The following is a 109471-nucleotide window of genomic DNA, read 5'->3' as shown; positions in this document are numbered from 1 at the left end:
CGATCTCCTTCGCGGCCGCGCGGAGTTCGAGGAATGGCACGCGGCGCAGGTCCTCGTCGACGCCGTCGTAGCCGCGCTCCTCGTACTGGCGCGCCCACTCGACGATCTCCTCGTTCGTGATGTAGTTCTGGTTGCCGTTCGCGATGACCTCCCTGTCGGCCTCCTCGATGGCGTCGCTGTAGGCGACGTCCTGACCGAGTTCGGCCTCGTCGTAGTCGGTGTGGGTCGTGAGGTAGTCCTCCTGCGTGACGTCGTCGTACTCCGCGATCCATGACTCGATCTCCGCGTTGGAGGCGTGACCGATCGGGATCCACTCGACCTCGAGGTCGACGTCGGCCGGGGACGCGCGCGTACCGGAGTCGGCAGCGCTCGCGGCGTCGTTCGTGATCTTCGGCGCGTAGAGCGTGCCCTCGACGTCCATCGGATCGGCGTAGCTCGGGATCTCCTCGTCGGCGACGAACTTGTAGATGCCCTTGCTGTCGCCGTCGGAGCAGCCGTAGACGGTCTTGAGGTCGTTCTGGAAGTCCGGACACTCCCAGGCGGCCCGCCCGATGACGTAGTACTTGATGGGATCGGGGGTCTCCGCGTGGGGGTCGCGGTAGTCGACGAAGTAGCCGTAGCGATACGGGTTCGGGTACTCCTCGTCCGTGATGGGCTCCACGTTGTTCTCCGCGCCGTCGGCGACCTCGCTTCCGCCGTAGGTGTCGGAGGTCTCCGTATCGACGCCCGTCGTGTCGGTCGGCGCGGCGCCGAGCGAGTAGGCGAGGAGTTCGACGCCGGCGAGCGCCCAGTAGCCCTGCAGGGTCCACGCCTCGTCGTCGTAGTAGTCGTTCACGGCGCTCTGGATCGCGGTCGGGCTGGGTCGGTTCCAGAACTGACAGCCGCCGATGAGGCCCTTGCCGCTCTCGGCCTCGACGATGTCCCCGACCGTGTGCGTGAAGTTGACGCGGGGGTGGGCGTAGTTCTCCTCGGCGGAGACCATCGTGTCCCACGGCGAGCGATCGCCGTAGCAGTTGATCATCGTACCGCCGAGCGAGCGGAGCGCCTCCGTGTTCGCCATGTTGATGGCGTTCTGGGTGTCCGCGGTCCACTCGCCGTCGTCGGTCTTCGAGACCGGGACGCGCGTGACGTTCCCCGGTGTCGCCTCGAAGTTCGTGAAGAGGTGCCCCTCGGTGCCCTCGTCGTTCGAGGGGATGAACTGGTTACAGTCCGGCGTGTAGCCCGCCTCGGAGTACCGCGTCCCCGGGTACTTATCGATGTTCTCGCCGTCGGGCGTCTGCGGGACGCCGAGCTGTTCGTCGCCGTCGCCGATGGACTCCTCCTGGCTGAAGAGCATCGTGTAATCGCCGGCGGCGGTGCGGACTTTGCGCCGTTTCTTCTCGGAGTTCGGCGCGGAGAGCTCCTCGAAGTCGTCGTTGCTCCCCGCCATCTCGAAGCTGAAGCCGCTGACGTAGCCGACGCCGGCCTTGTTGAACGGCTCCGTGTTGTCGGTGTTCGGGTGCTGGAGGCTGTACAGCGGCGTCCCGTCGGCGAAGACGTAGGGGCCCGTGACCTCGGCGCCGAACGCGGTGTTCGAGAAGCGCTTGAGCGACCCCTTCACGCTCGGTGCCCCGGGCGTGTCGGACTCGTCGACGTCCGCGCTGACGACTCCACTACCGACCACGCTGGCTCCGAGCGCGGCCGCGACCGAGCTGGCCATGAGACTGCGGCGACTGATGTCGACCATGCAGTCCGGTGGTTCGCGTCACACCGAATAACTGCTTATAATAGTGATACGTTCGGCGTGGTGAAGTATCGGAGACGGAAGTGAGGATGGTACCCGTACGGACCCGTACGGACGGGAACCGAGACGCGGCGGGTGGTCGACGGGCTACGGGTGAAGAGACGGGACGGCCGTATGTAGCTGCGGAGCGTTTCGAGCGTCGAAAGACGGCGGAGCGACCCGAGCGCGGCCAATCGGTTACGGCAGTCGAACGGGAGCGAGAAAGAGGGGGGGGAGCCTCAGGCGTCAGCGGGCGTGACGTCGCGTTCGCGCGCGCCGTCGCGGATCTCGGCCGCGCGCTCCTCGACCCACGAGACGTACTCGCGGACGCGGTAGGGCTTCTTCCCGAAGAAGGAGGCGACCCACTGATCGTCGCCGTACTGCGTGAGGAGGTAGGCGGCGAGCACCGCGCGCCCCGCGCCGAGCACGTCCAGCGGGACGCCGCGCTCGCCCGTCCCCGCCTCCTCGAAGCCGTTCGTACAGAAGTAGACGTCCGCGTACAGCTCCGCCGTCTCGGCGTCCGCGAACGTCTCCTCGCGATTCCCGGGGGCGTCGACGCGGTAGCCGTCCGCGCACTCGACGATTCGAACGTCGAGGACGTACTCCCGGTGGATTGACGTTTCCGCCTCCGCCTCCGCTGTGGACTCTGTCTGTGACATGGTGAGGGGCGGGCCGCCGAGGGGGCGGCCGTCGCTACGAGAAGAGCGAACGAACACCCTATAGATCGTTTATATGATAGGTATATATCAGACCGGAGGGGTTCCCTCCCATCCGTTTCCGTCGCGCGGGGCGCGAAGCGACCCGCTCACCGCGAAAGCGGAGTCGAAACGCGCCGCTCGGCGACGAGAACGCGTAGAATCGGGACGACGCCGGCCGTCGTCCCTCGCTCGTATCTACTACTTGTGGCGAGAGACACTTAAAGAGAGAGCGCCGGGGCGAGGCGGTGCGTTCTTACTCGCTCGCGGCCACCTACCGCCATGATCGAGACGACGGTGCAGACCCGGGTGAGGGCGGCGTGACCGGCATCGTCGAGGAGTTCCTCGCACTGAAGGAGGAGTCGGACGCGGACGTCCTCGCCATGCAGGTCGGGGACTTCTACGAGTTCTTCGCGGACGACGCGCGTCTCGTCGCCGACGAGCTCGACTTGAAGGTCTCCGAGAAGTCGAGTCACGGCTCGTCGTATCCGATGGCCGGCGTCCCGCTGAGCGAGCTGACGCCCTACCTGAAGTCGCTCGTGGAGCGGGGCTACACGGTCGCGGTCGCGGAGCAGCGCGGCGACGACGACACGACGCGCGAGATCACGCGGACGGCGACGCCGGGCACCCTCCTGGAGGCGACGGGGGCCGACGCGCGCTACCTCGTCGCCGTGGTGCGCGAGGGCGACGCGTACGGGCTCGCGGCGGTGGACGTGACGACGGGGGCGTTCCGCCTGACCGAGGTCGGAGACGAACGCACGGCCTTGGCGGAGCTCGGGCGCTTCGGTCCCGAGGAGGTGTTGCCGGGGCCGGTACTGCGAGGCGACGACGACTTCTGCGACGCGGTGCGCGACGACGCGGACGCGACGCTGAGCGTCCACGGGACGGAGGCGTTCGCACCCGGGAAGGCCACCCACCGTGTCCGCGAGCAGTTCGGCGAGGGCGCGCTGGACGCGGTCGGCGTCGAACCGGAGGGGCCGGGCGTGCGGGCGGCGGGCGCGGCGCTCGACTACGTCGCGGAGACGGGCGTCGGCGTGCTCTCGTCGCTGACCCGCGTCCAGCCCTATCGGGCGGACGATCACGTCTCGCTCGACCCGACGACGCGGCGCAACCTCGAACTGACCGAGACGATGCGCGGCGACAGGGAGGGATCGCTCGCGGCGACGCTCGATCACACGGTGACGGCGATGGGCGCGCGCCGCTTGGAGGCGTGGCTCGTCCGACCGCTGCAACGGCGCGGGGAGCTCGAACGCCGACACGACTGCGTCGCGGCGCTCGCCGACGACGCGCTCGAACGCGACGCGGTGCGCGAGACGCTGGACGGCGCGGCGGACCTCGAACGCCTCGCCGCGCGGTGTACGTCCGGGAGCGCGGATCCGGGCGCGCTGAAACGCGTCGTCGACACCTTGGAGCGCCTCGACGCGCTCCGCGAACGCGTGGCGTCGTCGCCCTCACTGGCCGACTCGCCGCTGGGCGACGTGCTCGCGCGGGTGGACGCCGACGACGCGGCCGCCCTGCGCGAGACGGTGGACGACGCGCTCGCCGACGATCCCGGCGGCGAGACGGGGATCTTCGCGCGCGGCTACGACGAGACGCTCGACGAGCTCGCGGCCGAACACGACGAGCTCGTTGCGTGGTTCGACACGCTCGCCGAGCGCGTCAAGGCGGAGAGCGAGCTCTCGCGGGTGACGGTGGATCGGAACAAGACTGACGGATACTACCTCCAGGTCGGTCACTCGCAGACCGATCGCGTCCCCGACGACTACCGCGAGGTGAAGACGCTGAAGAACTCGAAGCGCTATCGAAGCGCCGAGCTCGACGAGAAGGAGCGGGCGCTGTTCCGCGTCGAGGAGGAGCGCGCGGCCCGCGAGCGCGAGCTGTTCGACGAACTGCGGGCCGAGGTGGCCGCACACGCTTCGCTGTTGCAGGACGCGGGGCGAGCGCTCGCGGAGGTGGACGCGCTGGCGAGCTTCGCGGAGCACGCGAGCGCGAACCGGTGGACGCGCCCCGAGCTCCGCGACGACCGATCGCTCGACGTGAGCGCGGGTCGCCACCCGGTCGTCGAGCAGGCGGTGGAGTTCGTGCCGAACGACGCGCGCTTCGGCGAGGGCCGGCGCTTCCTCGTCGTGACGGGTCCGAACATGAGCGGGAAGAGCACCTACATGCGCCAGACGGCGCTGATCGTCCTGCTCGCGCAGGCGGGGAGCTTCGTGCCCGCCGAGTCGGCCGAGATCGGACTCGTCGACGGCGTCTACACGCGCGTCGGCGCGCTCGACGAACTCGCGCAGGGACGCTCGACGTTCATGGTCGAGATGCAGGAGCTCTCGAACATCCTCCACTCCGCGACGGCGGACTCGCTCGTCGTCCTCGACGAGGTGGGCCGCGGGACGGCGAGCGACGACGGCATCAGCATCGCGTGGGCGGCGACGGAGTACCTCCACAACGAGGTGCGCGCGAAGACGCTGTTCGCGACGCACTACCACGAGCTGACGGCGCTCGCCGACCGTCTCGACGGCGTGCGAAACGTCCACGTCGAGGTCGACGACGAGTCGTACGCGTCGGCTGGAAGCGAGGAGGAGTCCGGTCCCGCGACGGGACGCGACGGCGACGTGACGTTCCTCCGAACGGTCGCGGAGGGCCCCGCGAATCGCTCGTACGGCATCCACGTCGCCGACCTCGCGGGCGTCCCCGATCCCGTAGTGTCGCGCTCGCGCGACGTCCTCGAACGCCTCCGCGCGGACGAGGCGATCGACGTCCGCGGCGGGAGCGAGGGGAGCGAGCAGGTCGTCTTCGACCTCGGAAGCGGCGAGCTGCGGACCGACGAAGGCGCTACGGGCGAGAGCGGGGGAGAGGGTGAAGACGCGGCCGGCGACGGTGAGGACGACGCGGCGGCCCTCGACTCCGAGGCGGCGGCCGTCCTCGACGAGCTGCGCAACACCGACGTGAACAACTCCTCGCCGCTCGATCTCCTCCAGCGCGTCAACGAGTGGCAAAAGCGGTTGGACTGAGCGAGCCGACGGAGCGCGACGAGCGCCGGATTGATGTGGGCGTGCGGCCATCCACGGCCATGAGCGAGGGCGACGGCGGGGGCAAGACGGGAGCGGAGATCCGCGAGCTCGACGCGGCGACGGTCGATCGCATCGCGGCCGGCGAGGTCGTTGAGCGGCCCGCGTCGGTCGTGAAGGAGCTCGTGGAGAACGCCCTCGACGCGGACGCATCGCGGATCGAGGTGTCGGTGACGGGCGACGGGACAGACGAGCTGATCGTGCGCGACGACGGGATCGGGATGACGCGCGCGGACGCCGAGGCGGCGATCGAGCGACACACGACGTCGAAGATCCGGGACGCCGACGACCTCGCGCACGTCGGGACGCTGGGCTTTCGCGGCGAAGCCCTCCACACGGTCGCCGCGGTGTCGCGGCTGACGGTGACGACGAAGCCCCGCGAGGGCGGTCGCGGGACGGAGGTACGCGTCGCCGGCGGCGAGGTCGAATCGGTCGGCCCCGCGGGGCGCGCGCCGGGGACGACGGTGACGGTCCGCGACCTCTTCTACAACACGCCGGCGCGCCGGGAGTTCCTGAACGCCGAGAGCACCGAGTTCGGCCACGTCAACCGCGCGGTATCACGCTACGCGCTCGCCAACCCGGACGTCGCGGTGTCGCTCGAACACGACGGGACGGAGACGTTCGCCACGCCGGGCGACGGCGACGTGCGCTCCGCGCTCCTCGCCGTCTACGGGCGCGACGTCGCGGAGTCGATGATCAGGGTGAACGCCGCGCCCGAGGGGGCGATCGAGCGCGTCCGGGGGTACGTGAGCCACCCGGAGACGACGCGCTCGACGCGCGACTACCTCGCCACGTACGTCAACGGCCGCTACGTCAGCGATCGGGTGCTGCGCGAGGCGATCGTCGAGGCGTACGGGACGCAGCTCGCCGCCGATCGCTTCCCGTTCGCCGTCCTCGACGTCGAGCTCCGCGCGCGCGAGGTGGACGCGAACGTCCACCCGCGGAAGATGGAGGTGCGATTCGAGGACGAGGCCGGCGTCCGCGAGGCGGTGACGGACGCGGTGCGCGACGCGCTCCGCGAGCACGGCCTCGTGCGGACGCGGGCGCCTCGTGGGGCCTCACAGCCGACGGACGCCGCGATCGCGCCCGGGGACGACGGCGTCGAGCGCGCCGTGAGGAGCGGGTCGAGCGACGACGGGGAAACGGGCGGGAGCGAGAACGCGGCCGGATCGGCGAACGGGTCGTCGAGCGGGCCGGGCGGGCGGGATCCGTCGTCACGTAGGACGTCGTCGCACGGCGCGCCGGCGGCGAGCGGGACACGCTCGGGCGCGTCGGCGTCGGAACGGTCGTCGCCGCGGTCACGCGGGACGCGCGCCGACGACGGGGGACCCGGAGCCGGAGGCGAGCGCGAATCCGGGCGGATCGCCGGCGCGACGCGTAACGCCCGGCTGCCCGGAACGGCGGAGACCGACGACGCGCCCGAGCGCGAGCGCCTCCCCTCGCTCCGCGTTCTCGGGCAGCTCCACGAGACGTACGTCGTCGCGGCGACCGCTGAGGGCCTCGTGGTGATCGACCAGCACGCGGCAGACGAGCGGGTGCGCTACGAGGCGCTGCGCGCGGAGCTCGACGACTCGCCGGACTCGCAGGCGCTGGTGACGCCCGCCGACGTGTCGCTGACGGCGGCGGAGGCGGCGAGCTTCGAGGCGGCGCTACCCGCGCTCCGCGACGCGGGCTTCGAGGCCGAGCTGAACGGGACGCACGCGGTCGTGACGGCCGTTCCCGCGGTGTTCGGCCACGCGCTCGACGCCGCGTTGGTGCGAGACGTCATCGCGTCCGCGACGAGCGCCGCGGCGGGCGACGCGGTTCTCGACGCCGCGGACGCCCTGCTCGCCGACATGGCGTGCGCGCCCGCGATCAAGGGGAACACGTCCCTTCCCGAGGGGGACGTGACGGCGCTCCTCGACCGACTCGACGACTGCGCGGAACCGTGGGTGTGCCCGCACGGTCGGCCGGTGCTCGTCGAGATCGACGCGGCGGAGCTCGACCGGCGATTCGAGCGGGACTACCCCGGCCATCAGGACCGCGCGCCGGAGTGAGTCAGTAGCGCCGCTCGAACTCGACGGGCTCCGTGTACGTGTAGTAGGGCCCGCCGAGACGGCCGATCGTCGTGATCTCGCGGGAGTCGACCTGCCCGTCGCGCATCGCGGCGTCGGCCGCGTGAAAGCGCACGACGTCGCCGATGAGCATCGTGCGGCCGTGGATCTCCTGGCGGTCGTGGAGGGTACACTCCATGGCGATCGGGGCGTCCGCGACGTACGGGGCGTCGATCCGATCGCACTCGGCGCGCTCGACGCCCGCGAGGTCGAACTCGTCGCCCTCCTCGGGATCGGCGGCGGTGTGGTCGACAGTCTCCAGGACGTCCGCGGTGGCGACGCTCACCGAGAAGACCTCGGTGTCGATGACGTTTCGCGGGGTGTCCTTCAGTTCGCCGTCGCGGCGGCTCGCCGTGAACAACACCGACGGGTCCTCCGCGCCGACGTACGTATAGGAGCTGAACGGGGCAAGGTTGTCGGCGCCGGACGCGTCGCGCGTCCCGACCCACGCCACGGGACGCGGGCTGACGGCCGTCTTGACGATGCGCTCGCGCTCGCTCGCCGAGAGGTCGTCCGTGTCTCGTTCGAACATGACGCTCCCGAGTACGGACGAGGGGGGTATGAGTGGGCGGGGAATCCCGCGGATTGATTTGGGGCGGCGTCGTCGGCCGTGACATGAGCGACCTCGTGACGTTCGGCGAGACGATGTTGCGCCTCAGCCCGCCGGGACAGGAGCGCCTCGAACGGGCGTCCGAACTGGAGTTCCGCGCCGCGGGCGCGGAGAGCAACGTCGCGGTGAACGCCGGCCGCCTCGGTCTCGACACCACGTGGCTCTCGAAGCTCCCCGACAGCGCGCTCGGGCGGAAAGTGACGGCGACCGTCGAGGCGCAGGGGACCACGGCGGACGTCGTCTGGAGCGACGAGGGACGACAGGGAACCTACTACCTCGAACAGGCCTCGGCGCCGCGCCCGACGAACGTCATCTACGACCGGGCGGACGCGGCGGTGACGACGGCGACGCCGGACGAGCTCCCGACGGAACGGATCGAGGGGAGCGACGCGTTCTACACCTCGGGCATCACGCCCGCGCTCTCCGACACCCTCGAAGGGACGACGGCGGCCCTGCTCGCGCTGGCGGGAGAGGCGGGGGCGACGACCGTCTTCGACGTGAACTACCGCTCGAAGCTCTGGAGCCCGGCGGAGGCGCGCCCGGTCCTCGAATCGCTCTTCCCCGACATCGACGTGCTCGTGACGGCGGTCCGCGACGCCAGAGACGTCCTCGGGCTCGACGGCGACGCCGAGCGCGTGGCGCGCGACCTCGCCGAGGAGTGGGGCTTCGAGACCGTCGTGGTGACGCGCGGCGCGGCGGGCGCGCTCGCGTGGCACGCGGGCGACGTCGTCGAACAGCCGGCGTTCGAGGCCGACACGCACGACGCGGTCGGGACGGGCGACGCCTTCGTCGGCGGCTTCCTCGCACGCCGCCTCCGCGGCGACGGCGTGCCCGTCGCGCTTGAGTACGCGGCCGCGACCGCCGCGCTCAAGCGCACCATCCCGGGCGACACCGCGCTCGTCACACCCGAAGAGGTCGAGGCCGTCCTCGATCGCTCGGGCGACGATATCGCGCGCTGACGGCCCCGCGGCTTTTCGGCACCGCCTCGCGTAGACGACGGTATGCACGTCCTCGTCATCGGTGCGTACGGGAGCGCGGGCGTCGCCGCCGCGGAGGTCCTCGCGGACGGCGACGCCGAAGTGACACTCGTCGACGACGGCGATCCGGGCGGCGGGCTCTGTATCCTCCGCGGCTGTATGCCCTCGAAGGAGGTGTTGAGCGCGGCCCAACACGGCTATCAGGCGCGCTCGGATCCGCGCCTCGACGCCGACGTCGACATCGACCTCGATCGGGTCGTCGCCCACAAGGACGACCACACGGCCGAGTTCGCACGCCACCGACGCGACGCCGTGCACGACCTCGCCGAGCGCGAGAACGTGACGTTCCACCACGAGAGCGCGAGGTTCGTCGACGACGGCGTCGTCGCGGTCGGGGACGAGCGGTACGAGCCGGACTACGTGATCGTGGCGACCGGTTCGACGCCCCGGACGCCCGACCTCCCCGGAATCGACGACGTCGAGCCGATGGACTCAGCGGACGTCCTCGACGCGACCGAGTTGCCCGCGTCGGGCGTCGTCCTGGGGTTCGGCGCCGTCGGTCTCGAACTGGTCCCGTACCTCGCGGAGGCGGGCGGGATGGACCTCACGGTGATCGAGCACGACGCGCGGCCGCTCGACCGGGCGGCCCCGGCAGTCGGTGACGGCGTCGTCGAGTGCTACCGCGAGGAGTTCGGCGTCGACGTGCTGACGAACGCCGAGGAACGGCGCGTCGCGGCGACGGAGGACGGCGGCGTCCGAGTGACCGTCGAGCGGGACGGCGAGACGGAGACGATCGAGGCCGATCGGCTGTTCTGCTTCACCGGACGCGTCCCGAGCACGGACGGGCTCGGTTTCGAGGCGACGGGGATCGAGCCGACCGAGGGGTGGGTCGATCCGGGAACGCTTCGGGCGCGCGACGATCCGAGGGTGTTCGCCGCGGGCGACGTCGTCGACGAGCGCGAGCTCCTCCACACGGCGAAGGAGGAGGGCGAGGTCGCGGCGCGAAACGTCCTCGCGGACTGGCGCGGCGAGGCGCTGGAGACGTACGATCCGATCACGCACCGCGTGGTCTTCACCGCGGCCGGCGTCTACCCGTACGTCACCGTCGGCATGACGCCCGGCGAGGCGGAGGACGCGGGCCACGACGTGCTGACGGCGTCACGGGAAGCGAGCGACGACGGCGTCTTCCGGACGAAAGACGCCGCACGCGGCCGGGCGGAGCTCGTCGTCGACGCGACGGACGGAACCGTACTCGGTTACCACGGGTGGCACTACGAGGCCGACGTGATGGCGAAGACGCTGCAGGTGCTCGTTGAGACCGGGATGGACGTCCGGGACGTTCCGGATCGGTCGTTCCACCCGACGACGCCGGAGATCATCGACGGACTCGTGCGGACGGTGAGCAGAGAGCTGCGATAATCGGGTCGCCTGAGGGGGCGAGCAGGCGGCGCGCGATGGGGCGCGGGAGAGAACGCACGTCGCACCGCCGGTTCCGCGGGGCGTGCGCGGCCGTCGTCAGGACATACCGCGGGGTGGCTCCGGCTTTGGTGATGAAGGCGCCGACTCAGACGACGGTACAGCCGCCGGAGTACTCGACGTCCTCGACGCTCTCGATCGGGTCGTCGCCGCAGACGGGACAGTCCGGGTTCCGGGCGATTGGTACCGCCTCGAAGCCGACGCTCGCGGCGTCGTAGTGGAGCAGTCGCCCCGTCAGGAGGTCGCCGACGCCGAGGATCGACTTGACCGCCTCCGTGGCCTGCAGACAGCCGACGGTCCCGGGGAGCACGCCCAGGACGCCCGCGGTCGCGCAGTCCGGGACGGTGCCCTCCTCGGGCGCCTCGGGGAAGACGCACCGATAGCAGGGGCCGTCGGGGGTGACCGTGATCGCCTGGCCCTCGAACTTGTAGATCGCGCCGTGGCTGAACGGGACGCCGGCGAGCACGCAGACGTCGTTGACGAGGTAGCGCGTCCCGAAGTTGTCCGTGCAGTCGACGACGAAGTCCCGATCGGCGACGAGGTCGCGGGCGTTCTCGCGCGTCAGGCGAACGTCGTGACCCTCGAAGTCGACGTCCGGGTTGAGGGCGTCGACGTAGCGGCGCGCGGAGTCGACCTTGGGCGTGCCGACGTCCGCGTCGCGGTGGACGATCTGTCGCTGGAGGTTCGAGCGCTCGACGGTGTCGTCGTCGACGACGGCGAGCGTGCCGACGCCCGCCGCCGCGAGGTACTCGATGACCGGCGAGCCGAGGCCGCCCGCGCCGATCACGAGGACGTCGGCGTCGAGCAGGGCGGCCTGGCCCTCCGGGCCGACGTCGTCCATGATGATGTGCCGGGAGTACCGGTCGAGTTGCGTCGGGTCGAGGTCGAGACCGGGCATGGTGGAACGTGGCGCGCGAGGGCAAAACGGGTGTCGGTGGGCGAAGGGAAGACTTCAGAGGTAGTAGACGGCCACGACGACGAACGGCCCGACGACGACGAGCGACAGGAACGCGACGACGATGACGGCCGGGTCGTGGCTGACGTGCCACGCCGCCGCGGGAACGCACGCGAAGGCGGCGACGAACGCGAGCGCCGCGTACGCCACCGTCCGATTCGGTTCGGGACGTTCTGCGGGACGCACGGGGAGGTCGAGCGCGACGACGGCGTCGCTGAACGCCGCGAACGGACCGACAGTCGCGCGCGTCCGCTCCGGGTCGTACGCGGCGTCGGGCCAGTACCCGTCGCCCGGGTCGCGCCAGTCGAGCTCGACGAGCGCGGTGTCGGCGACCCGATCGATGAGGCGTCGGGGGATCGACCCCTCGCAGACGTCGAGGGGGGCGCGCCACTGCGGTTCGTCGAGCAGGCGGTCGTGGCCGACGAGCGTCTCGCCGTACCGGTGGAACGCCATCGTCCCGAGTCGGAGGTAGCGACCCGCGGCGCCAAGGCAGACGCTAGCGACGAGGAGCGAGGCGGGGAGGAGCGCGAGGGGCGAGCGGAGGACGACCGCGAGGAAGGCGGCCGCGAGCGCACAGAGGACCGCGGGCCGACTGACGAGCGTCGCCAGCCCGCGACAGGCGCACTCCATGCGGACGGCGCGCGGGTCGGGCGTGCGGACGGCGTCCGGGTCGCCCTCGGGAACCGGGACGGTCGGGGCGTCGACGGTCGTGTCCCGGTCGCCGAAGACCGCGGCGAAGACGCCGTTGCCGGGTTCGTCGTCGGTCACGCGGCGGTACGTCTCCGCGAGGAGTTTCGCGGCGACGACGCCGGTCACGACCGCGAGTCCACCCGCACGGAACGACTCGCTCGCGGCGACCGGGACGGCGAGTAAGAACACGAAGACGGTCTGCTGGCCGGTGTGAGAGATCGCCATCCGGGCGGACGTGTGCTCGTACGCCCGCTCGCCGACGTACTCGCGGACGAAGGAGACGCCGTGCGCGACGGCGATCGCGAGCGCGCCCGCGGCGACGGTGAGCCATCGCGCGTCCCCGAGGGCGCCCCACAGATCGAGGGCGTAGGCGAAGTAGAGGCCGATCCCGCCCCAGACGGTCCCGAGCATCGAGAGCTGGAGGAGCGCCGTCGGGACGTTGCGGACGTAGAGCGTGTGACCCCGATAGGTCCACCCGCCGCGTTTCTCGCGGAGGCCGGCGAGCGGGAGGGCGTGCGAGCTCACCGAGCGGTCGAACGGGACGGCGAGTAGCGCCCGCGGGACGCCCCAGAGCGCGGCGACGCCCATCTCGACCCAGTAGAGGACGAGGACGGTGAGGAGATCCCAGCCGAACGCGAGGACGCCGGCGAGCGGATAGAGAGTCGCGGCGGCGACGGCGAGGAACGACGCGGTGCGCCGCGCGGCCGTCCGCGCGTCGGTCTCCGAGTCACTCACGGCCGGGGGAGTGCGAGAGGACGTGGTGGACGAACGAGGCGCGGCGGTCGAGGGAACGAGCCGCGCGGCGATCGGCGTGCGACGCGTGACGTGTGGAGGATGGACCGCGGCGATCGCGGTCGGACGCGTGGCGGGCGGCCATCACGCCCCGCTTTCGGGGCGATCCGGAAAAACGACGGGATCCGACGGGCCCTAGAGGTAGTCGTCCCAGAGCGGGACGTGGGCGTATCGATCACCGCGGTCCGGGAAGGGAACCACGACGACGTCGTCGGAGCCGAGGTCGCCGTGGTCGGCGAGACGCGTCACCGCGGCGAGCGCGCCCCCCGAGGACGGCCCGACGAGGAATTCGCCGTCGGCGCGGAGGTGCTCGCGGACGAGCGCGGCGTCGTACTGCCCGGTGTCGTGGATCTCGGGATCGCGCTCGGCGTAGCGCTCGCGGAGGCGCCGCGCCTCGTAGTACGCGTCGGCGGTCGAAATCGAGAGGACGGCGTCGAGTTCGTCGGCCGCGTAGACGGCCGGATCGTGGTAGCGCGACCCGCGCACGTATTTGAGCCCGTCGATGCCGTGGCGCGGCTCCGCGGGTTCGTAGCCGACGACCGTCACGTCGCCGCGCTCGCGGAGCGCGCGGCCGACGCCCGTGACGGTGCCGCCTGAGCCCGCACCCGCGACGAAGTGCGTGACACGCTCGGCCGTCTGCGCGCGGATCTCCGGACCCGTCGTCCGCTCGTGGACTGCGGGGTTCGCCGGGTTCGCGTACTGATCCGGCATGTACGCGTCCGCCTCGGTGACGCGACGATCAGCGACGGCCAACATCGTCTCGTAGTCCGGCGCGACCGTCACCGTCCCCCCCGCCGCCCGGATCGCCTCGGCCTTCTCGACCGGGGCTTCCGCCGGCATCACGATCTCGACGTCGTAGCCGCGCGCGACGCCGAGGCGCGCCAGCGCCGTCCCCGTGTTCCCCGACGAGGGCTCGACGACGAGCGCGTCGTCGTTGAGGTCATCAGCCGCCGCCGCGGCGTCCAGCATCGAGCGCGCGATCCGACTCTTCACCGACCCGCCGCCGTACGGGTGGGCGTGGAGGTTGTACCACTCAGGCTTCGCGTACACCTCGCAGGGGACGTCGGGGTGCTCGACCCGTAGCAGGGGCGTCTCGCCGATGTGCGACTCGTCGACCGGCGGTGCATCGGCCATGGGGAAGAACAGCGGCGGCGGCGTGGTAAAGGAACGGGCCGAGAGCGAGGAGGGGGCCGAAACGCCGCCGGCCGGCCGACGCGTCTCGACACCGACGTTCAAGGGCGCTCGCGGCGTACGGACAGCGCACGCGATGGACGACGACGGCGAGGTGCTGGAGGACGCGCGGTTCGTCCTCGAAACCCACCTTAACACCCTCGAAGAGCTGAACACGCGCGCCTATCAGGTCATCAGGCTCAACGCCGTCATCCTGACGATCCTCGCGGCCGGCCTCTACCGGACGCGCCCGTCGAGTCTCCTCCTCTTCTACACCGCCATCGGCGTGCTCGGGCTGATCGCGGTCTCGATCTGGTGTTTCGGGCTCTTGCGCGGCGCACCGGTCGGCGCCGGGATGAACGCGGACAGCTTCGAGGAACTCGTCGAGGACGATATCGACGTCGAGGACTACTTCCATCACGCCGTCGGGACGATCTACCCGGCGGCGATCCGCGACGCGAAACGCTCGGCGTCGGAACAAGCGTATCGACTCAACTACGTCTACGCCATCGAGGGCGGATCGATCGTCTGGATCGTCTTCAGCGCGGTCGTCACGCACCCGATGTAGGGGGAACGTATACGGGGGCGCGCGCCCACGGGGGGAGTATGACCGACGACGGCGACGACAGCGAAAGCGAGAGCTCCCCGTTCAGCAACGAGGAACCGAGCGAGACGTACAAGGGGTTCGCCGAGAACGCCGACGAGGGCGGCGACGAGGAGTGACGCGCAGGCAGTGACGACGAGCGTCGGGCGTCCACGCAGACCGTAGCGTGTCAAGCGAACGCCGACGAGTCTGCGGGAGGAGAATGGGCCCTGGCGGATTTGAACCACCGATCACCCGGTGTCCCACGGTCGGACTGGTCGTCGCGGCCGGTATGAGCCGGGGGCTGTAAACCAGACTGAGCTAAGGGCCCTCGTACCGCCGTATCGGGCGCGTCGTCTTTAGGGTGTCGGGACTCGCCCCGTCGAGGCGGCGAGGGGCACGGACGGAAGCGAGTGGAGAAACGCGATGCGTTTCTGGGTAGACGTAATTCCGAGGGGGAATGGACGCCGTGTGCAGAACGTGTACGCGTTCTGCATGCGAACGAGGCACTCTGTGTCTCGTGAAGCGACGGCCGAAGTGAGGAGCGCCGTTTTCAGAAACGCTACGCGTTTCTGAACTCGCGTCAGACGCCGCGCGTCTGACTGAGCCCACTTTTGCTTCGCAAAAGTACGCCGCCACCAGGGCTCGAACCTGGGACAACCTGGGTAACAACCAGGTGCTCTACCAACTGAGCTATGGCGGCTTGCTCGCACTCAACCGTAGCGGTGTCGTTCAAATATGGCTTTCGTTTTCCCCCGGACGCGGCCACCGACGGGTTTTGAAACGAGGCGGGCGTAACGCGGTCATGACCGAGACGGACGCCGTGTTGCGGGCGGTTCGGGAGCGCGTGGACCCGACGGCCACGGAGCGCGAGCGACTGCGGACGGTGGCCGATCGACTCGTCGAGCGCGCAGAGGCGGCGATCGACGAGCGCGACCTCGACGCGGACGTCGTCCGCGTGGGGAGTACGGCCCGCGGAACGTGGGTGCGCGGCGATCGGGACATCGACGTCTTCGTGCGCTTCCCGCCGTCGCTGGAGCGCGACGAGCTGGAGGAACACGGCCTCGCCGTCGGGAACGCGGTCCTCCCGAACGGCCACGAGGAGTACGCCGAACACCCGTACGTGAAGGGGGAGTTCGAGGGGTACGACGTCGATCTCGTTCCGTGCTACGCCGTCGAATCGGCCCGCGAGATCCGCTCGGCCGTAGATCGGACGCCGTTCCACACGGACTATCTCGCGACGCGCCTCGACGACGACCTCGCGGCGGACGTTCGGCTCTGCAAGCAGTTCCTGAAGGGGATCGGCGCGTACGGCTCGGATCTGAAGACCGAGGGGTTCTCGGGCTACCTCACGGAGCTCCTCGTGCTCGAATACGGGGGCTTCCGAGCGCTCTTGGAGGCGGCCGCGGAGTGGCACCCGCCGGTGGAACTCGATCCGGAGAGTCACGGGGAGGCGAGCTTCGACGACCCGCTGGTCGTCGTCGACCCGACGGACCCCGAACGGAACGTCGCGGCCGTCGTCTCGGCGGCGAACGTCGCGCGCCTCCAGCATTACGCCCGGCGGTTCCGCGACGACCCACGTGAGAGCTACTTCTTCACGTCGGCGCGCGACCCGATGGACGCCGCGGCGGTGCGGGCGGCGCTCGCCGACCGCGGGACGCGCGCGCTCGCGGTTCGGTTCGACGACGAGCGGCTCGCGGGGCTCGTCGAGGACCAGCGCTATCCGCAGCTCCGTCGCTCGCTCGACGGCCTCGTCCGCGGCCTGGAGGAACGCGGCTTCGAGGTGGTGCGCGCGGCGACGTGGGCGGACGAGACGGCGGTCCTCTTCTGCGAGCTCGCGGTCGCGGAGCTCCCGGCGATCGAACGACACCGCGGGCCGCCGGTGCACGTCGGCGAGCACGCCGCGGGGTTCTACGAGAAGTACGCGGACGACGACGCGGTGTACGGGCCGTACATCGACGGCGATCGCTACGTCGTCGAGCGCGAGCGGTCGGTGAGGAGCGCGGCGGCGTTCGCCGAATCGGAGTTGGAGTCGGTCGCGCTCGGCCACGCGGTCGAACGTCTCGTCGCGGCGGGCGACTACGTCGTCCTCGCGGACGCCGACGTCGCGGTGCTCGCGGAGGAGTTCGGGACGGAGCTCGCGGCCTACTTCGACCCGAGGCCGTGAGCGTCTCGGACGTCGTCGAGGACGGCCGCGGCCTCCTCAGAGGGGTCGGTGTCCGGGCCCTCCGGGACGAGGCCGTCGAAGACCTCGTGGACCATCCCGACGCCCTCGGAAAGCGTGTCGAGGCTGTAGCCCCCCTCTAAGACGAACGAGAGCGCGGCGTCGCAGCGGTCGGCGAGGTCGCGCACGCGGGTCGTGAGAGCGCCGTAGCCGTCCGTCGAGACGTGCATCCGAGAGATGGGATCGTGGCGGTGGGCGTCGAACCCCGCGCTCACGAGGAAGAGGTCGGGATCGAAGGACTCGATGGCGGGCGCGAACGCCTCGTCGAAGATGAGACAGTAGTCGGCGTCGTCGGCGCCGGCGGGAAGCGGGACGTTCATCGTCGTCCCCTCGCCGTCACCCGTGCCGGTCTCCTCGATGTCGCCCGTCCCGGGGTAGAGGCCGTCCTCGTGGATCGATCCGTAGAAGACGTCGCCGCGGTCGTAGAAGATGTCCTGCGTCCCGTTACCGTGGTGGACGTCCCAGTCGAAGACGACGACGCGCTCGACGTCGCGCGCGTCGAGGGCGTGCTGGCTGGCGACGGCGGCGTTGTTCAGGAAGCAGAACCCCATCGCGTCGTCCGCGACGGCGTGGTGTCCGGGGGGTCGACCGAGCGAGAACGGCGTCGTCCGGCCATCGTCGCCGTCGAGCGCGGCGTCGACGGCCCACATCGACAGGCCGGCCGAAGCGAGCGCGGCGCGCCACGTCGCCTCGACGGCGACGGTATCGGGGTCCCAGCTCCCGCCGCCGTCGTCGCAGAACTCGCGGATCTCGTCCACGTAGTCGGCGTCGTGAACGGCACGGGCGTCGTCTTCGTCGGCGGGGTCGGCCGTGACGTACTCGATGCCGTGGCGTTTCTGGAGCGCGCGCCTGATCGCGCGGATCCGGTCGGGGTTCTCCGGATGTCGGTCGCCCGGGTCGTGCTCCGCGCAGACGTCGCTGACGCCGAATCTCATCCGACGAGCTCGAAGTACGTCTCGACGTCCTCAGCTTGCACGGTGCGACGACCGGCGTGGCGGGCGAGCGTCGCCGCGCCCTCGGCGGCGTCGTCCGCGAACGCCTCCAGGTGTGCGGCGAGCGCGACGCGGGCGTCGGCCGCCACTCGATACTCGTCCGGGATGTCGAGGCGAGCGATCCGATCGACCGGCGCGACCGGCAGCGTCAGATCGTCGCGTTCGGGCGCTTCGGCCGCAAAGCCGAAGTCCTCGACCATCAGGGTCTTGCGGCCCGCGTCGGTCGCGTGTTCCGCGGCCTCCCGGGCGAGGGCCGCACCGCGACGCTGGATGCGGCGGGCGAGTTCCTCCGCGGCGTCCGCGCTCACGCGGAGGTCGCCGGCTTCGCGCCGGATGACCGTGTCCACCGGCGCGAACGGGAGCTCGACACTCATACCCTGAAACGTGCGTGTACGACCCTTAACGTTTTCCGTCCCCGATCGACGTAGAATCGCCGACGGGCGGTCATCGCCACGGCCGCGTGAGTGACCGGCCGCGTCCCCGCGACCACACGGCGGACGACCCGGAGCGACCGGGGCCGAAGACGTCCCAAATCGAGACGTCGAGGTGGAGAGGAACGTGACGGAACGGGGAAGAACTAGCGGACTTCCTCCGCGTCGAGGCGCTCGTCGCGCACCGGCCCGCGGACCGTCACCGTCTCCCCCAGCGTGACGTCCGCGTCCGTCTCGACGCTCATCGTCTCCGTCCCGTCGTCGAGGATGACGGGATCGCGCGCCTGCACGACCGTCCCCGTGAACTCGACGTCCTCGCCAGCGTCGTCGGCGCCATCGCCGTCGCCCGCGTCGCGTTCGTCGGTCTCGGGCGCGGTTCCGTCCGCGTACGCACCGAGTCCGGTCGTCTCCTCCGACGACGACTCGTCGTCCCCGACGGCCGTCGTCGCGCCGTCCGCGAGTTCGACGACGCTCGCGCGCCATCCCGCGGAGGCCTCGATGTCGTCCTGCCAGCCGTCCTGAATCTCGACGTCGGTGAAGAGCACCTCGTCGCCCGGTCCGACGTCGCGATCCGCCTTCTCTCCCCAGAGCGCGACCCGGATGTCATCCGTGTCGTCCTGTAACCGGACGTTTCTGACTTGGCCCTCGCTCCCGTCGTCGCGCTCGAACGTCCGCTTCTCGTCCACGGATCGGATCACGCCGGCGATGTCCGCGACGTCGTCGATTTCGAGGTCGTCGATCGGCGTGGACTCGGGAACGAACTCGACGTCCGCGTCGACGGCCTCGACGGCGCCCTGGTCTCCGACGTGGAGTTCGATCGCGCCGTCGCGCTCCCGGACGTAGCCGTCCACGATCTCCACGACGTCGCCCGGTCCGAACTCGTCGGCGGCCGCCGTCCGGTCGTCCCAGAGAGTCACCGTCACGCGGCCCGTCTCGTCGCCGACCGAGAGGTTGGAAACGCGCCCCTCGCTCCCGTCGTCGCGCTCGAACGTTCGCACGGCGTCCGTGTCGAGCACCTCGCCGACGAGCGTGACGTCCGAGAGTCCGACCGAGAGGTCGTCGACTCGGTAGGTGTCGCTGACCTGGACGTCGATGTCGACGTCGGGGTCCGGTTCGACGCGATCGGCGCTCACTTCGACGCCGTTGTAGCCGTCCGTCGGCCGCCCGGCGACCCGGATGACGTCGCCGGCTTGGAGTTCCGTCGCGGCGTTCGCGGCCTGCTCGTCCCACAGCGAGACGCGGACCGTCCCGCTCTCGTCCGCGACGTCGACGTTCAGCACGCGCCCGTCCTCCGCGTCCTCGTCGTCGCGCTCGAACGTCCGGAGTTCGCCGACGGAGACGACCTTGCCGACGAACTTCGCCTCGTCCATCTCCGGGGTGACGTCGGCGATCCCGTTCACCTCCCCGTCCTGTAGCTCGTGCGCGAGGAGCATGGCGGCCGTCTCGTCGTCCGCCAGCCCACCCATCTGCTCGACCTTCTCCGCGACGGCCTCGCGGAACTCGTCGAGGGAGACCTCGTCGGTCTCCAGGTCGGCGTACGTATCCTCTATCGCACCCATGATAATCGTAGTTCAGCCCAAGGTGGGCCCGCGCATAAGCGTTGTCCTTGCCCGTTTCCGGCCCGCTGTCGGTCGCTCATCGGTCGTACGTCAGTTCTCCATTCGCCTTGAACTCGCGGTCGCGCGGCGGCGCGTGCGGGACGCGATCCACACCCACGACGGGGTCGAATCGTAACCGCTTTACGTACCCTGCGGCTACGAGAGAGTGAGTCCGGGTAGGGTAGTGGACTATCCTCTTGGCTTGCGGAGCCAGGGACCGGAGTTCAAATCTCCGTCCGGACGTTCCTTCACGGTACTTCGCGACGAGGCTCCGCCTCACCGTTCCGGCCAGTCACGTCCGGACGGTCGTCGAACCGTAGACGACGGGCGACAGCGAGGGATCCGGTCGTCGTGACACGCCGCTTCGTCGTCCGTCACGGCGGCACGCGGTCACCCCCGCCCCCCACCCTCACGCCCCCGCGTGCGCCACGTCTTTCTCCGCGCGACGCGAAACGTCGAGTATGCACGAGGGAGTGCGCGCCGGCATCGCGGCGTTCGACGCCGGGGAGTACGCCGCGGCACGCGACGTTTGGCGCGACGCGAACGAGCCGGGCGAGCGGTTGGCCGACGCTGCGTCCATGATCGTCCGCGGTCGCGCCGGATCGTTCGACCGGGTCGCGGCGGACGCCCGAGCGGCGAGCGAGACGCTGTCGGAGTTCGACGTGAAACGGGGGGTGGGCGTCGCGGCGCTCCGAGACTACCTCGATACGGTCGCGGCCGATCCCGAGGTGATAGCGCGGCGTCGTCCGCCCGCGATCGCGCTCGACGGGGAGCCGGTCGCGCTCGACGACCTCGATGTCGGCGGCGTGTTGACGCTCGCGCCGGCGGTCGCGGCCGCGGCCGGGGGTGACCGGGCGCGCGTCGAGCAGGCGGTCGAATACGCGCGATCCGACCTCGACGGGGAGGCGAACGCGTTCGTAGCGCTCTGTTACGACGTCGTGACCGACCCCGAGGCCCGCCCGGTCGCGTACCAGCGGCTCGTCGAGCGCGTGGAGCGACGCGAAGCGCGCGAGGCGGACGTCGAAGGGCTGTTCGGGTAGCGATTCGGGATCGGGCTACGCGACCGCGACGTACGCGGCGACGGCGAGACAGAGCGCGCCGAGCGCGCGGACGACCCACGTCGCGCGGGTCGACGCCGGGCCGTCGTCGCCGTACTGGCCCGTCCGGTCGGGCGTCGTCGCGCCGAACGCGCTGAGTCGACGGACGACGTCCGGCCGAGCGAGGCAGAGCGCGCCGAGACCCGCACCGAGGCCGACGGCGAGCGCGGTGCGCGGCTCCATCACTCGCGGAGGCGCGCGATACGCTTCTCGACCGGCGGGTGGGTGGCGACGAGCTTCGTCACCAGCGAGCGATCGTCGTCGTCGAAGATGCAGAGCGCGCCGACCTGCTCGTTCACGCCGCTGGACTGGCCGCCGCGAGAGCGCTGACCGCGGCCGCGCCGACCGCGCTGGCGGGTAGCGGACCCGCTCGCGCTCGGGGCCTCGTTACCGCGCTGAATCTTTTCCAGCGCGCGGGCGAGGGGTTCGCCGCTGCCGATGTACCGTTTGGCGTCGGCGTCCGCGACGTACTCGCGGTAGCGGCTGATGGCGAGGACGAAGAGCATCACGACGAACTGGACGGCGGTCCCGACGAGCATCGAGAGGAAGAAGTCCGCGATGTCGTTGTCGCCGCTGAGGAGGACGAGCCACTGCGCGGCGATCCCGACGATCGAAGCGATCCCCTGTCCGATCACCATCGTGACGACGTCGCGGTTCTTCACGTGCGCGAGCTCGTGCGCAAGCACGCCTTCGAGTTCGTCGTCGTTCAGGGTTCGTGCGAGTTCGTTCGAGACGACGACGGTCGCCGCGCCCTTGCGGCCGACCGCGAAGGCGTTCGGGACGCCCATGTCCGCGACCATCAGGCGCGGCTTCTCGATGCCCATGTCGTCGGCGAGGGCCTCGACGCGGCGGTGGACGTCGCCCCACCTGCCGTCTTCGGGCATCTCCTCGGCACCGACCGATCGCAACGCCGACCACTTGCCGATCTTGTACTGGACGCCGACGAGCGCGACGCTCCCGAGGAGCACGAGGACGAGCGGGACGCCCATGGCGTACGCGACCGCGGCGACGACGGCGTAGAACGCGAAGAGGATCGCGCCCACGACCGCCATCCGGAGCTTGAGTCCGGGGTGTCTCATGGGCACCGCTACGGGTTTATACCGGATAAGTTGGGTGGTCGCGCGCCGGTCTCAGACGTTCTCCTTCGGCTCGCCGCCCATCGTGTACTCGGCGGAGTTGTCCCGCGGAGCGTAGCCGAGGACCTCCTTCGCGCGCTCCAAGGAGTAGTACTTGCGGTCGTTGTCGCTGATCCCGTAGACGATCTCGTAGCCGTAATCGGCCTCGATGCAGCGCTCGAAGAGGTGCGCGCAGTCCCGATAGGAGAGCCACATCGCCTGCCCGCGCTCGTAGTCGATCGGGGGATGGCCCTTCGTGAGGTTGCCGATGCGGACGCAGGCGACCGAGAGGTCGTGCTCGTCGTGGTAATACCGCCCGAGCGTCTCGCCGGCGGCCTTGGAGACGCCGTAGAGGTTCGAGGGCCGGGGGAGTTCGCTCCCGTCGAGGAGGTAGTCGTCGTCCCTGCGGTAGATGTCGGGCTTGCGCTCGGTCTCGTAGTGGCCGACGGCGTGGTTCGAGGAGGCGAAGACGACGCGCTCGACGCCCGTGTCGACGGCGGCCTCGTAGACCGTCTGCGTGCCGTCGATGTTGTTCGTGAGGATGGATTTCCACGGCGCTTCGGGGCGCGGGTCGCCGGCGAGGTGGAGGACGGTGTCGACGTCGGCCATCGCGTCGCGGACGGCCTCGTCGTCCGTCACGTCGGCGACGACGAACTCGTGGTCGGACTCCTCGGCGGGCGGGTCACGGTCGAACAACCGCCACTCGTACGCGTCGCCGATACCCTCCAGTACCGCTCGCCCGACGCGTCCCCGCGCGCCCGTGAGGAGGACCAGTTCGTCCATTCGACTCGAAGTGGGACGGCGACGATAAAGTAAGGCGCGGTTCGCTCAGGCGTCCGCGACGGTGGCGTGCGGGGCGTCGTCGCCGCCGTCGGCGGGCCCGACGTCGCTCTCGGTACCGGCGTCGTCGGCCGCGTCGCGGAGCTGTCGGTAACACGCGCCGAGGAGCGCCTGGATGAAGACCGCCCAGACGGCGCCGACGAGGCCCGTGAGCACCCATCCCGCGACGGTCGTCGACGGGAGGATGACGCCGAGAATGCCGGCGACGAGAATGTAGACGACGCCCGGAACGAGGAAGGTCGCGAGGAGGCGCCACCGGTTGCCGGACGCGAGGTCCCACGAGGACTGCATCGCGGTGAAGGCCGTCTCGTCCTCGACGGCGACGTAGACGAGCGTGAAGGCGAGACCGAGCGCGAGGTAGATCCCCGGAACCACGAGCAGGACGAACCCGATGGTCACGAGGATCCCGACCACGATGGAGGCGACGAACCACCAGACGAGGGCGGGACCGACGTTCCGAGTGAAGAACTCCCCGGGGACGTGGTCTGTGACGTCGCTCACCATCGAGCGGATGGCGACGATGCCGATGTAGGCGAAGAGGACGTAGGCGACGAGGCTGAGGACGCCGCTCGCGAGCGCGCCAACGGGGAGGACGATCGGCGCGATCTCGCCGGGCGGGGCGACCGACTGGATGGCCGCGTTCATGTTCGTGGTGAACAGCGTGACGAGCAACTGGAGGACGAAGAACGCGCACGCGAGCGTCAGCCCGGCACGGGTCGTGGTGCGGCTGACGGCGGTTTCGAGCGCGTCACCGATGTTCAGGGACATCGTTCGCTCGGTTCGGTCCCGGGCGTGTTAGAGTTTCGGTCGGTGTGGGAGAGAGAGAGAGGGACGGCGCGGAGGGGCGTCTGGGCGGGACGAACGGGAAGGCCCATACCGGCGCGCGTCGGGCGTGACGATATGGTCAGCAGTGCCGAGGAGGCGGCGTTCGAGGTCGGTATCAAGTTCGGAACGCTCTACCACCAGTTCGCGGGGACGCCGATCAGCCCCGCGAGCGCGCCCAGTCTGGAGACGGCGATGGAGGAGGCGATCGAGAACCAGCCGTACTGCACCGACGTGACGGTCGACGTGCTGACGGCGGCGCTGGAAGCCGAGTTGGCGGGCGGGCCGGCGGCGTACACGGAGCTGACGGGCCGCTTCATGGAGGTCGACGTCGTCGTCGACTACGAGGGGACGCGGGCGGTCGCGCGGATGGAGATGGACGACGGCTACCCGCTGATGGAGCTCGTCGAAGTGGAGACGTAGGCGGGCCCGGGCGGGTGTGCGGGCCGGCCAGGCGAGCGAACGGCGAATGGACGTGAACAGTGAGCGCGGCGAGAGCGTCGGTCCGGGCCGACGGAGCGCGGAAGCACGCGGGGGGTGTGAGCGGGGTCACGGGCGCGTCGTCGGCGGAATCGGGGTGGAGTTTTAAACTACGGGGGTGCGTAGCACGTTTCATGAGCCAATCGGGGTTGGACGACGAGGAACTGTTCGGCGAGGCGGCGACCGAGATCCGCGCGGACGTCGAGGATCACCTCGCGGGGGCGCGCGAGGCGCTCCCGAGCGCGTCGGCGGTGTGGGACGTCGAGGCGGACAACACGCTCGGCGTGCTGAACGGTCTGCGGACCGCGCTCGCGGTCGAGGAGGTGGAGGCCCACCTCCGGGACGCGAAGAAGTGGTACACCATCGGCGAGCGCGCCGACGCCTTCGAGGACGCCGACGACCTCGCGGACGAGATCGAGCGCATCGAGGACGTCCTCGACGACCTGGAGGAGGTGAGCGACGCGGTCGCCGATCTCGCCTCCGCGATCCCCGAGCTCCGCGGCGAGCTGGAGGAGCTACACGCGGCGGCCGACGAGTCGGCCGACGGAACCGCGGACGGCGAGTAGACCGACCACGACGGTCGGACCGCGCGAGCCGCGCGGTCGAGTGGCGACGCTCGGCGACCGAGGTCGGGGCGTGTCAGCGGTGCGGGACCGGATCGGCGTCGCGCGCCGTGACCGCGTCCGCGAGGTCGCAGAGCGCGTCGACCGCGCGCGAGAGGAGTTCGGCGCCGCGCGCCTCGGTGTCGACGCCGGGATCGCCGACGACGCCGTTCTCGCTGAACGCGGCGGAGTCGTGCGCGAGGTTGGTGGCCGAGACCCACTCGCCCCAGCGGTCGCTCGCGCCCTCGCGCGCGGCGTCGATCCGGTCCTCGCGGACGGACTCGGGGCGCGCGTGTCTGAGGAATGCGGTTTCGAGGGGGCCGGCGTGGCCCATGTCGGTGGCGTGCTCGCCGACGGCGTCGAACCACGTGAAGGGAACGGCGTAGGCGTCGTCGTGGCGACTGATCGCCGCGCACACCTCGCCGAGGGCGGGGACGTTGCCGCCGTGGCCGTTGACGACGACGACGTCGGTCCAGCCGTGGTGGGCGAGCGACGCGACGGTGTCGCGGACGTACGCGCGGAACGTGTCCGGCGAGACCCAGAGCGTCCCGGTGAACTGCCGGTGCTCCTCGGAGACGCCGACGGAGACGGTGGGCGCGACGACCGCGGTACCGGCGTAGGCGTCGGCCGTCCGTTCGGCGACGGTCTCGGCCGTGAACGAGTCGGTCCCGAGGGGCGCGTGCGGGCCGTGTTGTTCGGTGCTGCCGACCGGGAGGAAGACGACGTCGACGGCGGCCGCGTCGGCGTCGGTCCACGTGGCGTCAGCGAGGCGCATACGTCGACGTGCGCTCGTCGAGGACTTGTAGCCCGTGGATCGCTGAACGCCAGCGACGCGGGGAGCGTCGCGGGCCGGCGATCCCCGCCGCCAGTGGTATCGGTATTCAGATAGGTTAGGTGGCCAGTATAACTAAGGCGGGTTGCGTCCTACCCGAGTAGTGAGTATGCCGGATTGTCAGAACTGTGGGTCCTTCGTGACCGACGCGTACGCGCGGGTGTTCACACCGGACGGCCACACCGCCCCCCGCGTCTGTCCGAACTGCGAAGACAAGATCCGAGACGGTGCAGAGGTCCGCGAAGCGCGCTCCACTCGTCGCACCTGAGCCGTCGGTTTCGTCCGTTTCCGTCGCGGAAAGTCACGCCGCTTATACCCTCGTAGGTCCTGTAGATGTGTAATGAGTCAGTCGGAGCCACAGGTCACGCGCCTGTTCGGCGGTCCCGGCAGTGGGAAGACGACCGCGCTCCTCGACCGCGTCGAGGAGATCCTCGAAGACGACGACGTCGAGATACGGGACGTGCTGGTCGTCTCCTACACGCGCGCCGCCGCGGCCGAGGTACGCGAGCGGTTGGCCGAGCGCCTCGACGTGAACCCGCGCTCGCTGCGCGGGAACGTCTCCACGATGCACGCGAAGGCCTACGAGCTCCTGAACCTCTCGCGGGGCGACGTCGTCGGCGAGGACGACAAGGAGGCCTTCTGCGAGGACTACGGGATCCCGTACGAGGACGAGTACGCGTCGGGATCGCGGCGCACGGCGCGCTCGACGACGCTCGGGAACAAGGTCATCGCGACGAGCCAGTGGCTCCAGCGGACCGGGCGCGACGTCGCCGAGTGGTACGACGTGCCGTTCAACTGGGACGACGAGGAGGTCCGACTCCCCCCGGAGATCGACGACAACGCGCAGGTCGGCAACAAGTACACGCCGACGTGGCCGTCCAGCGACGAGCGCTACGACATCCCCGAGTGCATCCGGGCGTGGCGCACCTACAAGGGCGAACACGAGCTCGTCGGCTTCGCGGACATGCTCGAACGCGTCGAGCAGCGCTCGCTCGTCCCGAACGTCGATCACCTCGTCATCGACGAGTTCCAGGACATCACGAGCCTCCAGTACAAGGTCTACCAGGAGTGGAAGCCCCACATGGACACCGTCCTCATCGCGGGTGACGACGACCAGGTCGTCTACGCGTGGCAGGGCGCGGATCCGGACCTCCTGCTCGACACCGAGGTGACGGAGAACGTCGTCCTCCCGAACTCCTATCGGCTCCCCTCCGAGGTGCTGAAGATCGTCCAGCAGGAGGTCGGTCACATCACGAACCGCCAGGAGAAGGACCTGAATCCGCGCAAGGAGGGCGGGCGGGTCGAGGCCGTCGACTCGCCGTCGATGCTCGATCTCGTACGGAACGTCCGGCGGACGATCGAGACGACGGACGAGACGGTGATGATCCTCTTCCGCGCGCGCTACCAGCTCTTCGACTTCGTGGACGAGTTCATCACCGAGGGCATCCCGTTCAAGGCGCTGACCGACCAGCGCCTCTGGACGGACCGGCTCCAGCAGTACGTCGAGGCCGTCGAGGCGATCGACGCGGGCGAGCCCGTCACCGGCCTGCAGGCCCGCCGGCTGATGGACATGCTCCAAGACTCGGCGTTCGGGACGAACGACCGCAGCGACTTCCGCGACGAGATCGACGCGCGCCGCGAGGAGGCCAGCGAGGGCGACGAGGCCGACGCCCCGCTCGACGAGCTCGAGTTCAGCCCCGAGTTCATCCGGAACTGGGTGCCGTTCGTCCCCGCGCCCGCCGCGGCCGCCGACATGCTCCGGAAGGTGACGCGCTACCAGCGCCGCTCCATCGACGCCTACTTCCAGGGCGACTACCGCGGGATGAACTCGGATCGCGTCCGCGTCGGCACCATCCACTCAGCGAAGGGCCGCGAGGCCGACCACGTCTTCCTCGCCACCGACCTCACGGAGAAGGTCGTCGAGCAGATGGCCGCCACGGCCGACCCCGACGACCTCCCCGAGGGCGTTGAGGAGTTCACCCGGCAGAGCGACCCCGTCCCCGTCCTGACGGACAACGAGCGCCGCGTCTTCTACGTCGGGATGTCGCGGGCCCGCGAGCGGCTCGTCCTCATGCAGAACCTCGTGACGGGCGCGCCGACGCTCCCGCTCGACGTCCTGCTCTACGGGAAGCCGACGGGCGAGACCCTCGAAGAGGCGCTGTCGAACGCGGCGGCGCCCATCTCGATGAACTAGGCGTGACGGCGACGGACGGGCGGGCCGCGACGGCGCTCGCCGACGCGATCGAGGCGCGCGATGCGGCCGCGTTCGTCCACGTCGGCGATCGGAGCGACGCGACGATGCGCTATCTCGCCGGCCCCGCCCTCCCGGATCGGCCGAGCGCGTTCCTCCTGAGCGCGGCCGGCGAGCGGCTGCTCTGTCCGCCGCCGGGTGCAGCGAGCGCGGCGAGGGAGGCCTTCGACGGGACGGTGGTGGGCGCGGGCTCGATCGACGGGCACGCCGCGGGGGAGCGCGCGGCGGCCGTGCTCGCAGAGCGCGAGGCGACGGGAACGGTGTTGGCGACGGCGACGATCCCGCACGCGGCCGCGCTCTACCTCGAACGCGCCGGCTACGAGGTGGCCTCGACGGACGCGCTCGACGCCGCGCGCGCGACGAAGACCGAAGCGGAGATCGAGCGCATCCGAGCCGTCCAGACGGCCGCGGCGGCGGGCGTCGAACGCGCCGAGGCCGTGCTCGCGAACGCGGAGCGGCGAGAAGGAATCGGAGGCGACGCCGACGCTGACGCCGCGGCGCTCATCCACGGGGGCGACGCGCTGACGACGGCGAGCCTCCGCCGCGAGGTGAACGCGGCGCTGGCGCGCGCGGGCGTCGATCCCGCGGGGAACACCCTCGTCGCCGCGGGGGCGGCGTGGCGCGACCCCGCGCGCGGCGGCGACGATCCGATCCGGGCGGACGACCCCGTCCTCGTCGATCTCGCGCCGCGCGACGCCGCCGGCTATCACGGTCGGCTCGCCCGGACGTTCGTCGTCGACACCGACGGCGGCTGGGACCGCCGCGCGCACCTCGCGGTGACGCGGGCGCGCGAGGCCGGCCTCGCCGAGCTCGAAGCCGGGACGCCGGCGAGTCGCGTGCACGAGGAGACGGCGGCGGAGATCGTCGCGTACGGCTTCGACGCCGTCGGCGACGGGCGAACGGGTGGCACACGGGCGCTCGGCCACGGCGCCGGCCTCGCCCGTCGGGAAGCGCCGTGGCTGACGGGGACGAGCGAGCTCGAGCCCGGGCACGTCGTCGCCCTCGCGCCGACGGTGTTCGACGCGGGTGAGGGCGGTGGGGTGCGGATCGCCGACCTCGCGGTCATCACCGAGAAAGGGTACGAGCTACTCGGGGAGTACCGGACGTCGCTGTCGCCGACGGTCGACTGATCAATTCGCGTCCTCGTCGGGGTCGCGCGCGACGGCACCGACGGCGCGCTCGACCGCCGCCACGGCGACGTCGTCCGGTGTCAGCACGTAGCGCTCGACGCCGAGGACGAGCGCCGCGAGGCCGAGGAAGAGGAGGGCGAGCGGCTTCCCCGCGAGCGCGTACCGCGCGCCGAGCGTGATGAGCGGCGCGCAGAAGGCGAGGGTGACGACGACGGAGAGCTGCGAGAGGATCCCCATGGGCGCGTGAGGGGGTCGCGGCCCGTAGGCGTTGCGCCGGGAGCGACAACACTTTCGTGATACGTCTCGGAACTGTTCGCATGTTCACGGGGATCGTCGAGACGACCGGCCGTGTCGTCGACGTCACGCGAGACGAGGGGGGACGCCGCCTCCGGATCGAGACGGACGGGATCGACGGGTTCAGCCACGGGCAGAGCGTCGCCGTCGACGGCGTCTGTCTCACCGTCGAAGACCACGGCGAGACGGACGCCGGCGCGTGGTTCGAGGCGTTCCTCGCCGCCGAGACCGTCGCGCGGACGAGCCTCGACGAGCGCGCCGTCGGTGACGGCGTCGACCTCGAACGCGCGCTCCCGGCCGACGGGCGCTTCGACGGTCACGTCGTGCAGGGCCACGTCGACACCACCACGACGGTACGGGCGATCGAGCGGGTGGGGGAGGACTACCGCTACACGTTCGCCCTCCCCGCGGGGTACGAGCGCTACGTCGCGGAGAAGGGATCGATCGCGCTCGACGGCGTGAGCCTCACGGTGGCGAGCGTGGACGACGATGCGGGGACGTTCGACGTCGCGGTCATCCCGACGACGCGCGCGGAGACCACGCTCGACGAGCGCGAGCCCGGCGACGCGCTCAACGTCGAGCTCGACGTCGTCGCCAAGTACGTCGAGCGACTGGAGACGTACTAGAAGCGCCGGCGACGATCGGACGACGACGGGGCGCGCGCTCATCGACGTCTCCGCCTCCTCGCGGCGACGCGCTACGTCTCGTCGCCGACGTACTCGACCGCGGGTGTCAGGTCCTCGAAGGGGTCCTCGGACGCCTTCCCGGCGTCGAGGTCGGTGTAGACGTCGCGGTAGCGCGAGAGCTTTCGGTAGAGGACGAGGAGGAAGACGCCGTCGTAGACGAGAACGAACCCGATGAACGCGAGGAGGTTCCAGTTCGGGAAGAACTGGGGGGCGTAGGTCACCACGGTGTTGTACGCCGCGTGGATCGTCGCGGCGATGAGCAGGCCCTTGACGACGATCGGGCCGCGGTTCTCCGAGTTGAACTTGGCGAGACCGAGGTAGTAGCCGGCGAACGCTGAGTAGATGACGTGGCCCGGGCCGGCGAACGTGCGGAGCGTCGCGGTCTGGAGCGCCTGCCCGAGCGCGGTCTGGAGCGTCGCGCTGTTCGCGGCGGTGAGGAACTGATTCGTGATGTAGATCGTGTTTTCGATCGTGGCGAAGCCGAGACCGGCGGCCGCGCCGTACACCGCACCGTCGATCACGGCGTCGAATCGCTCGGATCGGTACGCGTAGAGTCTGACGGCGAGCCACTTCACCGTCTCCTCGACGGGACCGACGACGACGAAGAAGAAGAGGACCATGGCGATCGGGGCGATGAAGTCCTTGAGAACGGTGTTGAGGACGGAAGCGAAGCCGGCGAAGAGGAAGCCGAGGACGAACGTCCCGACGAGCATCGACAGCGGCTCGCGCATCGTGACGTCCATGCGCCAGACGGAGAAGACGAGGATCGCCGCCGGAACGATCGAGAGCAGGACGTAGACGCCGAGGAGCGGGTTCTGGAACGCCGCGACGCCGACGATCAGGAACTGCGCGGCGAGGATGACCACGGCGAGCGCGATGACCGACCACCGACCGCCGACGGTGAGCAGTCCGTGGAGGCGGGCGGCGAGGTGATCGATCGCGGTGCGTTCCTCCCACGACGCCACGTCGTAGAGGTCGCGTCCGTCCGCGGCGCGCTGGATCGGATCGCGTTTCTGCGGCATGCCCCGCGGTACAGGTGGCTCGCTCTAAGTTCTTCGGGCGAGAGCGACGTTTTTTCAGCCAGTCACGCGTAGTCGCCGGCATGCTCTTCGATCAGCCGACCCGGCGCGCGCTCCGCGAGGCCGGCGTCTCGGCCGACACCCTCCGCGACGTCGAGGAGACGGTCGCGCGCGAGGCGCGCGAGACGGCCGCCGAGATCTCGGCGTTCTTCGCGGACCACGAGACGGTCTACTCCGACATGGAGCAGACGCATTCGAACGACCCGTATCCCGAACACGACATCGACTACTGCGACCTCTTCACGCACAGCCAGGACGTCCGCGGGTTCCTCCGGTTCGACACGTGGGGCGTCTACGTCGAGGGGGCGCGAGCGCTCGACGACGGGACGGTCGAACTCGAACTCGGGCCGACGGTCCACGACCGGGTCCGGTTCGCACCGACGCGGGACGCGCTCGAGTGATGCGCGTTCGCATCCGCGGGATCTACGCGACGGCGCTCACCGCGGTGTGTCTCGACGCCGGGCACACCGTCGTCCAAGCGTCGGAGCCGATCCGCGAGCGCTTCGACGCGGCGTTCCCGGACGACCCCGCCGACGTCACCGTGGAGACCACCGCGGACCGACAGGGCGTCGGGCTCTCGGGGAGCCCCGACGCCGTCGCGTCGCTGCGCGAGCGCTGCGTCGGCGTCGGGGAGGACGCGCTCGACTGGGACGAGTCCGTGCCGGCCGGCGCGGTGTTCGACGCGCGCGTCTCCGGGACGACCGGCGGGGGCGCGGTGCTCGACCTCGGCGGGGAGCGGGAGGCCTACCTCCCGTTCGACGCCGCGGACGGCTACGTCGAGACAGGCGATACGCTCCGGGTGCAGATCCGGGAACCAGCGCCGCCGTGGCTCGACGGCCGCGCGACGGCCACGACGGCACTCCGGACTCCCGGTGTGGGCGCGCTCGCCGCATTGGAGGAGGGGGACGCGCTCGTCGCGGCGACGCCGGACGGCACGGCCGAGCACGAGCTCGTCCAGACGACGGAGATGCTGAACGTCGACGTCCCCGACGCGTGGGCGGTCCGGTGGGGCCGCGCCGCGGACGGAGCGTCGTTCGCGGCGCTCCGCGAGGCGCTCGAAGCCGCGGTCGAGCGCACCGACGACATGGAGCGCGCGATCGACGAGGCGGGGGACGTCGACGCGCCGCGGGCAGTCTATCGCCCGCTGCGGACGGCGTGGGTCTGGTTCGGGCGCGACGCGCGCTTCGCGCTCGACGACCGCCGGAGCGCCGCGACGGCGACGATGCCCGGCCACCACCGGACGAAGGCCGCGACGCCGGCGGCGAGTCGCGCCGTCGACTTCGCGGAGGCGGTCGGCGTCGACGCGGAGGAGTTCCCCTTCGACGCGGTCTCGGCCGCGTTCGGGCCGCGCGAGGGCGACGCGCTCGCCATCGAACACGGGAAGCCGAGCGGCCGCCTCATCACGCTCGGGAGCGGGACGATCACGAACTGCGAACCGTCGACGGGGAAGGTGACGCTCGAACGCGAGATGCATCCGGGCGGCACCTACGACGCCCTCGGGACCGAGCGCGAGGCCGGCGACGTCGCCACGACGCGGATCCAAGAGGGGCGCGAGTGGTACATGACGCGCTACGAGGGTACGGACGGCACGAACAAGGGCACCTACGTGAACGTCTCGACCCCCGTGGAGCTGTTCCCGGACGCGATCCGGTACGTCGACCTGCAGGTGGACGTCGTGAAGTACCCGGACGGGACGGTCGACGTCGTCGACGAGGACGAACTGGAGTCGGACGTCGAGGCGGGCGACGTCCCGCGCGCGCTCGCGGACCGGGCGCTCGACGTCGCGGACTGGCTGGCGGACGGGCTCAGCGAGTAGCGAACGAGGACGGACGGCGGGCGCTGTCGTCGTCTCCCGCGGGCGGTCTACGCCGGTGTCGCGTCGACCGAATCGACCGGGGAGGTACCACCGACGCCGAGGAGTGCGGTCGTTAGGCGTACTGCTCGTCGAGGTACTCGACGATGTCGTCGCTCTCGGGCATCCCCGTCACGTCGGTCGCGGGATCGACGAGGACCGGGACGCCGGTCTGATCGCTGATCGCTTTCACCTCGTCGCGCTGACCGTGCGAGCGCGGGACCTCGTGTTCCACGTAGTCGAGGCCGAGCTCGTCGAGCTTCGAGATGACTTTCGCGCAGTACGGACAGCCGGGGAGGATGTACAGTTCGAGGTCGCTCACGTCGTCGCGTACGCGTTCGAGGGGGAAGAGGGATGTGGAGGCGGCGGTTCGGGTCAGGCTTCCGTTTCGGCGTCCTCGCCGCGCTCCTTGAGGAGGTCGCGGAAGGCGTCCGGGTCGTCCATCCGTTCGAGTTCCGCGCGCTCGATGATGGCGGTACCGCCGATGGACGTCTGGGTGGCCTCGTCGACAAAGTACACCGCCCGCGTGCGGGTGATGCGGCCGACGCTGGCCATGATGCGCGCGCGCTTGACCGCGGCGTCAGTGAGCGAGGAGTGACCGGTGAGGAGTCCCTCTGGGCGGTTCGTGTCTTCGCCGACGGCGTTGAACGGCGCGCGGACCGTGGGGTGGACGTCGAAGCCGGCGCGGGTGAGGACGGCGACGATCGGTTCGTCCTCGGGGTCGGCGTCGGGGTCCTCGGGGGTCGGGTCGGCGTCGCGGACCTCGTCGGCGCCGTTCAGCACGTCGACGGGGCTGGTGAGGTCGTCGCCGAAGACGTCTTCGAGTTTGACCGCGACGTCGATACTGGCGTTCATCCCGTCCTCGTACTTCGAGACGGTGCGTCGGGAGACGCCGAGTTCGGTGGCGAGGCGGCCGAGGCTCCATCCCCGTTCCTCGCGTTCGTCGGCGAGGACGTCGCCGTCGATGTTGACGTACAGCCCCCCAGGGGCGGCGTAGACGAGCGGAGGGACGCCCTCGACGAAGAAGTCGAGGGCGGTGTCGGGGCTGATGACGGGGACGCCGTGGCGGAAGTAGACGACACCGCGTTCGAGCTCCTCGTCGCGGGTGCGGAGCCCGACGACCATCGGGGTGCCGTGGAGGTAGTGGCCGAGCCGGCGCATCTCCGCGCCCGTCGGGCCGTCGAGCGCGTCGACGTTCCCGAGGATCTTGAGGAAGAGCAGGTCGTCGCCGCGGCGGGCGGCGACGTCGAAGCTCTTCGGGCGGATGACGCACCGGTCGCTCACCGCGAACCCCGCGTCCTCCAGCATCGCGGTAACGTTCTCGATGAGTGCCGACCGGGACATACGGGTTTCTAAGCCGGTATGCACATATATGTATTGTGCCAGCGGGAGACGAACCCCGAAAGCCGTACGTGGATTCGACGGCTAGGGACGTGCGTGACGACGGTCGGCATCGACGATACGGACTCGCGGACGCGGGGGATGTGCACGACGTACGTCGCCCACCGAATAGCGACGAGTCTCGAAGTCCGGGGCCACGACGTCGCGCGCGTCCTCCTCGTCCGGCTGAACCCCGCCGTCGAGCACAAGACGCGGGGGAACGCGGCGCTCGCGCTCCACACGGACGCTCCCGTCGACGACGCGTTCGCCGTCGCGCGCGACGCGATCGCGGACGCCGCAGAAGTGGGCGACGACCGGACGAACCCCGGACTCGTCGTCGCACCCGGCGATCCGGCCGCCGTTCCGGACGCGGTCGCCGACTTCGCGCGGGAGGCGGTGCGCGACCACCACGGCATCGACGACGCACTGGCGCGCTGCGAGGAGGTCGGCTACCGCAGCGAGGGGTGGAAGAACGGTCGGGGGCGGATCGGCGCGCTCGCGGCGGTGGGCGCGTGGCGCGCGTTCGACGGATGGACCTACGAGCGCATCGCGTACCGCGAGCCGTCGCGCTGGGGGCGCGAGCGCGACGTCGAACACGACTCGGTGTTCGCGGCCGCGGACGCCGCCTATCCGACGGTCTGGGACACGGTGGATCGAGCGGCCGGCGAGACGGTCTGCGTCCCGCACACGCCGGGACCGATCCTCTACGGGATCCGCGGCGACGACCCCGCGGCCTGCCGGGATGTCGCGGCCCGGATCGAGGGCGAATCGATCGCGGCCGCGCGGACGTTCGTGACGAACCAGGGGACGGACGCGCATCTCCGCGACGCGGACGCGCTCGACGCGCTCCGCGACGGTCGGGCGTACCGGGTGGACGGGACGGTGACGCGCGCCCCGGAGACGGAGCGCGGCGGCCACGTCTTCTTCGCCGTCGAGGACGAGACGGGCCGAGCACGCTGTGCGGCGTTCGAGCCGACGAAGCGCTTCCGCGATCGCGTGCGCGATCTCCGCGTCGGCGACGAGGTGACGCTCTGCGGTGAGGTGAGCGACGGCACGCTGAAACTGGAGAAGTTCGCCCTCCGGGAGCGCGTGACGACGGCGCGGACGACGCCGACCTGTCCCGACTGCGGGCGCACGATGGAGTCGGCGGGCGCGACGCAGGGCTATCGGTGTCGGGACTGCGGGACGAGCGCACCGGGGAAGGTCGCGGTTCCGATCGAGCGCGACCTCGACCCCGGGTGGTACGAGGTGCCGCCCCGGGCGCGCCGCCACATCGCGCGCCCGCTCGTCCGAGGGTCGTGGGACGCGCCGACGCGTCCGGAACGGTGAAGGGGCGGTGGAAGAACGGCGACGGGCGGCGACGGACGGCGTCGCACGGCCGCCGACTGCGACGGGCGCATAGGAGGGCTGTTGGCCGCGTATGCGCCCGGGTGTGAATCGTTTCGGTTTTAATTTCGAATCAGATGGACGCCTATATATGTCGGGCGCGACTGGATTCGAGTGACCGATGCGATCCGAGACTGCCGCGCCAGCGGCGAATCGGGAGGTGGACGAATGACCCGCGGTTGCGTTGCGGACGCCGCGTCGACCACCGACCTGCGACTCGTGCGAGAGACCGAGACGTGGCCGGAGTTCGATCTCGCGTGCCGCGTCGAGGAGCACGACGGCGACGCCGAGTGTACGGTCTACCCCGCGGACGCCGACGACGACACGCTCGTCACCACGTGGCTCACCGCCGCGGACGACGCGTTCGTCGACGTCGAGACCGTCCGCTGATCGGTCCGTCGCGCGCGTCCTCGTCTTCGGTCTCTCACCCGTTCGCCGCCCGGCGGTCGCCCCGCCAGCGAGCGCCGTCCGCGATCAGTACGTGTCGATCGTCGTCCCGACCGAGCAGACGTACTCGCCCGTCGCGACCTGCGGGAGGCGACGCGAGCGCCAGAAGACGCCGTCGTTGTCCGCCGTGACCTCCGCTTTCACCTGTCCGAAGGAGTCGACGACGCGGAAGAGCTCGTCGCCGCGTGACACCTCGTCGCCGAGGTCGACCCGGTAGTCGACGAGACCGCCCGCGGGCGCCCCGTACCGATCGAAGGCGTGCGCGCGGGTCTGCGGGCCGGGCTGGTGGTCGCCGTCGAGATAGCCGTAGTGACGCAGGACGTTGAAGAGGCCCGTGACGCCGTATTCGATCGACTCCTCGTCCCAGCCGACGCACCCGCCGAGTTCGGGGTCGATCGTCGGGATGCCCTCGTCGGGCGCGGCGCGCGCGAGCTGGCCCTCCGGACCCTTCTGGTCGAGGATGTGCCCGCAGTCGAAGACCTTCGCCAGTTCGAGGCACTCGCGGTGGAGCCGGTGGTGGCGACCGCAGCGCACCCGGACCTCGTTGATCATCCGACTCGTCGAGCCCTGATGTAGGTCGATCACCATGTCGGCGCGCGTCGCGGCCTCGAAGGTCGCGTGTGCGATCCGCTCCGAGGACGACCCGTGCGCGTCGCCCGGATACGCGCGGTTCAGCTTCGTGTCGTCGATCGGGTTGCGGTGCTCCGCGACCTGGTAAGCGTGGAAGTTGGCGATCCCTGTCACGAGGACCGTCCCCGAGAGCGCCGCCGGATCGAGTTGCGGGACGAAGCGCGAGACGACGCCGACGCCGTTCAGTTCGTCGCCGTCGCTCGCCGCCTGCACGTAGAGCGTGTCGCCGTCCGTCTCGCCGTTGATCACGGCGACCGGGAGGCCGACAGTCGTGCCGTCGCGCGTCTCACCGACCGTGAGCCGCCCCGTGTCGATCTCGCCGGGGGCCGCGCTCGCCGTGCCGAGACTCGTCATTGTCTAATGGGGGTCGGTGGCGCGTATTGAGTGTCCCGGAACGGCCGTCGGCCGCGGGAGGACGCGGCCGGCCCGGCGGACGCGTCGACCGAGGCGGTCGTCGCGCTATCGCACGGCCGAGGCGACGCCGACGCGTCGTCTCCGACTACTCGATCTCCAGTCGCTCGTCCGCGGTGTCGTCGCCCTCGTCCCATTCGAGTTCGAACTCGACGCTGAGCTCGCCGGTCCCGTCGGTCGGTCCCTCGCGCTCGGCTTTCACCTCGAACGTCGGGTTCGACGGCGGCGTCAGCGTCACGGACTCCGCGCCCGCGCTGAGCGTGAGATCGTCACCGCGTTCGAGGGCGTCCGCGACGCTGCGGAGGTACGCGGCGATCTCGGCTCTCGTGTGGACGCGCTCCGACTCGAATAGGACCTCTTCCGTCATACGAAGTGCGTAGGGTACGCGAGCGAATAAGTGCACCCGCGCCGGCCGGGAGCGTCGTCACTCGTCGTCGCCGGCGAGCGCGCGGAGTCGGTCGGCGCCCGCGCGCGTGCCCTTCGCCAGCAGGACGTCGCCGGTACGGAGGGCGGTGTCGGGACCGGGTTGGATGACCCACGCGTCGTCGCCCCCGGCGTCGAGACCGTCGGACGCGGCGCCGGCCTCCCCGTCGGGGCGGCGGACGGCGATGACGCGCATCCCCGTCTCGGTCTTCACTTCGGCCTCGCCGAGCGTCGTTCCGGCGAGGGAACCGCGGTCGGTGACCTGCACGCGGACGATGACCTCGTCGGACTCTTCGACGGCCTCGCGGACGACGACGTGCGTGTCGAGGCCGCGGAGGACGCCCTCGGAGATCTCGACCGCGGCGTCGCTTATCACCTCGGTCGCGTTGGCGATCTGAACGAGTCCGCGGAGGGAGACCGGGTCGGCGACGTCCGCGGCGGCGCGGAGGGTCCACGCCTCGAATCGGGCTTTCAGCGCGTCGACTTCGGCTTCGAGTTCGACGACTTCAGCGGCGATGTCGGCGCTGTCGAAGAGGACGCTGCCGTAGGCGAGATCGACGGCGAGCTCGCTCATGTTCTTCATCAGGACAAGCGAGTCGACGGCGCGCTCCAGGTCCGCGATGTCGGGGTCGGCGGGTTCGGCCGGGGCGTACGCGTCGCCGCTCGCGGCCTCGTAGACGTCACCGATCGACTCCTCGGGGCCGCGGAGGAGGAGGACGTCGTCGGCTTCGAGCGTCGTCTCCGCGCCGGGGTTGGGGATCCAGTCGCCGCCGCGGCGAACGGCGATGACGCGCACGCCGGTGTCGGTTTCGAGGTTGACGTCGGCGAGCGTCCGGTCCGCATACCTGGAGTCGGGCGAGAGCTCGGCGCGCACCAGCCGCTCGACGGCGTCGGGGAGCGCGCCGCGGATCGCGTCCGGGACGCCGACCTCCTCGATGACGACCTTGGCGATGTCGCCGCTGGCGTCCGAGACCTTCTCGGCCGCGCCGATGATGCCGAGGACGGGCGCGAGCGTCTCCGCGTCCTCGGGGTTGCGCGCCGCCATCAGGAGGCTCATCCGGGCGCGCAGCTGGAGGACGTCCATGCGCTCTTCGAGTTCGAGGACCTCGCGGGCGATGTCCGGGCTCCCGTGGAGGACGGCGGAGTAGGAGAGGTCGATGAGGAGCTCGGCGGTGTCCTTCATCTCCGCGAGGAGGTCCTTGACGCTCGCGGGTTCGTATTCGACGCGACCGGGCATAGGTGGTGAAACACCGCGACCGCGTAAAAAGTCACGCCCGCGTGCGAACCGTCACGCGACGAACGGGCGATAGACGACCGTCGAAAAATACGCGGATACGGGGGCGGTCCGCACGGTGGTTGCGGCACGACACGGAGAAACGATTGACGATAGGCAATCCTTTTGGAACCCGATGAAGAACCGTGGTGTATGTCCGACGAACTCAAGAAGGGCCTCGAAGGTGTGCTCGTGGCTGAGTCCGGGCTCAGCTACATCGACGGCGACGAGGGCCGCCTCGTCTATCGCGGTCACACCATCGAGGACCTCGCGCGTGGGGCGTCGTACGAGGAAGTCCTCTATCTCCTCTGGAACGGCGAACTCCCGACCGAGTCGGAGCTCGACGCGTTCGCGAGCGACATGGCCGCCGAGCGCGCCGTCGACGACGACGTCCTCGGGACCGTTCGGGACCTCGCCGAGGCCGACGAGGTGCCGATGGCCGCCGTCCGGACCGCCGTCTCGGAGCTCTCCGCGTTCGATCCGGACGCGACCGAGGACGCCGATCCGACGGACCGGAAGGCGAACCTCGCGAAGGGCAAGCGTCTCACCGCGAAACTCCCGACGCTCGTCGCCGCGTTCACACGCCTGCGGGACGGCGACGAGCCCGTCGAGCCGCGCGAGGACCTGAGTCACGCCGCGAACTTCCTCTACATGCTGAACGGCGAGGAGCCCGACGACGTGATGGAGGAGGTCTTCGATCAGGCGCTCGTGCTCCACGCCGACCACGGCCTGAACGCCTCGACGTTCTCGGCGATGGTGACGGCCTCGACGCTCGCCGACCTCCACTCCGCGATCACGTCCGCCATCGGGACGCTCTCCGGGAGCCTCCACGGCGGCGCGAACCAGAACGTCATGGAGATGCTGGAGGAGGTCGATGCCTCCGGGAAAGACCCCGTCGAGTGGGTCGAGACGGCCCTCGACGACGGTCGGCGCGTCGCCGGCTTCGGCCACCGCGTCTACAACGTCAAGGACCCGCGGGCGAAGATCCTCAGCGAGCAGTCCGAGGATCTCGGCGAGGCCGCGGGCGACACGAAGTGGTATGAGATGAGCGTCGCCATCGAGGAGTACATGCGCGAGGAGAAGGGCCTCGCCCCGAACGTCGACTTCTACTCGGCCTCGACGTACTACCAGATGGGGATCCCGGTCGACATCTACACGCCCATCTTCGCGATGTCCCGCGTCGGCGGCTGGATCGCCCACGTCCTCGAACAGTACGACGACAACCGCCTCATCCGTCCGCGCGCCCGCTACGTCGGTCCCGAGGACCGGACGTTCACGCCGATCGACGAACGGTAAGCGATTCCGACCGGTCGAGCCCAGCGAGGCCGGAGGTTCTCCTCCCGTGTTTGTGCGAGGAGCGGTGAGCAGAGCGTACCCGACGAGCAAAGCAACCGGGCCGCGTCCGTCCGCGCGCCCGCCACGCCGACCCCGCGGACCGGCCGTTCGTCCCCCTCGGCGAGCGTAAGCGGGCGATTCGATCGGGGTTTCTCCGGCGTCAGTCCTCGGCGTCGCTGACGCTTCCCCGTTCGGCCATCATGCCGGCGGCGCGAGTCGCCCAGTCGGAGTAGCGGAACCCGAGGGCGGCGACGGCGGCCATCCAGACGTACTGGACGGCGACGGCGACGTACGCGCCGAGCGGACCCCACCCGAGGGCGACGCCCAGGGCGTAGGTGAGGCCGACGAGGCCACCGAAGACGCCGGTGGCGCGCGCGAAGAGGGGGATGCGGGTCTCGCTCGCGCCGCCGAGCGCACCCGAGAGGGCGGTGAAGACGGCGACGAAGACGGCCGTGAGACCGTAGACGCGCGCGAACCCGGTGGCGTAGGGGAGCGCGTCGGGCGAGCCGGCGGCGAGGAGGCGGACGGCGTCAGGGGCGAGGGCGACGAGCGCGAGGCCGACGCCGCCGACGGTGAGGGCGGCGAGGCCGGCGGTCGCCCACCCCCGGTAGCGGGCCTCGGCGGGGTCGCCGTCGCCGAGCGCCTGTCCGACGAGGACGCCGACGGCGGTGCGATACCCGCGCGAGAGCGGCCCCGTGACCTGCTGGTAGACGCGGCGGCCGATCTGGAAGCCGGCGTTGACGGGCGTTCCGAAGCCGAGCAGGAGGGCGTTGAACGGGAACTCGGCGAGCGTGGTGGCGGCCCCCTCGGCGATCTTCGGGACGGCGACGGCAAGGAGCTGGCGGGCGATGAGGAGGTCGCGGGGACGGACGAGTTCGAGGTCGTCGGCGAACGCGCCGATGGCGGCGACGAGGAGCGCCGCGGAGAGGACGTTCGAGACGGCGGTGGCGGCGCCGACGCCGAGGACGCCGTAGGAGGCGACGCCGAAGAGCCCGAGGCCGAGGACGAGCGATCCGGCGATGTTGGTGACGTTGGCGAGGCCGGTGACGTACATCGGCGTGCGGGTGTCGCCCGTGCCCTGGAGGGCGCGGCTGGCGACGAGGGAGACGTGGCGCGCGGGCGCGGTGGCGAGGACGACGCCGAGGTACGTCGCGCCGAGCGTCACGGTGTCGCCGGTCGCGCCGAAGAGCCGAATCAGCGACGGGCCGAGGAAGATCCCGCAGAGGGCGATGGGGACGCCCGCGAGGAGCCCCATCAGGACGGCGCTCGAAACCGCTTCGGCGCGGTTGGCGTCGGCGTCCGCGCCGGTGTCCTGGCTGGCGAGCGCGATGGCGGCGCTTCCGAACCCGATACCGATGCGGAGCGGGACGCGCCCGTAGAGGTCGGCGAGCCCGACGGCGACGACGGCGGCGGGCGAGAACGTCGCGGTGACGAGGACGTCGACCGTCCGCATGAGCGTGCGGAGGGTCTGAGAGGCCATCACGGGCCACGCGAGTCCGAAGACGCGTCGCCACGTGGCGGCCAGGCGGCTATCCACGGCCGTACTGGACGGCGGTCCACCCTAAGGCGTGCGGTTCCGGCGCACGGCCCCGTCAGTTTCACTTTCACTCCGCTTTCCCGGCACTTATTACGTCCCGGCACGTCGGTCCAGTCGTCACACGCTTCCGTTCTGCGATGCATCGAATCGCTTAGGCGACGCCTCGGCGTAGCGGTCGTATGCTCGAACTCGACGACGTCCGCGAGGCCGTCGCCCCCGTCTCCGAGGTCGCGCGGCGGACGCCGCTTGAGCGCTCGTACACGTTCTCCGCGATGACCCGGGCCGACGTGCACCTGAAGTTCGAGAACGCCCAGCGGACCGGCTCGTTCAAGATCCGGGGCGCCGCGAACCGCATTCGGCGGCTCACCGACGCCGAGCGGGAGGCGGGCGTCGTCACCGCCTCCGCGGGCAATCACGCGCAGGGGGTGGCGCTCGCCGCGACGCGCGCCGGCGTCGAGGCGACGGTCGTGATGCCCGAGACCGCGCCCATCTCGAAGGTGAAGGCGACGCGGAACTACGGCGCGACCGTCGAGCTACACGGCGTCGACTACGACGAGGCCCAAGCGCGCGCCCACGAGATCGAGGCCGAGTCGGGGCAGACGTACGTCCACGCCTTCGACGACGAGGCCGTCATGGCCGGACAGGGCACGATCGGCATCGAGCTCATGGAGGCCCTCCCCACGATCGACACCGTCGTCGTTCCGGTGGGCGGCGGCGGGCTGATCAGCGGCGTCGCAACGGCGGTGAAGGGAATCGCACCGGACGTCCGGGTCGTCGGGGTGCAAGCCACGGGCGCATCGAGCGTCGCGGACAGCCTCCGGAAGGGCCGTCTGACGGAGGCCGAGCAGGTCGACACCATCGCCGACGGCATCGCCGTTCGGGGCGTGGGCGAACGCACGTTCCCCGTGATCCGCGAGCGCGTCGACGAGGTCGTCACGGTCACCGACGCGGAGATCGCGAACGCGCTCGTCCTCCTCTTGGAGCGGGGGAAGACCCTCGTCGAGGGCGCGGGCGCGGCGTCGCTGGCCGCGCTCCTCACCGACGCGTTCGACGTCGACGCGGACGAGACGGTCGTTCCGATCCTCTCCGGCGGCAACGTCGACCTCAATCTCCTCACGACCGTGATCCTCCGCGGCCTCGTCGATCAGGGCCGCTATGTCAAACTCCGAACGGTGTTGAAGGACCGTCCCGGTGCGCTCGACGACCTCCTCGATATCCTCACCGACGAGCGCGCGAACATATACGCGATCCAGCACGACAGGACGAACCGCGACGTCGCGCTGAACGCCGCCGAGGTCGAACTCGACCTGGAGACGCGGGGCGAGGAGCACGTCGAGGCGTTGCTCGCACGACTCCGCGAGGCCGGCTACGAGGTCGACCTACTCGTGTAAGCTACCCTATCCTACTTCGCTTACCCCATACGGGGTTCGCTCGTTGAGGGTAGGGCTTTGATGTGGACTCCCGGCAATCAGTCGCCAGCAATAGGCCGGTGACTCTCGCCGTTCAACGTCCCACCATTCACACGCAGGTCTACTTCTGCGTCTCCGCTCCCCGACGTGGGCGAGGAACGGAGTCTGTGTGTCTGCTTGCGAGCGTATCGCAGCCCGATGTTCTTCGCACCGTTGTAGTCCGCGTTCACCTCGTAGCCGCACTTCTGGCACTCGAAGTGTTCCCCATGGCGGTTGTCCTCGTGCGTGAACCCACAGTCCGTCCGCGAACAGCGTTGAGACGTGTGGTTCGGTTCGACCTGCTCGACGGAGACGCCCATCTCGGGGGCCTTGTAGGAGACGTACTCGAACAGGCGTCGGAACGCCCAGACGTGGTGCCACTTCGCCTGCGGAAGCCGCTCGCGGATATCAGTCAAGTCCTCGAATACGATTACGTCGCAGTCGTATTCGATAGCTTCCGAGACGAGTTCGTTGGCGACCGTGTGGATGTACTGTTTCCGCCATGCTTCTTCACGCTTGTCGAGTCGAAGCAAGGCGTTGTGGGCGGCTTGCGTGCCGCGCCGTTGCATCTCGCCGCGTCGCTTCTCGAACTCGCGGCACCAGTGGTCGTAATCGTCTCCCTGCCAAAACGTGCCGGTCGAAGCGACGGCGAGACTGTTGACGCCGAGATCGATACCGAGGACCGTTTGGTCGGGGTGCCCAGTATCTGCCGAAATCTCCTCGTCAGCGCTGTCGATCCGCCGAGTCGAGATGTTGAGGTAGAACTCGTCGGTCGCCGCATCGTACCGAAGCGTGCTCTCGCGGAACTCGTAGTTCTCGGAGAGTACGTACCGCTCGTAGGGTGTCGGGCTATCTGCCGGGAGAACGAATGACGGCTCGACCCGGCCCTCAACGGTCGCCAGCGATACCTTGTTCCGGTAGAAGGTCGCGCTCCGCGTGTCGTAGTCCATCGTCTCGGCGGTGAACGTCGGACGGGAGACGCGCTGTCCTTTCTTCCACCGTTCGATGACGCCCTTAGTGGCTTCGACGGCGCGACGTATCGCGGCTTGGACGAGTTGTGCCTGCAACGCCGTCTTCTCTCGAAGTTCAGAGTAGAGGGTGTCCCGTACCTGTCGTTTGTTGGTCTTGCACTCGGTGTACGATGTGTCGGACCAGCAGTATTCGGCGGTTCGATTCGCGCAGTACAGGTATTGCTCGGCGGTTCGATGGAGTGCGTCGCGTTGTTCGTCGGAAACAGCGAGTTTCACGACAGCGGTTCGACGCACACCCATATTTCAGAGAAGATAAGGCGGTACTTATACGTTCGGGAGTCGGCCGGTCGCTATACGTCGGTTGTATCGTACCACGTCGGTTTCCTCTCCGACCTACTCGCTCCCTTCGCTACGCTTCGGTCGCTCCTTGAGGCCGGAGGCTCCACCATGTGTTATGCTGAGCCGGGATCGCCGCGCACCGCGTCGTACTCGATCGTGAGGAAGGGCACGCCGCAGAGCCACATCGTCTGCGTCGCGGTGATGGCCGCGTCCGCGTCCGGGTGGTGGCCCGTCGCCGGACGGACGGCGAAACGCTGCTCGACGGGGAGCGCGACGTCGCCGAGCGGCGTCACGAGGTAGAGGCCGGAACGCTCGCCCGTGCGCGTCGTCAGGTCGACGCCCGTCGCGTCCGGGTCGCCGCCGGCGTGGACGATGTGGAGCGCGGTCGAGACGTTCCCCCACGGGATCGGGACGGCGACGTTCACGTACCGCCCTGCGTCGTTCACGTACCGCTCCTCGCTGCGTGAGCCAGCGGGACCGCCAGCTTCCGCATCGATCGCGTGTCGCTCTCCCGCGTCTCCGTCTCCGTCTCCGATCCGGTCGACCCCGCCGTCGTCGTGGCTCCCGTAGAGCGCGACGAAGACGGCCTCGCCCGTCTCCGGGTTCGTCCGCACCCACGCCCGGACGCCGTCCCGCGGATCGATCCCCTCCCGGACCGTCGCGAACCGGCTTTCGAGGGGAACGGTCGAGTCCTCGCGGGGGCCGGGGAGGTTCAGCTGTTCGACGGCGCTCGTGGCGCGCGCGGCGAGCGCCGCGCCGAGGCGAAAGCCGCGGTGCCACGTCACCGTCGCGGTCATCCGGTACGCGCTCGTCGCCTCGTAGAAGTCACGGACCGCGGGGTGGACCCGATCCGGGTCGAAGTCCGGACGGCCGTAGTGGGCCATGTCGTCCATCTCGCCGGCCGGGACCTCGCCCGTCGTCAGGTCGGTGCGCTCGGGGAAGTCGGGGCCGACGTATCCGCGCGCCGTGACGGGACTGAGTGGGACGTCGGCCGCGCGGCGTCGCGCGCGTAAGGAGAGGTACCAACAGAGAGCGAGCGAAGCGGCGGCGAGGAGGCGGAGGCGTCGGCGCACGCCCGCCCTTCGCACGCCACCGAGTAAACGACGGCGGTGGAGGACGAAACCGCGACCACAATTAAGTCCCGCCCGAGCGAGGGTGGACGTATGAAACGGATCATCGAGACGCCGGACGCGCCCGAGGCCGTCGGGGCGTACAGCCAAGCGACGACCGACGGAAGCGTCGTCTTCACCGCCGGGCAGATCCCGCTCACTGCGGAGGGAGAGAGCCTCGCGGACGAGGACGTCGCCACCCAGACCCGCCAGTGTCTGGAGAACGTGAAGGCCATCCTCGAAGACGAGGGACTCACGATGCAGGACGTCCTCAAGACGACGGTGCTCCTCGACGACATCGACGACTTCGAGGAGATGAACGACGCCTACGGCGAATACTTCGCGGACAATCCGCCGGCGCGGAGCGCGTTCGGCGTCGAGGCCCTCCCGAAGCAGGCGGCGGTCGAGATCGAGGCCGTCGCCGCCCAGCGCGACTGAAATCGAATGGGCGTCGCGGACACGGCCGCGTGGGGCGCGGTCGCCTCCCTCGTCTTCCTGATCGTCGCCGTCGCGTATCGCGCACTCGCGGGCGGCGGTCCCGCGATCGCCGCGCTCCTCGCGGTCGCGGTGGTGGTCGGCGTCGCGGGCGCCGCCGGAGCGCGCGCCGTCGGGTGACGAATCACCCGGGGCGAAAAGAAGGCTTTAAATCGTCGACCGGGCTATCAGGGGGTGCAGGCCGGGATGGCCGAATGGCAAAGCGCACGCCTGGAAAGCGTGTCCCCGTATGGGGTTCTGGGTTCAAATCCCAGTCCCGGCGTCTTCTCTCCGCGATCCACCGTCGAGGAGCACCGCGTATCGATCTTCGGTGATCGACGACGCTCGGTGCGAACGCGCTCGGGCTAGACGACGCCGAGGCCGACCGCGAGCGCGCCGAGTCCGACGACGGCGGCGAGAGCGGCCCCGACGTACGCGTAGCGGTACGTCCCGAACGCGTCAGCGAGTTCGGACTCGGGCATATCGGAGACGATGAACGACTCGCGTGGGGTGACGACGACGTCCTCCGGCTTGAGCGGGTGCGTGGCGCCCTCGGTGGCGCGCGCGTGCCCGAGTACGTAGACGTCGTCGTCGGGCGCGAGGACCCCCTCGTAGTACCGGCGCTCGCCGTGCGCCGTCCCGAAGTCGAGGACGTTCGTGATGGAGTCGCGCTGCTCCGCGAGGCCGGCTTCGCCGCGGACGAAGTCGGCGACGCGCTCGGGCGGGTCGGCGTCCGGGGGGACGCTGACGCCGACGGCGAAGTCGTCGAGGACCGCGAGGACGTCGTCGGCGGAGACGCCGACGCCGGCGAGGCGGTCGACGTCGATGGGGCCGACCTGTATCTCGTGGACGCCGGTGCCGGAGGAGACGTCGTCCACGTGGTCACCGACGTCGACCGTGACGCGGCCGGTGCCGTCGTCGAGGGCGAACGGCGTCGCGTAGACGCCTTCGGCGCGCGTCTCCCACATCTCGGAGTCGCCGCGCTCGTCCCACTCCTCGACTTCCCACGCGGAGAGGACGGCGGGGTCGCCGCGGATCGGAGAGTCGAACGGTTCGTCGGCGCGGACGGTGCCTTTCAGTTCGACGCGACCCTCCTCGCGGACGTCCCAGACGTCGGTCGTCTCGGTGTTCCGGACGAGCGCGCTCCGGCGGTGCTGGCGGCGACCGTAGACGCCGGCGAACGCGGCGACGAGGAGGAGGGCGACGCCGACGGCGATAGGGAGGGCGGACATGCCTGTTCCGGCATCGAGAGAAGAGGCGGTTAAACGTTCGGCTCGCGCCGTCGCCCTACAGGTCGACGTTCACGCGGATCTCGCCCTCGGTGACGGTGTCGACGAGGTCGCCTTCAACGGTGTAGTCGTCCCCGTCCCGTTCGCTCCACCCGAGGGCGGCGAGGACGGCGTCGCCGAGCCCGGGATCGGGGTCGACCCACGCGGTGTTCGACTCGACTTCGGTGACGACGCCGAACTCCTCGCCCTCGACGTCGACCAGGATCTTCCCTTCGTCCTCGCTGGTGAGCGTGGCCATACGGGACGGGTGTCGGCGGGACGACAAAGGACTGGTGGCTGTGGGGACCGTGCGGGCACGGCCGGGTCAGGCGGTACTCCGCGCGTGAGGGCGTCGAGCGCGGACCGGCGGTGTGGGCGGGCGCGGCGACGTGGTCCGCCGAATGGGTGTGATAATCCCCACCATACGTTTCGGTCGCGTCGGGCGCTCTCGCGCCCCTCGACACCGACATACACACAAATTTTATATAGAAGGACAAACAATCGATGTAGTGACGATGTCTCAGCGACGTATGCAGGGCCAGCCGATGGTCATCATGGGCGACGACGCGCAGCGAGTAAAGGACAAGGACGCACAGGAGCACAACATCTCCGCGGCGCGCGCCGTCGCGGACGCCGTCCGCTCCACCCTCGGCCCGAAGGGGATGGACAAGATGCTCGTGGACGACATGGGTGACGTCACGATCACGAACGACGGCGTCACCATCCTCGAGAAGATGGACATCGACAACCCGACGGCCGAGATGATCGTCGAGGTCGCCGAGACCCAAGAGGACGAGGCCGGCGACGGCACGACGACCGCCGTCGCGATCGCGGGCGAGCTCCTCAAGAACGCCGAGGACCTCCTCGAGCAGGACATCCACCCGACCGCGGTCATCAAGGGATACAACCTCGCCAGCGAGAAGGCCCGCCAGTTCGTCGACGCCGAGGCCGTCGACGTCGACCCCGACGACGAGGAGCTCGTGCGCTCCGTCGCCGAGACGTCCATGACGGGCAAGAGCGCCGAGATCGACAAGGAGCAGCTCTCCGGGCTCCTCTACGAGGCGCTGCGCGCCGTCTCCGTCGACGCCGACGACGGCTCCACGGTCGTCGACGTCGCCAACATCAACATCGAGACGCAGACCGGCCGCGCCGTCTCCGAGTCCGAGCTCCTCAAGGGCGCGACCGTCTCCAAGGACCCGGTCCTCGACTCGATGCCGACCGAGTTCGACGACGCGGACATCCTGCTCCTCAACGAGGCCATCGAGGTCGAGGAGGCCAACGCCGACACGTCCGTCAACATCGACAGCCCGGACCAGCTCCAGAGCTTCCTCGATCAGGAGGAGGAGCAGCTCAAGGAGAAGGTCGAGCAGATCAAGGCCTCGGGCGCCGACGTCGTCCTCTGTCAGAAGGGCATCGACGACATGGCCCAGCACTACCTCGCGAAGGAGGGCATCCTCGCCGTCCGCCGCGTGAAGAAATCCGACGTCGAGTTCCTGAAGGAGGTCCTCGGTGCGGCGATCGTCACGGACCTCGACTCCCTCAGCGCCGACGACCTCGGACGCGGGAGCATCCGCCGCGACGCCGAGGACGAGCTCTTCTACGTCGAGGGCCTCAACGAGACCGCCCACGGCGTCACGCTCATCCTCCGCGGCTCCACGGACCACGTCGTCGACGAGCTCGAGCGCGGCGTCACCGACGCGCTCGACGTCGCCGCCCAGACCATCTCGGACGGCCGCGTCCTCCCCGGCGGCGGCGCCATCGAAGTCGAAGTCGCCGACCAGCTCCGCAACTACGCGGACTCCGTCTCCGGCCGCGAGCAGCTCGCCGTCGAGGCGTTCGCGGACTCCCTCGAACTCGTCCCGCGCGTCCTCGCCGAGAACGCCGGTCTCGACCCGATCGACACCCTCGTCGACCTCCGCTCCGCGCACGAGGCCGGCGAGAACCGCACGGGCCTGAACGTCCTCAGCGGCGACTTGGAGAACTCCCTCGACGCGGGCGTCGTCGAGACGGCCCACGCGAAGGAGCAGGCCGTCAGTAGCGCGACCGAGGCCGCGAACCTCGTGCTCAAAATCGACGACATCATCTCCGCCGGCGACCTCTCCACCGACAAGGGCGACGACGAGGGCGGTCCCGGCGGCGCCGGCGGCATGGGCGGCATGGGCGGCATGGGCGGCATGATGTAAGAGTACCGTTTGTTCTGCGCGCCGGCTCTGCCGGCGCTCGGCAAAAGCTACGACGAAAGCATCGGTGCTCCCGCCGCGGCGCTGCGCGCCGCGTTGGTCCGCGCCGAGCGCGATCGCTTCGCGCTCGGTGGCTTCGCGAGTGAGCAGCGCGAATGAGCGTGACCGGAGCGATTTCGTCGCTCCGGAATCGCGCGACTACCGGGCTCTACCGAGCCGCTCGTCGCGCGAACATCCGCGGCACCGCTCGCTGATCGTTCGGCCCGCTGCGGTTTTTCTCTGAGTCCGTGGACAGCGACGGCTACGCGTGCCGTCGGAGCCAGCGGACGGCGACCCGATCAATGTCGAAGACGTACGCGAGGAGATAGGCGCCGCCGACGAAGAAGAGGACGCCGACGGCGCCGACGGCCGCCGTTGCGAGGGGCGACCCGGCGGACGCGACGGCCTGCGGGGTCGCCATGCTATGCGCGACGAGCGAGACGCCGAGGAGGAAGTAGACGACCTTCCAGAAGAGCCGGCGTACTTCGCCGCGCGCGGCGCGTTCGGCCGCGCGCTGAACGTCGTCGGACGCCGAAGCGTCCGGGGTCGGGGCGGTCATGGTCGTCACTACGTGTCGGAGATATAATAATCTAGGCGGGTCGTCTCTCGCCGTGCGGGAGGCGGCTTACTCCTCGTGGATGTCGAGTTCGAACTGCTCGTTCTCGGCGGCGGCGTTGAGCACGACGCTCGTCGAGGACTCCTTGATGTCCTTATCGCCGAGGAGTTCCTTGATGAGGTAGTTCATGTCGTCCGTGTCGATGAACTTCCCGATGGCGATGATGTCGTGGTCGCCGGTGACCTCGTAGACGGACACCATCTGCTTGTGCGCACGGAGGTGGTCGGCGAGGTCGGGGAGCGCGGTCCCCTCGACTTTGAGTTGGAGGACGGCGGTGACGTCGTAACCGAGCTTGTCGTAGTCGACGATCGGCGTGTACCCCTGGATGACGCCCTCGTCTTCGAGGTCCTTGAGGTGGTTCGAGATGGTCGTCACGGAGACGTCGAGCTCTTCGGCGAGGCTGCGGAGGCTCGCGCGGCCGTCGCCGAGGAGGGCGTTGATCAGTTTCGCGTCGAGGTTCTCGTAGGTCACGTCCGTACGGACGCGCCGGGGGCATTAGAATTTAACGAACGTCCACTTCCCCTGAGACCGAAAAGATTTGCGAGGACCGCAACCGCTTTAGTAGTCCGTGCGTTTGCATCGAACGACGAAACCAATGACGAACGGGAAACCGGTTACTGATGGCGGTCTCAGCGAGACTGAACAGGAAGTGCTGGACGAGATCGAGGAGAAGAACGTCGATTTCCTCCGACTCCAGTTCACGGACATCCTCGGCACCGTGAAGAACGTCTCCGTCCCGGCGGAGCAGGCCGAGAAGGCCTTCACGGACGGGATCTACTTCGACGGCTCCTCCATTGAGGGGTTCGTCCGCATCCAGGAGTCCGACATGCGGCTCAAGCCGGATCCGGAGACGTTCGCCATCCTCCCGTGGCGCCAGCGCGAGGAGACGGCCTCGGCGCGTCTCATCTGTGACGTCATCGACACGTCCACGGACGAGCCCTTCGAGGGCGACCCGCGCCGCGTGCTGCAGAACGTCCTCGAACGCGCCGAGGACATGGGCTACACCGTCAACGCCGCGCCCGAACCCGAGTTCTTCCTCTTCGAGGAGGACGAGCGCGGTCGCGCGACGACGGAGCTCTCGGACTTCGGCGGCTACTTCGACCTCGCCCCGAAGGACCCGGCCTCGGACGTGCGCCGCGACATCATCAACGGGCTCGAGGACATGGGCTTCGAGATCGAGGCCTCCCACCACGAGGTCGCGGAGTCCCAACACGAGATCAACTTCGAGTACGACGACGCGCTCACGACCGCGGACAACGTCGCGACGTTCCGCACCGTCGTCCGCGCCATCGCCGCGGAACACGACATGCACGCGACGTTCATGCCCAAGCCCATCGCGGAAATCAACGGCTCCGGCATGCACACGCACTTCTCGCTCTTCGAGGACGGCGAGAACGCGTTCCACGACGAGGACGATGAGTTCGACCTCTCCGAGACCGCCCACCAGTTCCTCGCGGGCATCCTCGAACACGCACCCGCGATCACGGCCGTCTCGAACCCGACCGTGAACTCCTACAAGCGCCTCGTCCCCGGCTACGAGGCCCCAGTCTACGTCGCGTGGTCCGACCGGAACCGCTCCGCGCTCATCCGCAAGCCCGCGGCGCGCGTCCCCGCCGCCTCCCGCATCGAGGCGCGCTTCCCCGACCCGTCCTGTAACCCGTACCTCGCGTTCGCCGCGCTCATCTCGGCGGGCCTCGACGGGATCGAGAAGGGTCTCGACGCGCCCGACCCGGTCCGCGAGAACATCTACGAGTTCGACGCCGAGAAGCGCGAGGAGTACGGCATCGAGACGCTGCCGTCCAACCTCGGTGAGGCCGTCGACGCCCTCGAAGCCGACGACACCGTCCTCGACACGCTCGGCGACCACATCGCGGAGAAGTTCATCGAGGCCAAGCGCGAGGAGCACACGGGCTATCGCATCCAGGTCTCCGACTGGGAGAAGGAGCGCTACCTCGAGAAGTTCTAACGGCTCCGCTCAGCGACTCCCGACCCGTCGGCGAATCGCCCGGGTGACGGGGAGCGCGACGACCCCCGCACCCGCGATACCACTCGTTAGTACGACACCGTACCACGGGAGCGGCGCGACCAGCGCCGCGAGTCCCAGACCACCGCAGACGGCGTACCCGAGCAGCGTCGGCCCCGTCCCGAGCGCGCCGCGCGGGTGTCGCACCACGCCGATCGAGCCGAGGAGCGCGCCGACGCCGAGCCCGGCGGCGGCGAGCGCCTCGACGGTCGGGCCCGCGAGGGGGACCGCGAGGACGCCGAGGGCGGCGGTGAACGCGTAGCCGGGGCCGAGCCGGGAACGCGTGAGCGCGAGGACGACCGCCACGAGGGCGCTCCCGACGAGGACGCCGGCGATGACGTCGACGAGATAGTGGACGCCGAGGAGGAGCCGCGTCGCGCAGACGAGCGCGACGGCCGCGGCGGCGACCCCCCACCGGTAGCGCGGGCGCGGTCGTCGGAGGAGGGCGGCCGCACCGCCGTAGAGGGCGGTCGCCGAGACCGCGTGGCCGCTCGGGAAGCCGTAGCCGTCGGCGGCGACGAGCGTGAGGCTCTCGGGCGGGCGGCCGGCGGCGAGAAGCGCTTTCGCACCGACGACGGTGCCGAAGACAGCGAACCCGAGCGCGACGTAGCGCGCGGCGTCGCGGTCGCTGACGAGGTCGTAGCGGGGACCGAGCCAGTGGACGGTGGCGACCGCGGCGACGACGAACCACGCGTCACCGAGCTGGGTGAGCGCGGCGAGGAGGGGGACGAGGACGTCCGGGACGAGTTCGGTGAGCGCGCGCGTGAGACCGACGCCGCGCATGTGTTAGCGCTTCGATCGGAGCCAGCCGGCGACGCGTCCGGGGGCGCCAAGCGCGTTGAGCGAGAGTCCGACGACGAGCATGAACACGTAGAGGCCGAGAGTGGAGAAGCCGACGACGAGCATGGCGAGGACGGACCACCCACCATCGAGCCAGTGGAACGCCCCGAGCGTCATGACGGTCCCGTATAGGAGAACGAGATAGGGGCCCCAGCCGCGGGCGTGGTTGCGTCGGACGCGCGAGCGGACGTACCCCTTCAGATCGTCCTCGAAGGCGTCGCGGTCGACGGTCTTCTCGTCGAGAGCGTGTTCGAGTTCGTCGACGCGGCGCTGGAGCTCGGTGACGTCCGGCGTCGGCTCGTTCCGACCGCCGTCGGTCTCCGGGCGGCCGCCGTCCGTCTCGACGCGCCGGTCGTCCGGTGCCGTCTCGGTGTCGTCCGTTCGTCCCGCGAGCACGGGAGAGAGTATCGCCCCGGCCATAATAACAGTCCCGGAGACGTACGGCCGCGTGACGAGGGGGACGGCCGCGACGAGGACGCCGTGGCGCTCGGATCGTTCGACGCCGAGGACGGAGAGACGGAATCCGTTGGTGGCCGATCGAACGGTCTCGGTGACGACGCGCTGGCTCGCGGGCGTGCGGAACGCGCCGGCGAAAACACCCGGGTGGGACCCTTCAGGGCGCGGCGTCGCGGATCTCGGCCACGGAGGCGTCCGTCTCGAACGTCGTGCCGCCGTAGTGGGTGCGCGAGGCCTCGAATCCGGCGTCGCGGAGCGCCGCGAGGAAGTCGTCCATGGCGACGGCGGGTTCGCTCCACCGCCCGTAGAGTTTGTGCTGGTCGTAGTGGGTAGGTCGATCGAGTTCGTTCTCGATCGTGTCGAGGAGTGACGCGGCGGTCTCCGCGGTCCCCATGTCGTCGTCGAGGGCGTCGCGGGTCGCGTCGAGGAACGTGTCGGCGTGCGTCGCGCCGAGCCATATCGGCCCCGCGGTGAGGAGGTTCCGGCCGCCGCAGTTCGGGCAGGCGTCCGGACGGGCGGCGTGGAGGCCGGCCTCGTGCTCGCGCCAGAGACATTCGGGGCAGTGATAGACGTGTCCGAGGGCGTCGATGGCGTCGTTCGCGGCGCTCGCGGAGTGGGTGAGGTCGACGTACGTGCGGACGTAGTGGCGCGTCGCGTGCGTCAACAGCGGCGTGACGCCGACGTCGAAGCGCGCGGCCGAGCGCGCCATCGCGGCGAGGAGGACGCGAACGCCCATCTCGGCGTGGTACTCCGTGTTTCGCGGGACGATCCCGTACTTTCGGACCCCGGAGTCGAAGTGCGCGCCGCAGAGCGGCGCGGTGTCCGTCGCGGTGACGCAGACCAGATCGCGGGCGTTGGCGAACGTCGCGTCGAGGAACGGCGCGGGCGTGCCGAACGGGTCGAGGTCCACGACGTCGTAGGCGTCCTCGGGGTCCCAGAGCACCGCGTTCGCGTCGTCGTGTAAGACGTCGCCCGCGACGCCGTTTCGCGCGAGGTTCTCGCGGGCGAGGTCGACGGCGGCCGGGTCCCGATCGACGAGCGTCGCGTCCCACCCGTCGGCGGCCGCGCGAACGCCCCGGACGCCCGAGGCGCACGTCGCGTCCAGATACGTCTCCGCGCGCGGTTCGCGCCCGCGGTAGGCGCGCAGCGCCGCCACCGTCAGATCGCGGTTCAGTTCCTGCTCCGTGTTGAAGAACACCGCGCCTTCGACCCCCTCGCCTGACTGCTCGGGAACCTCGACCGTCACCGCGCCCTCCGTGACCTCCATGGTCTCCCGTGCGGGCGGTGCGGTCCTAAAGGACACGACACGGGGCGGCCGCGGTACCGAGGCGGCGTGACGCCGACGCGGGCGTGACACCCGCGAACCGCACGCCCTTTAGTCGGCCCGGGAGTAACGACGGTCGTGACGGCCGACGCCCGCGGCGGTGGGGACGACGACTGGCGCGACGCCCTCGAAGCCGCGGGCGAACTCACGCCCGGGATCGTCGAGCGGGTCCTCGACGCGCACGGCGACCGGGGGCGACGCGCCATCGACGCCGTCGGAGAGGGCCGCGTGAAGCAGTACGTGGACTTCACGGTCGTCGTCGGCCACGAGGACGAGTACATCGTCGAGGACGGCGGCTGTACCTGCCGGGACAGCCAGTACAACCTCGATCCCGACGACCCCGACCAGCGCTGCTGGCACGTCCTCGCCGCCGAGATCGCCGAGCGCGTCGGCGCCGTCGACCACCACGACATGTACTACTCCGAGGTCCGCGAGTTCCTCTAGGCCGCCGGCTTCGCGGGTGCTTTTTGCCGTCGGGCACGTATCGGTGGTCGATGACCGCTTTCGCGGACGCGACGGAGGCCGACGTGCGCGCGGCCTTCGACCGGCAGGACTACGTCGCCGGCGACGACGTCGTGACGACGGCGCTCTTGGCGCTCCGGCTCGGCAACCCCCTGCTCGTCGAGGGCGCGCCGGGCGCGGGAAAGACCGAGCTCGCCAAGACGCTCGCGCGCGGCTTCGACACCGATCTCGTCCGCCTCCAGTGCTACGAGGGGTTGGCGGCCGAGAACGCCCTCTACGAGTGGAACTACACGAAACAGCTCCTCGCCGTCGAGGGCGAGGAGGCGAGCGTCGACGGCGAGCACTCCGTCTTCGACGAGGAGTACCTGTTGGAGCGCCCGCTGCTGCGCGCGCTCGCCGACGCGGACGACGGCGAGAACCCGCCCGTGTTGCTCGTCGACGAGGTCGATCGGGCCGACGAGGCCTTCGAGGCCCTCCTCCTCGAGGTGCTCTCCGACTTCCAAGTCTCCGTGCCCGAGCTCGGCACGATCTCGGCCGATCGGCCCCCGATCGTCGTGCTCACGTCGAATCGGACGCGGGGGCTCTCCGACGCGCTCAAGCGCCGCTGTCTCTACCTCCACGTCGAACCGCCGTCGTTCGAGCGAGAGCTGGAGATCGTCGAGCGCAAGTCCGCCCTCGACACCGACGTCGCCGCGGCGGTCTGCGGCGTCGTACAGGCGCTTCGCGAGCGCGCGCTGCGCAAACAGCCCGGCGTCGCGGAGACGCTCGACTGGGCGGACGCGCTCGCCGCGCTCGGGGTCGAAGAGCTCGACGCGGCGACCGTCGAGCGGACGATCGGCTGCCTGTTGAAGGACGCGACGGACGTCGCCGAGATCGACGCCGAGGCCATCGAGGCCGCGCTCGACGAGGCGCGCGCCGGGACGCGGGCGGCGTGATGGACGACCACCTCCGGGCGGAGCTCGTCCGCTTCGCCACCGCGCTCCGGGCGGGCGGCGTCGCGGTCCCGGGGGACGGCGCGCTCGCGGCCGCCGACGCGCTCGCCGCGCTCGACGACCGGGGCCGCGAGGCCGTCCGGGCGGCGCTGCGCGCGACGCTCTGCACCCGCCCCGCGGACGAGGACGTCTTCGCGTCGCGCTTCGAGACGTTCTGGACGCGCGTCCGGGGCGGCGATACGGCGTACGGCGACGACGACGGCGTCGCCACGCTCGACACGAGCGCCGAGGGGGTGGCAGACGCCCCCGGTCAGATGGTCGTCGACGAGAACGCCGCGATGCCGGGCGGAGCGGGCGGCGAACGCAGCGGCGGCGTCGGCCCGAGTCAGAGCGAACGCGCCGGCAGCCAGTACAGCGCCGACGGCGCGAGCGAGCGGGTGTCGCTCGACGGCGTGCGCGGCGACGAGGGGTCCGTCGACGACGCCGTCGCGACGTTCACGGACGCCGTCGCATCGCTCCCCGGCCGCCGCTGGGGACGGGGGACGGGGGCACCCGACGTCCGGCGCGCGCTCCGCCGCGGGGCCGCGACGGGCGGCGTCCCGCTCCCGCTTCCGGAGCGCGAGCGCGAGCGCAGCGCGGCGCGCGGCCTCGTCTTCGTCGACGTCAGCGGCTCCGTCCTCGATCACCTCGATCGGGACGTCCTGATCGGGTTCTGCCACGCGATCCGGCGGCGGTGGCGCCGAACGCCGATCTACTTCTTCGACACCGCGCTCCGCGACGTCAGCGGGGCGTTCGACGTCTCGTCGCCGGCGGCGGCCGCGGACGTCCTCGAATCGACGCGGGTCGAGTGGGGCGGCGGCACCCGGATCGGCGACGCGCTGGCCGGCCTCCACCGCGAGCGACCGGAACGCGTCGGCCGACACGATACCGTCGTCGTCGTCAGCGACGGGATCGAACGCGGCGACACCGACGGCCTGCGCGAGCAGGCCGCGTGGCTCTCGCGGCGCGCCGGGCGGGTCCTCTGGCTGAATCCGCTCGCTGCCGACGAGCGCTGGACGCCGAGCGCGCCCGGCATGCGCGCCGTCCTCCCCTACCTCGATGGCCTGTACGCGTTCGCCGACACCGACGACCTCGCCGCGCTCGCCGCCGACCTGAAACGACACGGGCCGACGCTCCGCGCCGCCGACGGTCGCGGATCGGCGTGACCGAGCCGACGGAGAGCACGTCACGCGCGGCGTTCGTGCGGTCGCTGACGACGCCGCACAGATGACGACGCCGCGCAGAGATCGAAGCGGACCATGTCTTTCCACCTCGGGGCCGTCCGACGACCCCCTCGGTCCAAAAACGTGGTCCACGCGAACGAAGTGAGTGCGAGAGCAACGAGACGGGACGCGTCTCGCGGGGGTGAAAATTCCGAGCGCTTCGCGCTCGTCCTACGACTCCGCGCAGAGGTCGACGTAGTTCCGGAGGATCCGCAGACCGGTCTCGCCCGACTTCTCGGGGTGGAATTGCGTGCCGAAGACGGTGCCGTCGTCGTTCGTGACCACGGAGGCGAAGTCCGTCCCGTAGTCGGTCGTCGTGACGACGTGCGTCGGATCGTCGGGCTCGGCGTAGTAGGAGTGGACGAAGTAGGCGTACTCGCCCTCGACGCCCGCGACGAGCGGGTGCTCGTGCTCGACGTGGAGCTCGTTCCACCCCATGTGCGGGACCTTCAGGTCGGGATCGTCGAAGCGGACGTTCGTCCCGGGGATCAATCCGAGGCCCTCGACGTCGCCCTGTCCCTCGCGATCGGCTTCCTCGCTCGTGTCGAGGAGCATCTGCATCCCGAGGCAGATGCCGAACAGCGGCGTGTCCGAGGCCGCGACGTCGCGCAGGGCCTCCCTGAAGGGACCGGCGTTCTCCATGCCGTCGCCGAACGCGCCGACCCCCGGGAGGACGACGCCGTCGGCGTCGGTGAGCGCCTCGGGATCGTCGGATATCTCCACGGCCGCGCCCGCGCGTTCGAGACCGCGCGTCACGCTCCGGAGGTTCCCGAGACCGTAGTCGACGACGACGACGTCCGCCGTCGTCTCGCGGGGAGACTGCGTACTCATACGGGAGAGTGGGGGACGGCGAACCAAGTCGGTTTCCCCTCCATCTTTTTCCGGCAGGGGGTCGCCTGCGGCGACCCCCGTACCGCAAAAACATGGGTGAAAAAGGCCGGTCGCCGGAGGCGACCGGTGAAACTCGCGCTTCGCGCGAGTACGCTTGACCGCGCCGCGACCCTCAACCAACGTTAGATATAGAGCAGCGATTGAACATTAGATAGAGAGCGCGTGCCTAACCGTATAAATGGGGTACCCCGGTGTATTTTCGGCGTTGGTAGAGATAGATGAGGGCTCCGGGCACTGTAATGACCATCCAGAGGATTGGAACCACGAAATTTCCGAGTTGGACGAGCGCAATGAGTCCATACCACCAACTTGGTGACCACTCATCGGACTTCTTCCGAAGTGCGCGAATATCCAAGAGAAGAGACGCTGAGAACGCAATAGAGGACAAATAAACAATGAGTGATGCAAAAAATAAGCCGACTACACCGATAATAAATGCTATCATATGCTGGTTATTGGAGCCAGGTGACTGAGCAGTGAGTGCAATTAGTTGGAACGCGTAGAGAATCCCAGCCAGAATCGGTAATGAGGCCACACCGTACCACCATCGTGATGAAGATGAACTCATTACAGATATTTGATTGAATTCGCGTATATACTCTAGGGTTGTGTTCTGTGTTCAGTTCGCACACAGACCGAACGATCCAGGTGGATAGCGTCCGGCGACCAAGTGGTCCGAAGGACCCGGTAGGTCGCCGGTTCCCTCGCCGGAGGGCGAGGTGCGAGCGCGACCGTAGGGAGCGCGACGCGCTTTTGGCCGAGCTTTTGCCGAGCGCCGGCGAAAGCCGGCGGGCAGAGCAAAAGGTCGTTTAGAAGTCCCCGAGGCTCGACTGGCCGCCCTCGGCGCCGACGATGGTGGCGACTTTCTCGATAGTGCCCTCGAAGGTGTCCTTCTGCGAGCGGTCGTAGAGCGTCGCGGCGGGGTGGACGCAGACGAGGACGTCGAGGCGCGTCTCACCGATCGAGACGGTTTCGATCGTCCCGGCTTCGTTCGTGACGGCGACGTCGCGTCCGAGGAGGTGTTGGGCGGGGACCTTGCCGAGCGCGACGACGACATCAGGATCGATGGCTTCGAGCTCGGCGTCGAGATACGCCCGGCAGTTGGCGAGTTCCTCGGCGCTCGGATCGCGGTTCTCCGGGGGGCGACAGCGCACGCAGTTCGTGATGCGGACGTCCCGCCTGCGGAGGCCGTGCGTGTCGAGGGCGTCGTCGAGGACGTCGCCGCTGCGGCCGACGAAGGGCTCGCCCTGCTCGTCCTCGTTCGCGCCCGGTCCCTCGCCGACGAAGACGACGTCGGCGTCGTCGGGGCCGACGCCGTTGACGATGCGGCTACGGGAGTCGACGAGAGCGGGACACTTCCGGCAGGCTGTAACGCAGAGGCCGTCCATCCCGTCGGGGTCGCTCATACTCGCGGGTCGGCGCCGAGGGCGTTAAGCCTCCGGGTTCCGACGGTAGCGGTCGGCGGCGCGCGCGGCCTCGCGGGCGACGCGAAGGGGGTCGGGTCGTCCGCCCTCGGGGGTGAACGCCTGGACGATCCGCGCGGGCTCGTCACAGCCGACGCTCCGGACGTAGACGGTGTCGTCGTTCACGGGAACGGCGTGGCGCTCGGGGAGCGCGCGGTAGCGGGCGAGGCGCTCGGCGGCCGCGGCGTCGTCGAACTCGCGTCGGATGGCGTCTTCGAGGCCGTCGCTCGACTCGAAGGAGACCGCGAGAACCGGGCGTCCAGTCGCGTCGTGGAGGCGATCGACGTCGAGGACGTTGTACCACGCGAGCGCGACGCCGGCGACGAGGACGTATCGGACGTCGGGCCGATCGAGGCCGTTCCAGACGTCGATGGCGGCGGTAGTGGCGTCGCTCCCACCGACGGCGCAAGAGGAGAAACGGAAGTCGTCGACGACGCGGTCGGCGCGGACGACGGCGCCCGCGAGCGTGCTCCGGCCACCCTCGCCGACGTAGGACTCGGCGAGGCCGAGCGCGCGAGCGCCGGTCTTCACTTACTCGCCCTTGATGTCCTGCAGTTTGTCCAGCAGCTCGTCGTTGCTAGCGTCGATCTCGTACTCCACTTGGCCCTCGTGGGCGTTCTGCTCGGTCTCGACGCCCTCGCCGTCGGCGTCGTCCGAATCGAGTTGCTGTCGCTCCTGCTCGGACTCATCGTAGCTTCCGAATCCCATACGAGAACGATCCGGGCTCAACTACTAAAAGGAACCGGATATTTAAAACTAGGGTGTATAGGCGCGGACGTGCGCGTCGAACACGTCACCGCCGCGGCGGAATCGTTCACCTGCAACGCCTACCTCGCGCTCGGCGACCGGACCGTCCTCGTCGACGCGGGCGCGATGGACGGCGTCGCGGACGTCGTCGCGGAGCACACCGACGGCCTCGACGCGGTCGTGCTCACGCACCAGCACGGCGATCACGTGGAGGCGCTCGACGAGGTCGTCGCGGCCTTCGACCCCGCGGTGTACGCCTACGCCGAGCACCCCCACCGAACGGACGCGCTCGACGGCGGCGATACGCTGCTCATCGGCGACGAGACCTTCGAGGCCGTGTACACGCCCGGCCACGCCGACGATCACCTGGCCTTCGTCTCCGCGACGACGCTCTTCTCCGGCGACGTGGTCGTCCACGACGACGGCGCGTTCGACTACGGGAGCTTCGGCCGGACGGACATGGCCGGACAGAGCCGAGAGGCGCTCGTCGAGAGCATCGAGCGCCTGCTCGACCGGATGCCGGCCGACGTCGAGCACATGTACGCCGGTCACGGCGCCACGTACCACGGCGACGTCCGCGACGTCGTCGAGACCGCCCTCACGCGCGCCGAGAAGCGCGAGCCGAAGTACCCCGAGGAGTAAGTCGACGAGCGGCGCCGTTCTCATCGCCTCCGGCCCATCGGACGCTCCACCAGCGACGGCACCGTGAGAAGAGTGAACGCAAAGACATATAATTAGACGAGGCTAATTCGAGGATAACTAATGTCGAATAACGCGTTCTCGATACGCGAGCTGGCGCGGTACATCGGGCCGGGCTTTCTCATCTCCGTCGCGTACATGGACCCCGGGAACTGGGCGACGAACATCTCGGGCGGCGCGAAGTACGGCACCGCGCTCCTCTGGGTGATCGTCCTCGCCTCGATCGTGGCGATGGGCATCCAGATCGTCGCCGCGAAGCTCGGCATCGCCACCGGGAAAGGGATCGCCGCCCTCTGCCGGGAGCGTCTCCCGCGGCCCGTCGTCTACGTGCTCTGGGCCGCCGCCGAGCTCGCCATGATCGCCACCGACATGGCGGAGATCATCGGCGCCGCCATCGGGTTCAGCCTCGTCTTCGGCCTCCCGCTGTGGGCGGGCGCGGTCCTCGCGGGCATCTCCAGTTTCGCCCTCCTCGGCGTGCGCTCGGCGTACCGGCGGGGCTTTCGCGCCATCGAGTTCGCCATCATGGCGCTCGTCGGCGTCATCGCGCTCGCGTTCGTCTTCGAGGTCGCCCTCGCCAAACCGGACCCGGCGAACGTCGCGCTCGGTCTCGCACCCTCCATCCCGAACGCCGGCGCGCTCTACGTCGCCATCGGTATCCTCGGCGCGACCGTGATGCCCCACTCCGTCTACCTCCACCCCTACATCGTCCAGGACCGGCGCAGCCGTCTCGTCGCCGAATCCGGAGACACCGAGGCCGTCCACCGGCGCCACTTCCGCTACGAGAGCATCGACACGATCGTCGCGCTGTTCGGCGCGATGTTCGTCAACGCCGCGATGCTCGTCGTCGCCGCCGCCGCGCTCACCGGTACCGGCATCGAGACCCTCGAAGAGGCCTACGTCACGCTCGCCGGCGTCTTCGGCGCCAACGCCAGCCTCGCGTTCGGGATCGCGCTCATCGCCGCCGGTCTCTCCTCCTCGCTTGTCGCCACCATGGCCGGCCAGACCGTCATGGACGGCTTCCTCGACTGGAACGTCTCCGTCTGGACCCGCCGCTCCGTCACGCTCGTCCCGAGTCTCGCCGTCGTCATCGCCGGTTTCGACCCGACGAGCGTCCTCGTCGCCAGCCAGGTCGCGCTCTCCTTCGAGTTGCCGTTCGTCCTCATCCCCCTCCTCTACTTCACCCGCGAGGAGGGGCTCATGGGGTCGTTCGTCAATCGAACGAGCACCACGAGCGTCCTCAGCCTCGTCGTCGCGGTGATCATCGCGCTCAACGGGTGGCTGCTCTACACGACGCTGTTCGGGTAACCCGAGTCGCCGACCGCCGAGGACCGCGATTCTAAAACCTTAACCGCTTCCGCGCCGATTCCGACAGTATGGCCGAGCAATCCATCGAGGACCGCCTCCTCGGAAAGCAGATCTGCATGCGCTGTAACGCGCGCAACGCGAAGGAAGCGACGCAGTGCCGCAAGTGCGGTTACGGCAAGCTCCGCCCGAAGGCCCGCGAGCGTCGCGCGACGTAGAACCGCGACCTTTTGCAAGCGCGGCCGAAGGCCGCGCACAGCAAGAGCTCGACCTCCGCGAGCGATCGGAGATCGTTCGCTGATCCCGCGGAACGCGGCGCGTTCCGCGGACAAAAGCCTTCCTCGCCACCGTCAGTGGCTCGTCGGCCTCGCGCTAGCGCGCGAGTGAGCCGTCACTCCGGTGGTTCCGCTACGCTTCCTCGCCCGCGTCGAGGTACTCCTGTTGGACCGCGACGACCTCCGTCGAGTCCGCGCACGCCGCGTATCGGCGCAGCGGCTCCTCGTTCAGTTCGAGGAAGGTGTGCCCCCACCGGAACTTGCCCAGTACGTCCTCGGCGTGCTCGCGTTCGCCGAGGATACAGAGCGCGCCCGCGAAGGCCTCCGCGGTGTTGAGCCGGAAGGGCTTCCCGTAGTTCACGGGGTTGGCGGCGACGAGGAAGGGGAGCGCGCGGTGATCGCCAGCCATCTCGAACATCGCGCGTTCGGCGGTCTCCCACGAGCAGTCGAGCGCGACGAGCGTCGAGTGATCGGCGTCGGCGGGCGAGAGCGCGGTGTCCGCGTGGGGGTTGAGGACGAGCCCGTACGGCGTCGCGCGGTTCGTCCGGTGGAGCTCGGCCATGTCGAAGCGCGCGAGCTTGCGGGCCGTGCACTTCTCGGGGTCGTCGTCGCCCTCGTAGCGGACGTGGAGGTCCACTACGCGTCGTCGCCCTCGCCGGCGCCGAGCGCGCTCTCACCGACCTTCTCGCGGCCCTCGATGACCGTCTGGCCGCCCATGTAGGGCTGGAGGGCCGCCGGGACGTCGACGGTGCCGTCCTCGTTCTGGTAATACTCGAGGATGGCGACGACGACGCGGGGGACGGCGAGACCGCTGCCGTTCAGCGTGTGGAGGTACTCCGCGGACTCGTGGGGCTCGGGCCGATAGCGGATGCCGGCGCGCCGCGCCTGGAAGTCCTCGAAGTTCGAGACGGAGGAGACTTCGAGCCACCGCCCGCCCTCCGCGGGGCCCTCGTCCATGTCGTCGCCGGGCGCCCACACCTCGAGGTCGTACTTCTTCGCCTGCGTGAAGCCGAGGTCGCCCGTGCACATCTCGAGGATGCGGTACGGGAGTTCGAGGCGGCGGAGGACCTCCTCGGCCTCGTCGACGAGACCCTCGAAGCGCTCCGCGGACTCCTCGGGGCGGACGAAGTTCACCATCTCGACCTTGTTGAACTGATGAACGCGAACGATCCCGCGCGTCTCCGTCCCGTGCTCGCCGGCCTCGCGGCGGAAGTTGGGACTGTACGCCTGATGTTTCAGCGGGAGGTCCTCGCCGAGCAGGATCTCGTCGCGGTACATGTTCGTCACGGGCACCTCGGCGGTCGGGAGGAGCCAGAGGTCGTCGTCGTCGTAGTCGGCCTCGTTGACGCCGCCGACGCGGTAGGCGTCCTCGACGAACTTCGGGAACTGCCCCGTCCCCTCCATCGACGCCGAGTTGACGGGGATCGGCGGGAAGACGTCGACGTACCCTTGCTCGCGGTGGACGTCGAGCATGAACTGGATCAGCGCGTGTTCGAGGCGCGCGCCCGCACCCTTGGCGAAGTAGAACCCGCCGCCCGACACCTTCGCGCCGCGCTCGAAGTCGAGGACGTCCAGGTCCTCGCCGAGATCGTAGTGCGGGACCACCTCGTCGGGGAGCTCGCGAAGGTCGTCGAAGCCCTCGCGGCGGCGCTCGACGTTCTCGGACTCGTCCGCGCCGACGGGCACCTCGTCCTGCGGGACCTGCGGGAGCGTCAACAGGAGGCGTTCGAGTTCGCCCTCCAGGTCGTCCGCGCGCGCCTCGACGTCCGCGAGCTCGTCCTTGAGCGACTGGGAGCGCTCGATGGCCTCCTGGGCCGCCTCCTCCTTCCCCTCCTGTTTCAGCTGCCCGATCTCCGAGGAGACCTCGTTACGCTCGTGTCTGAGGTCGTCGCCCCTCCGTTTGAGGTCGCGCCACTCCTCGTCGATCTCCAGGATCCGATCCAGGTCCGCGTCGACCCCCTTCTTCTCCAAGGCGTCGCGCACGACGTCCGGGTTCTCCCGAACGAACTGCCGGCTGAGCATACGTACGTGTTCCCGTCGGCGGGCAAAACGGTGACGGGATTCGTCTCCCTCGCCGGGCGGCGCTTTTTTCGCGCTTCCGGTCCCACGTCGAGTCATGCCACAGAGCGGCACGTCACCGGGGGACGTCGCGCGCGTCGACGCCTGCACGGACGTCCACTACGTCGACACGGGGATGTACGACACGCCGGGCTACGGCGCGGTGTACGTCGTCGACGCCGAACGGCCCGCGGTGCTCGATACGGGCATCGGCACGCACCACGAGCGCGTCCTCGACGCGCTGGACGAAGTCGGGATCGCGCGCGACGACCTCGGCGCGATCGTCGTCTCGCACGTCCACCTCGATCACGCGGGCGGCGCGGGCTTCCTCGCCGACGCCTGTCCGAACGCCGACGTCTACGTTCACGAGATCGGCGCCCCCCACCTCGTCGACCCCGCGGACCTCGTCGCGGGGACGAAGCGCGCCGTCGGCGACCAGTGGCGCTACTACGTCGACCCCGAGCCCGTCCCCGAGTCGCGGATCGTCGAGCTCGCGGACGGCGACCGGATCGACCTCGGCGATCGGACGCTCACGGCCCACCACGCGCCGGGCCACGCGCCCCACCAGGTCGTCCTCGAAGACGACCGGGACGGCTTCGTGCACACGGCGGACGCCGCGGGCATCTGGGTGCCCGCGCTCAGTGAGGTCCACGAGACGAGTCCGCCGCCGAACTTCGAGCTGGAGACCTGCCTCGACGACGTGGCGACGATCCGCGAGCGCGCCCCCGACGTCCTGCTCTACCCGCACTTCGGGCCGGTCGCCGACGACGTCGACGGCGTGCTCGACGAGTACGCGACCACCCTGCGGGAGTGGGTCGCGCGCGTCCGGGAGAAGCGCGCAGAGCTCGACGACGACGAGGCGGTCGAGCGGTACTTCGCGGAGCGGACGTCGCTGGACGAAGTCTGGCCGGCACACAAGGCCGAGGAGGAGGTGGCGATGAACGTGCGCGGGGTTCTAGTGGCGCTCGATAGGAGAGTAGCATAAACACCACCGAACAGTCGTGGAATTTCGCGCCGCGACCACCCCCATTTATTGCATATCCCCCAAAACAACCTACTGGTACCCGTGTCCGGATCGTCACTCATCTCACTCGTCGCGCTCATCCTCGTGCTGGGCGTCCTCGCCCAGCTCGTCGCCGCGCGACTCCGTGTGCCGAGCGTGTTGTTCCTCATCCTCGCGGGCGTCTTCGTCGGGCCGGTGTTCGGTCTCATCGGCCGCGATACGTTCGGAGGCGCGCTCTCCGGGATCGTCGGGGTGAGCGTCGCCATCATCGTCTTCGAGGGGGCGTTCCACCTGAAACTAGAGAAGCTTCGCGAAGCGCCCCGGGAGAGCTTACGTCTCGTGACGCTCGGAGCGGCGGTGGCCTTGCTCGGGACGGCGCTCCTCGTCAGGGTCCTCCTCGGGCAGCCGTGGGACGTCGCGTTCCTCATCGGCGCGCTCCTCGTCGCCACGGGGCCGACGGTCATCACGCCGATCCTCGAGGTCGTCCCGGTGCGCGATCGGGTCGGCGCGTCGCTCGAAACCGAGGGCGTCGTGAACGACGTCACGGCGGCGGTCATCGCCGTGGTCGCCTTCGAGGTCGTCACCGCGGAGGCCGCGACGACGAGCGAGGTCATCACCGCGTTCTCCGCGCGCATCGGCGTCGGCGTCGTCGCCGGCCTCGTCGTCGCGGGGGCCGCGTGGGCGCTCCTCCGCCGGATCGACCTCTCGCCGGGGAACGCCGTGCAGAACGCGCGGCTCGTCACGCTCGCAAGCGCGCTCGCCGCGTACGGCCTCGCGGAGCTCTCGGGGCTCGGGGAGGCCGGGCTCCCCGCCGTGGCGACCGCGGGCATCATCCTCGGGAACGCCGACCTCCCCTACGAGGAGGAGATCGAGACGTTCAAAGGCGATATCACGCTCATCGTCCTCTCCTTCGTCTTCATCGCGCTCGCGTCGCTGCTCTCGCTCGGCGACCTGCTACGCTTCGGGATCGCGGGCGTAGCGGTCGCGGCCGGGGCGGCCCTCGTCGTCCGCCCCCTCGCCGTCTTCGTCTCCACGTTCGGTGATCGCTTCACGATGGCCGAGCGGACGTTCATCAGTTTCGTCGGCCCCCGCGGGATCATCCCCGCGTCCGTGGCGACGCTCTTCGCGGTCCAGTTGCGCTCTGCCGGGATGGAGAACGCAGCGAACGCGCTCGTCAGCGTCGTCTTCCTCACCATCCTCCTCACGGTCGTATTCGAGGGCGGCCTCGCGAGGCACATCGCGGAATTCCTCGACGTCATACCCATGCGTGTCATCATCGTCGGCGGCGGCACCGTCGGTCGCGCGCTCGCAGAGCGCCTCGAAGACCGCGGTGAGAACGTCGTCATCGTCGAAATGGACGAATCGACCATCGAACTCACGCGCGAGCGCGGCTTCACGGTCCACGCCGGCGACGGCACGGACATGGACGTGTTACGCGCCGCGGGCATCGAGAACGCGAAGATCGTCGTCACCGCGACCGGCGACGACGACGCGAACCTGCTCGTCAGCCAGCTCGTCGACTCGAAGTTCGACCCCGAGACCATCATCGCGCGGGTCAACAACCCAGACAACGTCGACGCGTTCAGCGAGCTCGGCGTTCGCGCCGTCTCCTCCTCGCTCGCCACGGCGTGGAGCATCGACAACCTCATCGAGCGCCCGGCGCTCTCCAACTGGATGACGGAGATCGGACGCAGCGGCGATGTTCAGGAGATCGAGGTCACCGCGGACGACCTCGTCGGGCGCACGATCGGCGAGCTCGACGAACACCTCCCGAACGGCTGCATCATCGCGCTCGTCGGCCGCGACGGCGAGAACGCCGTCCCCAGCGAGGACTTCACCCTACAGGCGGGCGACCACCTCACCTTCCTCGGGCGGAAGGAGGCGGTCCGCGAGGCCGTCGAGCGGTGTAACCCCTCGTCGGCGGCGGAGAAGGCGTGATCGGCGGCCGAGCACCGCCCAGCGAACCGGCGTGAGCGATCCGGCGCTCCGCCTCGCAACGCCCGACGACGCGGCGGCGATCAGACGTATTTACGCGCCGTACGTCGCGGAGACGGCGATCACCTTCGAGACGGCGCCGCCGAGCGTCGCGGCGTGCCGCGAGCGGATCGCGGAGACGCTCCCCGACTATCCGTGGCTGGTCTGCGAGCGCGACGGCGACGTCGTCGGCTACGCGAGCGCCGGGCCGATCCGCGCGTACGGCGCCTTCGAGTGGGCCGTCGAGAGCACCGTCTACGTCACCGAGTCGGCACAGCGCCGCGGGATCGGGAGAGCGCTCTACGAGGCGTTACTCGCGCTGCTCGATCGACAGGGGTACGTCGTCGTCTACGCCGTCGTGACGCTCCCGAACGAGGCGAGCGTCGCGCTCCACGAGTCCCTCGGCTTCGAGCACGAGGGGACGTTCTCCGGGATGGGGTACAAGCACGGCGCGTGGCACGACGTGGGGTGGTGGTCGTACGCCCTCGGCGAGCGCCCGGCGGACCCGGACCCGCCCCGACCGCTCACTGCGCTCCGCGGACGCGAGGCGTGGAACGATGTCCTCGGGTCGCTCGACGCGCCCGCGGAGTGACCAGTCGCCCACAGAGCGGGGGAGAGACACGAGACCGGGCACGCCGACGACGGCGGCGGACGCGATCGCGGCGGGCGGCGCATTGGCCGGACCGCGCGCCGTCTCCTAAAGCGTTTTAGGAGCCACCACCCACGTAGCGCTATGGGCCAGCGTCTCCGCCGGTTCAGCCGCCCGCTCCCCGTCCTCCTCGTCGTCACCGCGCTCGCGCTCCTCGCCCGCCTCGTCGCGCTCGGCGCGCGCGTCGCCCACCAGGACGAGGGGCGCGTGGCCGACTGGATCCTCCACTACATGACGGTCGGACAGTGGCAGTATCGCCCGATCATCCACGGCCCCTTCCTCCCGCACGTCAACGGCGTCGTCTTCTCGTGGCTCGGGGCGACCGACGCCACGATGCGCCTCGTGGTCGCCGTCGGCGGCGGCCTCCTCCCGCTCTGTGCCTACCTCTACCGCGACCGACTGCGCGACGACGAAGTCGTGATCTTCGGTCTCCTGCTGGCCGCGAGCCCCGCGCTCCTCTACTACTCGCGGTTCATGCGCAACGACCTGCTCGTGGCCGCCTGCATGATGGCCGCGCTCGGCTGTTGGTCGCGGGCGGCCGCGACCCGCCGGATCCGCTACGTCCTCGCGGGGACCCTCCCGTTCGCCCTCGCGTTCACGATGAAGGAGAACGCCCTGCTCTACCCGGTGGCGTGGATCGGCGCGGGCGTCCTCGTCCTCGACAGACACCTGCTCGCCGCGGCGCTGAGCGAGCGCGGCCTCGTCGCGTCGGTGACCGACGCCGTCGGCGAGTGGAGACGGAGCGCCGAGACGCGGACCGCCGCCGCGTTCCTCCTCGCGCTTCCCGCCGCGCTCCTCGTCTTCGCCGCCGTCGTCGTCGCGTTCTACGCGCCGATCCCGGAGGTGTACGGGCTCTTCGGGGGGCCCGGCGCGTTCGCGGGCGTCGTCGAGACGGCGACGGTCGACACGTGGCACGCGTTCGTCGACACGTGGGCGCACGCGGGGATGAGCAGCCACTCCACCGTCGAGTTCGTCGGCCGCCTCCTGAAGATCGTCGGGCTGACCGCGACCGTCACCTGCGCGTTCGCGCTCGTCGGCTTCGTCCGAGAGCGCTACGGGCGCGGCGGGACGCGGAACGTCGTCGAGTTCTGCTTCTACTGGGGGACGGCGAGCATCTTCGGCTACGCGGTCGTGACGGACATCCTCGCCGGGTGGCTCGCGACGCACGTCGTCGCGCCGCTCGCGCTCCCCGCCGCGGTCGGCCTCGCGTGGGTGCACCGCGTCGGCAAGCGCGGCTACGTCGCCGGGGAGCCGATCGCGTTCCGCCTCGCCGCCGCGGTGTTGCTCGTGAGCGCGGCGGTCGTCGGCGGCACCGCGGCGTACACGAGCTACGCCGCCCCGCAGGACGGCGAGACGAACCCGCTCGTCCAGTACGCCCAGCCGGCGGGCGAGATGAAGCCGACGCTGGCCGAGATCGAGACGGTGGCCGCGGCGCACGACGGGATCGACGTCGTGTTCTACGGCGAGGAGTTCTACAACCCGAGCGACCTCGAACGGCCGCCGTCGCTGGAGATCGAGAGCGGGGGGTATCCGGGCTGGTTCGCCCGCCTCCCGCTCCCGTGGTACTTCGATCGGTACGGCGCGCGGGTCGGGAGCACGACCGACCGGAGCGTCCTCGCCGACCGCCAGCCGCCGGTCGTGATCGCGCTGGAGAGCGAGGCGGGAGCGGTCCGGAGCGCGCTCGACGCGGACGCCTACACCGAACGCACCCATCAGGGGTACCAGTCCGGGCGGCCGCTGGTCTTCTTCGTCCGCGACGACGCGACCGAGGGAGCGACGACCGACGCGGCGGGCGCGATGCCGGCACCGAACGGGAGCGTCGTGGCGGCGTGACGCGCCGTCGGTCGTCCGACGGTCTTATGCGGCGGGAGCGTCAATTCCGGGGGTAATGACCGATCGGGCGCTCGACGTCGTGGAGTTCCTCCTGACCGCACGCGTCTACGAGCGCAACACCGACCTCGATGAGAACGACCTCCCGCCAGCCGTCCGGAGCGCGCTCTGGGACGGCGACGGCGTCCCCCGACCCCCGCAGGCGACCGGCGAGGCCGTCGCGGAGGCGACCGACATCGCGGATCCGTGGGACGAGGTAGCGAGCCTGATGTTCACCGAACAGGACTCGTTCTCGGGGCGCATCCGCCTCGTGGACGACGAGATGGCGAAGGAGTGGTACGCGAACCACGCGAACGCCCCGCGGATCCAGGCGAACCCCGCGCTCGCCGCGGCCTACGAGGACGACTTCGACGACGTCGATTACGCGGCCGCCCGCGAGGCCAACCGTCCCGTGCAGGCCGATCCGCAGTGGATCGACGGCCTGCTGGAGGACATGTTCGACGAGGACGACGAGGAGATGCTCGACCTCGTGGAGGTGCAGGCCCCCGCGGAGATTGAGACGACGCTCGACGACCTCGTGCTCACCGACGAGCAGCAGGCGGAGACCGCGAAGGTCTCGAAGGCCATCGAGCACCGCGACTACCTCGCGCAGGTCGGGCTCGTCGAGGTCGGGAAGCTCCTCTTCGTCGGCCCGCCCGGCACCGGGAAGACCAGCACCGCGAGGGGGCTCGCCCACCGCCTCGATCTCCCGTTCGTCGAGGTGAAGCTCTCGATGATCACGAGCCAGTACCTGGGCGAGACCGCGAAGAACGTCGAGAAGGTCTTCGAGGTGGCGAAACGCCTGGCGCCCTGCGTGCTCTTCATCGACGAGTTCGACTTCGTGGCGAAGACCCGGACGAGCGACGAGCACGCCGCGATCAAGCGCGCCGTCAACACCCTCCTGAAGGCCATCGACGAGATGAGCCTCGTGAAGGACGACGTCCTGCTCGTCGGCGCGACGAACCACCCGGACGAGCTCGACGCGGCGGTGTGGCGGCGCTTCGACGAGATCCTGAGCTTCCCCAAACCCACCGAGCCGATGCGCGCGGACATCCTGCGGATCGTCACGCGCGGCATCGAAGTCGAGGGGTTCGACCCCGAGGCGATCGCCGCGAACACCGACGGTCTCACGGGGAGCGACCTCCGCCTCGTCCTCCGCGAGGCCGTCTTGGACGCGCTCGTCGAGGACCGCACCACGCTCTCGCAGGCCGACCTCCTCGACGCGGTCAAGTCCTTCGAGGAGCGCGATCACCTGCGGAACCTCGACAGCCTCGAAGAGGCGGTGGAGACGGAGGACGACGCGCACGACCACGGACACGATCACGACCGCGACCACGAACACGAACACGCGCCCGCCGACGCGGACGACTAGGGATGCGCGTGACGCTGCTCGGGACGGGCGACACCGCGGGAACGCCCCGGCCGGGGTGCGACTGCGACACCTGCCTCGCCGCCCGTGAGCGCGGCGTCGAGCGCACCCGCTCGTCCGTCCACGTCCGCAACGAGTCGACGGGCGACGTCCTCCTCATCGACGCGAGCCCGGACTTCCGACAGCAGTTCCTCCGCGAGGACGTGGCGCTCCCCGACGCCGCCGTCATCACGCACATCCACTTCGATCACCTGGACGGCTTGGGCAACGTCTATCGGCTCCTCGATCACCTCCCGGTCTACGCCGCGAACGAGACGGACCCGAAGACGAACGAGAGCGTCGCCGGGACGATCCGGCGGAAGTACGACTACCTCGAGACGGTGAGCGTCCAGTCGCGGACGCCCCACGAGTCCTTTCGCGTCTGCGGCTTCGACGTCACGCTCGTCCCCGTCGACCATCCCCCCCTGCTCACCTACGGCGTCGTCGTCGAGGAGCCCGAGACGGGCGCGACGCTCGCGCTCTCGGGGGACACGAGCTACCGGGTGCCCGCGGCCTCCCGAGACGCGCTCCGCGACGCCGACCTCCTGCTCGCCGACGGCATCGTCCCCGCGAGCCTCTGCGATTACCACCCGCTCGGCGGCCGCGACGAGGACGAGACGGGGACCCCGCGGACGTTCGGCACGAAACACATGACGCGGGAGGGCGCCGTGTCGCTCGCGGACGACCTGAACGCGGCCGAGTTGCGCGTGGTGCACGTCGCCCACCGCTATCCGCCCAACGAGGCGTTCGCGGCGCCGCTGGCGGTGGACGGCGAGACGTTCTCACTCTGAGGGGGAGGCGTACGCGACGCCGGTGACGAGGAGGCCGACGACGCCGGAGAGGACGACGCGAACGCCGGAGCGGGTGAGCGGGCGAGTGCGAGACACGTCGGAGAGCGGAGCCGAGTGCAGTTAGTCGTTCGTCCACCGCCCGAGGCCGGCCTGCGTGCGCGCGCTCGACGCGTCCGGGTCCCACGCCTGTCGGGCGGCGCGCTCCGCTTCGGGATCGACGTCGGGCGCGTCACCCGCGGCGTACCCCGGGCACGCCGGCCCGCACTCGCTCGCGGGATCGACGAGGCGGTCCTTGTACGCGCAGTCGGGGAGCGTCTCGACACCCGCCTCGCGCCCGCGCTGGGCGTTCGCACACGCCGGGAGGTCGTAGGTCCGCCACCCCTTCCCGTAGGCGCGTTCGGCGACGCGACGCCGTTGGGTGGCCTTCTCCGATGGGGGGACGGTGGCGACCTCGCGCCGACCGGGGTGGGCGTCGCCGGGTTCGAGCCCCCAGCCGTCGGCGTCGAGGCGCGTCGGTTCGCGCACCACCTCGATCGGCTCCGCGGCGTCGACGTCGACGCGCCAGACGCCGACGTCGGGCGGAAGGCGGTTGAGGTGCGCGCGCGTCACGTACGACTCGGTGGCGAGGACGGCGTAGTCGAGGACGCCGAGCGAGACGTCGTGGCGGAGTTGCGCGTCGAGGTCCCCCGGCTCCCCGAGGTCGGGTTTGTTCTCGATCCCCACGAGGTCGCCGACCCAGTCGGGGTAGCGCGCGGTCCGGCGGACGACCGCGTGGCCGTCCCGCCTGTCGAGGTCGAAGAAGCCCGCCTCGTGCCCGCGTTCGGCGAGGTCGCGGGCGCGGGCCGGCGACCCGTCGAAGGCCGCGGTGACGCGACGCCACCGGCCGACGCCGACGTCGGCCTCGATCGCGGCGACGGGAATCGCGTGGGGCGTGAGCCGCGTTCGAGCGTCGAACTCGGGGCCGCGCGTGAGACAGACGACGTCGACGATGCGCCCGCCGGCGGCGCGGACGCTCGTGCCGAGCTGGCGCGCCACCACCGGATACGACCGTTCGAGGTGAGCGCAGAGCCGGAGTTCGAACGCGAACTCTCGCATACGCCACGGGAGGGGCGCCGCGGGGTTAAGCGCCGCGTCGGATCAGGCGGCGAGCGCGACGTCGAGGGTGAGCATTACCATCAGGCCGGCCATCGTGCCGAGGGTAGCGGTGCGCTCGTAGCCCCGCGCGTGGCTCTCGGGGATGATCTCGTCGGAGATGACGTAGAGCATCGCGCCGGCGGCGAACCCCATCGCGTACGGGAGGACCGGAGTGGCGACGAGGACGGCCCACGCGCCGAAGACGGCGACCGGAACCTCGACGAGGCCGGCGCGAAGCCCCGTGATCATGGCGTAAAAGCGCGTTCCGAGACCCGCGTTGCGCGCGGCGATGGCGACGGCGAGCCCCTCGGGAACGTTCTGGATGCCGATGGCGAGCATCAGGGGGAGCGCCTCGCCGAGGTTCCCGGTGCCGAACCCGACGCCGACCGCGAGGCCCTCGGGCATGTTGTGGAGCGTGATGGCGACGATGAAGAGGAGGACGGAAGCGACGCGACCGTCGACGTCGAGGCCGGGGTCGTCGCTCGACGCCTCGGGATCCGTCGCGTCGCCCGTGTCGCGTTTCGCGGCGTCGGCGCGCGTGCCCCCGGTGACGAGGACGTGGACGTGGGGCACCCAGCGGTCCGCGCGGTCGAGGAGGAGGACGCCGAGGACGAGGCCGACGAGCACGGGGACGAGGCCACCGGCGTCGATCCCCGGGAGGATGAGGCTGGTGAAGCTCGCGGCGAGCATCACGCCTGCGGCGAACCCCAGCGCGCCGTCGAGCGCGCGCTCCGAGGGATCGCGCCAGACGATGATGCCGAGCGCGCCGACGAGGTTGAGCGCGGCGATGACGAGACCCCCGACGAACGCCTGCACGATCGGGTTAGAGCCGGCGACACCGACGAACGCGTCGGCGAACGCGCTCATCGGCGTCGATCGGTGAGTCGCGAGTGGTTCCCGGTGGTGGGTGAACGTGTCTGCATGCCGGTCGTAGGCGGAGGCGGGGGATAGTACCTGCGGCGGTCGGGGGTGGTCGTGCGAGGCGTCGGCACGGGCTGAGAACCGCCGCGACGCCGTCGAATCGGGGGCTTTATCATTTCTGCGGGGTGAAGTACCCGCAAGATTACTGCATGGCAGGAACTCACCGCCAACCGGAGGTGAACATCGGTCTCGTCGGGCACGTCGACCACGGAAAGACGACGCTCGTGCGCGCGCTGTCCGGCGAATGGACCGATCAGCACTCCGAGGAGATGAAACGCGGCATCTCCATCCGACTGGGCTACGCGGACGCGACGTTCCGGCGTTGCCCGGAGGACGAGCCCCCCGAGTGTTACACGGTCGAGGAGCACTGTTCGGAGCACGACGTCGACACCGACGTCCTGCGGACGGTGTCATTCGTCGACGCGCCCGGGCACGAGACGCTGATGGCGACGATGCTCTCCGGCGCGTCCCTGATGGACGGTGCGGTGCTGGTCGTCGGCGCGAACGAGGAGGTCCCTCAGCCCCAGACCGAAGAGCACCTGATGGCGCTCGACATCATCGGGATCGAGAACGTCGTCATCGCGCAGAACAAGATCGACCTGGTCGACGGCGAGCAGGCCCGCGAGAACTACGAGCAGATCCAAGAGTTCGTCGAGGGCACCGTCGCCGAGGACGCCCCGGTCGTCCCCGTGTCGGCCGAGCAGGAGATCAACCTCGACGTCCTCATCGAGACGATCGAGGAGGAGATCCCGACCCCCGAGCGCGATCCCGACGCGGACCCGCGGATGTACGTCGCGCGCTCCTTCGACATCAACCGCCCCGGCACGACGTGGGAGGGGCTCACTGGCGGCGTCCTCGGCGGGAGCCTCGTCGCGGGCGAGCTCGACGTCGACGACGACCTCGAACTCCGGCCGGGCCGCGAGGTCGAGGAGGGCGGCCAGTCCGAGTGGCAGTCCATCACGACGACCGTCCGCTCGCTTCAGGCGGGCGGCGAGGACGTCGACACCGTCACGCCCGGCGGCCTGCTGGGCGTGGGGACGGGCCTCGATCCGAGCATGACGAAGGGCGACGCGCTCGCCGGACAGGTCGCCGGCCACCCCGATGCGCTCCCGCCGACGTGGGAGTCCTTCGAGATGGAGGTCGACCTCCTCGAACGCCTCGTCGGCGCGGAGGAGGGCGAGACCATCGACGACATCAACACCGGCGAGCCGCTGATGCTCACCGTCGGCACCGCCACCACGGTCGGCGCGGTCACGTCCGCGCGCGAGGGCGAGTGCGAGGTGAACCTCAAGCGCCCGGTCTGTGCCGAGGTCGGCGACGTCATCGCCATCAACCGCCGCGTCGGCGCGCGCTGGCGTCTCATCGGCATCGGCCGCCTGCAGGGGTAACATGACGGAACGGGTCGCACTGGACGCGAACGCGCTGATGATGCCGGTCGAAGTCGGCGTTCGCGTCTTCGAGGAGCTCGATCGGGTCTGCGCCGACTACGACCCGGTCGTCCCCGACGTCGTCGCCGACGAACTGGCGTCGCTCGCCGACGGAAACGGCGAGGCGGCGACCGCGGCGGCGGTCGGGACGGACCTCGCGGCCCGCTGTGACGAACAGGAGACGGACGGACAGTACGCGGACGACGAGATCGTCGCGCTCGCCGACTCGGGCGCGGTCGACGTCGTCTGCACGAACGACGGCCCCCTCCGCGAGCGCGTACTCGCGGCCGGTACCCCGGTGATACACCTCCGGGGCCGGAATCGACTCACACGCACGCACCCATAGATGTACAAGCGCGCACGCCTGAAGGACACGGTAGAAGTACCCCCGGAGCACCTGGCGAACGTCTCGCCGGACCTGGTGAAACGCTTACTCCAGGACAAGCTCGAGGGGCGCATGGACGAGAACCTCGGTAGCGTCGTCACGGTGACGGAGGTCCACGAGATCGGCGACGGCGCGGTTCTCCCGAACCGACCTGGGGTGTATTACGAGGCGGAGTTCGACGCCGTCACGTTCGACCCCGAGATGCAGGAGGTCATCGACGGTGAGGTCGTCGAGGTCGTGAACTTCGGGGCGTTCGTCGGGATCGGCCCCGTCGACGGCCTGCTCCACGTCAGCCAGATCAGCGACGAGTACCTCGCGTACGACGAACAGAACCAACAGCTCGCCAGCCGCGAGTCCAGTGAGGTGCTCGGCGTCGACGACGCGGTCCGCGCACGGATCGTCACGAAGAGCATCGACGAGCGCAACCCGCGGGAGTCGAAGATCGGCCTCACCGCCAAACAGCCCGGTCTCGGCAAGCACGAGTGGCTCCGCAAGGCCGACGAGAACCCGGAGGCCGAGTAGGATGGCGTCGAACCGCCTCGCCTGCCACGACTGTCACCGGATCGTCGAACCCGACGAGGACGTCTGTCCCTACTGCGGGTCGAACGACCTCACGGAGGACTGGGCGGGCTACGTCGTCATCACGCACCCCGGGTCCTCCGAGATCGCGGAGAAGATGGAGGTCACGGAGGCGGGCGAGTACGCGCTGAAGGTCCGCTGACGGGTCGATGGAGACCGTCGCAACGTTGCCGAAGAGCGCGCGCGCGTCGTTCAAGGAGCCACTCGGCCCCGTCTTCGCGGACGCACACGAGCTACTCGACGGCGCGGGCGAGCCGATCGTCGCCGTCGGCGACGTCGTGAGCGCGCACCTCGGGCGGGCGGGCGTCGCGCCACACGTCGCGGTCGTCGACGGGAAGACGGAGCGCGAGTCGATCGCCGACGACGTGCTCGCCGACATCCCGAACGCGCCGCGGACCGTCGGCGTCGACTCGAAGCCGGGGACGCTCTCCGCCGAGTTAGTGCGCGCGCTCCGCGACGCCATCGACGCCGACGGTCCGACGCGGATCGACGTGACGGGCGAGGAGGACCTCGCCACGGTGCCCGCCGTCCTCCTCGCGCCCGCCGACGCGACGGTGGTGTACGGCCAGCCCGGCGAGGGGATGGTGCGCGCGAACGTCACCGCCGGCCTCCGCGAGCGCGTGCGCGACCTCGCCGAAGAGCTGGAGACGACCGCGGCGTTCTGGCGGCTCGTCGAGCGTCAGTAGTCGCGAAGCCACGCGAGGACGACGCCGACAGCCCCGAGAAACGCGAGCAGGAGGCCGACGGCCGAGACGTCGCCCGCCGAGGCCGAGTGGAGGAACCAGCCGAGCAGGAGCACCGCGAGGCCGGCTCGCTGCGCCAACGCCGTGCTCATCGGATCACCGTGGAAGGCATACGAGCGGGGACGGCGGAGCGCGAGAAAAGCGTTCGGCCGACCGACCGATCCACGTCGCCAGTGTCCGCGACCCGAGTGGCTCGGAGAGCCCGGTAGAGTCGCGGTTCGCTCGCCGTCAGGCGAGGCGCAAACGACCCCTACGGGGTCGTACAGCGCTTTTGGCCGAGCTTTTGCAAGCGACGGCGCGGCGAAGCCGCGCCGAGCGCTGCAAAAGGTCGTTCGTAATGCTTTTACTCGGTTCGGCGCCTTAGTGGATGACAACTGATCATGGAAATCGAAATCCTGAGCGAGGAGGGCAATCCGCTCCTCCACAGACAGGAGGTCCAGTTCGAGATCACGCACGACGAGGCGACGCCGTCCCGTCTCTCCGTCCGCGACTCCCTCGCGGCGACGCTGGACAAGGACAGCGACGAGGTCGTCGTCCGCAGCCTCGACACGAAGTTCGGGATGCGCAAGACCGTGGGCTACGCGAAGGTCTACGAGTCGCCGGACGCCGCCATCGACGTCGAGCAGGGCCACATGCTCGAACGCAACAAGATCGAGGCCGAGGGGGCCGAGGAAGCGGAGGCTGAGGAGTAATGTCCCGCGCCGACTACTACAACGACGACGGCACGGCGTCGAAGACCCAGTGTCCGCGCTGTGGCGACACCTTCCTCGCGGATCACTCGGACCGCGAGCACTGCGGGAAGTGCGGCTACACCGAGTGGAAGTAACGCGCTAACGTCTTTTCATGCGCGTCGTCGGGATCGAAGGGACGGCGTGGTGTGCGAGCGCCGCGGTGTTCGATACGGAGCGCGATCGCGTCAGGATCGAGTCCGACGCGTACGAACCGGAGAGCGGCGGTATTCACCCGCGCGAGGCCGCAGAGCACATGCGCGAGGCGATCCCGGCGGTGATCGAGACCGCCCTCGAAGACGCCGAGGGTCCGATCGACGCGGTGGCGTTCGCGCGCGGGCCGGGCATCGGGCCGTGCTTGCGGATCGTCGGGTCGGCGGCGCGCGCGCTCGCGCAGGGTCTCGACGTCCCGCTCGTTGGCGTGAACCACATGGTGGCACACTTGGAGATCGGTCGCCATCGCTCGGGGTTCGAGTCGCCGGTCTGTCTGAACGCGTCCGGAGCGAACGCGCACGTCCTGGGGTATCACAACGGGCGCTATCGCGTGCTCGGAGAGACGATGGATACGGGCGTGGGGAACGCCCTCGATAAGTTCACGCGCCACGTCGGCTGGTCGCACCCGGGCGGTCCGAAGGTCGAGGACCACGCGAAGCGCGGGGAGTACGTCCCGTTCCCGTACGTCGTGAAGGGGATGGACTTCTCCTTCTCGGGAATCATGAGTGCCGCGAAGGACGCCTACGACGACGGGACGCCCGTCGAGGACGTCTGTCGGGGCTTAGAGGAGACGGTGTTCGGGATGCTGACGGAGGTCGCTGAGCGCGCCCTCTCACTGACGGGGCGCGACGAGCTCGTCTTGGGAGGCGGGGTCGGCCAGAACGCCCGGTTGCGCGGGATGCTGGCGGCGATGTGTGAGCAGCGCGGCGCGGGCTTCTACGCGCCCGAGCCCCGTTTCCTCCGGGACAACGCGGGGATGATCGCGGTGCTCGGTGCGAAGATGTATCGTGCGGGCGATACGCTCGACGTCGCGGAGTCGGCGATCGACCCGGATTACCGGCCGGACGAGGTGGCGGTGACGTGGCGCGACGACGCGGAGGACGTGTTGCTCGGCGGGTCGGGCGGCGACCTGCGCGGCGCGGAGGCGATCGTCGAGGCGGACGAGACGAGAGTGACGAAGACTCGTCGGCCGAAGGGATACCGTCACGACGCGCTCGACGCGCGCCTCCGCCGGGAGCGGACGACGGGGGAAGCGCGCCTGCTCTCGGAGGCGCGGCGCGTCGGCGTCCCGACGCCCGTGCTCTCGGACGTCGACGTCCCGGAGAGCACGCTGCGGATGGAACGGGTCGGCGACACCGACCTGCGCGACGCGCTGAATGAGGCGCGCATAGCCGCCGTCGCCGAGCACCTCGCGGCGATCCACGACGCGGGCTTCGTCCACGGCGATCCGACGACCCGGAACGCGCGCGTCACGCGCAGCGTGACGCGGGACGAGCGAGCGGGAGCGGAAGCGACACACGGGCAGCGCGCCTCGCGCGATGGGAGGGCAGAGCGCGTCCACCTCATCGACTTCGGCCTCGGCTACTACACGGACGACGTCGAGGATTACGCGATGGACCTCCGCGTCTTCGAGGGGTCGATCAGGGGGACGGCGAGCGACCCCGAGCCGCTCGTCGCGGCGGCGGAGGCGGCGTACCGCGAGGCGGGCGATCCGGACGTCGTCGCGCGCCTGCGGGAGGTCGAGGAACGCGGGCGTTACCGATAGCGAAAAGCTTCTTCCCACCGCCCACCGTAGCGTCGCGTATGCCCGAGAAACCCACGTCCGGCGAACTGTTCGGCGTCCCGTACAACTTCGAGCGTCCGTCGCTCTCGAACATGCTGAAGGCGTATTGGCAGCCCGGCGAGGGGATGCTCGTCGAGAAGCCGTTCGGCGTCGGCTACACGCTGAACCTGGCGAACTGGCGCTCGTGGATCGTCCTCGCCATCGCCGGCGTCCTCCTCTGGCAGCAACAGCAGGGCGAGGACGAGGAGGGGGCGGTGGACGAGGCCGTCGAAGTCGTCGTCGACGAGTAAGCGTCGCCGACGGTTTCGAACGCTCTTTGGTCCGCGGCGATGCACGATAGGCCATGAGCCTACTCTTCGTGACGACGAACGCCGGCAAGGTGCGCGAAGCGCGCGACTACCTCGACGCGGCCGTCGAACAGTTCGACTACGACTACGCGGAGATCCAGAGCGACGACCTCGCTGCGATCGCGGCGCGCGGTGCGCACGAAGCCCACGAGGCCGCGGGCGGCGGCGATCCGGTGATCGTCGACGACTCGGGGCTGTTCGTCGGCGGCCTCGGAGGGTTCCCCGGGCCGTACTCCTCGTACGTAGAGGACACGCTCGGGATCGAGCGCGTCTGGGAGCTCGTGCGGTCCCTCGACGACCGCGCGGCGGCGTTCCGCTCCGTCGTGGCGTACGCGGACGGGGAGACGGTCGAGACGTTCACCGGGGAGGTGTCGGGGCGGATCGTCGCACCGCGCGGGGCCGGCGGGTTCGGCTTCGATCCGATCTTCGAGCACGAGGGAGAGACGTTCGCGGAGATGGGGACCGAGGCGAAGAACGCCGTCTCGCACCGCGGGCGCGCGCTCGCGTCGCTCGCGGAGTGGCTGGCCGAGCGCGAATAAGCGAGGGGGACGTCAGGCGCGCGGATCGCGGTCCGGGCCGGGGTAGTCACCGCCGACGACCTCGGGGTAGAGGCGCTCGGGGTCGAAGAGACGCGCGAACCCGTCGGGTGGCGAGAAGCTCACGGTGACGTACTTCTTGACGGTCGCGTTGGTCCGTGCGCTCCGCAGCGATTCGTCGAAGGTGAGGACGCGCGCGGCGTCGCCGTGCGCGGCCGAGGCGAGCGCGGGATGGTCGCCGTCGGGGTGATCGACGAGCGCCGCCCGCGACGCGACTTTCTCGCGCCAGTCGGTGGCGAGGGCGCCGTCGGCGAGGTCGGCGATCACGGCCTCAGCGTCGTCGAGCAGCGCGTCGCTCGCCACGAGCGTCATCCACGAGTGCGCGCGCACGACGTCGAGGGCGTCGCGGGCGGCCCCGCCGACGAGGAGGTCCGCGGCGAGGACGTCGGCGTCGGCGACGACGCGCGAGACGTCCGGCGGATCGGGGTCGCGTCTACTCATCGGCACCCCGACGGTCGGCGAGCGCGTCGCGCACGTCGTCGAGGGCGACGTCGTAGTCGGCGGCGCGATCGAAGAGGGCGTCCCAACGTTCCATACGCGACGGCGAGGGTCGGCGCGCGGATAAAGTCACGCGTCGGCGTCGCGTCCCCCACGGGGGAGGACGTGCCAGCGCCCGGGCGGGACGGCGACGGTCGTCTCCGTCGGGGGATCGGTCGGCGCGTACGCGACGAGTTCGGCGTCCCCGACGGCGAGCGTGACGCGGTGCGCGGCGTCTTCGCGGACGGCGCGCGTGACGCGCGCGGGGACGCCGGTGTCGACGCCGACGCGGACGTGTTCGGGGCGGACGGCGAGCGTCCCCGTCGGGGCGTCGAGGCCCGCGGGGAGGTCGGTACTCTCGACGACGGTGGCGCCGGTGAAGGCGGCGACGAAGCGGGTCGCGGGGCGCTCGAACACCGCCTCCGTCGGACCGACCTGCGCGACGCGACCGCCGCGGAGGACGGCGACGCGATCGGCGACGGCGCGCGCGGTCGTCCGGTCGTGGGTGACGTACACCGCCGTCTCGTCGGCGAGGACGTCAACGAGGTCGTCGCGGAGGCGCTCGCGCGTCGGGGCGTCGAGCGCGGAGAGCGGTTCGTCGAGGAGGAAGGCGTCGGGGCGGACGCAGAGCGCGCGCGCGAGCGCGACGCGCTGTTTCTCTCCCCCGGAGAGCGTCTCGGGAGAGCGCGTCGCGAGGTCCGCGACGCCGAGGCGCGCGAGGAGGGCGTCCGGGTCGCGGGCGTCCTCGTGGTACGTCGCCCCGAAGGCGACGTTTTCGCGGACGCTGAGGTGGGAGAAGAGCGCGTAGTTCTGAAAGACGAGGCTGAGATCGCGCTCCTCGGGCGGCGCGTCGTCGAGGGAGCGACCGTCGAGTTCGATCGACCCGTCGTGGTCGTGGAACCCCGCGAGGAGTTCGAGGAGGAGCGTCTTCCCGCTCCCGGAGGGCCCGAGGAGGCAGAGCGTCTCGCCGTCGCGGACGGTCAGGTCCGCGGCGACCTCGAACGTCGTCGCGTCGTCGCGGAACGCGGCGCGGACGTCGAAGCGAAGCACTAGGCCCACCTCCCGGCGTCGCGGGTGAGCGCGCGGACGGCGAGGAAGACGACGACGCAGACGGCGAGGAGGCAGACGGCGACGGCGACGGCGGCGTCGAAGTTGACGTCGAGTTCGCGGACGACGAAGACGGAGCCGAACATCGCCTGCACGCGCTCGCCGGCGGGCGGGTAGAAGACAGAGACGTTGTACGCGACGACGGCGACGGCGCCGTACTCGGAGACGGCGCGCGCCCACGAGAGGATGGCGCCGGAGAGGACGCCCCGGACCGCGAGCGGCGCGGTGACGCGGCGAAAGGTCTCGAAGCGCGAGGCGCCGAGCGAGCGCGCGGCGCGTTCGGCGTCGCGATCGACCGTCTCGAATCCCTCGCGTGCGCCGTCAACCGCGTAGGGCGCGCTGACGAACGCGAGCGCGAGGACGAGGCCGGGGACGGCACCGAGGACGGGGAGCGTCGGGAACGCCCCGCCCTCGCCGAACGCGAGGAGGACGGCGAGACCCGCGACGCTGTGCGGGACGACGAGCGGGAGGTCGACGAGGGACTCGACGAGCGGGCGCCCCGGGAAGCCGCGGCGCAACAGGAGCGCGAGCGGGACGCCGAGGACACAGGCGAGCAGCGTGGCGAGCAGCGGGGCGTAGACGGAGAGGTAGAGCGTTCGTCGAACGTCTGGACGGGCGAGCGCGGCGAGCACGCTCTCGGGCGAGGCGACGGTGACGAGCGTGACGAGCGGATAGACGAGCGCGACGAGGAGCGCACCGCTCAGGCAGGCGGCGACGATGCCGAACGGGCCGCGGTCGGCGAGCGCACCGAGGCAGGCGGCGCTGGCGACCGCGAACGCGACGTACAGGGTGGGACGACCGAGAGCGTCGGCGACGAGGAACGCCGCGACCTGCACGGCGCCGACGGCGAGCACGAGCGCGCGGGCTCCAAGCGCGGGAACGCCGCCGTAGCGAACGTCCGTGGACACGAGTTCAGAGGGACAGGGGGCCAAGCGAGGACTTCGCTTTCGCTTCCGCCATCACGGCGTCGGGCACTGCGTCCGACGACGACGCCGGTACCACCGCGGTGTCGAGCGCGGAGAAGCCGTCCCGTGCGACGACGTCCGCGCCGTCGCCGAGCGCGTACGCGATCCACTTCGCGCCCCAGTCGGGGTGCTCGGCCGTGTTCGGGACGGTGATCCCGTACGCGATGGGCGCGCCCGTGTACGTCGTCCCGCCGGCGTTCACCGTGGCCTTCGCGTAGTGGTCGGCGTACGCGCTCGTCGCCTTCGAGAGGTCGACCGCGTGCTGGAGGTCGAGCGTGTTCACGTCGTGGGTCGCGCTCGTCGACTGGTACTCCCACGCGTAGTCGATCTTCCCCGAGTGGAGCTGACTCAGGAGGGCGACTTCGTCGCTCGCCGGGACGTGCGCGTTGTCCTTCAGCGACCGCGCGGTCGCATCGTCGTAGAGCGCGTCGCCTCGGAAGGGGATCGCACCGAGATCCATCGACATGAGCGAGCGATATCCGTTCGGATCGACCGCGGGGTCAGAGTGCGCGACAGAGACGTCGTCGCGCGTCAGGACGTCCCACCAGTTGTCGGGCGTGATCTCGTCGGCGTACGCTGAGTCGTCCGTGTACGCGAGCGTCATCGCATTCGTCGAGAAGATCGCGTACCAGTCGCCGTAGTCGGGGAGGAGGTCGTCGCGGAGCAGCCGGAAGTCCGCGACGGCGAGGACGTCCGCGGCGCGATGGGGCGGCTGCGTGATCTTCTTCGTCGAGCGTACCGACCCCGCGGACTCCTGACTGACCGCCGCGTCGTAGCGCTCGGTGAACCCGTCCTCGAGGTCGTCGAACGCGGCCGTGAGACTCCCGGCGTGGAAGAGTTGCACCGTCCCGGACGAGTCCGACGACGCACTCGCTTCGCCCGTACTCGACGATCCCGAGCCCGTCGAATCCGTCGCGCTCTTCGCACCCGAGCCGCCGTCAGTCCCGACGCAGCCGGCGAGACCGCCGAGACCCGCGACACCGAGCGCACCGAGAACGTCGCGGCGCGACCGTTGTTTCGTCATAGATATAACGCTCGCGGCCGGCGACATAACGGTTTTGCTCGGGGATCGGATATGGTCGATATGGACGCCGACGCCGGCTTCGACGCCAGCCTCCGCGCCGACGACGTGGCGTTCGGCGCGCGCGATGCCGCCCTCCTGCGCGCGATCGACGCCACGGGATCGCTGAACGCCGCGAGCGACCGCCTCGGTCGCTCCTACTCGCGCGCTCACGAGCGACTCGACGACTTGGAGAACGCTTTCGGGCCGCTCGTCGAGCGAACGCGCGGCGGCCCCGGCGGCGGCGGCACGACGCTCACCGACGACGGTCGCGCCCTCGTCGCGCGCTTCGAGCGCCTCCGCGCGGGCTACGCCGCCATCGCCGAGACGACGGTAGCCGTCCTCGACGGGACCGTCACGGACCGGACGGGCGAGCTCGGCGTCGTCGACACCGAGGCGGGTGCGATCCGCGCGCTCGTCCCACCGGACACCGATCGCGTCGAAGTGAGCGTCCGCGGCGACGCCGTCACCCTCCACGACCCGGACGCGTCGCCGGCCGCCGACGCCACGAGCGCGCGCAACCGCTTCGAGGGCGTCGTCACGGCCGTCGAGCGCGGTGACGCGGTCGTCCGCGTCGCCGTCGACATCGGCGCGGGGACGCCGATCGACGCGCTGCTCACGGCGACGAGCGTCGAACGCCTCGACGTCGAAGAAGGGGCCTCGATCGTCGCGTCGTTCAAAGCCACCGCGACGCGTGCGACGCCGCGGGAAGCGTGACTCGGCGAAGAGGAAGGGGAAGGAGAAGAGCCTAGGCCGGGATTTGAACCCGGGGTCTCGTCCTTACCAAGGACGCGCTTTACCGCTAAGCTACCCAGGCAGGCACTCTTCCGTAGCCCGGTTTCGACTTTAGGGGTTTCGATTCGAGTCGGAGAGGGCGACCCGTCAGTGATCGGTCGCGGAGGGGCGGACGGCGTCGTCGCTCTCGGGCGCGGACGGGCCGGCGACGCGCGCCATCACGTCCGCGGGGCGCTCCGGGAGGACTTCCGCGGGGGAGCCGAGCGGGCGCTCACCCCACGAATCAGCGAGACCGACCGCGTACTGTCGGAGACCGAGCGGGACGTCGGCGCCGACGGCGCTCGCGCCCGCGACGACGGCGAGGTCGAAGACGGAGGCTTCGAGCGAGCGCGTCGTCGACTCGCGCCCCGCCTGCACGTCCGTCCGCTCGCGGCCGAACTCCCGGACGGTCCGGACGGCCGCGTCGGCGGCCTCAGTGCGCGCGAGCAGGCGAAAGCCCTTGGCGACGAGCACGTCCGCGGCGAGGACGTCGAGGTCGGCGGGCGTGTCCGTTTCGTCGCCCGTCCACGGGACCGTCTCGACGAGGTCGCGGGTGAGCACGAGTCCCTCGTAGACGAGTTGGACGCCAGCGGCGCGCTCCGCGAGTCGGTCGCCCGTGTGGCCGGGCGTCGCGTTCGCCGCGAGGAAGACGAGCGCGCCCGGGACGACCGAGCACTGAGCGAGTCGGTCGGCCATCGCGCGCTGGAGGTCGGACGGTTCGACGTCCCGGACCGCCTCACGTGCGGCGGCCCGAGCCTGCTCGGCCTCTTCCATCGGTTCGACGTAGCCCGGCGAACGGCAAAGGCCTTTGGAAAGCACGGACGCCCGCCGCACGTCCATTTTCGCGCCTCAGAAGAGCGCGTCGGGCGCGGGCGGGACGTGGCGCTTGTGCTCGCTCGCCGCGTGGAGGTCCCGAACGTGCTCGACGTTCTCGATCGTCGTGTCCGCGATCTCCGCGGTGGCGGCGGGCGGGACGCTCCCGTCGATCGTCAGCGCGATGACGGCGTCGAGCGTGTCGTAGTCCATCCCGATCTCCTCCTCGTCGGTCTGCCCCGCCCAGAGACCCGCGGTCGGCGTCTTCTCGACGAGGTCCGTCGCCGCGCCGAGGTCGGCGGCGAGCTGCCGGACCTGCTGTTTGTACAGCGTGCCGAGCGGGTGGCAGTCGACCGCCCCGTCGCCGTACTTCGTGAAGTAGCCGATCGCCGCCTCCGTGCGATTCCCCGTCCCGAGCACGAGCCCGCTCTCGTGGTTCGCGACGAGATAGAGCAACACCGCCCGCGAGCGCGCGCGGGCGTTCCCGACCGCGATCTGATCGCCCTCCGCCTCCGGCACGGCGTCGAGGAACTCGTCCACGATCGGGTTGATCTCGAGGACGTCGTACTCGATCCCGAGCGTCTCGGCGACGCGTTCGGCATCGCTCATGTTGTCCGCGTCGCTCACCTCGCCCGGCATCACGAGGCCGTGGACGCTCTCCGCGCCGAGGGCCTCGACCGCGAGGTACGCCGTCGTCGTGGAGTCGACGCCGCCCGAGAGCCCGATGACCGCGCGCTCGGCGTTCGCGTCCGCCAGTTGCCCCTCGATGAACGTCTCGATGTGAGCGCGTTGTGCGTCGAGTTCCTTCTCCGAGAACTGTAAGTCGAGCGGCTCGATGTCGGACATACGCGACCCTACACCCGGCGACGACTAAAACCCACTCGCCGACGCGAAACGGTGGACGCGCGTCCAGTATCGAAACGCTACGTTCAAGTGGGAGAGCGGACTACGCTGTGACGCACGGGACGCGAGCGCACCGGTGGTCTAGTGGTAGGACATGAGCTTCCCAAGCTCATAGCCCGGGTTCAATTCCCGGCCGGTGCATTTCCATCTTTTTCCGAGTCGGGTGTGGTTCGAGAGAGCTTCGCTCTCTCGTCATCACGAAAGGCGCGACGCGCCTTTCGAACGACGCGGAGCGCACCCGTCCCCGCAAAAACATGGGTGAAAATCTCCCGCGAGCCGACGGCTCGCGGTACAGTATCGAACCCGCACGCGACAGCCGCGACGGCTGCGCTAAGCAGCGTCTGTTACTCTCAGCCCACGAGCGCGTTATCGAGTTAGAATCCGGCAAGCGAAAAAGCAGCGACAGTCCGCCTCAGACTGCAGTCTGGAGGACGCCGCTCGTGCGGACGAAGAAGTAGACGAGGAAGGCGAGCGCGAGGAGCCACTGACCGATACGGACCTCGGCGGCGTCCCCGACGGCGGTCTTGACGACGGGGTAGGCGATAATGCCGGCGGCGATGCCGTACGCGATGGAGTAAGTGAAGGGCATCACGAGGATCGTGAGGCCGGCGGGGATCGCGTGCGTGAGGTCGTCCCAGTCGATCGCGGTGACGTTCGAGAGCATCAGGATGGCGACGACGACGAGGGCGATGTGACTCGCGTACTGCGGGATCGCGGCCGCGAGCGGGACGACGGCGAGCGAGAGGAGGAACAGGACAGCGACGACGAGCGCGACCATGCCCGTCCGGCCGCCCTCCTCGACGCCGGTCGCGGACTCGACATACGTCGTGACGGTCGAGGTGCCGAGCATCCCGCCGATCGTCGTGCCGACCGCGTCCGCCATCAGCGGCCGGTCGGCGTCGGGGAGGTCACCGTCCTCGTCGAGGAAGCCGCCGGCCTGTCCGACGCCGACGAGCGTCCCCGCGGTGTCGAAGAAGTCGACGAAGAAGAACGTGAAGACGATGAGCGCGAAGCTGAAGGCCTCGACGTTCGCGAAGCCGCGGAGGAACGCGCCGACGAGCGGGCCGATGTCGTACTGCGCCTGCGGCAGTTCGCTCGCGGCGATGCCGCCCTGCTGGACGAAATCGCCGATCAGGACGCCGGGGCTGACGACGCCGATGAGCGTGAGCACGGCGCCCGCGGCGGAGGTGACGAGGATGCCGATGATGATGCTGCCCGTGACGCCGCGGGCGTAGAGCGCGAGGGTGAAGAAGAGGCCGACGAGCGCGAGGACGGCGACGGGGTTCTGTGCGAGGTTTCCGAGCGTGAGGAGCGTCGCGGGGTCGTCGGCGACGACGCCCATCGCCTGCAGACCGATGATGGCGAGGAAGAGACCGATCCCGGTCCCGACGGCGAACTTCACGGGTTCGGGGAACAGCTTGATGACGTACTCGCGGGCGCCGACGGCGGTGAGGAGGATGAAGACGAGGCCCTCGACGACGACGGCGGCGAGCGCCGTCTCCCACGGGACGCCGAGCGTGCCGACGACGGTGAACGCGAAGAAGGCGTTGAGCCCGAGACCGGGCGCGAGCCCGAACGGCCGGTTCGCGTAGAACGCCATCACGAGCATCGCGATCGCCGACGCGAGGAGCGTGACGACGGCCAACATCTGGACGGTCTGGTCGTGGCTGTAGCCGGCGAGCGCGACGCCGGGTTTGACGACCTCGCCGTCGGCCGTGACCTGCGTCATGATCGACGGGTTGACGACGACGATGTACGACATCGCGAGGAAGGTCGTGATGCCGGCGACCACCTCCGTGCGCAGGTCGGTGTTGTGCTCCTCGAAACCGAAGTACGCCGCGAGTGTATCGGTGAACCCCATGCGGTACGTCCGTGGATACCCCGTCGTGCGGACTTAACTGTTACCACCTGGGTTGCACGACACTGTGGGTATCAGGCGTCTCGGTCATCTCGTTCGACACGAACGTGCCGAAAAATAAGGCAGTCAGTCGAGTTCGGCGAGCGCGCCCGTCGGCGCGTCGGTGCGGGTCCGGGCGCGTTCGATCCCCTCGTCGCCGGCGGCGATGAGCGCGAAGACGCCCGCGACGTCGGCCTCGGCGGCCGCGACGATATCGAGGAGGAGCTCCTGCGTCTCGCCGGATCGGATGAGGTCGTCGACGACGAGCACCGACTCGCCCGCGTCGACAGCGGACGCGGGGAGGTAGTAGGTGAGTTCGATACCGGACTGGAGGCGCTGGCGGGCCTCGATGAACTCGTCGACCGCGGTCTCCTTCGACTTCTTCGCGTACGCGCAACGCGCGTCGTAGTACGACGCGAGCGCGGCGGCGAGCGTGATGCCGTCCGTCGCGGCGGTGAGGACGACGTCCGGCCGCTCGAAGTCGAACGACTCGGCGGCGACGGGCGCGACGAGGTCGAGGAATGCCTGATCGAAGACGACGTCGGAGTTGTCCACGTACCCCTCGTCGTCGAGGCGGACGCGCTCCGCGAGTTCGTCGCGGAGGACGCGCTCACCGACCTCGGAGACGACGGCGCGCGCGCGGTCGGCGCTCGGGAGCACGTGGCCGTTCACGTAGCGGTTCAGGTCGCCCGCCGGGAGACCGGTCTCCGCGGCGAGTTCGTCGTACGTACGCGTCTCCTTCAGGGTCCGCAGGACGGAGACGGCCTGCAGTTGGAGGGCGGCCTTCTCTGCACGGTTCATACACCTAGTCACGATTACAGAGGTATGAATATCTCGAATCGAGTGCAACTGGAAAGAGACAGTGTTGCGCAAACGTGTAGTCACACGTGCGCGGCCGTCGAGGACGGCGTCGTGGCGCGGCCGACGGGGGGCTGTCCCGCCGTCGCGCTCGTCGCGAGGAGGAGTTACCGATCGCCGTCGAGCAGGTCGCTCGCGGTGACGAGCGCCTCCATCTCGACGCCGTGTTCGGCGAGGCGTTCCTCGCCGCCCTCTTCGCGGTCCACGACGAGGAGTGCGCGGTTCACCTCCGCACCGGCGTCGCGCAGTGCCTCGACGGCGTCGGCGGCCGATTGGCCCGTGGTGGCGATGTCCTCGACGACGACGACCTCCTCGCCGTCCGCGAGGCGGCCCTCGATCCGGTTCGCGGTGCCGTACTCCTTGGCCTTCTTGCGCGCGATGACGTACGGCACGTCCGCGGTGACGGCCGTCGCGGCGGCGAGCGGCACCCCGCCGAGGGCGACGCCGCCGAGTTTCGCGTCCGCGTCGATCCGCTCGGCGAACGCCTCCGCGATGAGGCGCAGACAGCGCGGGTCGGTCTCGAAGAGGTACTTGTCGACGTAATACTCGGAGGTGCCGCCGTGCGACAGTTCGAACTCGCCGTACTGGACTGCGTCGGCGTCCTGCAGAGCCGCGATGAGCTCGTCGTCCGTCATTACCCGAAGAGAGGCGGCGAGGCCGATAAACGACGCGATCGGTCGCGGGACGTCCCTCATCCGCTCGCCGCGACGCGTCGCTCACCAGGGTTCGTCCTTCAGCCCGAGGAGGTACGCGACGCCGTTCGTGAGGACGTGAAGCACGGGCGTCAACACCAGCACGACGACGACGACGGTGAGCGTGAAGGTATCGCGGAACCACCCGGGCGCGGCGACGGCCGTGAGCGCGAGGGCGACGACGACGAAATCGAGCTGGTCGAGGAGGGGGAAGGCGGAGCCGCGCTCGCGGCCCGAGCGGCGTTTGAGGAAGGACGCGAGGACGTCACCGAGCATCGCGCCGAACGGGAGGGTGAGGGCGACGACCGGCGGGAATCCGGGGAGGGCGGTGCCGACGGCTCCGGCGACGGTCGGCGCGACGGCGTCGAGGGCGAGCGCGAGCGCCGCGCCGGCGAGCGTGCCGAAGAGAGTGCCGCGCCACGTCTTCCCGTCGCCGAGGATCCGATTGCCGTCGCGCCACGTCCGCCCGCCGTCGATGGGGCGCCCGCCGCCGGCGAGGACGGCCGCGTTGTTCGGGACGTACGCGGGCAGCATCGTCCAGAACGCGACGACGACGGCCTCGACTGGGTGCATGGCTCGTCGGTGCGTCGCCGGGTGCTTAACGGCTTATGTCTCGCCGTGGGCGGTGGGGCGGTAGGGAATCAGCGACGGCCGCCGACGCTAGACGTTTATCCCCGTTCCTCTCGCATCGTTTCGACAATGAGTTCGTGGAAGCGGGACGCGGCGAGTGGGCTCATCGTCATCATCCCCGTCCTCGTCACGCTCTACATCATCTACTGGGTGTTCGGATCGCTGGCGAGCGTGGCGCTGATCGCGACGCAGATCCGGAACCCGTACCTCGCGGTGCTGTTGACGCTCGTCGTCTTCGTCCTCGTGGTGTTCGCCGTCGGGTACCTGATGCGGACGGCGCTCGGACGGTTCCTCGAGGACCGCCTCGACGACGTGATCAATCGCCTCCCGGGGTTGCGGATCGTCTACAACGCCTCGAAGATGGCCGTCGAGACGGCGCTGAACGGCACCGAGGAGTTCCAGAAGCCCGTGAAGGTCGAACCCTGGGACGGGATGCGGATGACCGCCTTCCGAACGGGACAGCGCGCCCCCGACGGCCGCGAGATCCTCTTCATCCCGACGTCGCCGAACATCACCTCGGGCTACGTCGTCGAGGTCGAGCCCGAGGACGTCATCGAGACCGGCGAAACGGCGGAGGATGCGCTCACCCGCGTCCTGTCGGCCGGGTTCGGAAACAGCACTACCGGCGCGAGCGACGTCTCGAAGTACCTCGACGAGACGGAGCGCGAGAACGACGAGGAGCGCGACGAGACGGGAAGAAGGCCGAACGGGACGGCGGACGGATCGGACGGTGGTGCGGGCTGACCGAGGCGACGGCGCGACGGGACGAGCGGCGGGGATCGGACGAGAACGAGAAAGGGGGTGAGGTGAGGCGGTGGCCGTCCGGCGTGAGAGGGAGACGAGACGGACGCGTCGGTGGCGGGACGGCGCGGCGCGTCGCGCTCGCGGGGCTTTGCGTGCGCGACGTCGCCGTCGGCTCGCTGCGTAGGGAGAAGCGACGCTTCTCCCGATGGTCGGGCTTTGCGCGCGAGCGGTCGCCGAAGGCGGCCGGAGCCCGAAGACGGTCGTTGGGTAGGCTTATCGGTGCGGCACGGAAAGGGTGGATCGATGGACGCCTGGCTGTGGGTCCTCGCCGCCGTATTGGTCGTGTGGATCGGAGTGGCGACGCTGGATCGGAACGGATACCTCCCCGACTACGTCGGGACGATGGGGCCGATGCTGACCGTGCACACGAAGCGGGGGCGGGCGCTCCTCGATCGGATCGCGACGCCCAAACGGGCGTGGCGGGCGTGGGGAAACCTCGGGCTCGGCGCGGCGCTGACCGTCGGCGTGGCGATGTTCGTGTTCCTCGTCGTGAGCGCCCTGAACATCGTGCAGAACCCACCAGCGGCGACGTCGCCGGTCTCCCAACCGCGAAACGTCCTCGTCATCCCGGGCGTCAACGACTTCCTGCCGCTCGACGTCGCCCCGGAGATCGTCCTCGGGCTCCTGATCGGGATGCTCGTCCACGAGGGGGGCCACGGGATCCTCTGTCGCGTCGAGGACATCGACATCTCTTCGATGGGCGTCGTCCTCCTCGCGGCCATACCGATGGGCGCGTTCGTCGAACCCGACGAGGAAAGCCAGAGCGAGGCCGCGCGCGGATCGAAAGCGCGGATGTTCGCGGCCGGCGTGACGAACAACTTCTTCCTGACGGCGCTCGTCTTCCTCCTCCTGTTCGGGCCGGTCGCGGGCAGTATCTCCGTGGCGTCCGGCGCGGCGGTCGGGAGCGCGTTCACGGCGTCACCGGCCGCGCAGGCGGGGATCGGGCAGGGCGATCGCATCGTCTCCGTGGAGAACGAGTCGATCGCCAACAACTCCGAATTCGACGCGGCGCTGGCCGACTCCGCGACTCGGCGCGTCTCGGTCGGCCTCGCGTCCGGCGAGACGACGACCGTGAATCGCTCGCTCCTCGTCCGGGCCGCGCCGACCGCCGGGCCGTTCGCGGAGATCGGGCGGAACAACACCGTCACGGCCGTGAACGGAACCCCGGTCTACACTCGGGCGGGGTTCGCGGACGCGGTCACGAACCGATCGATCGCAGCGCTGACAGTGCGGAACGGGACGTCGGGCGAGACGACGACGGTGACGGGCCCGATCGGCGCGCTCGCCGTCGTCCAAGTCGACGGTCCGACCGCGGAATCGACCGACCTCCCCACGGGCGAACCGATCGTGATCACACGACTCGGCGGACGGCGCGTCACGACGTACGATGACGTGAGCGCCGCGCTCGCGGGGACCGAGCCCGGAGACACCGTGGCGCTGACGGCGTACGTGAACGGCTCGGCCGTGGAGCGGACGGTGACGCTCGGGGCGAGCCCCGACGCTGACGTCGGCTACTTGGGCGTCCTCGGGACGTACGGGACGACGGGACTGTCCTTCACCGACTTCGGGGTCCACCTCTACGACGCCGCGTCCTACCTCGACTACATGAGCGGGAACGTCGGCGACGGCGGGCTCGCCGGGTTCGTCCGCGCCGTCGCGGCGACGCTCGTCCTCCCGTTCATCAGCCTCGTTGACCCCTCGCTCTCCTTCAACTTCGCGGGCTTCTACGGGTGGAACCTCAACTTCTTCGCGGTCGAGGGAGCGCTCGCGGGGCTCGGCGGGGCGACGTTCCTGCTGGCGAACGTCCTCTTCTGGACCGGGTGGATCAACCTCAATCTCGCGTTCTTCAACTGCATCCCCGCGTTCCCGCTCGACGGGGGTCACCTGTTGCGCACGAGCGCGGAGGCCGTGATCGCGCGCCTCCCGATCGACGAGAAACGCCGCGCGGTTCGGACGGTGACGACCGGCGTCGGTCTCGCCATGGGCGTCAGTCTCCTGTTGCTCGTCTTCGGGCCGCGCCTCCTCGGTTGAGCGCGCCGGACTGGAAAGACCCTTGGGCCCACTGGCCCAACACCGACGTATGGTAGACGCGCCCGAGACGGCTGAGGGATGGTTCTCCCTCCACGATTTCCGGACGATCGACTGGGACGCGTGGCGGGACGCCCCCGAGCGCGAACGCGAGCGCGCGCTCGAGGAGGCCGAGGCGTTTCTCGCGGACCGCGAATCGCTCGTCGACGCCGAGGCGGGAGATTCGGCGGTCTTCAGCATGCTCGGCCACGAGGCCGACCTGCTGTTCGTCCACTTCCGCCCCGAGCTCGACGACCTCGACGCCATCGAGCGCTCCTTCGAGTCGACGGCGTTCGCCGAGTACACCGAGCGGACCTACTCCTACGTCTCCGTGACGGAGGTATCGGGGTACGTCAGCGACGAGTACTTCGAGGACCCGGAGAGCGTCGATCCGGGCATTCGTCGCTACATCGAGGGGAAGCTCACGCCGGACATGCCGGACGACGCCTACGTCTGCTTCTACCCGATGAGCAAGCGCCGCGGGCCCGAACACAACTGGTACGACCTTTCCTACGAGGAGCGTGCCGACCTCATGGAAGGTCACGGCGACATCGGCCGCGAGTACGCGGGGAAGGTCCGGCAGGTCATCGCCTCCTCGGTCGGGCTCGACGACTGGGAGTGGGGCGTGACGCTGTTCAGCAACGACCCCGTGGAGCTGAAGGACATCGTCTACGAGATGCGCTTCGACGAGTCCACCTCGAAGTACGGCGAGTTCGGCTCCTTCTACATCGGCCGGCGCTTCCCACCGAGCGACCTTCCGGCCGTGTTGGCCGGCGACCCCGTGCCGACGAGCGACCACGGGGACGAGGACCACCACGATCAGGCGCACGAGTCGGGTGACGACAGCCACCACGGTGACGACGGGGGCGACATTCGCGACGAACTCGACGACCTCGACGTCTACGCCGGCCAGCCCCACGGCGAGGACGTCTACGCCGTCGTCGTCTACTCCGAGGCGGACGTCGACGAGCTCACCGGAGAGGTTGAGGGCCTCACCGAGAGCTTCGATCACTACGACACGCACGTCCGCACGAGCGTCTACGAGGGGGAGGCAGAGCACGCCGTCGTCAGCCTCTGGGACACCCAGTCCGCCGCCGACACCGCCGCGGGCTTCCTCACCGACCTTCCCGGGGTCACGCGGAAGGCCGGGGAGCGTGAGGACGGCTGGGGGACGATGGGGATGTTCTACACCGTCAAGCCCGAGTACCGGGACGACTTCGTCGAGACCTTCGACGAGGTCGACGATCTCCTCGCCGACATGGACGGCCACATCGACACCGAACTCCTCGCCAACGTGGACGACGAGAACGACATGTTCATCGCCAGCCAGTGGGAGTCCAAGGAGGACGCCATGGCCTTCTTCCGCAGCGACGCCTTCGGCGACACCGTCAGCTGGGGCCGCGACGTCCTCGCCGATACGCCGCGTCACGTCTTCCTCGCCTGATCGGGGCCTCGGACTCTCCGCGGTGGCTCGTCGCCACGCACGGTTCGAGGGCACGCCCCCCGTCGCCGGACGGGCCGGCACGGTCGACCCGACCCCCTGCCTTCGCGTGGAAACCACCCGACTGCACACGCGTCCGACCGTCATCGTTCACTTTCACTCCGTACCCGGGCGGAGGCCGACGCGCTCGCCGCGACGCCATGGCTTTTGAGGCTCCTCGCCCTCCGTACGCGTGTATGCTCGAACTCTACCAGTCCGAAGGCTGCCCGCACTGCGCGAAGGTCCGACAGAAGCTCAGCGACCTCGGAATCTCCTACGTCATCCACAACCCCCGCCTCCCCGGCGGCGAGGGCGGCGACGTCACGAACGAGGTCACGCACGACGAACTCCTCGCCGGCGGCGAGGATCAGGTCCCGTACCTCGTCGACACCGATCGCGAAGTCACGATGTACGAGAGCGACGACATCGTCGAGTACCTCGACGAACACTACGCCTAGGTCGGCCCGAAGCGCGGCCCTCGGTTTTTCGCGGCGCGCGATAAGAAGCCGTCAGATGAGCTGTTCGAGCTGCCGCGCTCGTCGATCGAGGTCCAAGAACGGCTCCACTCCGTCGTCCGCGGCGAGGCGTTCGAGGGTGCGGAGCACGTCGGTCCCTCGGGTCTCCGCGTACGCCGCGACGGCGTCGATCTCCGCTCGGTAGAGGACGAGCGAGTCGAGCAGCGCGAGCAGGCAGGCGAGCGCGACGGCCGCCTCGTCGTTCACCGGGAACGCGTCGCTGACGCGCGCGAAGTCCGGGGACGCCGTCGGCGGATCGTCGAGCGGCGTCACCGAGAGACAGCGCGTGCAGAGCGCGGCCCCGGGTCGGTCGTCCGGTAACTGATCGCGGAGGTCGTCGGGGATCGCGAACGCGACCGTCGGGGCGTCACAGCGCGGGCAGGACATACCGACAGTCGCCGCGCGGCGGTGAAAAAGGGACGTGGGAGAGCTAGTCCACGATGCCGGCGTCGGCGGCAGCGGCCTCGGCTTCGGCGCGCTCTTCCTCCTCTTTTTTGTCCTTGACCTTCTTCATGCGGAAGATCTCCTCGCGTTCCTGCTCTTCGAGCTTCTGCTCGATGTAGTCCTGTGACTCGTAGAGGTCCGGTAGGACGGTGAACTCGAGGGCGTTGACGCGGCGTTTCGTGCTCTCGATCTCCTCCAGGAGCTTCTTCATCGCCGTCTCGACCTCCGCGGCGAGGACGATCGTCTCGAGGAGGTCCTCGTAGGCCTCGGCGGCCTCGTCGATTCGGGAGCTGGTGCCGATGACGCCGTAGCCGCGCTGGTCGAGGCTCTTCGAGACGCGCGAGGCCTCGATCTGCGGGACGACGACGCCCATGATGTTGTTGGAGCGGACCGTGATCTCGGGGTGCTCCTTCAGCGCCGCCGCCGCGCCGCGGACCGCGACGTCGCCCTCCATGGCGCGCGCCATGTTGATCGTCTGTTGGGCGTCCTCGTAGTTCTGCTCGAGGTCCGCGCGGACGTCCTGCGCCTGATCGAGGATGTCCATGAACTCCATGATGAGGCCGTCACGCTTCTGTTCGAGCGTGTCGTGGCCCCGCTCGGAGAGGTCGATCCGGTCCTCGATCTCCATCAGGTTCTTGCGCGTCGGTTTGACGTCCTCGGCCATGGTGCGTTAGGCCTCCGCTTCCTCGGCGTCGTCCGCCGTGTCGGGCTCCTCGCCCAGGTAGTACTCCTCGATGAACTCCTCGTCGATGCGCGAGAGCTCGCTCTTCGGGAGGATGGAGAGGACGTCCCACGCGATGTCGAGGGTGTCCTCGATGTCGCGGTCCGTGTGGAACCCCTGATCGACGAACTCCTCTTCGAAGGCCTCTGCGAAGTCGAGGACCTTGTTGTCGCGCTCGTCGAGCGCCTCGCGGCCGACGATGTTCACGAGGTCGCGCAGGTCCTTCCCCTCCGCGTAGGAGGCGAAGAGCTGGTCGGAGACCCCGCTGTGGTCGGCGCGGGTGACGCCCTCGCCGATGCCGTCGTCCATCAGGCGGGAGAGCGACGGGAGCACGTCGATGGGCGGTTCGACGCCCTGGCTGTTCAGTTCGCGGCCGAGCATGATCTGCCCCTCCGTGATGTACCCCGTGAGGTCGGGGATCGGGTGGGTGTCGTCGTCGCCCGGCATCGTGAGGATCGGGATCTGCGTGACGGAGCCGTCCTCGCCCTGCAGGCGTCCGGCGCGCTCGTAGAGCTGAGCGAGGTCCGTGTACATGTACCCCGGGTAGCCACGGCGACCCGGCACCTCCTCGCGGGCGGCGCCGATCTCGCGGAGCGCCTCACAGTAGTTCGTCATGTCCGTGAGGACGGTGAGAACGTGATAGCCCTTCTCGAAGGCGAGGTACTCGGCCGTCGTCAGCGCCATCCGCGGCGTGACCGTCCGCTCGACGGCGGGGTCGTCCGCGAGGTTGAGGAAGACGACGGAGCGTTCGAGCGCGCCCGTGCGCTCGAAGTCGTCCATGAACTCGTTGGCCTCCTCCTGCGTGATACCCATGCCGGCGAAGACGACGGCGAACTCCGTCTCCTCGCCCTCGTCGGCGACGTCCTCGGGGACGCTCGCCTGGCGGGCGATCTGGAGCGCGAGTTCGCTGTGCGGGAGCCCGGAGGCGCTGAAGATCGGGAGCTTCTGTCCGCGCACGAGCGTGTTCATGCCGTCGATCGCGGAGATGCCCGTCTGGATGAACTCCTCGGGGTACTCTCGGGCCGTGGGGTTGATCGCGGCACCGACGATGCTCCGGCGCTCGTCGGGCACGATGTCCGGACCGCCGTCGATCGGGTTCCCGGAGCCGTCGAGGACGCGACCGAGCAGGTCCTCCGTGACCGGGAGCTTGAGCGTCTCGCCCAGGAACCGGACGGACGCGTCCCGCCCGACACCCTCCGTTCCTTCGAAGACCTGGATGGCGACGTAGTCCTCCGCGGTTTCGAGGACCTGGCCGCGCTTGACTTCGCCGCTCGGCGTCTCGATCTCGACGATCTCGTCGTAGCCGATCGGTTCGTCGGTCTCGACGTACACCAGCGGGCCGCTGACCTCCGTGATTGTCTGGTACTCTTTCATTAGTAGAGGGCCTGCAGCTGTTCCGTGATCTCTTCCTCGAGCTCCTCGACGTACGCCTCGTACTCCTCCTGCGTCGCGATCCGGTTGAGCCGGGGCGCGGCGTCGATGGAGGTGATCTCCTCGATCGGCGCGCCGGCCTCGAGGGCCGCGAACGCCTCGTCGTTGTACGTGTGGATGGCCGTGAGGATCTCGTAGGTCTTCTCCGGCGGGGAGAACGTGTCGACGTCGTGGAACGCGTCCTGCTGGAGGAAGGCCTCGCGGATGTAACGCGCGACGTCGAGCGTCAGGCGCTGGTCGTCGGGGAGCGCGTCACGACCGACGAGCTGGACGATCTCCTGCAGTTCGTCCTCCTCGTCGAGGACGTCGACCGCCCACTGGCGCTCCTCCGGCCAGTCGGGGGCGACGTTGTCTTCGAACCACGGGTCGAGCTGGTCCTTGTAGAGCGAGTACGACTCCGTCCAGTTGATCGAGGGGAAGTGACGGCTCTCGGCGAGGTCGGCGTCGAGCGCCCAGAAGCACTTCACGATACGGAGGGTGTTCTGCGTGACCGGCTCAGAGAAGTCCCCGCCGGGCGGGCTGACCGCGCCCACGACGGAGACGGAGCCCTCCTCGCCGCGCAGCGTCTCGAAGCGACCGGCGCGCTCGTAGAACTGCGCGAGGCGCGCGGCGAGGTACGCGGGGTAGCCGCCCTCCCCGGGCATCTCCTCCAGCCGGGAGGAGATCTCGCGCATGGCCTCCGCCCACCGCGAGGTGGAGTCGGCCATCAGCGCGACGTCGTACCCCATGTCGCGGTAGAACTCCGCGATGGTGATACCCGTGTAGATGCAGGACTCGCGGGCCGCGACCGGCATGTTCGAGGTGTTGGCGATGAGCGTCGTCCGCGCCATCAGCGGGTTGCCGGACTTCGGGTCCGTGAGGTTGGGGAAGTCCTCGATGACCTCCGTCATCTCGTTCCCGCGCTCGCCACAGCCGATGTAGACGACGATGTCCGCGTCGGACCACTTGGCGAGTTGCTGTTGGGTGACCGTCTTCCCGGAGCCGAAGGGGCCCGGGATGGCCGCCGTCCCGCCCTTCGCGATCGGGAAGAGACCGTCCTGCACGCGCTGGCCCGTGACGAGCGGTTCGGTCGGCGTGAACTTCTCCGCAGAGGGACGGGCCTGTCGGACCGGCCACTCCTGGTGCATCGTCACTTCCTCGCCGTTGTCGAGGACGACGATGGGTTCCGTGACGGTGTGCTCGCCCTCGTTGACTTCGACGACTTCGCCGCCCTCGAAGTCCGGGGGCACGAGAACTTTGTGCTCGATGCTGACCGTCTCGGGGACGGTCCCGACGACGTCGCCGGGTTCGACGACGTCACCCGCGGAGACCGTCGGGGAGAAGTCCCAGGAGGCCTCCAGATCGATCCCCGGGGAGTCGACCCCGCGGTCGAGGAACGCACCCATCTCGTCCTCGAGGACGTCGAGCGGGCGCTGTACGCCGTCGTAGATGGTGTCGAGGACCCCCGGGCCGAGATCGACCGTCAGGGGTTCGCCCGTGTTCTCGACCGGTTGGCCCGGCGAGATCCCGGACGTCTCCTCGTATACCTGGATCGTCGTCGTCTCGCCCTCTATCTCGATGACCTCGCCCATCAGCCCTTCGTCGCCGACGTAGACGACGTCGTTCATCTGGGCGTTGAGGCCCGTGGCGGTCACGACCGGACCGCTCACGCTCGCGATTTCGCCGGTGTCTGTTGCGGTGTCTGTCTGGCTCATTCGTTCGCACCTTCGTCTTGGTCCATCAAGTCGATCCCGATGGCCCGCTTTATCTGTTCGCGCATTCCACTGCTCCCGCCGCTGCCACCGCCGATGGTGACGACCGTCGGCTCGACGCTCGTCTCGACCGCCTCGCGGACCTGCCGCGAGAGGTAGTCGAGATCGTCCGCGTGCATCACCACGATCCCGACGTCGTCGGTGTCGAGAACGTCGCTGACCGCGGCGTCGAGCCGTTCGTCTTTCTCCTCCTCGGGGACGTTCCGGAACTCGCGGACGCCCGCGAGGCGAAAGCCCGTCGTGAACTCGGCGGTACCGATGACGGCGATCTCCTGGCTCATAGCATCACCAGTTCCTGTTCGATCTCCTCGCCGCTCAGACCGACCTCGCGGCCGCGCGCGATCGCTCGGATGTTGTCGACCTCGCGCTCCTTCGCGAGGACGTACGCGAGGACGGGACAGACCGAGAGCGGGAAGACGTGTGAGAGGTGATCGGCGTACCCCAGCAGGGCGGTGTCGAGCGCGTGCTCGAACCCGATGAGGGTGTCCGCCGACTCCAGCCGTTCGAGCGCCGGGCCGAGTTGCTCGCTGTACCGGCTCTCGCGGAGGCGTGCGACGAGCTCGTCGCGGTTCTCCACGAGCGACGCGAGCTCGGTGGCCTCGAAGAGGCGACCCCCGGCGATGTAGTACTCCGAGGGATCGATGCTCGCGCCGCTTCGCGCGAGGCGGAACGCGTTGCGGATGTTCCGGAAGTCGACCTCCGCCTGGAGGAACTTCACGAACTCCCGCGTCCCGCTCTCCGTCGTGGCGTTCAGCCCGCGGAGGAGCGTGCTGTAGAACGTCCGGTCGACGGCGTTCTCCAGGGGAACGAGCGCGCCGGTCTCCTCGTACTCGGCGAGCGCGTCCGCGAGCGGGTCGCCGAAGACGGTCTCGGCGAGCGCGTCGACGATCGCCTGAACGCTGCCGCACTCTTCGAGCGTCGTGAGGAGCGCCTCGTCGAACTCCCCGGCGCGGATGAAGTCATCGTCGACGACGCCCGAGTCGGTCTCCGAGTAGACGCCGCGGAGGGCCGTCTTCACGTTCCACGCGTCGAACTTCCGGAGGTAGCGCGAGATGAGGTCGTACAGCGTCCCCTGCGACCATTCGAGGAGGTCGTCGAAGTGCCGCGCGAGGTTCCGGTTGAGCGCGTGCTCGACGAGGTCGACGCCGGAGTGGCGAGAGCCGAGCGCGTCGATCTCCGGGCCGTACTCGGACTCCCCGAGCGACCGAGCGATCTCGCTCGGCCCCATCCGCGTGAGCGTGTCGTACTCGTCGGCGTCGAGCAGGAGCGCCCACCGCGAGCGCACGCGTGCGTTCACGTACGAGTAGTTCGACGCGTCGCGGCTGATGACGTTCATCGGTCGTCGAACAACCGGTCGGAGATCTGCTTCAGTTCGTTCTCCCAGACGTCCTCGAGGACGCTGTCGAACGTGTTCTTCACGCGAACGCGGGACGTCTCGCTCTCGACGACGACGCCGCCGAGACAGTCGTATTCGCCCGCCGTCGTGACGTTCGGGCGCTCGTCGAGGAGGTCCTCGAGGAGCGCTTCGTCGCCGGGTGCGTAGTGGACGGCGAGCTGCTCGTCCTCGTCGAACTCCGCGAGGGAGTCGGTGAGGAGCGAGTCGGTCAACGAGCGGCGCTTCTCTGCGTCGAGGTCGGTGAGACGCGACTCGACACGGTCACGGACGTCGTCGAGCGCCTCTCGCCGGGCGCTCATCCGTTCGTGTTTGGCTTCGAGCTTCGCGCTGGAGAGTTCCTGCTCGCGCAGCTGGTCGATCTCCTGCTCGACCTCGGCTTCGGCGTCGGCGACGATCTCGTCGGCCTCCGCTTCCGCCTCCGCGACGATCTCTTCGGCTCGCTCCTCCGCCTGCTGACGGATGGCCTCGGCTCGCTCCTCGGCCTCCGATCGGATTTCCTCCGCGACCGTTTCGAGACTCATCGTGGGCTTAGACGATGAAGATGACGACGATCGCGAGGATGACGAGCGTCTCCGGCAGGACCGTGAACAGGAGGCCGATACCGAAGAAGTCGCTGTCTTCTGCGATGGCACCGACGGCGGCGGCACCGATGCCGCCCTCAGCGATCCCCGCACCGAGTGCGGCGATACCGACGCCGAGTGCGGCACCTGCGGCGGGCGGGAAGGCGACCGTGGAGCCGGCTTCCGCGCTCTGCTGTGCGATCAGTCCGAGCATGTTGATGGCTGCGACGAGGGTTTCGTACATTATTGGTTAATCCTGGGTGGTGTAGGTTCGCTGGTGGCCGAACGGTTCGTATTTCTCCCCACCGCCTTCATAAAACTTCCCAAAGAACTCGACGTATTCCAGACGAACGGCCTGTAGACCGGCGCTGGTAACACCGAGGGCAAGCACTAAGGCGTGACCGAGGACGAAGATGACGACGCCGCCGACGACCGCCGCGATGGGGCCGTGGATGAGACCGCCGAACATCAGCGTCGCTTCGGGGTGGGTGGACTGTACGTGGCTCCAGCCGTGATTGAGCATGAAGTGGAACTCGCCGTGCGTCTCGTACGCGCCGAAGAAGAGCAGGTTGACGACGAACGCCATTCCGCCCTTGGCGAGCATGACCGCGGCGAGCCGGGTGTAGGAGAGAACGTGCGTGAGGGAGTTCAGCGCGCCCTCGACGGCGCCGATGGCGCCCTCCGCGTAGATGAGGAGAGCGTACCCGACGAGACCGACGACGATGGCCGCCCAGCCGACGGTCGGCGAGAAGCCGGTGAAGCCGAGGGGCTGACCGGAGAGCGAGGTGAACAGCAGTTCGGGCTTCGCGCTCTCCATGGCGCGGCTGAAGATCCAGATCCACAGCCCGACCATGAGGATGGCCCACGACGCGCCCTCGGTGAGCGCCTCCCACGCGCCGTGTCGGAGTCGCTTGTACGTGTCGATGGCGTATCCGAGAGTGAGGTGGAGGAGTGCGGCGAGGACAGAAACGACGAGCCAGAGGCGCGCCCACTCCGCGTTCGCCGGCATCAGGCCCTTGTGGAGCGGCGGGCTGCCGGCCCAGAGGTACTCGCTGATCAGGTGGAAGCCGAACACCTCCCCGTAGAGGATCCCGAAGACGACCGTCGCCACTCCCGAGATGACGGCGACGCCGCCGAGGGCGGCGAGCGCGTCGCTGTCGAGACGCGTGTACATCAGCCAGCCGACGGCCGTGTAGAGGATCCCGTAGCCGACGTCGCCGATCATGAAGCCGTAGAAGACCGGGAACGTCAGGAACAGGATGAGCGTCGGGTCGAGGTCGAAGTAGTTCGGTCGGTTGATGACGCGAACGAGCATCTCGAAGGGTTCCGCGACCTTCGGGTTGTCCTGAACGACCGGCGGTCGGTCCGTCCGTCCGCCGTCGGCGACGGCTTCCTGCTCGCCGTGACCGACGTCGTGCTCCGGGGGCTCGTACGCCGCACGCTCGAGCTCCTCGACCTCGATCCGCTCGCCGAGCGCGTCCTTCAGCGCGGAGGCGTAGGACTCGTAGTCCCGCGTCGGGATCCACCCCTCCGCGAAGAAGGCGTGCTCGGTCGTGGCGAAGCTGAGCGGCGCTTCTGCCTTCTGGACCTCGATGCTGAGCTTCTCCTCGGCCGCGAGGAGGAAGCCGGCGTGTTCGAGGCGCAGGCTCCGCAGGTCGCTTTCGACGCTCTCCAGATCGGATCGAAGCTGCTGCTTGCGGTGTTCGAGGCGTTCGAGGTAGTCGGCGGGCGACCCCTCCTCCTCGGGGACCTCGTAGCGTTCGACTTCGAGCCCGACGAGGGCCTCGGAGAGGGCGTCAGCTGGGGCGTTCGACTCGGGGTAGGCGACGACCGCGAAGACGTCGCCCTCGGCGAACACCTGGTAGGACCGGATCGACCCGGCGTCAGCGAGCGCGTGACCGACCGCGTCGGTGTCGCCCTCCCCGACGACGACGTCGAGGGAGTCGTACCCCCACAGCAGGTCGAGATCGATCCCGAGCGTCACGAACGGCTCGACCGCGGCGATCTGTTCGTCGATGGCTTCGAGGTCGTCCTCGACGGCGGCGCGCTCGTCGTCGAGCTCGTTGACTTGCTGTCGGACGCTTTCGAACTCCCCTTCGAGCGCCTCGTCCGTGACGATGCGCGCGGGTCCGGCGTCCTCCTCGGTGACGTCGAGGATGTTGATCAGCGAGCGGACGGTGACGAGCTTCTCCGAGGCGGCGTCGGCACCCTCAAGGGGTGAGCCGGCGTCGAACCCCTCGATGGTGCCGTCGTAATCGGAGAGGTGGAGGACCCGCTGGTCGTGCGTCACGTCGATGACGTCCTCGATGACGTTCTTGGTGCCCGTGACGGACACCTTGCTCATCTGCTCAGGTCTGAGCATCTACCGCCTCCTCGAACTGGCCGAGGGCGTACTCGACGGCCGCGTCGGTGTTCGCGTCGGCCGTCGCGCGGAGCTGTTCGCGCTCCGCTTCGCCCTCCTCGATGATTCGCTCGCGCTCGGCCTCGATCTGCTCGCGGGCCTCGGCGAGGCGCTCCTCTTTCAGCTCTGTCGCGCGTTCTTCGGCCTCTTGACGGATCTCGTCGGCCCGTTGCCGGGCCTCGGCGAGGCGCTCCTCGCGGGCTTGCTCGGCGTCGGCGACGATGTCGTCGGCGTCTTGCTCGGCCGTCTGAATGCGTTCTAAGACCTCTGGCCTCGGCATGGGCTAACGGGTGGGAATTGAACGAACGCGTATAAGGTAGTTGCGAAAGGAACGAGCGTCCGAAAGACGGGAACTTATGTTCCGCGCGGCGTTACGAGTCGGGGATGGGAGTCCTCGAAGACAAAGGACGGGCCCGGCTCTTCTACCGGTACCTCTCGACGGTGTACGACCGCATCAACCCGTTCATCTGGAACGAGGAGATGCGCGCGGAGGCCCTCGAGATGCTCGCGCTCGACGCCGACGACCGCGTACTCGACGTCGGCTGTGGCACCGGGTTCGGAACCGAGGGACTCCTCCAGTACACGGAGCACGTCTACGGGCTCGATCAGAGCGAGGGGCAACTGGAGAAGGCGTGGGCGAAGTTCGGGAAAACGGACCGCGTCGACTTCACGTTCGGCGACGCCGAGCGCCTCCCGTTCGCAGACGACAGCTTCGACGCTGTGTGGTCGTCGGGATCGATCGAGTATTGGCCGAACCCCGTCGCGGCGCTCCGCGAGTTCCGCCGCGTGGTGAAGCCCGGCGGGGACGTCCTCGTCGTCGGGCCGAACTATCCGCGCTCGACCGTCTTCCAGAAGCTCGCGGACGCGATCATGCTCTTCTACGACGAGGCCGAGGCCGACCGGATGTTCCGCGACGCCGGCTTCGAGCGCATCGAGCACCGGACGATGGGGCCGACCTACAAGCCGGACGTGGCGATTACGACGCTCGCGCGCGTTCCGGACGACGACTGAGCCGGTTCGACGCGCGTTCTGACGGTGGCGATCGGGAGCCCCGCACGAGTGAGTCGAACCGTGAGGCGATCGCCCGCGTGTATCTGCGGTGCGTTCGTCCCGGCGAGCCGAAGCGTCGCGCGTTCGCCGGCGTGCCACGTCGCGTCGCTCGCGGCGTTGAACGGCCCGGTCGGCGCGCCGTCGAACCCGCGCTGGCCGACGAACGGCGGGGACGGCTGATAGCGGAGGGGGTGACCGTCGACGGTCGCGGTGATCCCGAGCGCCGCGACGTCCAGCGGGGGTCCGCTCCGGTAGGTGAGCGCGATCGTCCCGTCCGCGGACGCGGCGAGATCGAACGCCGCGGGTATCGGCGCCGCGATGTCGGCACCGGTGTCGGCGAGCGACGCCGCGACGACGCCGCTAACGACGACGCAACACGCGAGGAGGAGGAGCGTCCCGACGACGGGGGCGATCCCGCGGGGCTGAGCTGTCACGGGGCGGCGTCGTGACGTACTCCGTAAAGAACCCGCGTGGTCGGCTCTCTCTTCGAGTGCGGGCGCGTATACGACAATCTGAAGGTATGGAAAGCGTTTTGCCACCGCGGCCTCCACCCGAAACTGACCATGCGGCACGCCGCCCTCCTCGTGCTCGCCGTCGCCCTCCTCGCCGCCACCGTCCCCACGGGGGTCGCCGTCGCGCAGAGCGACAGCGCCCCGACCGGCGGGGACGTCGTCCTCGGCGCACACGTCCAGCCGGACGGTGACGCCCGTTGGCACGTCTCTGTCCGGTACGTCCTCAACGACTCCGCGGAACGCGACGGGTTCGAACGGGTCGCAAGCGACTTCGAAGCCGGCGACGTCGGCCCGTCGGTGACCCCGTTTCGCGCGGCGGCCGACACCGCGTCCGCCCGGACGAACCGGACGATGGAGATCAGCGACGTGACGCGGCGCCACGACGTCAGCGAGCGCGGCGACGGGGCCCCGGTGGGGACGCTGACGCTCGCGTTCACGTGGACGAACTTCGCGAACGTCACCCAGGACCGCGTCGAGGTCGACGGCGTCTTCGAATCGGGGTGGCTCGGCGACCTCAACGCCGGGCAGACGCTCCGCGTCTACCCGCCGGACGGCTACCGGGCCGAGAGCTGGCAGCCGTCGGCACAGCGCGCCGATGGGGCGCTCACCTGGCGCGGGCCCCAGACGTTCGGGGACGGCGGCCCGAAGATGGTGTTCGTCCGGGACGCCGGTCTCCCGTGGTACCTCGTCGGTGGACTCGTCGCGCTCGCGCTCGGCGTCGGCGTCGCCGGCGCGTACGTCTGGCGTGGCTTCGGCGGACGCGGGAGTCTCGAGGTCCGAAATCGGCGTGAGACGGACGCCGCGGAGCCCGACGAGGCTCCCTCACCACCCGATCGGGCCGCTCCCGACGACGCCGACGACGACGGAGCCGAGGGAGCCCCGGACGCGGGAGTAGACGACGCCGCCGGCGCCGCAGCGGAGGGGGAACCGGAAGAGTTGCTGAGCGACGAGGAGCGCATCGAGCGACTGCTACGGGAGAACGGCGGCCGGATGAAACAGGGGGACATCGTCAGCGAGACGAAGTGGTCGGACGCGAAGGTCTCACAGCTGCTCTCGGCGATGGCGGAGGAGGGGCGAGTGGAGAAGCTCCGTATCGGACGGGAGAACCTCATCTCGCTCCCGGACGCCGAAGAGCAGTGAGACGGCCGGTGCTCGCGCGTTCGATCCTCCGATAGCGTTTTGCGTTCGCCGGGACTAGCTATCCGCATGGCAGAGTGTCCACTCGCGGACGAATGTCCGAACTTCCAAGAGCGCATCTCGGGCATGGGATGCCAGCACCTCGGTGATCGCGGCGGCATGGATTGGTGTCAACAGTACAATCAGCCGATCGAGGACCTGAAGACCGCACCCGTCGTCCCGGGCGAAGAGATCGTCGTCGAGGTCGACGACATGCACGAGTCGGGCGCCGGCGTCGGCCGCCACGAAGGGACGGGCTTCATCGTGATGGTCGACGGCGTTCTCCCGCCCGCGCGCGTGAAAGTGCAGATTACGACCGTGAAGTCGAACTACGCGCGCGCCGACCTCGTCGAGCGAGTCCCGGACGACACCGGCGACGAGGCCGCCGAGGGGGCGGACGAGACGGCGACCGACGAAACGGAGGGGGAGGACACCAGCCCCGCCCGCGAACGGCTGGGGAGCCGCGAGAACTTCTGGGGACAGTAACGCCGACGCGAGTGGGCACGGCCCGCCTTTTTCTGTCCGCATCGATCGAGCAGCCGCCGCGCCGACGCCATCGAGTATCTCTAGAAAATTGCTTTGATTTTATTCCATAACCTATGAGATAAATTCTCGCACGGGGCGGTCCTCGAATCGTGTATGTCTGAGAAAGACATCACGGCGTACCTGGCGGACAACCCGCGAAAGATCGGCGCGCTGTTCACCCTCGTGCTCCTGCTCTCCCAGGCCGGTAACTCGGCGGCGATGTGGGGAACGAACGTCATCGGACCGTGAAACTCTAAGACTGTACAGAGACCTTTACATATCACGTACTGTCGTCGTATCCCCCGACGAAGACTAACTTGGTCAATCACGAAGAGCTGATACGTCAATCTCATCACTCCACCGAAGTTTACCATCGACCAACATAGGGGATCGGCCAGAAGAGAGGATCTCGTCGAACTGTTCATGAGGAATTTCGAAGTAGTGGTCGGCAGGACTAGAAAGGTGACGAGCGGAGGAGTCCGGGAGGAATGGTGTGGTAAATACACCAGGTCCAAGATCCCGAGTAATATAGTCACGAATCGAGATAGTAAGCGTCTCAGACCCAATCTCATCGGTGTTGACGACCGCTACCTTCGGACACCCGAACGGGTACTGACAGAGCGTGACGCCGCCGTTTCCGACGATGGTGTAGTGTGAGTCGGCGGCGACGCTCTCGGTGGCGACGTGGAGCGCACCGTAGAGGTCGAACCCGGCGTCGAGGAGGCGGGCGACGGACCGACCGACCGTCGTCGCCACGTGGTCGTAGACATCCGCGAGGGTGACGACGCCGCCGAGCGCGCCGGCCTCGACGAGCGCCATCCCCTGGGCGTACGAGCGACACCCGTTGAGGATGAACGCGTCGGCGCCGACGGCGTCGAGGCCGCGGGCGTCGAGGACGCCGTCGCGGCAGCGGATCCCGTCCTCGGTGATGTGGCCGA

The 109471-nt window shown here is 69.7% G+C and carries 116 protein-coding genes and 6 tRNA genes (2 of these 122 cut by a window edge); 57 read left to right on the top strand and 65 right to left on the bottom strand.

Annotated elements, in window-relative coordinates:
• Window positions 1–1726, bottom strand: the 5' portion of a protein-coding gene (locus IEX91_RS05975) for an alkaline phosphatase PhoX (RefSeq protein ID WP_188877703.1). The gene continues 1001 nt to the left of window position 1, outside the view; only the first 1726 of its 2727 coding nucleotides appear in the window; its start codon is at window positions 1724–1726; the stop codon falls past the left edge of the window.
• 275 nt (window positions 1727–2001) lie between these two features.
• On the bottom strand, window positions 2002–2421 hold the full coding sequence (locus IEX91_RS05970; RefSeq protein WP_188877702.1) for a hypothetical protein: 420 nt from the start codon (window positions 2419–2421) through the stop codon (window positions 2002–2004).
• 356 nt (window positions 2422–2777) lie between these two features.
• Between IEX91_RS05970 and mutS the strand changes: the two genes are divergently transcribed.
• Both mutS and mutL read left to right on the top strand, forming a co-directional pair.
• Entirely contained in the window at window positions 2778–5465 is a 2688-nt protein-coding gene (gene mutS, locus IEX91_RS05965; RefSeq protein WP_188877919.1) for a DNA mismatch repair protein MutS, read from the top strand.
• Window positions 5466–5524: 59 nt separating this feature from the next.
• A complete protein-coding gene (mutL, locus tag IEX91_RS05960) occupies window positions 5525–7558 on the top strand; it encodes a DNA mismatch repair endonuclease MutL (protein ID WP_188877701.1) in 2034 nt (677 codons plus the stop codon).
• Window position 7559: 1 nt separating this feature from the next.
• Here the strand turns inward: mutL and IEX91_RS05955 are convergent, their stop codons facing one another.
• Entirely contained in the window at window positions 7560–8147 is a 588-nt protein-coding gene (locus tag IEX91_RS05955; protein ID WP_188877700.1) for a flavin reductase family protein, read from the bottom strand.
• A gap of 83 nt (window positions 8148–8230) precedes the next feature.
• Here IEX91_RS05955 and kdgK1 point away from each other — a divergent pair, with 83 nt between their 5' ends.
• Together kdgK1 and IEX91_RS05945 are read left to right on the top strand one after the other, a co-directional pair.
• Window positions 8231–9184 (top strand): bifunctional 2-dehydro-3-deoxygluconokinase/2-dehydro-3-deoxygalactonokinase, encoded by a 954-nt coding sequence (gene kdgK1, locus IEX91_RS05950; RefSeq protein ID WP_188877699.1) that lies wholly within the window; start codon window positions 8231–8233, stop codon window positions 9182–9184.
• 42 nt (window positions 9185–9226) lie between these two features.
• A complete protein-coding gene (locus IEX91_RS05945) occupies window positions 9227–10621 on the top strand; it encodes a dihydrolipoyl dehydrogenase family protein (protein ID WP_188877698.1) in 1395 nt (464 codons plus the stop codon).
• Window positions 10622–10766: 145 nt separating this feature from the next.
• On the opposite strand, the gene ubaA is transcribed toward IEX91_RS05945, so the two are convergent.
• From ubaA to IEX91_RS05930, 3 genes are all read right to left on the bottom strand, one after another.
• Window positions 10767–11576, bottom strand: coding sequence for an SAMP-activating enzyme E1 (gene ubaA / locus IEX91_RS05940; RefSeq protein ID WP_188877697.1), 810 nt, complete (start codon window positions 11574–11576; stop codon window positions 10767–10769).
• A 54-nt stretch (window positions 11577–11630) separates the two neighbouring features.
• Window positions 11631–13058 (bottom strand): DUF6498-containing protein, encoded by a 1428-nt coding sequence (locus tag IEX91_RS05935; protein WP_188877696.1) that lies wholly within the window; start codon window positions 13056–13058, stop codon window positions 11631–11633.
• A 192-nt stretch (window positions 13059–13250) separates the two neighbouring features.
• Window positions 13251–14249: a PLP-dependent cysteine synthase family protein gene (locus IEX91_RS05930; RefSeq protein ID WP_188877695.1), complete on the bottom strand. Its 999-nt coding sequence runs from the start codon at window positions 14247–14249 to the stop codon at window positions 13251–13253.
• Between IEX91_RS05930 and IEX91_RS05925 the strand changes: the two genes are divergently transcribed.
• Window positions 14248–14853: a hypothetical protein gene (locus IEX91_RS05925; RefSeq protein WP_188877694.1), complete on the top strand. Its 606-nt coding sequence runs from the start codon at window positions 14248–14250 to the stop codon at window positions 14851–14853. The two genes, IEX91_RS05930 and IEX91_RS05925, sit on opposite strands and share 2 nt — an antisense overlap.
• A gap of 239 nt (window positions 14854–15092) precedes the next feature.
• Here IEX91_RS05925 and IEX91_RS05920 read toward each other — a convergent pair.
• A tRNA-Ile gene (locus IEX91_RS05920) sits at window positions 15093–15199 on the bottom strand.
• Between the two features lie 299 nt (window positions 15200–15498).
• Window positions 15499–15571 (bottom strand) — tRNA-Asn (locus tag IEX91_RS05915).
• Between the two features lie 102 nt (window positions 15572–15673).
• Between IEX91_RS05915 and cca the strand changes: the two genes are divergently transcribed.
• Window positions 15674–17035 (top strand): CCA tRNA nucleotidyltransferase, encoded by a 1362-nt coding sequence (gene cca / locus IEX91_RS05910; RefSeq protein ID WP_188877693.1) that lies wholly within the window; start codon window positions 15674–15676, stop codon window positions 17033–17035.
• On the opposite strand, the gene IEX91_RS05905 is transcribed toward cca, so the two are convergent.
• The 3 genes from IEX91_RS05905 to IEX91_RS05895 all read right to left on the bottom strand — a co-directional run bounded on the left by IEX91_RS05905 (window position 17014) and on the right by IEX91_RS05895 (window position 20074).
• Complete coding sequence (locus tag IEX91_RS05905) at window positions 17014–18027, bottom strand: histone deacetylase family protein (protein WP_188877691.1); 1014 nt, start codon at window positions 18025–18027, stop codon at window positions 17014–17016. The genes cca and IEX91_RS05905 overlap by 22 nt on opposite strands.
• On the bottom strand, window positions 18024–18458 hold the full coding sequence (locus IEX91_RS16595) for a histone (RefSeq protein WP_188877690.1): 435 nt from the start codon (window positions 18456–18458) through the stop codon (window positions 18024–18026). Before IEX91_RS16595 ends, IEX91_RS05905 begins: the two co-directional genes overlap by 4 nt.
• A 203-nt stretch (window positions 18459–18661) precedes the next feature.
• Complete coding sequence (locus IEX91_RS05895; RefSeq protein WP_188877689.1) at window positions 18662–20074, bottom strand: single-stranded DNA binding protein; 1413 nt, start codon at window positions 20072–20074, stop codon at window positions 18662–18664.
• A 209-nt stretch (window positions 20075–20283) separates the two neighbouring features.
• Here IEX91_RS05895 and IEX91_RS05890 point away from each other — a divergent pair.
• A tRNA-Arg gene (locus tag IEX91_RS05890) sits at window positions 20284–20356 on the top strand.
• A 218-nt stretch (window positions 20357–20574) separates the two neighbouring features.
• Window positions 20575–21153, top strand: a complete 579-nt coding sequence (locus tag IEX91_RS05885; RefSeq protein WP_188877688.1) for a hypothetical protein — start codon at window positions 20575–20577, stop codon at window positions 21151–21153.
• Window positions 21154–21168: 15 nt separating this feature from the next.
• On the opposite strand, the gene IEX91_RS05880 is transcribed toward IEX91_RS05885, so the two are convergent.
• From IEX91_RS05880 to IEX91_RS05865, 4 genes are all read right to left on the bottom strand, one after another.
• Window positions 21169–21393: a hypothetical protein gene (locus tag IEX91_RS05880; protein WP_188877687.1), complete on the bottom strand. Its 225-nt coding sequence runs from the start codon at window positions 21391–21393 to the stop codon at window positions 21169–21171.
• The gene (locus IEX91_RS05875; protein WP_188877918.1) at window positions 21393–22262 is read right to left on the bottom strand and encodes a M48 family metallopeptidase; all 870 of its coding nucleotides are present in this window, start codon (window positions 22260–22262) and stop codon (window positions 21393–21395) included. Before IEX91_RS05875 ends, IEX91_RS05880 begins: the two co-directional genes overlap by 1 nt.
• 78 nt (window positions 22263–22340) lie before the next feature.
• Window positions 22341–23108, bottom strand: a complete 768-nt coding sequence (gene azf / locus IEX91_RS05870; RefSeq protein WP_188877685.1) for an NAD-dependent glucose-6-phosphate dehydrogenase Azf — start codon at window positions 23106–23108, stop codon at window positions 22341–22343.
• 45 nt (window positions 23109–23153) lie between these two features.
• On the bottom strand, window positions 23154–23933 hold the full coding sequence (locus IEX91_RS05865) for a glycerophosphoryl diester phosphodiesterase membrane domain-containing protein (RefSeq protein ID WP_188877684.1): 780 nt from the start codon (window positions 23931–23933) through the stop codon (window positions 23154–23156).
• Window positions 23934–24065: 132 nt separating this feature from the next.
• On the opposite strand from IEX91_RS05865, the gene IEX91_RS05860 reads away from it, so the two are divergent.
• Window positions 24066–24410 carry a dihydroneopterin aldolase family protein gene (locus IEX91_RS05860; RefSeq protein ID WP_188877683.1) on the top strand — a complete coding sequence of 115 codons (345 nt, stop codon included), beginning with the start codon at window positions 24066–24068 and terminating at the stop codon, window positions 24408–24410.
• Window positions 24411–24601: 191 nt separating this feature from the next.
• The gene (locus IEX91_RS05855) at window positions 24602–25033 is read left to right on the top strand and encodes a DUF5790 family protein (RefSeq protein ID WP_188877682.1); all 432 of its coding nucleotides are present in this window, start codon (window positions 24602–24604) and stop codon (window positions 25031–25033) included.
• 73 nt (window positions 25034–25106) lie between these two features.
• Here IEX91_RS05855 and IEX91_RS05850 read toward each other — a convergent pair whose 3' ends face one another.
• Window positions 25107–25844, bottom strand: a complete 738-nt coding sequence (locus tag IEX91_RS05850; protein ID WP_188877681.1) for a creatininase family protein — start codon at window positions 25842–25844, stop codon at window positions 25107–25109.
• Window positions 25845–26010: 166 nt separating this feature from the next.
• Here IEX91_RS05850 and IEX91_RS05845 point away from each other — a divergent pair, with 166 nt between their 5' ends.
• From IEX91_RS05845 to IEX91_RS05835, 3 genes are all read left to right on the top strand, one after another.
• Window positions 26011–26169 (top strand): DUF7563 family protein, encoded by a 159-nt coding sequence (locus IEX91_RS05845; RefSeq protein WP_188877679.1) that lies wholly within the window; start codon window positions 26011–26013, stop codon window positions 26167–26169.
• Between the two features lie 72 nt (window positions 26170–26241).
• Window positions 26242–28095 (top strand): UvrD-helicase domain-containing protein, encoded by a 1854-nt coding sequence (locus IEX91_RS05840; RefSeq protein ID WP_188877677.1) that lies wholly within the window; start codon window positions 26242–26244, stop codon window positions 28093–28095.
• 2 nt (window positions 28096–28097) lie between these two features.
• Complete coding sequence (locus IEX91_RS05835; protein WP_229772800.1) at window positions 28098–29282, top strand: M24 family metallopeptidase; 1185 nt, start codon at window positions 28098–28100, stop codon at window positions 29280–29282.
• On the opposite strand, the gene IEX91_RS05830 is transcribed toward IEX91_RS05835, so the two are convergent.
• Window positions 29283–29519, bottom strand: a complete 237-nt coding sequence (locus tag IEX91_RS05830) for a DUF7533 family protein (RefSeq protein ID WP_188877676.1) — start codon at window positions 29517–29519, stop codon at window positions 29283–29285.
• Window positions 29520–29599: 80 nt separating this feature from the next.
• Here IEX91_RS05830 and IEX91_RS05825 point away from each other — a divergent pair, with 80 nt between their 5' ends.
• On the top strand, window positions 29600–30202 hold the full coding sequence (locus IEX91_RS05825) for a riboflavin synthase (RefSeq protein ID WP_188877674.1): 603 nt from the start codon (window positions 29600–29602) through the stop codon (window positions 30200–30202).
• Between the two features lie 71 nt (window positions 30203–30273).
• Here the strand turns inward: IEX91_RS05825 and IEX91_RS05820 are convergent, their stop codons facing one another.
• Complete coding sequence (locus IEX91_RS05820; protein WP_188877673.1) at window positions 30274–31284, bottom strand: PrsW family intramembrane metalloprotease; 1011 nt, start codon at window positions 31282–31284, stop codon at window positions 30274–30276.
• Between the two features lie 80 nt (window positions 31285–31364).
• On the opposite strand from IEX91_RS05820, the gene IEX91_RS05815 reads away from it, so the two are divergent.
• Window positions 31365–31742, top strand: a complete 378-nt coding sequence (locus IEX91_RS05815) for a DUF7532 family protein (protein ID WP_188877672.1) — start codon at window positions 31365–31367, stop codon at window positions 31740–31742.
• Entirely contained in the window at window positions 31742–33157 is a 1416-nt protein-coding gene (locus IEX91_RS05810) for a DUF402 domain-containing protein (RefSeq protein ID WP_188877671.1), read from the top strand. Before IEX91_RS05815 ends, IEX91_RS05810 begins: the two co-directional genes overlap by 1 nt.
• A gap of 112 nt (window positions 33158–33269) precedes the next feature.
• Here the strand turns inward: IEX91_RS05810 and IEX91_RS05805 are convergent, their stop codons facing one another.
• Window positions 33270–33515: a glutathione S-transferase N-terminal domain-containing protein gene (locus tag IEX91_RS05805; protein WP_188877670.1), complete on the bottom strand. Its 246-nt coding sequence runs from the start codon at window positions 33513–33515 to the stop codon at window positions 33270–33272.
• Between the two features lie 53 nt (window positions 33516–33568).
• Entirely contained in the window at window positions 33569–34537 is a 969-nt protein-coding gene (locus IEX91_RS05800) for a transcriptional regulator (RefSeq protein WP_188877669.1), read from the bottom strand.
• 93 nt (window positions 34538–34630) lie between these two features.
• Between IEX91_RS05800 and IEX91_RS05795 the strand changes: the two genes are divergently transcribed.
• Together IEX91_RS05795 and IEX91_RS05790 are read left to right on the top strand one after the other, a co-directional pair.
• Window positions 34631–35902: a tRNA(Ile)(2)-agmatinylcytidine synthase gene (locus tag IEX91_RS05795; RefSeq protein ID WP_188877668.1), complete on the top strand. Its 1272-nt coding sequence runs from the start codon at window positions 34631–34633 to the stop codon at window positions 35900–35902.
• Between the two features lie 225 nt (window positions 35903–36127).
• Entirely contained in the window at window positions 36128–36349 is a 222-nt protein-coding gene (locus tag IEX91_RS05790) for a DUF7511 domain-containing protein (RefSeq protein WP_188877940.1), read from the top strand.
• 84 nt (window positions 36350–36433) lie between these two features.
• Here the strand turns inward: IEX91_RS05790 and IEX91_RS05785 are convergent, their stop codons facing one another.
• The 3 genes from IEX91_RS05785 to IEX91_RS05775 all read right to left on the bottom strand — a co-directional run bounded on the left by IEX91_RS05785 (window position 36434) and on the right by IEX91_RS05775 (window position 39107).
• Window positions 36434–37390, bottom strand: coding sequence for a succinylglutamate desuccinylase/aspartoacylase family protein (locus IEX91_RS05785; RefSeq protein WP_188877667.1), 957 nt, complete (start codon window positions 37388–37390; stop codon window positions 36434–36436).
• Window positions 37391–37535: 145 nt separating this feature from the next.
• Window positions 37536–37814, bottom strand: a complete 279-nt coding sequence (locus IEX91_RS05780) for an amphi-Trp domain-containing protein (RefSeq protein ID WP_188877666.1) — start codon at window positions 37812–37814, stop codon at window positions 37536–37538.
• A gap of 57 nt (window positions 37815–37871) precedes the next feature.
• Window positions 37872–39107, bottom strand: coding sequence for a potassium channel family protein (locus IEX91_RS05775; protein ID WP_188877665.1), 1236 nt, complete (start codon window positions 39105–39107; stop codon window positions 37872–37874).
• Window positions 39108–39296: 189 nt separating this feature from the next.
• On the opposite strand from IEX91_RS05775, the gene citZ reads away from it, so the two are divergent.
• Complete coding sequence (gene citZ / locus IEX91_RS05770; protein WP_188877663.1) at window positions 39297–40439, top strand: citrate synthase; 1143 nt, start codon at window positions 39297–39299, stop codon at window positions 40437–40439.
• Between the two features lie 199 nt (window positions 40440–40638).
• On the opposite strand, the gene IEX91_RS05765 is transcribed toward citZ, so the two are convergent.
• Entirely contained in the window at window positions 40639–41958 is a 1320-nt protein-coding gene (locus tag IEX91_RS05765) for an MATE family efflux transporter (protein ID WP_188877916.1), read from the bottom strand.
• A gap of 236 nt (window positions 41959–42194) precedes the next feature.
• Here IEX91_RS05765 and ilvA point away from each other — a divergent pair, with 236 nt between their 5' ends.
• Window positions 42195–43406: a threonine ammonia-lyase gene (gene ilvA, locus IEX91_RS05760; protein ID WP_188877662.1), complete on the top strand. Its 1212-nt coding sequence runs from the start codon at window positions 42195–42197 to the stop codon at window positions 43404–43406.
• A gap of 77 nt (window positions 43407–43483) precedes the next feature.
• On the opposite strand, the gene IEX91_RS05755 is transcribed toward ilvA, so the two are convergent.
• Window positions 43484–44734, bottom strand: coding sequence for an RNA-guided endonuclease InsQ/TnpB family protein (locus tag IEX91_RS05755; RefSeq protein WP_188877661.1), 1251 nt, complete (start codon window positions 44732–44734; stop codon window positions 43484–43486).
• Window positions 44735–44886: 152 nt separating this feature from the next.
• Window positions 44887–45846 (bottom strand): hypothetical protein, encoded by a 960-nt coding sequence (locus IEX91_RS05750; protein ID WP_188877659.1) that lies wholly within the window; start codon window positions 45844–45846, stop codon window positions 44887–44889.
• Window positions 45847–45936: 90 nt separating this feature from the next.
• Here IEX91_RS05750 and IEX91_RS05745 point away from each other — a divergent pair, with 90 nt between their 5' ends.
• From IEX91_RS05745 to IEX91_RS05735, 3 genes are all read left to right on the top strand, one after another.
• Window positions 45937–46320: a RidA family protein gene (locus IEX91_RS05745; protein ID WP_188877658.1), complete on the top strand. Its 384-nt coding sequence runs from the start codon at window positions 45937–45939 to the stop codon at window positions 46318–46320.
• A gap of 6 nt (window positions 46321–46326) precedes the next feature.
• Complete coding sequence (locus IEX91_RS05740; RefSeq protein WP_188877657.1) at window positions 46327–46497, top strand: hypothetical protein; 171 nt, start codon at window positions 46327–46329, stop codon at window positions 46495–46497.
• Between the two features lie 60 nt (window positions 46498–46557).
• Window positions 46558–46639 (top strand) — tRNA-Ser (locus IEX91_RS05735).
• An 82-nt stretch (window positions 46640–46721) separates the two neighbouring features.
• Here the strand turns inward: IEX91_RS05735 and IEX91_RS05730 are convergent.
• Window positions 46722–47588, bottom strand: a complete 867-nt coding sequence (locus IEX91_RS05730; protein WP_188877656.1) for a GIDE domain-containing protein — start codon at window positions 47586–47588, stop codon at window positions 46722–46724.
• Between the two features lie 55 nt (window positions 47589–47643).
• Window positions 47644–47883 carry a hypothetical protein gene (locus tag IEX91_RS05725; protein ID WP_188877655.1) on the bottom strand — a complete coding sequence of 80 codons (240 nt, stop codon included), beginning with the start codon at window positions 47881–47883 and terminating at the stop codon, window positions 47644–47646.
• A gap of 256 nt (window positions 47884–48139) precedes the next feature.
• On the opposite strand from IEX91_RS05725, the gene thsB reads away from it, so the two are divergent.
• Window positions 48140–49807 carry a thermosome subunit beta gene (gene thsB, locus IEX91_RS05720; protein WP_188877654.1) on the top strand — a complete coding sequence of 556 codons (1668 nt, stop codon included), beginning with the start codon at window positions 48140–48142 and terminating at the stop codon, window positions 49805–49807.
• 298 nt (window positions 49808–50105) lie between these two features.
• On the opposite strand, the gene IEX91_RS05715 is transcribed toward thsB, so the two are convergent.
• Window positions 50106–50402: a hypothetical protein gene (locus IEX91_RS05715; protein WP_188877653.1), complete on the bottom strand. Its 297-nt coding sequence runs from the start codon at window positions 50400–50402 to the stop codon at window positions 50106–50108.
• A 66-nt stretch (window positions 50403–50468) separates the two neighbouring features.
• The gene (gene lrp / locus IEX91_RS05710; protein WP_188877651.1) at window positions 50469–50930 is read right to left on the bottom strand and encodes an HTH-type transcriptional regulator Lrp; all 462 of its coding nucleotides are present in this window, start codon (window positions 50928–50930) and stop codon (window positions 50469–50471) included.
• Between the two features lie 124 nt (window positions 50931–51054).
• Between lrp and glnA the strand changes: the two genes are divergently transcribed.
• A complete protein-coding gene (gene glnA / locus IEX91_RS05705) occupies window positions 51055–52425 on the top strand; it encodes a type I glutamate--ammonia ligase (protein ID WP_188877650.1) in 1371 nt (456 codons plus the stop codon).
• 9 nt (window positions 52426–52434) lie between these two features.
• Here the strand turns inward: glnA and IEX91_RS05700 are convergent, their stop codons facing one another.
• The 3 genes from IEX91_RS05700 to IEX91_RS05690 all read right to left on the bottom strand — a co-directional run bounded on the left by IEX91_RS05700 (window position 52435) and on the right by IEX91_RS05690 (window position 55045).
• Window positions 52435–53265, bottom strand: a complete 831-nt coding sequence (locus IEX91_RS05700; protein ID WP_188877649.1) for a phosphatase PAP2 family protein — start codon at window positions 53263–53265, stop codon at window positions 52435–52437.
• A 3-nt stretch (window positions 53266–53268) separates the two neighbouring features.
• Complete coding sequence (locus IEX91_RS05695) at window positions 53269–53718, bottom strand: ribonuclease BN (RefSeq protein WP_229772798.1); 450 nt, start codon at window positions 53716–53718, stop codon at window positions 53269–53271.
• 217 nt (window positions 53719–53935) lie between these two features.
• Entirely contained in the window at window positions 53936–55045 is a 1110-nt protein-coding gene (locus IEX91_RS05690; protein WP_188877647.1) for a tRNA (guanine(26)-N(2))-dimethyltransferase, read from the bottom strand.
• 135 nt (window positions 55046–55180) lie between these two features.
• On the opposite strand from IEX91_RS05690, the gene IEX91_RS05685 reads away from it, so the two are divergent.
• The 3 genes from IEX91_RS05685 to IEX91_RS05675 are packed head-to-tail and all read left to right on the top strand — an operon-like array spanning window position 55181 to window position 57701.
• Window positions 55181–55546, top strand: coding sequence for a hypothetical protein (locus IEX91_RS05685; RefSeq protein WP_188877646.1), 366 nt, complete (start codon window positions 55181–55183; stop codon window positions 55544–55546).
• A 50-nt stretch (window positions 55547–55596) separates the two neighbouring features.
• Window positions 55597–56499, top strand: coding sequence for an AAA family ATPase (locus IEX91_RS05680; protein WP_188877644.1), 903 nt, complete (start codon window positions 55597–55599; stop codon window positions 56497–56499).
• Entirely contained in the window at window positions 56499–57701 is a 1203-nt protein-coding gene (locus IEX91_RS05675) for a VWA domain-containing protein (RefSeq protein ID WP_188877643.1), read from the top strand. The genes IEX91_RS05680 and IEX91_RS05675 overlap by 1 nt, the downstream gene beginning before the upstream one ends.
• Before the next feature lie 228 nt (window positions 57702–57929).
• Here IEX91_RS05675 and hisH read toward each other — a convergent pair whose 3' ends face one another.
• The 4 genes from hisH to IEX91_RS05655 all read right to left on the bottom strand — a co-directional run bounded on the left by hisH (window position 57930) and on the right by IEX91_RS05655 (window position 60820).
• Entirely contained in the window at window positions 57930–58589 is a 660-nt protein-coding gene (hisH, locus tag IEX91_RS05670) for an imidazole glycerol phosphate synthase subunit HisH (RefSeq protein ID WP_188877642.1), read from the bottom strand.
• 869 nt (window positions 58590–59458) lie between these two features.
• Window positions 59459–60055 carry a uracil-DNA glycosylase gene (locus tag IEX91_RS05665; RefSeq protein ID WP_188877641.1) on the bottom strand — a complete coding sequence of 199 codons (597 nt, stop codon included), beginning with the start codon at window positions 60053–60055 and terminating at the stop codon, window positions 59459–59461.
• 24 nt (window positions 60056–60079) lie between these two features.
• Window positions 60080–60643: an endonuclease dU gene (locus IEX91_RS05660; protein ID WP_188877640.1), complete on the bottom strand. Its 564-nt coding sequence runs from the start codon at window positions 60641–60643 to the stop codon at window positions 60080–60082.
• Window positions 60644–60820, bottom strand: a complete 177-nt coding sequence (locus tag IEX91_RS05655) for a DUF5786 family protein (protein WP_188877639.1) — start codon at window positions 60818–60820, stop codon at window positions 60644–60646. It lies immediately after the preceding gene.
• Window positions 60821–60889: 69 nt separating this feature from the next.
• Here IEX91_RS05655 and IEX91_RS05650 point away from each other — a divergent pair, with 69 nt between their 5' ends.
• The 3 genes from IEX91_RS05650 (at window position 60890) to IEX91_RS05640 (ending at window position 63078) form a co-directional block, all read left to right on the top strand.
• Window positions 60890–61501 (top strand): MBL fold metallo-hydrolase, encoded by a 612-nt coding sequence (locus IEX91_RS05650; protein ID WP_188877638.1) that lies wholly within the window; start codon window positions 60890–60892, stop codon window positions 61499–61501.
• Between the two features lie 120 nt (window positions 61502–61621).
• The gene (locus IEX91_RS05645; RefSeq protein ID WP_188877637.1) at window positions 61622–62863 is read left to right on the top strand and encodes an Nramp family divalent metal transporter; all 1242 of its coding nucleotides are present in this window, start codon (window positions 61622–61624) and stop codon (window positions 62861–62863) included.
• 68 nt (window positions 62864–62931) lie between these two features.
• Window positions 62932–63078 carry a 50S ribosomal protein L40e gene (locus IEX91_RS05640; RefSeq protein ID WP_188877636.1) on the top strand — a complete coding sequence of 49 codons (147 nt, stop codon included), beginning with the start codon at window positions 62932–62934 and terminating at the stop codon, window positions 63076–63078.
• 190 nt (window positions 63079–63268) lie between these two features.
• On the opposite strand, the gene IEX91_RS05635 is transcribed toward IEX91_RS05640, so the two are convergent.
• Complete coding sequence (locus IEX91_RS05635) at window positions 63269–63772, bottom strand: DUF367 family protein (RefSeq protein ID WP_188877635.1); 504 nt, start codon at window positions 63770–63772, stop codon at window positions 63269–63271.
• Entirely contained in the window at window positions 63772–65157 is a 1386-nt protein-coding gene (gene serS / locus IEX91_RS05630; protein WP_188877634.1) for a serine--tRNA ligase, read from the bottom strand. The genes IEX91_RS05635 and serS overlap by 1 nt, the downstream gene beginning before the upstream one ends.
• A 94-nt stretch (window positions 65158–65251) precedes the next feature.
• Between serS and IEX91_RS05625 the strand changes: the two genes are divergently transcribed.
• From IEX91_RS05625 to IEX91_RS05600, 6 genes are all read left to right on the top strand, one after another.
• Window positions 65252–66178, top strand: coding sequence for an MBL fold metallo-hydrolase (locus IEX91_RS05625; protein ID WP_188877632.1), 927 nt, complete (start codon window positions 65252–65254; stop codon window positions 66176–66178).
• 72 nt (window positions 66179–66250) lie between these two features.
• A complete protein-coding gene (locus IEX91_RS05620; RefSeq protein WP_245332878.1) occupies window positions 66251–68134 on the top strand; it encodes a cation:proton antiporter domain-containing protein in 1884 nt (627 codons plus the stop codon).
• Window positions 68135–68165: 31 nt separating this feature from the next.
• Window positions 68166–68762, top strand: coding sequence for an arsinothricin resistance N-acetyltransferase ArsN1 family B (locus tag IEX91_RS05615; protein WP_188877939.1), 597 nt, complete (start codon window positions 68166–68168; stop codon window positions 68760–68762).
• Window positions 68763–68903: 141 nt separating this feature from the next.
• Window positions 68904–70652: a flippase activity-associated protein Agl23 gene (locus IEX91_RS05610; protein WP_188877630.1), complete on the top strand. Its 1749-nt coding sequence runs from the start codon at window positions 68904–68906 to the stop codon at window positions 70650–70652.
• Between the two features lie 55 nt (window positions 70653–70707).
• A complete protein-coding gene (locus IEX91_RS05605) occupies window positions 70708–72060 on the top strand; it encodes an ATP-binding protein (protein ID WP_188877628.1) in 1353 nt (450 codons plus the stop codon).
• 2 nt (window positions 72061–72062) lie between these two features.
• Window positions 72063–72887: an MBL fold metallo-hydrolase gene (locus IEX91_RS05600; protein ID WP_188877627.1), complete on the top strand. Its 825-nt coding sequence runs from the start codon at window positions 72063–72065 to the stop codon at window positions 72885–72887.
• A 120-nt stretch (window positions 72888–73007) separates the two neighbouring features.
• Here IEX91_RS05600 and IEX91_RS05595 read toward each other — a convergent pair whose 3' ends face one another.
• Window positions 73008–73982: a DUF5787 family protein gene (locus tag IEX91_RS05595; protein WP_188877626.1), complete on the bottom strand. Its 975-nt coding sequence runs from the start codon at window positions 73980–73982 to the stop codon at window positions 73008–73010.
• A gap of 42 nt (window positions 73983–74024) precedes the next feature.
• Window positions 74025–74888, bottom strand: coding sequence for a ZIP family metal transporter (locus tag IEX91_RS05590; protein ID WP_188877624.1), 864 nt, complete (start codon window positions 74886–74888; stop codon window positions 74025–74027).
• Between the two features lie 203 nt (window positions 74889–75091).
• On the opposite strand from IEX91_RS05590, the gene IEX91_RS05585 reads away from it, so the two are divergent.
• The 5 genes from IEX91_RS05585 to IEX91_RS05565 are packed head-to-tail and all read left to right on the top strand — an operon-like array spanning window position 75092 to window position 78019.
• Window positions 75092–76330: a translation initiation factor IF-2 subunit gamma gene (locus IEX91_RS05585; protein WP_188877623.1), complete on the top strand. Its 1239-nt coding sequence runs from the start codon at window positions 75092–75094 to the stop codon at window positions 76328–76330.
• Between the two features lies 1 nt (window position 76331).
• Complete coding sequence (locus IEX91_RS05580) at window positions 76332–76715, top strand: twitching motility protein PilT (RefSeq protein WP_188877622.1); 384 nt, start codon at window positions 76332–76334, stop codon at window positions 76713–76715.
• Entirely contained in the window at window positions 76716–77276 is a 561-nt protein-coding gene (locus IEX91_RS05575) for a DNA-directed RNA polymerase (RefSeq protein ID WP_188877621.1), read from the top strand.
• Between the two features lies 1 nt (window position 77277).
• Window positions 77278–77475, top strand: coding sequence for a transcription elongation factor subunit Spt4 (spt4, locus tag IEX91_RS05570; protein WP_188869467.1), 198 nt, complete (start codon window positions 77278–77280; stop codon window positions 77473–77475).
• A 7-nt stretch (window positions 77476–77482) separates the two neighbouring features.
• Window positions 77483–78019 (top strand): GTP-dependent dephospho-CoA kinase family protein, encoded by a 537-nt coding sequence (locus tag IEX91_RS05565; protein WP_188877620.1) that lies wholly within the window; start codon window positions 77483–77485, stop codon window positions 78017–78019.
• On the opposite strand, the gene IEX91_RS05560 is transcribed toward IEX91_RS05565, so the two are convergent.
• On the bottom strand, window positions 78013–78168 hold the full coding sequence (locus tag IEX91_RS05560) for a hypothetical protein (protein WP_188877619.1): 156 nt from the start codon (window positions 78166–78168) through the stop codon (window positions 78013–78015). The genes IEX91_RS05565 and IEX91_RS05560 overlap by 7 nt on opposite strands.
• Window positions 78169–78456: 288 nt before the next feature.
• Between IEX91_RS05560 and IEX91_RS05555 the strand changes: the two genes are divergently transcribed.
• The 5 genes from IEX91_RS05555 to rdgB are packed head-to-tail and all read left to right on the top strand — an operon-like array spanning window position 78457 to window position 81467.
• Window positions 78457–78768 (top strand): 30S ribosomal protein S24e, encoded by a 312-nt coding sequence (locus tag IEX91_RS05555; RefSeq protein ID WP_188877618.1) that lies wholly within the window; start codon window positions 78457–78459, stop codon window positions 78766–78768.
• Complete coding sequence (locus tag IEX91_RS05550; RefSeq protein ID WP_188877617.1) at window positions 78768–78902, top strand: 30S ribosomal protein S27ae; 135 nt, start codon at window positions 78768–78770, stop codon at window positions 78900–78902. Before IEX91_RS05555 ends, IEX91_RS05550 begins: the two co-directional genes overlap by 1 nt.
• 17 nt (window positions 78903–78919) lie before the next feature.
• Window positions 78920–80563 (top strand): bifunctional N(6)-L-threonylcarbamoyladenine synthase/serine/threonine protein kinase, encoded by a 1644-nt coding sequence (locus IEX91_RS05545; protein WP_188877616.1) that lies wholly within the window; start codon window positions 78920–78922, stop codon window positions 80561–80563.
• A 38-nt stretch (window positions 80564–80601) separates the two neighbouring features.
• Entirely contained in the window at window positions 80602–80871 is a 270-nt protein-coding gene (locus IEX91_RS05540; protein ID WP_188877615.1) for a DUF5808 domain-containing protein, read from the top strand.
• A 53-nt stretch (window positions 80872–80924) separates the two neighbouring features.
• The gene (gene rdgB / locus IEX91_RS05535; RefSeq protein ID WP_188877614.1) at window positions 80925–81467 is read left to right on the top strand and encodes an RdgB/HAM1 family non-canonical purine NTP pyrophosphatase; all 543 of its coding nucleotides are present in this window, start codon (window positions 80925–80927) and stop codon (window positions 81465–81467) included.
• Between the two features lie 12 nt (window positions 81468–81479).
• On the opposite strand, the gene IEX91_RS05530 is transcribed toward rdgB, so the two are convergent.
• From IEX91_RS05530 to IEX91_RS05515, 4 genes are all read right to left on the bottom strand, one after another.
• Window positions 81480–81965 carry a DUF7384 family protein gene (locus tag IEX91_RS05530; protein WP_188877613.1) on the bottom strand — a complete coding sequence of 162 codons (486 nt, stop codon included), beginning with the start codon at window positions 81963–81965 and terminating at the stop codon, window positions 81480–81482.
• A gap of 126 nt (window positions 81966–82091) precedes the next feature.
• Window positions 82092–83051, bottom strand: a complete 960-nt coding sequence (locus IEX91_RS05525) for an ABC transporter ATP-binding protein (RefSeq protein WP_188877612.1) — start codon at window positions 83049–83051, stop codon at window positions 82092–82094.
• A complete protein-coding gene (locus IEX91_RS05520) occupies window positions 83051–84016 on the bottom strand; it encodes an ABC transporter permease (protein ID WP_188877611.1) in 966 nt (321 codons plus the stop codon). The genes IEX91_RS05525 and IEX91_RS05520 overlap by 1 nt, the downstream gene beginning before the upstream one ends.
• A gap of 4 nt (window positions 84017–84020) precedes the next feature.
• Window positions 84021–85097, bottom strand: a complete 1077-nt coding sequence (locus tag IEX91_RS05515; protein WP_188877610.1) for a substrate-binding domain-containing protein — start codon at window positions 85095–85097, stop codon at window positions 84021–84023.
• Window positions 85098–85157: 60 nt separating this feature from the next.
• Between IEX91_RS05515 and IEX91_RS05510 the strand changes: the two genes are divergently transcribed.
• A complete protein-coding gene (locus IEX91_RS05510; protein WP_188877609.1) occupies window positions 85158–85850 on the top strand; it encodes a TOBE domain-containing protein in 693 nt (230 codons plus the stop codon).
• A gap of 28 nt (window positions 85851–85878) precedes the next feature.
• Here IEX91_RS05510 and IEX91_RS05505 read toward each other — a convergent pair.
• The 3 genes from IEX91_RS05505 to IEX91_RS05495 all read right to left on the bottom strand — a co-directional run bounded on the left by IEX91_RS05505 (window position 85879) and on the right by IEX91_RS05495 (window position 87566).
• A tRNA-Thr gene (locus tag IEX91_RS05505) sits at window positions 85879–85950 on the bottom strand.
• Between the two features lie 65 nt (window positions 85951–86015).
• A complete protein-coding gene (locus tag IEX91_RS05500) occupies window positions 86016–86681 on the bottom strand; it encodes a DUF7114 family protein (RefSeq protein ID WP_188877608.1) in 666 nt (221 codons plus the stop codon).
• 75 nt (window positions 86682–86756) lie between these two features.
• Window positions 86757–87566, bottom strand: coding sequence for an NAD+ synthase (locus IEX91_RS05495; protein WP_188877606.1), 810 nt, complete (start codon window positions 87564–87566; stop codon window positions 86757–86759).
• A 127-nt stretch (window positions 87567–87693) separates the two neighbouring features.
• Between IEX91_RS05495 and IEX91_RS05490 the strand changes: the two genes are divergently transcribed.
• Window positions 87694–87764: transfer RNA gene (locus IEX91_RS05490), tRNA-Gly, on the top strand.
• 271 nt (window positions 87765–88035) lie between these two features.
• Here IEX91_RS05490 and IEX91_RS05485 read toward each other — a convergent pair.
• The 4 genes from IEX91_RS05485 to IEX91_RS05470 all read right to left on the bottom strand — a co-directional run bounded on the left by IEX91_RS05485 (window position 88036) and on the right by IEX91_RS05470 (window position 91643).
• The gene (locus tag IEX91_RS05485) at window positions 88036–89484 is read right to left on the bottom strand and encodes an NCS2 family permease (RefSeq protein WP_188877605.1); all 1449 of its coding nucleotides are present in this window, start codon (window positions 89482–89484) and stop codon (window positions 88036–88038) included.
• 123 nt (window positions 89485–89607) lie between these two features.
• Entirely contained in the window at window positions 89608–90321 is a 714-nt protein-coding gene (locus IEX91_RS05480; protein ID WP_188877603.1) for a phosphoribosyltransferase family protein, read from the bottom strand.
• A 164-nt stretch (window positions 90322–90485) separates the two neighbouring features.
• Window positions 90486–91013, bottom strand: coding sequence for an orotate phosphoribosyltransferase (gene pyrE, locus IEX91_RS05475; RefSeq protein ID WP_188877602.1), 528 nt, complete (start codon window positions 91011–91013; stop codon window positions 90486–90488).
• A gap of 81 nt (window positions 91014–91094) precedes the next feature.
• Entirely contained in the window at window positions 91095–91643 is a 549-nt protein-coding gene (locus tag IEX91_RS05470) for a CDP-2,3-bis-(O-geranylgeranyl)-sn-glycerol synthase (protein ID WP_188877600.1), read from the bottom strand.
• 126 nt (window positions 91644–91769) lie between these two features.
• Between IEX91_RS05470 and IEX91_RS05465 the strand changes: the two genes are divergently transcribed.
• From IEX91_RS05465 to IEX91_RS05450, 4 genes are all read left to right on the top strand, one after another.
• Entirely contained in the window at window positions 91770–92444 is a 675-nt protein-coding gene (locus IEX91_RS05465; protein WP_188877599.1) for a DUF502 domain-containing protein, read from the top strand.
• A 303-nt stretch (window positions 92445–92747) separates the two neighbouring features.
• Window positions 92748–94535: a site-2 protease family protein gene (locus tag IEX91_RS05460; RefSeq protein WP_188877597.1), complete on the top strand. Its 1788-nt coding sequence runs from the start codon at window positions 92748–92750 to the stop codon at window positions 94533–94535.
• 49 nt (window positions 94536–94584) lie between these two features.
• The gene (locus IEX91_RS05455; RefSeq protein ID WP_188877596.1) at window positions 94585–96015 is read left to right on the top strand and encodes a heme-binding protein; all 1431 of its coding nucleotides are present in this window, start codon (window positions 94585–94587) and stop codon (window positions 96013–96015) included.
• A gap of 233 nt (window positions 96016–96248) precedes the next feature.
• A complete protein-coding gene (locus tag IEX91_RS05450; protein WP_188877594.1) occupies window positions 96249–96509 on the top strand; it encodes a glutathione S-transferase N-terminal domain-containing protein in 261 nt (86 codons plus the stop codon).
• A 51-nt stretch (window positions 96510–96560) separates the two neighbouring features.
• Here IEX91_RS05450 and IEX91_RS05445 read toward each other — a convergent pair whose 3' ends face one another.
• Genes IEX91_RS05445 through ahaH form a run of 10 tightly spaced genes read right to left on the bottom strand, consistent with a single transcriptional unit; the run spans window position 96561 to window position 105550 of the window.
• The gene (locus IEX91_RS05445; RefSeq protein WP_188877592.1) at window positions 96561–96953 is read right to left on the bottom strand and encodes a DUF6276 family protein; all 393 of its coding nucleotides are present in this window, start codon (window positions 96951–96953) and stop codon (window positions 96561–96563) included.
• 43 nt (window positions 96954–96996) lie between these two features.
• Window positions 96997–97674 carry a V-type ATP synthase subunit D gene (locus IEX91_RS05440; RefSeq protein ID WP_188877590.1) on the bottom strand — a complete coding sequence of 226 codons (678 nt, stop codon included), beginning with the start codon at window positions 97672–97674 and terminating at the stop codon, window positions 96997–96999.
• 6 nt (window positions 97675–97680) lie between these two features.
• Window positions 97681–99105, bottom strand: a complete 1425-nt coding sequence (locus tag IEX91_RS05435; protein ID WP_188877589.1) for a V-type ATP synthase subunit B — start codon at window positions 99103–99105, stop codon at window positions 97681–97683.
• On the bottom strand, window positions 99105–100856 hold the full coding sequence (locus IEX91_RS05430; protein WP_188877587.1) for an ATP synthase subunit A: 1752 nt from the start codon (window positions 100854–100856) through the stop codon (window positions 99105–99107). The genes IEX91_RS05435 and IEX91_RS05430 overlap by 1 nt, the downstream gene beginning before the upstream one ends.
• Window positions 100853–101194, bottom strand: a complete 342-nt coding sequence (locus IEX91_RS05425) for a V-type ATP synthase subunit F (RefSeq protein WP_188877586.1) — start codon at window positions 101192–101194, stop codon at window positions 100853–100855. The genes IEX91_RS05430 and IEX91_RS05425 overlap by 4 nt, the downstream gene beginning before the upstream one ends.
• Window positions 101191–102249, bottom strand: coding sequence for a V-type ATP synthase subunit C (locus IEX91_RS05420; protein WP_188877585.1), 1059 nt, complete (start codon window positions 102247–102249; stop codon window positions 101191–101193). The genes IEX91_RS05425 and IEX91_RS05420 overlap by 4 nt, the downstream gene beginning before the upstream one ends.
• Window positions 102246–102830 (bottom strand): V-type ATP synthase subunit E, encoded by a 585-nt coding sequence (locus tag IEX91_RS05415; RefSeq protein ID WP_188877583.1) that lies wholly within the window; start codon window positions 102828–102830, stop codon window positions 102246–102248. The genes IEX91_RS05420 and IEX91_RS05415 overlap by 4 nt, the downstream gene beginning before the upstream one ends.
• Before the next feature lie 7 nt (window positions 102831–102837).
• The gene (locus tag IEX91_RS05410) at window positions 102838–103113 is read right to left on the bottom strand and encodes a F0F1 ATP synthase subunit C (RefSeq protein WP_188869526.1); all 276 of its coding nucleotides are present in this window, start codon (window positions 103111–103113) and stop codon (window positions 102838–102840) included.
• Between the two features lie 6 nt (window positions 103114–103119).
• On the bottom strand, window positions 103120–105231 hold the full coding sequence (locus tag IEX91_RS05405) for a V-type ATP synthase subunit I (protein ID WP_188877582.1): 2112 nt from the start codon (window positions 105229–105231) through the stop codon (window positions 103120–103122).
• Window positions 105218–105550 (bottom strand): ATP synthase archaeal subunit H, encoded by a 333-nt coding sequence (ahaH, locus tag IEX91_RS05400; protein WP_188877580.1) that lies wholly within the window; start codon window positions 105548–105550, stop codon window positions 105218–105220. Before ahaH ends, IEX91_RS05405 begins: the two co-directional genes overlap by 14 nt.
• A 104-nt stretch (window positions 105551–105654) precedes the next feature.
• Here ahaH and IEX91_RS05395 point away from each other — a divergent pair, with 104 nt between their 5' ends.
• Window positions 105655–106281 carry a methyltransferase domain-containing protein gene (locus IEX91_RS05395; protein ID WP_188877579.1) on the top strand — a complete coding sequence of 209 codons (627 nt, stop codon included), beginning with the start codon at window positions 105655–105657 and terminating at the stop codon, window positions 106279–106281.
• Here IEX91_RS05395 and IEX91_RS05390 read toward each other — a convergent pair.
• The gene (locus IEX91_RS05390) at window positions 106227–106754 is read right to left on the bottom strand and encodes a type IV pilin (protein WP_188877578.1); all 528 of its coding nucleotides are present in this window, start codon (window positions 106752–106754) and stop codon (window positions 106227–106229) included. The two genes, IEX91_RS05395 and IEX91_RS05390, sit on opposite strands and share 55 nt — an antisense overlap.
• A gap of 129 nt (window positions 106755–106883) precedes the next feature.
• On the opposite strand from IEX91_RS05390, the gene IEX91_RS05385 reads away from it, so the two are divergent.
• The 3 genes from IEX91_RS05385 to IEX91_RS16465 all read left to right on the top strand — a co-directional run bounded on the left by IEX91_RS05385 (window position 106884) and on the right by IEX91_RS16465 (window position 108782).
• On the top strand, window positions 106884–107972 hold the full coding sequence (locus tag IEX91_RS05385) for a helix-turn-helix transcriptional regulator (protein WP_188877577.1): 1089 nt from the start codon (window positions 106884–106886) through the stop codon (window positions 107970–107972).
• Window positions 107973–108038: 66 nt separating this feature from the next.
• A complete protein-coding gene (locus IEX91_RS05380) occupies window positions 108039–108494 on the top strand; it encodes a TRAM domain-containing protein (protein WP_188877574.1) in 456 nt (151 codons plus the stop codon).
• A 153-nt stretch (window positions 108495–108647) separates the two neighbouring features.
• Window positions 108648–108782 (top strand): DUF7503 family protein, encoded by a 135-nt coding sequence (locus IEX91_RS16465; protein ID WP_268238667.1) that lies wholly within the window; start codon window positions 108648–108650, stop codon window positions 108780–108782.
• A 72-nt stretch (window positions 108783–108854) separates the two neighbouring features.
• Here the strand turns inward: IEX91_RS16465 and IEX91_RS05375 are convergent, their stop codons facing one another.
• A protein-coding gene (locus IEX91_RS05375) for a hypothetical protein (RefSeq protein ID WP_188877573.1) crosses the window boundary here: on the bottom strand, window positions 108855–109471 show its end. It continues 1549 nt past the right edge of the window; only the last 617 of its 2166 coding nucleotides appear in the window; its start codon lies off the right edge, out of view — the gene reads right to left on this strand; the stop codon is at window positions 108855–108857.

It is taken from the genome of Halarchaeum nitratireducens (assembly GCF_014647155.1).
In the GTDB taxonomy this organism is placed as follows: domain Archaea; phylum Halobacteriota; class Halobacteria; order Halobacteriales; family Halobacteriaceae; genus Halarchaeum; species Halarchaeum nitratireducens.
This window is presented reverse-complemented; position numbering and strand designations above follow the sequence as displayed.

Coding starts and splice junctions, on each gene's coding strand:
- IEX91_RS05610 (WP_188877630.1), top strand. CDS start 68,904: ATGGGCCAGCGTCTCCGCCGGTTCAGCCGCCCGCTCCCCGTCCTCCTC.
- serS (WP_188877634.1), bottom strand. CDS start 65,157: ATGCTCAGCCGGCAGTTCGTTCGGGAGAACCCGGACGTCGTGCGCGAC.
- IEX91_RS05590 (WP_188877624.1), bottom strand. CDS start 74,888: ATGAGCGCGTTCGCCGACGCGTTCGTCGGTGTCGCCGGCTCTAACCCG.
- IEX91_RS05970 (WP_188877702.1), bottom strand. CDS start 2,421: ATGTCACAGACAGAGTCCACAGCGGAGGCGGAGGCGGAAACGTCAATC.
- IEX91_RS05775 (WP_188877665.1), bottom strand. CDS start 39,107: ATGCCCGGTCGCGTCGAATACGAACCCGCGAGCGTCAAGGACCTCCTC.
- IEX91_RS05605 (WP_188877628.1), top strand. CDS start 70,708: ATGACCGATCGGGCGCTCGACGTCGTGGAGTTCCTCCTGACCGCACGC.
- IEX91_RS05895 (WP_188877689.1), bottom strand. CDS start 20,074: ATGGGTGCGATAGAGGATACGTACGCCGACCTGGAGACCGACGAGGTC.
- IEX91_RS05420 (WP_188877585.1), bottom strand. CDS start 102,249: ATGAACGTCATCAGCCGCGACGCGTCGAACTACTCGTACGTGAACGCA.
- IEX91_RS05485 (WP_188877605.1), bottom strand. CDS start 89,484: ATGGGGTTCACCGATACACTCGCGGCGTACTTCGGTTTCGAGGAGCAC.
- IEX91_RS05565 (WP_188877620.1), top strand. CDS start 77,483: ATGGAGACCGTCGCAACGTTGCCGAAGAGCGCGCGCGCGTCGTTCAAG.
- IEX91_RS05875 (WP_188877918.1), bottom strand. CDS start 22,262: ATGGCGGTCGTGGGCGCGATCCTCTTCGCGTTCTACGCCGTCGTCGCC.
- IEX91_RS05905 (WP_188877691.1), bottom strand. CDS start 18,027: ATGAGATTCGGCGTCAGCGACGTCTGCGCGGAGCACGACCCGGGCGAC.
- IEX91_RS05655 (WP_188877639.1), bottom strand. CDS start 60,820: ATGGGATTCGGAAGCTACGATGAGTCCGAGCAGGAGCGACAGCAACTC.
- IEX91_RS05845 (WP_188877679.1), top strand. CDS start 26,011: ATGCCGGATTGTCAGAACTGTGGGTCCTTCGTGACCGACGCGTACGCG.
- IEX91_RS05405 (WP_188877582.1), bottom strand. CDS start 105,231: ATGCTCAGACCTGAGCAGATGAGCAAGGTGTCCGTCACGGGCACCAAG.
- IEX91_RS05435 (WP_188877589.1), bottom strand. CDS start 99,105: ATGAAAGAGTACCAGACAATCACGGAGGTCAGCGGCCCGCTGGTGTAC.
- cca (WP_188877693.1), top strand. CDS start 15,674: ATGACCGAGACGGACGCCGTGTTGCGGGCGGTTCGGGAGCGCGTGGAC.
- IEX91_RS05740 (WP_188877657.1), top strand. CDS start 46,327: ATGGGCGTCGCGGACACGGCCGCGTGGGGCGCGGTCGCCTCCCTCGTC.
- IEX91_RS05395 (WP_188877579.1), top strand. CDS start 105,655: ATGGGAGTCCTCGAAGACAAAGGACGGGCCCGGCTCTTCTACCGGTAC.
- IEX91_RS05560 (WP_188877619.1), bottom strand. CDS start 78,168: ATGAGCACGGCGTTGGCGCAGCGAGCCGGCCTCGCGGTGCTCCTGCTC.
- IEX91_RS05455 (WP_188877596.1), top strand. CDS start 94,585: ATGGTAGACGCGCCCGAGACGGCTGAGGGATGGTTCTCCCTCCACGAT.
- IEX91_RS05755 (WP_188877661.1), bottom strand. CDS start 44,734: ATGGGTGTGCGTCGAACCGCTGTCGTGAAACTCGCTGTTTCCGACGAA.
- IEX91_RS05450 (WP_188877594.1), top strand. CDS start 96,249: ATGCTCGAACTCTACCAGTCCGAAGGCTGCCCGCACTGCGCGAAGGTC.
- IEX91_RS05625 (WP_188877632.1), top strand. CDS start 65,252: ATGCCACAGAGCGGCACGTCACCGGGGGACGTCGCGCGCGTCGACGCC.
- ahaH (WP_188877580.1), bottom strand. CDS start 105,550: ATGCCGAGGCCAGAGGTCTTAGAACGCATTCAGACGGCCGAGCAAGAC.
- IEX91_RS05730 (WP_188877656.1), bottom strand. CDS start 47,588: ATGTCCGCCCTCCCTATCGCCGTCGGCGTCGCCCTCCTCCTCGTCGCC.
- IEX91_RS05440 (WP_188877590.1), bottom strand. CDS start 97,674: ATGGCCGAGGACGTCAAACCGACGCGCAAGAACCTGATGGAGATCGAG.
- IEX91_RS05465 (WP_188877599.1), top strand. CDS start 91,770: ATGAGTTCGTGGAAGCGGGACGCGGCGAGTGGGCTCATCGTCATCATC.
- hisH (WP_188877642.1), bottom strand. CDS start 58,589: ATGAGTACGCAGTCTCCCCGCGAGACGACGGCGGACGTCGTCGTCGTC.
- IEX91_RS05445 (WP_188877592.1), bottom strand. CDS start 96,953: ATGTCCTGCCCGCGCTGTGACGCCCCGACGGTCGCGTTCGCGATCCCC.
- IEX91_RS05665 (WP_188877641.1), bottom strand. CDS start 60,055: ATGAGCGACCCCGACGGGATGGACGGCCTCTGCGTTACAGCCTGCCGG.
- IEX91_RS05430 (WP_188877587.1), bottom strand. CDS start 100,856: ATGAGCCAGACAGACACCGCAACAGACACCGGCGAAATCGCGAGCGTG.
- IEX91_RS05765 (WP_188877916.1), bottom strand. CDS start 41,958: ATGGCCTCTCAGACCCTCCGCACGCTCATGCGGACGGTCGACGTCCTC.
- IEX91_RS05850 (WP_188877681.1), bottom strand. CDS start 25,844: ATGCGCCTCGCTGACGCCACGTGGACCGACGCCGACGCGGCCGCCGTC.
- IEX91_RS05425 (WP_188877586.1), bottom strand. CDS start 101,194: ATGAGCCAGGAGATCGCCGTCATCGGTACCGCCGAGTTCACGACGGGC.
- IEX91_RS05495 (WP_188877606.1), bottom strand. CDS start 87,566: ATGTCCGACATCGAGCCGCTCGACTTACAGTTCTCGGAGAAGGAACTC.
- IEX91_RS05880 (WP_188877687.1), bottom strand. CDS start 21,393: ATGGAGCCGCGCACCGCGCTCGCCGTCGGCCTCGGTGCGGGTCTCGGC.
- IEX91_RS05575 (WP_188877621.1), top strand. CDS start 76,716: ATGTACAAGCGCGCACGCCTGAAGGACACGGTAGAAGTACCCCCGGAG.
- IEX91_RS05725 (WP_188877655.1), bottom strand. CDS start 47,883: ATGGCCACGCTCACCAGCGAGGACGAAGGGAAGATCCTGGTCGACGTC.
- IEX91_RS05860 (WP_188877683.1), top strand. CDS start 24,066: ATGGTCAGCAGTGCCGAGGAGGCGGCGTTCGAGGTCGGTATCAAGTTC.
- kdgK1 (WP_188877699.1), top strand. CDS start 8,231: ATGAGCGACCTCGTGACGTTCGGCGAGACGATGTTGCGCCTCAGCCCG.
- IEX91_RS05675 (WP_188877643.1), top strand. CDS start 56,499: ATGGACGACCACCTCCGGGCGGAGCTCGTCCGCTTCGCCACCGCGCTC.
- IEX91_RS05945 (WP_188877698.1), top strand. CDS start 9,227: ATGCACGTCCTCGTCATCGGTGCGTACGGGAGCGCGGGCGTCGCCGCC.
- thsB (WP_188877654.1), top strand. CDS start 48,140: ATGTCTCAGCGACGTATGCAGGGCCAGCCGATGGTCATCATGGGCGAC.
- IEX91_RS05640 (WP_188877636.1), top strand. CDS start 62,932: ATGGCCGAGCAATCCATCGAGGACCGCCTCCTCGGAAAGCAGATCTGC.
- IEX91_RS05855 (WP_188877682.1), top strand. CDS start 24,602: ATGAGCCAATCGGGGTTGGACGACGAGGAACTGTTCGGCGAGGCGGCG.
- IEX91_RS05780 (WP_188877666.1), bottom strand. CDS start 37,814: ATGACGGAAGAGGTCCTATTCGAGTCGGAGCGCGTCCACACGAGAGCC.
- IEX91_RS05600 (WP_188877627.1), top strand. CDS start 72,063: ATGCGCGTGACGCTGCTCGGGACGGGCGACACCGCGGGAACGCCCCGG.
- IEX91_RS05830 (WP_188877676.1), bottom strand. CDS start 29,519: ATGGGGATCCTCTCGCAGCTCTCCGTCGTCGTCACCCTCGCCTTCTGC.
- IEX91_RS05480 (WP_188877603.1), bottom strand. CDS start 90,321: ATGAACCGTGCAGAGAAGGCCGCCCTCCAACTGCAGGCCGTCTCCGTC.
- IEX91_RS05555 (WP_188877618.1), top strand. CDS start 78,457: ATGGAAATCGAAATCCTGAGCGAGGAGGGCAATCCGCTCCTCCACAGA.
- IEX91_RS05510 (WP_188877609.1), top strand. CDS start 85,158: ATGGACGCCGACGCCGGCTTCGACGCCAGCCTCCGCGCCGACGACGTG.
- IEX91_RS05410 (WP_188869526.1), bottom strand. CDS start 103,113: ATGTACGAAACCCTCGTCGCAGCCATCAACATGCTCGGACTGATCGCA.
- IEX91_RS05500 (WP_188877608.1), bottom strand. CDS start 86,681: ATGGAAGAGGCCGAGCAGGCTCGGGCCGCCGCACGTGAGGCGGTCCGG.
- IEX91_RS05800 (WP_188877669.1), bottom strand. CDS start 34,537: ATGTCCCGGTCGGCACTCATCGAGAACGTTACCGCGATGCTGGAGGAC.
- IEX91_RS05810 (WP_188877671.1), top strand. CDS start 31,742: ATGCGCGTTCGCATCCGCGGGATCTACGCGACGGCGCTCACCGCGGTG.
- IEX91_RS05680 (WP_188877644.1), top strand. CDS start 55,597: ATGACCGCTTTCGCGGACGCGACGGAGGCCGACGTGCGCGCGGCCTTC.
- IEX91_RS05840 (WP_188877677.1), top strand. CDS start 26,242: ATGAGTCAGTCGGAGCCACAGGTCACGCGCCTGTTCGGCGGTCCCGGC.
- IEX91_RS05815 (WP_188877672.1), top strand. CDS start 31,365: ATGCTCTTCGATCAGCCGACCCGGCGCGCGCTCCGCGAGGCCGGCGTC.
- IEX91_RS05955 (WP_188877700.1), bottom strand. CDS start 8,147: ATGTTCGAACGAGACACGGACGACCTCTCGGCGAGCGAGCGCGAGCGC.
- IEX91_RS05595 (WP_188877626.1), bottom strand. CDS start 73,982: ATGCGAGAGTTCGCGTTCGAACTCCGGCTCTGCGCTCACCTCGAACGG.
- ilvA (WP_188877662.1), top strand. CDS start 42,195: ATGCTCGAACTCGACGACGTCCGCGAGGCCGTCGCCCCCGTCTCCGAG.
- IEX91_RS05930 (WP_188877695.1), bottom strand. CDS start 14,249: ATGGCCGATGCACCGCCGGTCGACGAGTCGCACATCGGCGAGACGCCC.
- IEX91_RS05550 (WP_188877617.1), top strand. CDS start 78,768: ATGTCCCGCGCCGACTACTACAACGACGACGGCACGGCGTCGAAGACC.
- IEX91_RS05790 (WP_188877940.1), top strand. CDS start 36,128: ATGACCCGCGGTTGCGTTGCGGACGCCGCGTCGACCACCGACCTGCGA.
- IEX91_RS05700 (WP_188877649.1), bottom strand. CDS start 53,265: ATGCGCGGCGTCGGTCTCACGCGCGCGCTCACCGAACTCGTCCCGGAC.
- IEX91_RS05415 (WP_188877583.1), bottom strand. CDS start 102,830: ATGAGTCTCGAAACGGTCGCGGAGGAAATCCGATCGGAGGCCGAGGAG.
- IEX91_RS05715 (WP_188877653.1), bottom strand. CDS start 50,402: ATGACCGCCCCGACCCCGGACGCTTCGGCGTCCGACGACGTTCAGCGC.
- IEX91_RS05745 (WP_188877658.1), top strand. CDS start 45,937: ATGAAACGGATCATCGAGACGCCGGACGCGCCCGAGGCCGTCGGGGCG.
- IEX91_RS05690 (WP_188877647.1), bottom strand. CDS start 55,045: ATGGAGGTCACGGAGGGCGCGGTGACGGTCGAGGTTCCCGAGCAGTCA.
- spt4 (WP_188869467.1), top strand. CDS start 77,278: ATGGCGTCGAACCGCCTCGCCTGCCACGACTGTCACCGGATCGTCGAA.
- IEX91_RS05530 (WP_188877613.1), bottom strand. CDS start 81,965: ATGAGTAGACGCGACCCCGATCCGCCGGACGTCTCGCGCGTCGTCGCC.
- IEX91_RS05925 (WP_188877694.1), top strand. CDS start 14,248: ATGGGGAAGAACAGCGGCGGCGGCGTGGTAAAGGAACGGGCCGAGAGC.
- glnA (WP_188877650.1), top strand. CDS start 51,055: ATGACGAACGGGAAACCGGTTACTGATGGCGGTCTCAGCGAGACTGAA.
- IEX91_RS05540 (WP_188877615.1), top strand. CDS start 80,602: ATGCCCGAGAAACCCACGTCCGGCGAACTGTTCGGCGTCCCGTACAAC.
- IEX91_RS05585 (WP_188877623.1), top strand. CDS start 75,092: ATGGCAGGAACTCACCGCCAACCGGAGGTGAACATCGGTCTCGTCGGG.
- IEX91_RS05825 (WP_188877674.1), top strand. CDS start 29,600: ATGTTCACGGGGATCGTCGAGACGACCGGCCGTGTCGTCGACGTCACG.
- IEX91_RS05460 (WP_188877597.1), top strand. CDS start 92,748: ATGGACGCCTGGCTGTGGGTCCTCGCCGCCGTATTGGTCGTGTGGATC.
- azf (WP_188877685.1), bottom strand. CDS start 23,108: ATGGACGAACTGGTCCTCCTCACGGGCGCGCGGGGACGCGTCGGGCGA.
- IEX91_RS05645 (WP_188877637.1), top strand. CDS start 61,622: ATGTCGAATAACGCGTTCTCGATACGCGAGCTGGCGCGGTACATCGGG.
- citZ (WP_188877663.1), top strand. CDS start 39,297: ATGTCCGACGAACTCAAGAAGGGCCTCGAAGGTGTGCTCGTGGCTGAG.
- rdgB (WP_188877614.1), top strand. CDS start 80,925: ATGAGCCTACTCTTCGTGACGACGAACGCCGGCAAGGTGCGCGAAGCG.
- IEX91_RS05785 (WP_188877667.1), bottom strand. CDS start 37,390: ATGACGAGTCTCGGCACGGCGAGCGCGGCCCCCGGCGAGATCGACACG.
- IEX91_RS05885 (WP_188877688.1), top strand. CDS start 20,575: ATGCACGAGGGAGTGCGCGCCGGCATCGCGGCGTTCGACGCCGGGGAG.
- pyrE (WP_188877602.1), bottom strand. CDS start 91,013: ATGACGGACGACGAGCTCATCGCGGCTCTGCAGGACGCCGACGCAGTC.
- IEX91_RS16465 (WP_268238667.1), top strand. CDS start 108,648: ATGTCTGAGAAAGACATCACGGCGTACCTGGCGGACAACCCGCGAAAG.
- mutL (WP_188877701.1), top strand. CDS start 5,525: ATGAGCGAGGGCGACGGCGGGGGCAAGACGGGAGCGGAGATCCGCGAG.
- IEX91_RS05470 (WP_188877600.1), bottom strand. CDS start 91,643: ATGCACCCAGTCGAGGCCGTCGTCGTCGCGTTCTGGACGATGCTGCCC.
- IEX91_RS05385 (WP_188877577.1), top strand. CDS start 106,884: ATGCGGCACGCCGCCCTCCTCGTGCTCGCCGTCGCCCTCCTCGCCGCC.
- IEX91_RS05580 (WP_188877622.1), top strand. CDS start 76,332: ATGACGGAACGGGTCGCACTGGACGCGAACGCGCTGATGATGCCGGTC.
- IEX91_RS05380 (WP_188877574.1), top strand. CDS start 108,039: ATGGCAGAGTGTCCACTCGCGGACGAATGTCCGAACTTCCAAGAGCGC.
- IEX91_RS05820 (WP_188877673.1), bottom strand. CDS start 31,284: ATGCCGCAGAAACGCGATCCGATCCAGCGCGCCGCGGACGGACGCGAC.
- IEX91_RS16595 (WP_188877690.1), bottom strand. CDS start 18,458: ATGAGTGTCGAGCTCCCGTTCGCGCCGGTGGACACGGTCATCCGGCGC.
- IEX91_RS05515 (WP_188877610.1), bottom strand. CDS start 85,097: ATGACGAAACAACGGTCGCGCCGCGACGTTCTCGGTGCGCTCGGTGTC.
- IEX91_RS05865 (WP_188877684.1), bottom strand. CDS start 23,933: ATGTCCCTGAACATCGGTGACGCGCTCGAAACCGCCGTCAGCCGCACC.
- IEX91_RS05545 (WP_188877616.1), top strand. CDS start 78,920: ATGCGCGTCGTCGGGATCGAAGGGACGGCGTGGTGTGCGAGCGCCGCG.
- ubaA (WP_188877697.1), bottom strand. CDS start 11,576: ATGCCCGGTCTCGACCTCGACCCGACGCAACTCGACCGGTACTCCCGG.